Origin of the sequence: Cohnella sp. AR92 (genome assembly GCF_003990975.1) — a bacterium.
GTDB lineage: Bacteria > Bacillota > Bacilli > Paenibacillales > Paenibacillaceae > Cohnella.
In genome coordinates this window covers 345086-460428 of sequence record NZ_RZJR01000001.1, presented here as the reverse complement: position 1 = coordinate 460428, position 115343 = coordinate 345086, and the positions used below count along the sequence as shown (strand labels likewise).

Below are 115343 nucleotides of genomic sequence, written 5' to 3'. Positions count from 1 at the left end.
CGCCGAAGTCGCCACGCCTCCGAGCAACCCGCTGACATAGTACCCCATCACCATCCCCGCCAGAGGCATCAGCACGTGGAACAGCGCAATGACCGTGCTGAGCTGCAGGACATCGAGCTTGCGGACCCCCTTGAGGCCGATGCCGATTCCCAGCGAGAATGCGTCCATCCCAAGCGCCATGGCCATTACGGCAATGGTGAGAAGCTGTCCAAACGACGCGGACAAACTCTCCATCTAACTACCTCCCCGTCCGCCGCCATGCGGTCCTCCCTGCGCCCTCAAGACGCCGATACCCCAGCATATGCGGACGAGCAAGCATTCATGTCCAAGGGCGCCGGGACGGGAGACGGGGGAAAAGACAGCGTTAGCGAAGGAACGGAGTTGCGGCGGGTTAAGGAACGTCGTGCGGGATAGAGCGATGAAGCTCTCCCGGCGCCAAGCCGATTGCGACATGGCTTCGGAATCTCAAGCTCGAGAGAAGAGACGCGAGTACATGGCCACGCCGGGCCTGTGCAACAATTATCTCGAGCGAGGGCGCGAAGCCTGTGCTAGGCCTGGATGACGCGGCCTCCCGCGGCCTTCAGCATTCGGTTCCGGAGGGCGGCGCCGATGCCCGCCTCCGGGAACGCCTCCGCGACGATATAGGAGATGTCGCGGTCGTCGCACTCGCGCAGCGCGGCGTAGAGCGCGTGCGCCGCTTGCTCCGGCTCGGAGCGCAGCCCGAGCGAGAGCACCGCGTCCGCGCGGTAAGCGTCGGCGTTCTCGGCGCAGGCGAGAATGCCGACGCGGCTGCCGCGCGCGCGCTGTTCGTCCGCCGCCGCCTGGACGGCGGCGGGCAGGCGCTGCGGGTCGCCCGAGACAAGCACCATGACGCCCTTCGGGGCGTAATGGGCGTACTTGACGCCGGGCGACCTTGGCGCTTCCTCCTCGGGCGCGGACGGCTTGCCCGCGGCTGCTCCCCCGGCCGCGATAGCCTCGCTCGGACTCTGCGCTCCGGTTGCGCTCGCGGCCGCTTCTCCGTCCGATTCCGAGAGTACGCGCCCTTGATCGCCGACAGCCTTCTTGAGCTGTTCGGCTGTAATGCCGCCTGGCCGCAGAATATGAACCGCGCCGTCCAAGACTCGCACGACGGTCGACTCCAGGCCGACGCCGGTCGCTCCGCCGTCGAGCACGCCGTCGATCCGTCCGTCCAGATCCTCCAGCACGTGCCGCGCCGTCGTCGGGCTTGGCCGCCCCGACCGGTTGGCGCTCGGCGCGGCGATCGGGCAGCCGGATGCGGCGATGAGCTTGCGCGCAAGCTCATGATCGGGAACGCGAACGCCCACCGTATCCAGTCCGGCCGTCACTCTCGGCGACACGGCGCCTGCGCGGACGGGAACGACTACGGTAAGCGGTCCCGGCCAAAAGGCGTCCATGAGCTTCCTCTCCAGCGGGCTAAGCCGCTCGGCCAGTGCCGCGGCGGCTTCCGCATCCGCCAGATGAACGATGAGCGGATTGTCGGAAGGACGCCCCTTCGCCGCGAAAATCCCCTCCACGGCAGAGGAGCTTCTGGCGTCCGCGCCAAGCCCGTACACCGTCTCGGTCGGGAATGCGACAATGCCGCCGTTCGCAAGGACGGCGGCGGCTTCCCGCACGCCCGCCTCCGCTTGCTCCGGCGGCCAATAGATCGTTGATTGCTGCTGTTTCATGACTTATCCATCCTGCCTGAGCTTTAATGCAACTATTATATCACACGCCGTTTAGAACAGAGAGGCGATGAAGGCGAACAGCTTCTTCAGAATCACCCACAGGAAAAATTCCGCATGGGGCTTCTCCGCTTCTTCCTGCGCCTGGTCCTGATCGTTTGCTTGGCCTTGGGATTGGGCTTTCGCTTTCGATACGGACGCGGTCTTCTCGGCGGTCTTGCCGCTCTCTTTGGCCGTTTGCTTTGTCGGCGCCGACGTTTGCGCGGGCTCCGTTGCCGCGGAAGCCTCGTCTTGAGACGTTGCCGCCGTCAAGCAGAGCGGCGGGAACAGCACGCACCACCAGTTCGCCCCTTCTCCCTCGCCTAGCGTGATGCGGAGCGCTTCGTAGTCGGCAGCCGGGTAATCCTTTCCTTTGAACGTTTTCTCCGGGAAGGGGACCTTGGCAAGCTCGATCTTGGCTCCGTATGAGGCCTTGACCTCCCGAAGGGTGCGATCCGTCGTGCTCTGGACTTCGTCCAGGCGAGCTTCTATGAAATCTCTCGCTTCGGACAGCGTGGAGGGCATCTCGCCCCACGATACGATCAGGTCGGCCACTTGGTCGCGCACGGCGCGCTTGATCGCCTGATCCTCTTCGCTGTCCGACTGAGCGATAATTCGAATTCGGATGGAATCCTGCGGGATGATCACCGCATCATTGCTATTGCCGGACGCTGTTGTCGTACCTGCTTGCGCAAGATAAATCGTACCGCCGATAAGAAGGGCAACCATGGAAATAAGGATCATTCTAGCAAAAGAAATAAAAGAATAATGGCTGGGACCACGCATCGTTTCTCGCTCCTTGGAGCGCCCGTCGGCGCCGCTCGATGCGTTCCGGAACGTCTTAGCCCTAGTATGTCCCCTCTCTTAAACTCTAAACCTGCGAATCTATGTTTTTCGGCCGCTGAGAAAATCTCTATCCTCTGCCCCAACTTTCGCCCGTTCGCCCCGCCTACTAGCTAATTTGTTGCACTCAGTACCACCCTTCTGCTCGTCCCCGGCCATAGGCCTACTAACAGGCACCATTGGTGGGCCAGTAGAGTCCCAGCCTGCCACGCAAAGCAAAAAAATACCCGCCAGGAGAATCCCTGGCGGGTATTAAGCAGGTTAATCTTTAACCGCGATAACATGGCGGTCGATGCCGGCGTAATCCTTCACGTAACGGATCTCACGCCAGTCCGCGACGGCGCGGAGCAGCTCGGCCGCGTCGTCGGCTTGGCCGGCCCCCATCTCCCAGGCGACGAGCCGCGGCAGCCGCGGCAGCCGGGCGAGCTGCTCCGCCATGCGTCGATAGGGAGTCAGCCCATCCTCGCCCCCGTCCAGCGCCAGATGCGGTTCGAAGTCGCGCACCTCCCGCTGCAAACCCGGCATATCCGCCGAGCGGATATAGGGAGGGTTGGAGACGAGGATGTCGATGGCCATTCCCTCCGGCCTTTCATCCGTGCAGAGGAAGGGCATCAGCAGGTCCCCTTCCACGAATTCGATCCGTTCCTCCACGCCGTTCGCCGCGGCATTGCCGCGCGCGACGTCCAGCGCCGCCGGCGACAGGTCGGAGGCGAGGACGCGCCAATCCTCCCGTTCCGCCGCCAGCGTCACGGCAAGGGCGCCGCTGCCCGTGCCGACGTCGAGCAGAACGAGCGGCCGTCCGACGCGAATCCCCTGCCCGCGGCTCCTTGCTTCGCCCGCTGCCGTCCCGCTCCCGTAGGTTGCAGTATTCGCGTCCGTCATCCCTCGGTTCGCTGCCGTATCTAGCTCCAACCCGCCAGGACCCGTTGCGGCATTCGCATCCGCCACGTCCCAGCTCGCTGCCTCCGCCAGCACCGCTTCGGCGAGAAGCTCGGTCTCCGGGCGAGGAATAAGCACGTCCGGGGTGACCCGGAACGGACGCCCGTAGAAAGCCTGCTCGCCGATGATGTACTGCGCGGGCTCGCCCGCGGCCTTGCGGTCCAACACCCGTTCCCAGAGCTCCCGTTTGCCCTCGGGGAAAGGCTCGCGCAGGTCGCGGAGCAGCTCGGCCTTGCCGATTCCCAAGACGTGCAGGAGCAGAAGCTCGGAATTGGCCTCCGCTTCGTCCACTTCCGCCGCCCGCAGCCGTTCCGTTCCCATCCGCCACGCTTCGTTTATTCTCAGCCGATTTTCCTTTTCCAAGCGATGACTCCTCCTATTCCGCCGAACAACCGAGAAGCGGCCCGCCTCCGGTGAGAAGGCCGCGCCGCTTCCTGATACGTTATTATGCCATGTTCTCCCGGGCCAGCAGGTCCGTCTGCTCGGCCAGGGTAAGAGCGTTGACCAGATCGTTCATGTCGCCGTTCAGCACCGCGTCCAGCTTGTGCATCGTCAGGCCGATGCGGTGGTCGGTCACCCGGCTCTGCGGGAAGTTGTAGGTCCGAATCCGTTCGGAGCGATCGCCCGTTCCGACCTTCTCGCGGCGCTCGCCGGCATACTTCGCTTCCTCCTCTTGGATCTTGATGTCCATGATCCGCGTGCGAAGCACCTGCAGGGCCTTGGCTTTGTTATCGTTCTGCGATTTGCCGTCCTGGCAGGTCGCCACGATCCCGGTCGGAACGTGCGTTACCCGAACGGCCGACTTGGTCGTGTTGACGGATTGGCCGCCCGCTCCGCTGGAACAGAACGTATCCACGCGGATGTCCTTATCGAGAATCTCGATGTCGAGCTCTTCCGCTTCCGGCATGACGACGACGGTAGAAGTCGAGGTATGGATGCGTCCGCCGGATTCCGTCTCCGGAACGCGCTGAACGCGATGGGCGCCGCTCTCGAACTTCATCTTGCTGTAGGCGCCTTGGCCGCTGATCGTGAAGATGACTTCCTTAAATCCGCCAAGATCGCTTACGCTCGATTCGAGCATCTCCGTGCGCCAGCCTTGGCTGTCCGCGTACTTCGCGTACATCCGGTACAGCTCCGCCGCGAACAGGTTCGCTTCTTCGCCGCCCGCCGCGCCGCGGATTTCCACGATTACGTTCTTGCCGTCGTTCGGATCCTTCGGCAGCATCAGGATGCGAATCCGCTCTTCGAGCTCCGCCTGGCGAGGCTCAAGCTCTTCGATCTCCAGCTTCACCATCTCGCGCATCTCTTCGTCGAGCTTGTCGTCGAGAAGCGCGCGGGCGTCGTCCAACTGGGCCAACACCGTTCTATATTCGAGATAAGCCTGGTACGCTTCCTCCAGGTCCGATTGCTCCTTCGCATATGAGCGCAACTTCGACGTGTCGTTCACGACGTCAGGGTCGCACAGAAGCTCGCTCAGCTTCTCATAGCGGTCCGCCAGCGCTTGAAGACGGTCCAGCACGTTCGTTCAACCTCCTAAAGTCATCGCAGTTAACCGGGCGCTGCCGCTCTATCGGCAGGCGGTCGCTGCGCGTTTAATCTTTTTCTTATTATATCACAGAAGCGCAAGCTTTGCGGCGGATTTGCAGTCGGTTATCGGGAGGCGAGCGAAACGGGCACAATTGCGCAAAAAGCAGGAAGCCGCCATTAAGCGTACTCCCTGCCTTACCTTCATACCGCAAACGATTAACGGACTTAATGAGCTCCGGCCGGCGTTTCGTACAGCTTGCCCGACTTGGCTTGCGACCGAATCCTCAGGTAGACGACCAGCGCGAAGCCGGCCAAGTAGAGCAGAACGATGCCGAACTCCTTCCAGAAAATGCTCCACTCCCCGGTCGAGATGACCGCGTGGAACCCCCTCAGCACGTAGGTCATCGGCAGGCAGCGTCCGAGCGCCTGAAGCCAGCCGTCGGCCAGCTCCATCGGGAACGTGCCTCCGCTCGCCGACAACTGCGCGACCAGCAGGGCGACGCCGACCAGCTTGCCCAGATTGCCGATGACGGTGACCAGCATCATCAGCAGCGTCATGAACATCATCGACACGAACAAGCTATAGAGCAGCATAAGGGACAGGTTCGCCGGATGAATGCCGAACGCGAACCTCAGAAGCAGGTTGACGATGATCGTCTGGACGACGGATACCGTGTAGAACAGCCCGAGCTTGCTCAGTGCGAACTTCCATCCGCTGACCCGCGGGCTGCCCGGCAGCTTGAACGGAATGATGTTGAACGCCATCAAGGCGCCGACCATCAGCCCGAGCGCAAGGAAGTACGGGGCGGAGCCCGTTCCGTAGTTCGGCACATCGGTCGTTTGCTGCTCGACCAGCTGCACCGGCTGCGCGAACATGTCCAGCATCTCGTCGCTGGCCCCGGCTCCCGCGGATTGCGCCGCGGCGTCGGTCAGCTTGCCGGCCAGCTCCTTCGAGCCGTTCACCAGGCCGACGAAGCCATGCGCCAGCTGTTCGGCTCCGCTGTCGAGCAGCGAGGAGTTGTCCGCCAGCGATTGAAGGCCGGCGCTGAACCGGGTGAACCCTTGGTTCCAACTGCTCATGCCGCTTGCGAAGCCGTTCGCCCCCGCCGCCAGCTTGGCTGCTCCGTCTGCGCTGGCATCCAAGCCGGCGCCAACGCTCTTCAGCCCCGCGGTAATCTTGGCGTGGCCGACGCCGAGGGTAACCGCTTGCTCGGCCAGCCGTTCGGCCGACGCCGGTGCGCCCGCGCTATCCGTCGCCAGTTGGCTGCTCTCGCTTATAAGAGCGGCCAACTGCTCGTCGCCCGCAAGGTCGGGGTGCGAATCCGCGAATTGCTTCAGAGCGTCGGCAAGCTTCCGCGCTTCGGAGCTTGCCGACGCCAGCTGCTTCTTCTGCTCGCTTAGGCCGGAAGACAACTGCGCGATGCCTTGATCAAGCTCGGCGCTGCTAGAAGCCAGATGCGATTGAGCGGGTTCGAGCTTGGCGAGCCCGTCCGCTAGGGAAGCCGAGCCCTGCTTAAGCTCGGAGACGCCCGAGCTCAGCGACTTCATGCCGCTTGTGAGCGGAGACAGGCCGTCCGCCAACCGATAGGCGCCATTCTTCAGCGATCCGATGCCTTCTTGCAGCCGGTCCGCGCCGTTCTTGGCGCTCTCGGCGCCTTCGGACAACTTGGTCGCGCCCTGGCCCGCCTCGGCAAAGCCGTCGGACAGCTTCCGGATGCTTGCCATCACCGTCTCCGTATAGGTTTTGACAATATTCTCGCTGACCTTCTCCTTCAATTCCTTCACCGCGGAACTGCCGATCTGGCCGGACACGAAGTTATTGCCGGGATTCGTCCGGTAGATCAGCTCCGCTTGCTTGGGCTCGTCGCCGTTCAAGGAAGCGACATTCTTCGAGAAGTCTTCCGGAATGACGATGCTCAGGTAATAATCTCCGGAAGCCAGACCGTCCTCCGCCTTCTCGCTGCTTACGTAGCGGTAATCAAAGCTCCTGCTCTTTTCCAACTCCGCAACCATATCGCTACCCACGTCCAACTGCTGCCCGGAGATCTCGGCTCCTTGATCCAGGTTGACGACCGCGACCGGCAGCTTGTCCAGCTTGGCGTAAGGATTCCAATAGCCCGCCAGGAACATGCCCGCGTACAGCACCGGAATGATGAGCAGAATCGCCGCGGCGATGCGAAGATGCTTATGGTTCAGAATGATCCTCAAATCGTGCAGAAACAAGCTTTTCTTATGCACGTCCGTGTTGCCTCCTATTCTTCTATGCTCGACTCAAGCGTCAAGCTCGCTTCATTTAGTTGTATGCTACAACTTAAACATTGTATGTTACAACCTTATGGCCGTCAACAGGGACATTTTGACCGAATGCGCGCCAGACGGGTAAGCCTTCTCCCCGAACAATCACGGCAGCCGACCGACGGAATCAGATCGGGAAAATGGACAGCGCTTGCAACCTCCGCGGATGGAACGGTAAGCTAGAGGATAGGATTCGGAACGGGAGGGATTCACCCGATGGAAGACGAACGGTTTGCCCGGATCGAGCTGGAGATCGCCATCTTCATGCGCAGAGCGGAAGCGATCCGCTTGGCCGGCATGAGCGGCGATCAACTGGATCGGTCGGCTTATCTCATGCTGCGCTACTTGGAGAAAAAAGGACCGGTCGGCATCAAAGCGCTTGCGGACGAGATGCAGATCGACATCTCCACAGCGAGCCGGCAGATCGCTTCGCTCGAAGCGAAGGGCTTCGTCACCCGCGCGTCAGACCCCCACGATGCGAGAATCAGCCTTCTGCGCGTGACGGAAGAGGTGCCCGGCATGCTGAGAGAGGCGAGACAAAACCGCATCGATTATTATGCCAAGCTATTGGGGGACTGGAACCCGGAGGACAGCCTCAAGTTCGGAGAGCTTCTCGGCAAGTTCAACCGCACCGCGGAAGAGCTTCTGAAGAAGCGCCGCGAAGAAGGCAGGCCATAAGGCAAAATCGCTAACGGCGCTCGGCTCGGAGCGGGTTAGCGATTTTTGCATTTCATGATGGTTATACCGAATAGTCATTATCACCCGCTTAGCCGATAGCAACGGTTCACGGAATACCGCACACGGCACACGGCATACGGTTCACGGAATATGGCTCGCAGCTCACGCCCCACGTCTCACGCCTCACGACTCACTGTTCACGGTTCACGGTTCACGGTTCACGGTTCACGGTTCACGAATCGCAACTCCGGCTTACGGCTTACGGAAATAACAGCCCCTTAAACCTCGACAAAGAGCTATTTTGAAATCTTACGGAAATTTGCGACGCTTAAAAGCATTTTAACCTCGCCGAGGGAGATTAAAGTCCACCTAAGCGGCTGCCACTTCCGTTAGAATCCAAACCCAACTATTCCGGGCCTGTAAAGGTTTCAAATATCCGTTACGATCAGAACTGGGAGAGGGGATTCTGAGCCGGGGGGATTCCATAAAAAAACACCCTCCGCTTCGTAAAGCGGAAGGTGTCCGTCATCCCTTGTAACGATGAGTAGGGTAAGCTTAAACGTTGAATCGGAAGTGCATGACGTCGCCGTCTGCCACGACGTACTCCTTGCCTTCCAGACGAAGCTGGCCTCTCTCCTTAGCCGCGTTCATCGACCCGGCCGCAACCAGATCCTCGTAGGACACGACTTCCGCGCGGATAAAGCCGCGTTCGAAGTCGGTGTGGATGACGCCGGCCGCTTGCGGGGCTTTCATGCCCTTGCGGATCGTCCAGGCGCGCACTTCCTGCACGCCGGCCGTGAAGTACGTATACAGGCCGAGCAGCTTATAGGCCGCGCGGATAAGACGGTCCAGGCCGGACTCGCTAAGGCCGAGCTCTTCCAGGAACATCTCCTTGTCTTCGCCTTCGAGCTCGGCGATCTCGGATTCCACCTTGGCGCTGATCGGAACGACTTCGGAGCCTTCCGCAGCCGCGAATTGGCGGACGCGTTCGACGTACTCGTTCGAGTCGGAGTTCGCCGCTTCGCTCTCATGAACGTTAGCCGCATAAAGAACCGGCTTGATCGTCAGCAGATGCAGATCGCGCACGATCAGCTTCTCTTCGTCCGACAGCTCCACGCTCCGGGCCGGCTTCTCTTCAAGCAGAGCCGCGTGAATGCGCTCCAGCACTTCGACCTCTTGAGCGTATTTCTTGTCCCCGCCCTTCATGTTCTTGCGGGAGCGGTCCATTCTCTTCTCGACCGAATCGATGTCGGCGAGAATGAGCTCCAGGTTGATGACCTCGATATCGTTGATCGGGTCGATCTTGCCGGAGACGTGGGTGATGTTCTCGTCCACGAAGCAGCGGACGACGTGAACGATGGCGTCTACCTCGCGGATGTTCGCGAGGAACTTGTTGCCGAGACCTTCGCCGCGGCTGGCGCCCTTCACGAGACCGGCGATGTCGACGAATTCGAACGCGGTCGGCACGATCCGGTTCGGGGTGACGATGTCGGCCAGCTTCTGCAGGCGCTCGTCCGGAACCTCGACCACGCCGACGTTCGGGTCGATCGTGCAGAACGGATAGTTGGCGGACTCCGCGCCGGCTTGCGTGATGGCGTTAAATAAAGTCGACTTGCCGACGTTAGGCAGACCGACGATTCCACAAGAAAGTGGCATTCAAGAACACTCCTGACTGGGCGCGATCGATTCTTGGCGGAGGCCGCCCGCGATCGTTCGCCTCTTCAATTCTCAGGTCATTATACCGGAATCCGAGTTGCCTCGTCTACTCGGCGGTTAGAGTTCCGCGCCGCCCCACTTCCTTCCTCGGATAGGAGAAGAGCTTCCGGAGAACAATGACCATGAGCGATCATCCCGTCGACACCCGAAGGAGAGGGATTCCCATGGAGAATCAAAATCATCAAGGCAACTACAAAGGCACGACAAAAATGCATGCGAAAAATCAGGACATGGCGTTCGTTAACGATACGATCGACCGTTCCAAATCCGCTACGCCGCTCAACCGTCCCGGGAAACATTCCAAGTAAAAAGCTGATGGGGCGAACAGAGGCTTTGGCCTGCCGCTGTTCGCCCCATTCTTTTATACCCATGCGTCGTTATCGTACCCTCGTTGCTCCCAGAAGCCGGTATGCGGCTTCTCGATCAGCTCGATCCGCGCCAGCCACTTGACCGACTTGTAGGCGTACATCTTGGGGACGATCAACCGGACCGGCCCTCCATAGTCGCGGTGAATCGGCTTGCCATCGTGAAGCACGGCCACCATGACGTCTTCCATCTGGGCCTGCTCCAGGGATAGCGTGTCCGTGTATTCGCCGTCGCCGGAATAGAACTTCACGTAGCGGGCCTCCGGCTTCACTCCGGCCGCCGCGAGAAGCTGCCTAAGCGGAATTCCTTCCCAAGTATTATGATAGACCGACCAGCCCGTTACGCAGTGGAAGTCGCTGACCTGAACGGTGCGTTCGAGTTGAAGGAAAGCTTCCCAATTCCAATGCCCCGGTTGATCCACCAGCCCGTCGATCGCGAACGTCCAGCTGCCGGAATCGAATCGAGGGAGCGCGGTTACCGTATACACCCGGAACCTGCCTTCGGCTCCTCCTCCGATAACGTTCGCGGAGTCCGGCAGAGGCTCCGGCGCGGGCAGCATCCGGTTCGGATCCGCCTTATCCGACATGCCGCCGCCTGTTGTCGACGGAGCGAGGCTGTCCCATGTTCCCTTCGTCCACCTAAGGAAGGACGGCAGGACGGCCGCCGCGATCGCTGCGCCAGCCGTCCAGCGGATGAACTGCTTGCGGCTCATCCACGCTTGAGGATCGGCTGCTGGATAAGGCACCCTCAAGGCGGCGGATCCCTTCTCCATCGGCTCAGCCGATTCCTCAAGGACGCGAACCGCGCGCTTCTCAGGCTGACGCATCCAACGAAGGCGGGCAACCGAGTGATAAACGAGATAGGGAAGACCGATCCAGGTCAAAAGATCATGAACGAGCAAAGCCCCATTGGCCCAACGCGGAGGAAGATGGCGGAATTGCCAGAGGACGATGCCCGACAACAGCCAGCCGACCAGCAAAACCAGCACGAAAGTCAGATTGCCGCGCTGTCTGGGCCGTGCACGGAGCTGCTTCAAATGCCGCTTCATTAGGGGTCCGTAGAGAACAAGCAGGATAGCAATAAGGAGTCCCAGATAGATGTGAAGCTGCTTGAGCCAGACTCTCCCTTCCCCCAGCCAGCCGCGCGCCGCCCCCCATGACAGCAGCAGCCCGCTGACGGCGAGAAAGGCGACCAGCCATGCGTTCCATCGGTGCAGCTCCGCGAGCTGCCTGCCGAAGCCTGGTTTCTTGCGCTCGGCCATTCGAACTCCTCCTCCTCCGATCCATCGCCATACTCTAATAACCCAGATTATACCATGGCCCTATGCACATTCCATGAATAAGAGCTCCCATTTCTCCGCCAAACGATGTCGGGAAGCGCCAAATATTTTTTTCCGCTCGGCAGGACCGGAACATCTTGAGCAAACCTGCGTCTAAAACAATATCCAAGCAACTAGATATTGATTCGGTCAGAAGGAGGAATGAATCCAGATGCGCAGAATGCTTTCGCTTGCAACAGCGGGTTTTCTTGCGCTTCTATTGGCAGGCTGCGGGTCCGGCAACGCGAATAACGGTTCCGTCATGGAAGTCCCGGCCGCCAGTACAGAAGCTTCACAGTCAGCGTCTCCTGCTCCCTCATCAGGCAGCACTAGTTCACCGTCGGCCTCCCCGGCCGCTTCCGAATCGGCGTTATCGCCGCAAGAGCAATCGCTCGCGAATGCGGCCGACGAGGTTATGGGCGCCCTTCGCGACCGCGACCTTGTCCGGCTCGCTTCTTGGACGGACGCCGAGAAAGGACTTCGCTTCTCGCCTTATCCCCACCTGAACAGCGAGACGGATCTCGTGTTCCAAGCGGACCGGTTCCCCTCCTTCAAGGATGATACAACGCTCGAATGGGGCTCTTACGACGGCTCCGGCGAGCCGATCAAGCTGAGCTTCCGGGACTACTTCGAGAAGTTCGTCTACGACCAGGACTTCGCCGACGCTCCGGTCGTATCCGTCGGCAAGCTGGCGAGCAGCGGCAATACGACCTATAACGGCGCCGAGCTCTATGCGAATTCCTCTTTCGTGGAGTACCACTTCCCCGGCTTCGACAAGAAGCTGGAGGGACAGGATTGGGAGAGCCTGATCCTCGTCTTCGTTCCATCCGGAGCGGACTGGAAGCTCGTCTCGGTCGTCCACGGGCAATGGACGATCTGAGCGGATCGAGTCGCAAGCGCACGCATACAAAAGCACATAAAGAAGAAAGCGGAGTCCGCTCGGGACCCCGCTTTCTTGCTTTTACGCCTTGCTGCGCTTCTTACAGTTGGTTCTGGATCTTCGCCTTCAAGGAATCCTTGCTTTGAAGTCCGACCAGCTTGTCGACCGGTTGGCCGTTCTTGAACAGGATCAGCGTCGGGATGCTCATGACGCCGAATTGGGAAGCCAGTTCAGGCTCTTCGTCGACGTTGATCTTGCCGACCGTAGCCGATCCCTTCAATTCATTGGACAGGTCCTCCACGATAGGAAGCTGCATTTTGCAAGGTCCGCACCAAGGTGCCCAGAAGTCCAGAAGGGTTACGCCTTCGGAAACGGTCGAGTTGAAGTTGTCTTTCGTTACTACTACTGCCATGATTACTCCACTCCTTCTACTATGAGATTAAGGATTTAAAGCTCAGCTCAATATGATGATCGGGCTTGGAACTTCATCCCGTTGCATCCTCTTGCCTTCGATCGCTAGACCTGCTGTCTCTGCGCGATGTTGCGGAGCATTCCGCCGATCGTAATGTCGGAGAAATACCCTTCAAGCTGCTTCTCCGCCCCGCAGAACACCGAATTCATCACATCCTGCATGTTCGAGCCGACCATGCAATCCATCTGGGGATCCCCCGAGCACCAATTCGGCGTAAGCGAACCAGCCGACATGGCGCGGTAAACATCCGCCAGCGTGACTTCCATCGGGTCGCAAGTCAATCGGTATCCGCCGCCGGAGCCTTCTCTTGTCGAGACGTAGCCCAGCTTGCGGAGACAACCCAGAACCTTGCGCACTCGCGCGGGATGGGTGCAGACATTCGCTGCGATCTCCTCGCTCGATGCCATCCCGTCCGCCCGATGCGCCAGCAGGACGAGACTGTGGACTGCAATAATGAATTCACTGTTCATCGTCCGCCGCCTCCCCGGTTCCTACTGTAATAATATCAATTACAGTTGAGTTTGTCAACACTAGGAAAGACCAAGTTCCATCGATTCCGCAGATAGTCTCATGATGGTTCAACAGCCCCCCGATTATTCGCTCGCCCGGCCCGAATCGAACATTGTAACCGCCCTTCCCGTCTGTCATACTGAAGGCGAAGCTTCCCGATACATGAGCCTATCCAAGAGGTGAACGTATGCATATACAAATATACTCCGACATGGTGTGCCCTTGGTGCCGGATCGGCATGAAGAACCTGTCGGATGCCATAGTTCTGTGGGAGGAACAAACGGCGGAGGAGATCACCGTCAGCCATCATGCGTTCCTGCTCGACCCGTCGCTGCCTCCGGAAGGACTTCCTTATAAAGCCTCCATGGAGAAAAAAATGGGGAGCGCGAATCCGGACCCGGCTTTGAGCCGAATTACGGAGGCGGGAGCGGAGATCGGTCTCGTCTTCCGCTTCGACCGGATCAACCGGATGCCGAACACCGTGCTCGCCCATCGGGCCGACGCCGTGCTGCCGGAAGAGCAGCGTTCGAAGTGGATCGACGCCGTCATGACCGCCTACTTCGAATTCGGGCGCGATATCGCCAAGCTAGAGGTCTTGCTGGAGATCGCGGAGGACATCGGCCTGAACGCCCACACGCTCGAGAGCAAGCTCGAGTCGGAAGAAGGCACGGCGGAAGTCGATCAGGACTTGGAGAGAGCCCGTTCGATGGGCATCTCCGGAGTTCCTTTCTACGTGATCGACGGCAAATACGGCCTGTCCGGGGCTTATCCGGCAGCCGAGTTCTTACGCGCCTTCGAGAAGATAACGGAACGGAAAGCAGAATAAGAACCGCTTGCTTTGAATGGCGGCGCATGGGAAATCCCTGCGCCGCCATCGCGCGTTCAGGGGCGCCCCTCCGTTTTGTTCTTGTTCATCCGTCTGAATGATCCGTGCCTAGAATCTTCAACGCAACGGAGCTCAACGTCTGGAGAAAAGCCTCAATCGCCCGAGTTCTCGGTTCGCCATTCCGCAGAAGGACGTAGAACACTCTTCTCAAAGGCGTTCCCGGCGTTTCCGGCACCTGCATCGTTCCGAGGGCCAGCTCCTTGCGCAGCGCCATGCGCGACTGCAGCGTCACGCCCAGCCCGGCCTCCACCATCTCTTTGATAAGCTGAGTGCTTCCGAGCTCCATCAGCCTGGCCGGCTTGATGTTTAGACCGGCTAGCAGCCGATCCGTCGCCGCCCTGGTGCCGGATCCTTCCTCCCTCACCATCCAAGTCTCTTCCGCCAATCGGGCTGCCGATACCGGCGAGACGGCCGCAAGAGGATGGCCGGCTCCGACCGCGACGACCATCTCGTCCTCGGCCAGCTTCTCCGAGACAAGACCGGCGCCGAATTCTTCTCCTTCCACGATTCCGATGTCGAGTTGTCTCGCCCGCAGCCGATCCGCCACCTCGGCCGTGTTGCCGATGGAGATGGCCGGCAGGATAGCCGGATACTCCCGCTGAAGGCGGGCCAGCACCGGGGGAAGGGCATATTCTCCGAACGTGTAGCTGGCGCCGATCGCAAGCGGCCCTCCAACGTAATACATCAATTCCCCGATCTTCTCTCTCATGGCCCGGTATTGCCCGTTGATCTCCTTCGCATGCCGGAGCACGACCTCTCCCGCCTTCGTCAAGGAGACCGCTTTGTTCGTCCGCTCCAGCAGCCGGGCTCCCAGGGATTCCTCCAGCGAGCGGATCTGTTGGCTCACAGCCGGCTGGGTCATATGAAGGCGTTCCGCCGCCCGCGAGAAGCTCCGAAGCTCCGCAACCGTCTCGAATACTTGCAGTTGGGCATCCATTCGGGACGCACCCCCCTCTTCTATAAGTAAATTATTATACACTTCATAACAATAATCAATTTTCCTTATGATCGATTTCGAGATATTCTAGTTCCAACGAAGCGTTGAACAAGGTCAATCCACATCCAGAGAGGGGTAACCCTATGCCCGCCCATACTTTGCGAAGCCCGCGCGCCATCCTTCGCAGCCTCAAACCCGAAGGCCGACCGGGAGTCGTACCCGGCGTCATTCTTGCGCTCATTCTGGCACTGGCCGGCTGGCAGCTTGCCCGCCTTCCCGGTCTAACGCTCGCCGGCCCGATGGCCTGCACCCTGCTGATCGCCATCGTCTACCGGCATCTTCTCGGGTATCCGGAAGCCTTGCGCGCCGGCATCTCGTTCGCCGGAACGAAGCTGCTCCGCGCCGCCATCGTTCTGTTCGGCCTGAAGCTGCCGATCGACGTTGTCCTGCAGCAGGGAGTTCCCCTGCTGGCCCGGGCGGCGGCGACGCTCCTGTTCGCGCTCGCGGCGAGCGCGGCGCTGCGCCGCCTGCTCAAAGCCGACGCCGAGCTGACGACGCTGCTCGCGATCGGCACCGGCATCTGCGGAGCCGCGGCAATCGCCGCAGCCGCCCCGATGCTCGGCTCGAAGGAGCAGAAGACCGCGCTCGGCGCGGGAATGATCGCCGCCGTCGGCACGCTGTTCGCGCTTGGCTATACGCTTGCGCGGCCGCTGCTGCCGATGTCGGACGCGGTCTACGGCGCATGGGCCGGCCTAACGCTGCACGAGATCGCCCACGTCGCCATGGCGGCCGCAGCCGGAGGCCCCGATGCGCTTGAAGCCGGCATGCTCGCCAAGCTTAGCCGCGTGCTTCTGCTGGTGCCGGCCGTCTTCGCCCTGCAAGCCTTCCGCAGCCGCCGCCTCGCGAGAAGCGGCTCGGCTCCCCATGTGCCGGCGGCCGGGTGGCGCGGCCTGCCGTGGTACCTGCTCGGCTTCGTCGCGATGAGCTTCCTCGCCGCAAGCCATCCCGGCGAATGGCTGCCGCTGCCCGCCGGGTGGGAGGCCGGAGCCGCGCAGATGACGACGCTGCTGCTGACGACCGCCATGGCCGGGCTCGGCCTTAGCGTCAATCTGAGAGAGCTTCGCTATGCCCTGCGGCCGCTCGCCATCCTGCTGATCGTATCCGCCCTTCTGTCCGCGTTCACCTATCTTTCCCTTTAAAAACTGCTGCGGCTCGAGTTTAAAAACGCGAAAAGCAAGGAATAGGAGCATGCGGCATGGAATAAGAGAGAACATGCCGGTGAGACACCTATTCCAAATGGAAAGGCAGACATGAAAATGAAGATAAGGTATGCGCACACCAACCTCATTGCCCGCGATTGGAGAAGGGTATCGCTGTTTTACCAACGGGTATTCGGCTGTAAACCCGTACCGCCGGAGCGCGATCTAACGGGCGACTGGGTGGATCGATTAACGGGAATACGCAATGCCCATCTAACGGGCGAGCATTTGGCGTTACCCGGATACGGAGATCCCTCGCCGACGTTGGAGATTCTCTCATACGACAGCTTGAATTCCGAGAATCCCAAAGCGATTAACGGAATCGGCTTGGCTCATTTGGCTTTTGAGGTGGAGGATGTCGCCGCCGTGCTGCAGAAAGTCATCCAAGAAGGCGGCGGGCAGATAGGCGAGCTCGTTCAAACGGAATTTCCGAATCAGGCCGTGGCTACTTTCGTTTATGCCACGGATATCGAAGGGAACATTGTTGAATTGCAACATTGGGAGAAACGATCGAGTGAACAGTAGGCGTCAGAAAAAGGACCGTCCCGCACAGCCAAGAAATCGGCTTGGTGCAAGACGGTCCTTCCTTTTCTCTTTATCTCCTAAACGATTGCTGCCGTTTAGTTTCCTTTAGCCCCAGCCTTCTCGGCAATCGCTCTCGCGATCCAGACGCCGGCCGCTCCCGCTTGCGCGAGGCCGCGGGTAACGCCCGCGCCGTCTCCTCCGCAGTAGAGGCCGCTGATCTCGGTCTCCAACTGCTCAGTCAGCTGCGGACGGGCGGAGTAGAACTTCGCTTCCACCCCATAGAACAGCGTATGCTCGGACGCGATACCCGGCGTAACCTTATCCAGCGCTTCCACCATCTCGATCAGGCTTTTCAGCGTGACGTACGGAAGCACCAATCCCAGGTCGCCCGGCACCGCTTCCTTCAGCGTCGGCTCCAGGAAGCCTTCCTTGATCCGAGCTTCCGTGGAACGGCGGCCCCTCAGAATGTCTCCGTACTTCTGCACGATGACACCGCCGTTCGACAGATCGTTCGCCCGTTTGCAGATCTCGCGGGCGTATTCGTTCGGCTTATCGAACGGCTCCGTGAACTTGTGCGAGACGAGCAGCGCGAAGTTCGTGTTGTTCGAGCCGAGAGCCGGGTCCTTGAAGGCGTGCCCGTTGGCCGCCATGACCCCGCTGTGGTTCTCGACGACGACGTGCCCGGAAGGATTGCTGCAGAACGTGCGCACTCGGGTTCCTACCGAAGTGTTGAAGATGAACTTTCCTTCGTACAGGTTCTCGTTGATCTCCCGCATGACCACGTCCGACGTCTCTACCCGGACGCCGACGTCGACTTGGTTGTTGTACATCTTCAGGCGGCGCTTCTTCAGCACTTCCGTCAGCCAAGCCGAACCGTCGCGGCCAGGGGCGATGACCACCGTATCCGCACCGATCTCTTCCCCGTTCTTGAGCCGAATGCCGACCGCCTTGTGCTTGCCGTCTGTTTTCTCCGTGATCAGATCGTCGACCTCGGTCTTGAACCGCATCTCCACTCGCGTGCTGAGGTAGTCCGCGATTGACTTCATGATCTCCAGGTTCTGTTCCGTGCCCAGATGGCGAACCTGAGCGCGCAGCAGCTTCAAGCCCGCCGCATACGCCTTCTGCTCGATATTCTTCACCTTATCCGTCGTCGGATCGGTAATGTTCGGAGTCGCGCCGTGCTCCAGGTTCACTTCGTCCACGTACTTGATGAGCGAGAGCACCTGGGAAGGCGGCAGATAATCGGTCAGCCAGCCTCCGAATTCGGTCGTGATATTGAACTTGCCGTCGCTATAGGCTCCGGCGCCGCCGAATCCTGCCGTAATCGAGCAAGCGGGCAGGCAGCCGGCGAATTCTTTCTTGCCCGCCGCCGGCGGACAAAGCTTGATTTTCTCTTCCAGAATGGGACAGCTGCGGCGGCGAATCTCATGGCCCTTGTCCACGAGAAGCACCTTAAGCTCAGGGGCCTTGCGAGTCAGCTCATAGCAGGCGAATATGCCCGCGGGACCCGCTCCGACAACGACGACATCGTAATGATTCAAAGTGTCATCCTCCTATCAAGGAAAGCTTGGCTTATGCCGCCCATGGCCGCAGGAACGCAAAAAAAATCCCCGACCTCGAGCGGGTGTGGATAATACAATCCCACATCCGTCGTAGTCGGGAATTTGCGGTTCCCGGTAGAGACTCTCAGCCCATATTGCCGAGGATATACGATAGATGATTCCAATGTTCGGCTTTCGGCGCTTCTCGCGCCGGATTTACAAGCCGCATGTCAAATGCTAACCCATAAATCCGTACGCGTCAAGCAGTCATTCGTCCAAACATTCGATATTATGCTTTTATTTTTTTATCAAGCTTGTATATTGTCATTTAGAAGTCTCTAAAACCGAACATTAACCGCATCAACAGGGGATCAATCTTCGCTTTTCTCTTCCTTGCCCTTCGGAATGATGAGGTTCAGAACGAGAGCGGCGATAGCGCCGACGGCCGTACCCGAGGACAGGATGTAGTTCACGATGTCCGGAAGCGTGTTAAGCACGTCCTTCGGGAATACCGTCAGGCCGAGCGTCAACGCGATCGGAATGCCGACGATCATCATGTTGCGGTCATCGATCTTCAGCGGTTGAATGACCTTCATGCCGTTCATGAGAATAGCGACGCAGACGATGGCGAAAATACCGTTGATAACCGCATCCGGAATGCAGGTGATGAGCACGGACAGCTTCGGCATGAATCCTAGCGCGAGCAGAATGACTCCGCCCGCCATGATAGCCATGCGGCTTCCTACGCCCGTGACCGCGATCAGGCCGGCGTTGGAGGAATAGCCCGTCATCGGGGATCCGCCGAACGCGGAGCCGACGAAGCAGCCGAGGCCTTCGCCGAGCGCGCCGCGGTTCAGGCGCTTCTCGGTCAGCTCGCTGCCAGTTACCGAAGAGACGACGAACCAGGTGCCGGTCGTCTCGATCAGAACGATCAGATAGACGATCGCCATCGTGATGACCGCGCTAAGATCGAAGGTTGGCTTGCCGAACGGGAACAGCTCCGGGAGCTTGAACCAATCGGCGCCTTTGACCGGGGAGAGGTCGACCTTGCCGTAGATGGAAGCGACGATCGTTCCCACGATGATAGCTAGAATGACGGAGAGCAGACGGAACAGAGTGCCGCCGCGCTTCAGCTTGCTGCCGAACAGCATGCAGATGACCAACACGGCCGCGGATGCGCCCGCAACGACGACGTTGTCTCCCAGGTTGCCGGGAGCGGTGAAAATGCTGTTCATCGCCGACGGGATCAACGTGACGCCGACGACCATAATAACCGTACCGCCTACGATCGGCGGGATAACCTTGCGGACGACCTTGGCGAACCACTTGAGCGGCCAGCCGAGGATCGAGATCAGCAGGGCTCCCGGCAGAAGGCTGCCGGTCATGGCCGCAAGCCCCAGCTTGCTGCCGATGGCGGCCATGGCGCCGATCGGAATATAAGAAGGACCTTGAACGACCGGCAGGCGCATGAAGATCCCCGTCTGAATCAAGGTTCCGATCCCTGTCGCAAGGAAGCACATCTGGATGAAGAACGAGGTATCCCCGCCGCTTAACCCGAGCAAACTCGCGATGATGATAGGGGCAATGTACAGATCCATCGCCAGGACGTGCTGGAGACCGAGCAAGAATGCTTTGCCGACACTGATTTTGTCGTCGACTCCGACCAATAAACCGTTGCTTTGAGCCGCTGTTCTCTGTTGTTCCTGCATGATGCTCGCTAGAGACCTCCTCAATGGGGTTGAAAAAAGTAAATGACCGTTTGATTATAGTGTACTTTTCGTGAAAAGTATAGATTTTTACGTACGATAAATTGTAGAATGTTAATGAATGTTCGCGTTTTGATCACGGCTCCTCTTCGCCGGGCAGCACCCGGACGAAGGGTCGAAATCATGGCCAATACGATGAAAAGAGGACACCTTATGCCGACTACGCAACTTGATCCCGTACTTGCCGACGATTGGATTGTCGCCTGCCGCTCTTCCGACCTGCAGGACCGTCCCGTTTCTATTATCATTCTGCGCGAGAGACTCGTTCTATTCCGTACCGAAGAAGGCGTTCACGCTTTCTCCGATCTGTGCGTTCACCGCGGAGCCGCCCTCTCCCTCGGCTGCATCCGGGAAGGCCGTCTCGTCTGCCCTTACCATGAGTGGGAATACAATACCGACGGAGCTTGCGCGAAGATTCCTCAGCTTCCGGAAGGACAAGCCATTCCTTTGAAAGCCAAGGCGAAGAAGTTCTCCTGCGTGGAGCGCTACGGCCTCGTCTGGGTTAACCTGAACGGCAACGAGCCGCCGCTTGTCGCCTATCCGGAAGACAGCGATCCCGACTTCCGCAACGTCATCTGGGGGCCGCAGGAAGTGAACGCCAATCCGCCCCGCATCGTCGAGAACTTCCTGGACGTGGGCCATCTCGCCTTCATCCATCAAGGTTACCTCGGCGTGCCCGATCATGCCGAGATCGGCGACTACCGCATGGTGGAGGAAGAAGACGGCATTCGCTCCGAGGAGATCGCGGTCTACCAGCCTGATCCGGACGGCTCCGGCCAAGCGAAGCACGTCTACTACACGTACAAAATCCTGCGCCCGCTCACCGTCCGCTTCACGAAGCGAGACCTCGAGCTCGGCAATCTCATGACGATCATGCTCACCGTGCGCCCCGTCGAAGAAGGCAAATCGGTTGCCTACGGCATCCTCTCCTTCAACTACGACACCGGCACGACCGACCAGGAGATCATCGAGTTCCAGGACATGATCTTCGCCCAGGACAAGCCGATCGTCGAGAACCAGAAGCCGGAGAACCTGCCGCTCGACCTGCAAGCCGAGCTGTCGCTCCGCTGCGACCGCGTCAGCATCGCCTACCGACAGTACCTGAAGAAGGCAGGCGTGACGTTGGGCACCGCTTGATGCTTCTGGAATAACAGGGGGCTCCAAGTCTGTTGAAGACTGGAGCCCCTCTTTATGCTTGTATTAAACGTTATCTAACAACTCGCAGCACCCATGTCGCGCTGAAGAAATCGCCTTGTCCGGGAGGAATCGGCAGGCCGGAACGATGCAGTTGATCGCCGCCAAGGACGATCCCCTCCCCTTCGACGACATAATCGCTAGCATCGTCAAGCCCTCTTAGATGGAGCATTCCCGTCGGCATGTGCGGCTCCGCGAGCACCCGGAAGTACGCGACGTAAGCTTCCGTCCGGTCGGGGGAGACGACCATCCAAGCCGTCTCGTTGCCTTCGAACGGACTCTTCAGCCGGTAGAGATCGCCGAACTGAACGAGGCCGCGGAGAGACTTGTAGCGCGCGATCTGCTCTTTAATCTCCGCCTTCTCCGCATCCCCCAGCTCGGTCAGGTCAAGCTCATATCCGAAGTTGCCGGACATCGCGACATCGCCTCTCATCGCAAGCGACGTGACTCGATGAACCTGATGGTTCGGGACCGCGGAGACGTGAGCCCCCATCGTGCTGATCGGATAGACGACGCTGGTGCCGTACTGGATCTTGAGCCGGCTGACCGCATCGGAATTGTCGCTCGTCCACGTCTGCGGCATGTAATAGAGCATGCCCGGATCGAACCGGCCGCCCCCGCCGGAGCAGCTCTCGAACAGAACGCCGGAATGCCGGGAAGTGAGGGTCTCCAGCACGCGATACAAGCCCAGCATATACCGGTGAGCGGTCTCCCTCTGCCGCTCGGGAGGGAGAGCGGCGGAGCCGATCTCCGTCATGTGGCGGTTCATATCCCACTTCACATAGGAGATCGGCGCGGACGACAGAACGCCGCTGACGATGGCAATGAGATAGTCGCACACCTCTTCTCTCGACAGATCAAGGATGAGCTGGTTGCGTCCTTCGGTTCGCCTCCGCCCGGGGACATGCAGGCACCAATCCGGATGCTCGCGATACAGCTCGCTGTCGACCGAGACCATCTCCGGCTCGAACCACAAGCCGAATTGAAGTTCGAGCCCGTTCACTCCGTTCGCGAGAGCATCCAGTCCATCCGGCAGCTTCCGGCGGTTGACGAACCAATCGCCGAGCGAGCTCGAATCGTCGTCCCGCTGCCCGAACCAGCCGTCGTCCAGAACGAACAGCTCGATCCCCAGCCGTCCCGCTTCCTCCGCGATCGCCATGATCTTGCCGGAATCGAAGTCGAAGTAGGTGCCTTCCCAGTTGTTGACGAGCACGGGGCGCGTACGGTCCCTGTACTCCCCCCTGCACAGGCGGCTGCGGTACAGCCGGTGATAGACGCGCGACATGCCGCCCAGCCCGGCGGACGAATAGACCATGACGGCTTCCGGGGTCTGGAACGATTCCCCGGGCTCCAGCCGCCACTTGAAGTCGAACGGATTGAGTCCGATCGATACCCGCGCGCTGCGGAACTGGTCCACCTCCGCGCAAGCGGCGAAGCTGCCGCTGTACACGAGACTGAAGCCGTACGCGTCTCCGGTCTCCTCATCCGCGCCCGGAGACAGCAGGGCAACGAACGGGTTCTGCTGATGCGAACTCGCTCCCCTTCGGCTCTCTACGATGTGCGAGCCGGTCGCGAGCTTCCTTCTCTCCACGTTCCGCTCCCTCGCCCAGGAGCCGGGCAGCTGCAGCAGATCGAACTCCGCCTGCCCGAGATCGACGCTCATGCTTGCCGCGCGCAGTACGTTCATGTTATCCGATCCGACGTTGCGGAGCTTCGCCGATCGCGCGATCGCGTCGTGATCCCGAAAGACCGTATAGAATAGAACGACGGCTAACCCCGCAACGGAATCTTGAAGCTCGATCTCCAGCGTCTGGGCTTCGTCATCGCTCTCGACGTACGTAGAAGGCAGGCCTTCCAGGCTCGGTTTGCCCGCATAAATGCGATGGGAGACATACTCTAGCTCCGTTGCCGTCGCTCCGTTCCCAAGCTCCACCTGATACGCCGGATGGCGGTAGTCGCTCGTGCCGTAGCCCGGGTATTCCTGCGGAAGCCGATCGAACGTAATGGACTTGTCGTCCTCGAACGGGGACGGCGAGAAGCCCGTCGTCAGAATCGACGGCTCTCTCTCGACAACGCGATACTCCCGCAGCCGGGGTCCCCAATATTCATGAAGCAGATAAGCCCCTCTCAGCAGTCGAAGAACATAGCTCGTATTCGGCGTGCAAAGATGAAAGAGCTGATTGCTCTGATCAAAATGGATAGCCATGCCTCTCCTCCTCTCCGTCCGTATCCGGTTCGCTTCTCGATTTTCATATCCGATTCTCGTATTGGATTAACCCTTAACCGCGCCGTCCGCCATTCCTTTAATGAAGTACTTCTGCAAGAAGAGATAGGCGAGCGTCATCGGGAGCATTCCCACGAGGCAGCCGGCGGCCACCCAGTTGATGTTGCTGTGGTATTGCGAGATGAACCTGGACAAGGCGACCGGAATCGTCTGAACGTCCGGCTTCTGCAGGAAGAACACCGAGAACTGGTAATCGTTCCATATCTGCACGCCTAGAACGATAACGATCGTGGCAATAATCGGCTTAAGCAGCGGCATAATGATCCGCAGGAATATCGAGAACCGACTGCAACCGTCGATGAGCGCGGCTTCGTCCAGTTCCTTCGGCACGGTGCCCATGAATCCGGTCATTAGAAAAATGGACAGCGGGAGCGCGAAGGCGACTTGAACGAGAATAACCGCCCAATATTGATCCATTCCGTGGATATCGACCATGAACTTGTACAGCGGAACAAGGATCGTCAAGCTCGGTACGACCAGACAGGAGATGCTGAGCATGTAGATGAATCCGTTCCACTTTGTCCGATGGCGCGCCAGAGGGTACGCGGCGAAGGAACCGATGATGACGACCAGCACGATCGAACCGGCCGTAATGATCAGGTTGCTGATCAGCGCGGTGGACAGATGAGCCTCGCTCCACGCATTGGAGAAATTATCCCAGCTCATGGCGGAGGAAGGCTGCCACTTGCTGCTCGTATCCGTCGTGGGCTTGAATGAGAGGTTAAGCAGCAGATAGAACGGAACGAGATGAACGATGCAGATGACGGCAAGGAAGAGACGGCTCAAGATTCTGCTCACATCCGCAACTCCCTTCTGCGCAGCGTGTAAAGGATAAACAAGCTGATGATGCTGATGACGAGGAACATGACGTTGCCAAGAGCCGCCGCATAGCCGGCATCCTGCCTCGCGAAGTACAGGTTGTACATCATCGTGGACAACGACTGGGATGCATAGCCCGGTCCGCCGTTCGTCAAGGCGACGATCACGTCGAACAGCTTCAGTCCCCCGATAATGTTCAAGACGATATTGACCGTTATCGCCGGCGCGAGAAGCGGCCAGGTGATGTTGCGGAATTGGGATAACCAGCCGGCTCCTTCGATCTGCGCGGCTTCATAGAATTCCTTGGAGATCGACTGCAAGCCGCCCAAGTAAATAATCATGGCGATGCCCATGTATTGGTAGGTGTTGATTAGAGTAATGATCCAGACGGCGCGAGGTCCGCTCGACAGCCAATCCACTTGCTCCTTGCCGAGCACGGCCACCAGATCGTTCAGCGCGCCGCCGTCGTATTGGAAGATGAAGTAGAAGATATAACCCATAATGAGCGGGCTTATGATAACCGGCAGGTAGACTATCGTGCGAGCGATGCCCAAGCCGCGAATTTTCCGATCCAAGAACAAGGCGTAAGCAAGTCCTAGCAAGTTCTGCAGCAGCGTGCTGCCCAAGCCGTAGATCAGCGTGTTCTTAAAGGTCGTCAGAATCTTCTTATCGTGGAACATCCGTTCATATTTCTCGAAGCCCACCCACGAATACTTAGGGGAATAGCCGTCCCAGTTCGTGAACGAGATCTGGAAGCCCTTGATCAGCGGGTAGAAAATAAAGACCCCGAAAAAAATGAGCGCCGGCACGTACATCAAATTGAGCGCCGAAGCGGACTGGAAGTACCGGCGAACGAAGCCTGGCTTGCCGGGGGCGTTCGAACGGCGAACCGAATGCGGTTGCGAAGACGGCATGGCTGCTCTCCTCCTCACTTTCTTTCATTTGCCTGAATATTAAGATAGTTAAGTGCGTTTCGCTATGGGAAAAGCGTGCCCGCGGCAGCGGTGCCGCGGGCTTCTTCTCGGTTGCCTTTGCTTTATTGAGCGGCGCGAAGGCGCTCGTATTCCTGCTTCATGTTCTCGGAGAACTCGCTGACCGAAATTCCTCCGGCCAGGAGATCTTGTCCGTTCTTGCACATAACGTCCCACATGCCGTTCGGCAGGTAGACGCGGTCGAAGAAAGGAAGAACGCGAAGATCGGAATATTGCTGGAAGTCGTCCGTCAGATCGCCGGCGTCGATCGTTACGCCCTTGAGGCCCGGCGGCAGGATCTCGGATGCCGCTACCTTGGCAATGTTCTCCGGTTTCGCATAGAACGCGACGAACTTCTTGGCGGCATCGATGTTCGGGGAATCCTTCCACACGCCCCAAGTCGTTCTCTCTCCGCCTGCCAGCGTCGGTTGATCGCCTGTCGCGATCGAAGGAATCGGCATCAGACCCGCTTTCAGGTCCGGATTGATTTTCTTCGCTTCGTCGATCAGGAACGGTCCGTAGATGCCGAACGCGACTTTGCCTTCCGCGAAAGCTTTCGCGGAATCGGCATACTTCGCCGTCAGGACGTCCTTGTTCAGGTAGCCCTTCTTCTTCAGGTCGAGGAACATCTGCGGCAGCTTATCGAACTGCTTCCAATCGAACGAGCCGTCCAGGAATTGGGACGCATTGTTGTCCGTCGAGCTGATGAACGCCGGCGTCGCGAAGAAATCGAAGAATTGCCCGATCGGCCACGAATCCGCACCGCCGATATGGAACGGAACGACTGCGCCGTTGCTCTTCGTCTTGATCGTTTCGGCCGCCTGCATCAATTCATCCCAAGTCGTAGGCACGGGCACGCCGTATTTCTCGAGAATATCGGCGTTGTAGACCGGACCGGATTTGTCTTGATCCATCGGAAGCACGTACACTTTGCCCGAGTCGTCGGTTACCGCCGGCTTGATCGCGTCGTCGATCTGGCTTGTCCACGCTTCATCCTTCAGATCGGCGAGGAAGTCGGCGTAGCGGATCTTCGCCCATCCGTGCGTCGAGAACACGTCCGGCATCGAGTTGGATGCCATCTTGACCTTCATGATATTCTCGTATTCCGCGCCGGGAGCGCTGAACTCGACTTTGATGCTCGGGTTCTCCTTCTCGAATTCCCTCGCGATGTCTTCCAGCACTTTGGCCTGCTGGTCGTTGATGTTCGTCATGACGTTCAGCGTAACCGGCTTGTCCGAGCCCTTGTTCTCCGAAGCCGAAGCGCTGGCGGATGCGCTTGGCGAAGCATTGGAAGGCGAAGCGTTGTTCTCTTTGTCGTTGGATCCGCCGCATGCGGTCAGAGCCACGCTAAACGTGAGCATCGAAGCGAGCAGAAGCTTTCTGTTTCGTTTCATTTCCATCCCCCTAATGATTGATGTGAACTTGAAGCTAATGATAGACTGTTTGCAAGCGCTTTATAATGCTGCGATTCTACGATGTAAGCGCTCTTTTCTACACTTGCGCCATTAGGCATTGATTAAGTGAACCTAGGAGGCTATCTTTATCAATAGAAAGGAAGATGCGGGTGAGGCTCTTTCAGACGCTCCGATTCAAGCTTACGCTTACCTATCTGCTATTCATCGTGACGCCGTTCATTATATCAGCTTTCGCCTTGCCTTATTATATCCAGGGCCTCCTATCCAACGAAACTCAGAAACTGACAAGCGGCACGATCAACGCCTTATCGAGAAACATAGAGACTTATCTGGACGACTTGGACCGATTGACCACGTCGCCTTATCTAAGCGACGACGTCATGACCGCGTTAAAGATAAAGGCCAATAACCGTTACGAGACGGCTAACGATTATACCCGATTAAAGACGGACCGCGCCTTGTCGGGGACGCTTCCGAATTACCTGATCAACACCCGGCCGGACATCCTGAGCACGCTCATCATTCCGAAGAACGGCCCAGCTTATATTACCGGCAAATTCGATATGTCCCTAAACAATGACTTTCGATTCCAAGACGAGGATTGGTACCGGGAGGCTCTTGAAGCGGACGGCAAAGCCGTCTTCATCGGTTCGCATCCGCAGAATTACGTAACCAAGAATCAAGTGTCGCAAGTGTTCTCCGTCGCCAGGCTGATCAAGGATCCCGACACCCGGCGTCCGCTGGCCGTCATTCTCGCGGATGCCGACAAGAAGTTGCTGGAGAAAATCATGAAGGACGTCTCCTTCAACGTCTCTTCGACCGTCGTCATTCTGGATCAGGACCAGAAGGTGCTCTACGCCAATCATCCGCTGTCGCACGAATTGCAGGAAGGGCTGGCCTCGTCCAAGACGAAGGAAGCTTTTGAAAGCGCCTCCTATACGGGGGTTTCGCGACAGATCAGCCCCGCGGATTGGCGAATCGTCGTGTTTCTCTCCAAAGAAGAACTGAAGTCCAAGGTCCGTTGGATCTACGTGATCGCTTTCCTGCTGTCGGCCGGCGCGCTTCTCGTTACGTTCGCGGTATTCCTGTACTTCTCGCGATGGATCGTTAAGCCATTCAAGAAAATGAATCAGATCATGAACAAGGTGAAGAAGGGAGACATGTCCGAAAGGTTCGTCGCCCGGGGGCGGGACGAGATCGCGCAGCTCGGCTTCTCGCTGAACAACATGATTTCCCGCCTGGATGAGCTGATCAACGAGGAATACCGCTCCAAGCTTGCCCATCAGAAGGCGGAGTACCGGGCGCTTCAATCTCAGATCCAGCCTCATTTTCTATACAACACGCTGAACGGCTTCATCGGCTTGAACCGTCAAGGGCGCTCCAAGGAATTAGAGAAGGCGATCTTGTCGCTAAGCTCCATGATGAGATACAGCTTGGAGAACAATCAGGAATCGACGATCGAGAGCGAGTTCCAATTCCTAGAAAAATACGGCCTGTTGCAGCAGATGCGGTTCCAGGAGAAGCTTACGGTCCATATCCGATACGACGAGGCTTTGGCTCTCGTCTCGATCCCGAAGCTTCTCATTCAGCCGCTTGTCGAGAATGCTATCATTCATGGCATCGAGCCGGATGGGAAGGACAATCTGTTGACGGTGACCGCGGAAGCGGAATGGATAGAAGGGCGGCGTTACGCCGTCATTCGGATCCAGGACGACGGAATCGGCTTCGATACGCAAGCCTCGTCTACTTCTTCCCAAGTCGGCCTTGCGAACGTCAAAGCCCGATTGCGAATGCACGCTCCCGAAGCTCGGCTTCGAATCGAGAGCCGGCTCGGCGCCGGCACGACCATCCTCATCGAGATTCCTATAGGAGAGTGAAAGCAGCATGAACGTCATCTTAGCCGACGATGAGAGCCTCGTCCGATCCAGCTTGAGAAGCATGCTGGAGGAGATGGACATTCCGATCCGGATCGTGGGGGAAGCCCGCAACGGAGAGGAATTGCTCGGCTTGATTCGAACGACCTCCCCCGATCTGATCTTCGTGGATATCCGCATGCCCAGAATGGACGGATTGGAGGCGATCCGTCAAGGCAAGCCGTTCGCTCCGGAAGCGAATTGGGTCATCGTGACCGGGTTCTCCGAATTTAAATACGCCCACGACGCGATCCGTCTTGGCGCAATCGACTACTTGCTGAAGCCCGCGGATCCGGACGAACTGGAGAAGTGCGTCCGCCACGCGATCGAGGAACGGAACAGCGCCGCCTACTACCTTAATTGCGAGTTCGAATCCTGGATCGGGGCCGCGCTGCGCCGAACGGATCGCCTCCCCTGCGCGACGGCGGACAGCGCCTACCATGGCTACATTCTGGCCTGCTTCGCGTTGTACTCGGACATCTCCGATACGAGAGCCGATTCCCCGGATCGCTTGCAGCCTATCGCGAACGATATCCGGCAAGCGGTCCTCCTTCATCCCCAAGGCAATGACGTGCGCGGCGGAATCGTCAGCCTTCGGGACGGTACCCTGACCTGCTGCTGGGCAATCCCCCGCGCCGATAAGAACCGGGATCCCTCGGTTCTGGAATTCATCGAGCGGCAGACGATGACGGTCGTGCGCCGAGCGGCCGACTCGGGCGTATACGTCCTCCGGACGAACGGATGCGACGACTTGCCGGCGCTTCAGAAAGAGGCCGAAGAACTGCAGGCTCTCGCCCATCTGCGCATCTATCATTCGCCGGCCGGCACTCAAGCGGTGACCTTGGAGTCTCTGCGCGCCGAAGCCGAGAAGCCGAACGTACTCTCCATAGCCGAGCATCTCGTGCAGCTTAACGAGCTGTACGCGCGCAAAGATTATATGGGCTATTCCCGGAAGCTCGTGTCTCTGAGGAAGCTTAACCCGTCCGAGCTGTTCGAGAACCGCGGTTGGCTAACAAGAGTATGCGGCTATCTGTCCTCCGCGATGGAAGCCGCTGTGAACGCGGACATGCCTCCCGAGCAGTGGTTCCATTCCCTGCAGCTTCACGGCGATGCCATGCTCCAGGCGACGAATGCCGCGGCCTGCACCGACAGAACCGATCTCGTTCAGCGGATCATCGACTATATCGAAGAGCATTACATGGATGAGATTGCGATCGGAACGCTGGCCGGGGCTATGAACGTCACCCCGAACTATCTCAGCACTCTGTTCCATAAGCGGATGGGCATCACCTTCGTCAAATACTTGACGGGCACCCGCATGCTGAAGGCCAAAGAGCTGCTGATGACGAAGCCGGAGATGAAAGTTCAAGATATCGCCCAGGCGGTCGGCTATTTCAGTTCGAGGCACTTTACGAAGCTGTTCCTCGAGCAGTTCAAATGCTATCCTTCCGAGATCCGGGAACAGAACGCATGAGAATGCAAAGAAGAGCAATGGCATAACCCGCTTCGGGAACGGCTCGCTTGAGGAGAACGACTCCATTCCGAAAAATAGCGGCACAGGGACCTCCCCCTGTGCCGCTAAGCGTCTCTGATTCCCGTCGCCTCTCGAAGTCTGGCCTCTTAAGCCTATTAAGCCTCTTAAGGTCTCGCTTTTCCGCTATCGATTATCCTGCCCGGAACCGCCCCTTCTCGTCGCTTATCCGCATCTTACCCCGTCACCCGCTGCACATCCACCTGAACGCTCAGCTTCTGGAGGCCGGTGCCGCGGTAGACGCCTTTGACCGGCACGATATCCAGGTAGTCGCGGCCGTGCGCCAGCTTCACGTAGCGCCAATCGACCAAGCCGTTGTTCGTCGGGTCGATGCCCTGCCACCCCATGCCGGGGACGTAGGCTTCCACCCAAGCGTGCGAAGCTTGCTCGAAGTCGGCGTCCCTCCCTTGCAGATCGCCGACGAAGTGGTAGCCGCTGACGTAACGCGCCGCCACTCCCTTAATCCGGCAGACCGAGAGGAGGAGATGGGCGAAGTCCTGGCATACGCCGGTCCCGAGCCCGATAAGCTCGTCCGAGGTCGTATGCACCCCGGTCGATTGGGGCTTGTACTCGAAGTCGTTGAAGATCCGCTTGCAGGCGCTCTTCACGAAAGCGAACACCCCCTCCTCTTCCCCCTCTATGCTTAGCGCATAATTGACTACGCTGGGATGGAAGGAAGCATAGACGGTCGGCAGCAGATACTCCGCGTTGGCATTGACGAACTCCTCGCTCTTCACCTTGCTCCACGATGCGGAAGGATCTCCCTCCAGCCCCTTCTTCATCTCGGAGTCCCGGGTCACGACCGTCGATCGGGACGTAATAACCAGCTCCCTATGCGGATCGTTCGCCGTGAAGGAATACACCCGATTGCCGAAGTAATCCTCGTAGGACATCAGGGAGACGTTCGGCTCGATGGTCAGCTGATGCTGGTAGCACGCTTGGCGTTCGTCCGTTCTCGGCGCCAGTCGGAGCTCATTGACACTGTCCGTCACCGGGTCGCCGTACTGATATCTCGTAACGTGGCTGATCTCCAATCTCAAGCGATAACCTCCCTGCCATGGGGAAAGAAAAAGGTCTTCGCCATCGATTCACCGAGCAGATTATTGGCTTGGAGCAGCTGCCGCAGAACGGCTCCGAGCGAAGCTCCCGCAATATCCTGCCGCTCCAGCCAGCTGAGCTCGGATCGGGCCTTGCTCGCTTGCCGAATGATCTTCTCCAGCGAGGAGGCGGAACGGTCCGACTTCGATCTCATCGACTTCATGTTCGATTCGAAGGCCGCGAGCGCGAAGTGGACGGAGCGCGGGAACGTCTCCTGGAGAAGCAGGAACGAAGCCACCTCTTCCATGCTCAGCTCCTCGATTCCCAAGCGGCGGTAGGCTTCGTAGCCGCCAACCGACTTGAGCACCGCGAGCAAGTAGGAATAAGAGGACTCCCCCTTCTCTTCGACGGTCTGGCAGACCGATTGAAGCAGCCTGACGATGTTCTCCGAGCGTTCCAGATAGCGGCCGCTCTCCAGCATGCTCCACGATTCGTCGCGCATGGCGATGGAGACGAGCGTTCCCTGGAAGGAGGCAAGCCCTTCCTTAACCCGGTCGAAGAAGCGATGCGGCTCGGCCAGCACCTCCTCGATCGTCATCTGACGAAGCCATAAGTAGAAGCTATTCAGCAGGTTCCACAGCTCGGAAGGCAGCTGCTCCCTGATCTTCTTAAGATTCTCTCTCGCCTGGACGACGCAGGTGATGAGCGAGTTCGGCTGGGCCGTATCCAACGCGAGGAACTGCAAGGCCTTACGCTCTTCGAATTCCCCGTAGCGCTCGATGTAGTCGTTGCAGTCCCCGATCGCTCCCGCGATTCTTCGCCATACTCCTTCGTCGGGTCCGTTCGACTCTTCGCGAATATGATAATAGACGTCAATCAGCCGAGCATGATTCTCGGCCCGCTCCGTGTACCGGCCGATCCAGAACAGAGATTCCGCAGTCCGATCCAGCATGGCTACCCCTCCTTTATCTCGTCAATACCCATGTGTCCTTGCAGCCGCCGCCCTGCGAAGAGTTGACGACCAGCGAGCCCTCCTTCATTGCTACGCGAGTGAGGCCTCCGGGCAGAACATGAACATTGCGTCCGTTCATCAGCGCGAACACGCGAAGATCGATGTGCCGGGAAGACATTCGGCCGTCCAGGCAGATCGGCGCCGTCGAGAGCTGGATCGTCGGCTGAGCGATGTAATTATCCGGGTTCTCGCGGATCTTCTCTGCGAACCGCTCTCTCTCCCATTCCGTCGCCTTCGGCCCGATCAGCATCCCGTAGCCGCCGGACAGGGACGTCTCCTTCACGACCATCTGGTCCAGCCGCTCCAGCACATACTCCCGTTCCTCCGGCCGGCTCATCAGATAAGTAGGCACGTTCGACAGAATCGGAGTCTCGTTCAGATAGTAGCGGATCATGTCCGGGACGAACGAATAAATCGCCTTGTCATCGGCGACTCCCGTACCCGGAGCATTGGCGATAGCCACGTTGCCGAAGCGATAAGCGTTCATAAGTCCGGCTACTCCGAGCATAGAATCAGGACGGAAGGCAAGCGGATCCAGATAATCGTCGTCGATTCTCCGGTAGATGACGTCGATCTTCTTCAAGCCGTTTAGGCTGCGGATGTAAATCTTGTTGTCGCGGCAGACGAGATCCCTTCCTTCAACGAGCTCGAGCCCCATCTGCTGGGCGAGGAAGGTATGTTCGAAGTAGGCGGAATTGAAGCTGCCCGGCGTCAGCAGGGCGATTACGGGATCGGCTTTATCGCTGGGCGCCAGATTGCGCAGGGCAGCGCGGAAGGCGCTGAGCGAATGGTCGATGCCTCTTACGGAATGGGAGAAGTACAATTCGGGGAAGTCATGCGTCATGATCGAACGGCTTTTATAGATGTAGGAGAAGCCCGACGGCGAACGCAGGTTATCCTCGAGAACGAAATATTTGCCTTGGTCGTCGCGAATCAGATCAATGCCGGAAGCATTGATATAAGCACCGCCCGGCGCCGCAAGGTTCATCATCTCGGTCCGGAAATACCGGTTGCCCATGATCATTCTCCGCGGAATCAAGCCATCCTTGAAGATGTTCTGTTCATGGTAAACGTCGTGAAGGAAGTGATTGAGCGCGCGAACGCGTTGGCTCACCCCTTGCTCGATCATGCCCCATTCCTCGCTGGGAATGATCCGAGGGACAAAATCGAAGGGAATCGTTCGTTCAAGCGCGTCCGGTTGCTCGGATTGGGCAAGGGTAAACGTAATGCCTTCTTCCAGCAGCCTGCGATTCATCGTGTGCTGCCGGGCGGCGCGCTCCTCGAAGCTTAAACGCGACAGGATGGATTGGACCTTCGCGTAGTGAGGGCGTACGGAGCTGCCATCGAACATCTCGTCGTAGAAATGGGATGGCGAGGGGGATTTGGACGTAATGGCGTTCCACAATTCCATCGGAGCGGCTCCTCTTTGCTCGGATTGGGAGGAGAGAAGCCTTTCCTCCTTTCAGGCGGGTTTCCGAAGCCCCTATCCGTGCGCACGGTGAGGATTGGTATTAGTAGATATCATATGCTCCGCATATTCCAATGTCAATATTTATTACGTATAATTAACAATTTTCCGGTAATTCATTCCGTTAATATTCCCCATAGCGTTAGGTTTAAGTCATGTTTCGACAAAAAAAGAAGCAAATACGAGCTTTTCCCGCATCTGCTTCCGAACGTTCGTGTTTTATGCCTGCCCCGCGTTCGAACCCTGCCGCTCCGGCTTCGAGACCATTTTCCTCTCCGTCTCCACATAGCCCTTCCACATCGCCAATCGCCACGGCAGCAGCATTCCGAACGCCAGCAGGAAGAACAGGCCCGCCGACTGGGGGATGGACACGTACTCGTCGACGACGTCATGAAGGAGGATGCGTACCGCAAGCAGCGCTATGATGATGACGATGAACATTTTGGACCGTTTCAGATAGATCCGGCCCTCTCGCACCTCGAACCGGGAGGTCGCGATCAGCGGATAGGCGAAGAAGATCGCCCCGGCGGCCAAGGCGGCAAGCCCCCATAGCCAAGGAACCCTCGTATCGGGAACGACGAACATGAGGAAGCCCGTCGACATCCCCAGCGGGGGAGCGACGATCTTGCGAAGCGAAGTGGGCTGGTTCGCCGCCTTAAGCCTTACTATTATAACCATCACGCCCGCCAGCAAAGAGCCGAGCAGGGAGAGCAGCTGCGTGTGCGCCATATCGATCATTCCTCCAGAGACCGGAAAATATCCATTCACATGACTATATTTTACTCCCCCCAGACCTCGGGAGCAATCTCGAAGCATTCCCAATGTCGCCTTCCCGACGCGAATGTGGTAAAATAAATAAATTGCTGCGTCAAAAGAAGGAGGGTGGCTGTCACCCATGATTGCATTCATCCCGTCAACTCGCAAGAATCAGGTCTTCAACCACCGGTTGAAGACCTGATTTTTTTTTGCGCAAAGCAAACTTTATTAGAAGGAGTCATCATTTTGAGCTTATCCCAACCTTCCAAGAGCCTGCTCGCCATCTGGATCAGCCTTATCAGCAACATCCTGCTTACTCTTCTCAAGACGGGTGTCGGATTGGCATTCGGCAGCTCGGTTCTGATCGCCGACGGAATCCACAACGCCGGGGATATTATCGCGACCGTCGCCGCCCTCACCTCATCCATGGTGTCCAAGAAGCCGGCCGATGACGACCATCCATACGGGCATGGGAAAGCGGAGGTCGTCGCTTCGGCGTTCGTCGCGATCGTTCTTGGGTTAGCCGCGATCTGGATCGGCTACCACTCCATCGTGTCGCTGACGGAACCGGCCGCAAGCGAAAGCACCCTCCCGCTCGTCGCAGCGGTGATCTCCCTCTTATGGAAGTTAGCCCTGTACGTATACACCATCCGAATCGGCCGCCAAGAGAAGAGCAAGAGCGTGCTGGCGACCGCCTACGACCACCTGGCCGACGTCTATGCGTCGCTCGCCGCCGTCCTCGGCATTGGACTTGCCCTTATCGGAAACCATATGGATTGGTCCTGGACGGCCTATGGAGATCCGATAGCGGGCATCATCGTCTCGCTCTTGGTGCTGAAGCTAGCCGTCGAGATGGGCAAGGAGGCGGTCGATATTCTCATGGAGAGAACCGTCTCCGCGGAGAGGCTGGCCCGGTACGAGAAAGTCATCTTCGAGCTCGAGCCGATCAAACGCATGGATCGAGTGCGCGCCCGGGAGCACGGCCACTACATCATCGTCGACGTGCGGGTCGGCATCCCCAGCTACTACACCATCCAGCAAGGCCATGACATCAGCCGCGAGATCAAACGCTGCGTGATGGAATGCGACGAAGATGTCATCGAAGTGATGGTCCATCTCAACCCTTGGAACGAAGGGGAATAAATTAGGCAAAAAAAAGCGGAGGAACGGGTTGAACCAACCCGCGCCTCCGCTTCTCTATTAAGCCGTTTACTTAACGACTTCGTTGTTGCCCATGATCCAGATCGAGCCCAGTACGATAATGATCACGACCGCGATGCCCAGAATCAGAGCCATGAAGTTCCAGCGAGGCTTCTTCTCTTCCTTCAGGTGCATGAAGAAGAACAGCTGAACGACAAACTGGAGAACCGCCGTCACGAGCAGAACGACGTTGGCCGCCGTTCCTTCCACGATATCGTTAAGAACGAAGATCAGCGGAATGGCCGTAAGAATGAGCGACAAGACAAACCCGACAATATACTCCTTGAGCGAACCGTGAGACTCATGCTCGTCATGGGAATCATGGGAATGAGCTTGATGTTGCGCCATCTTACATCACCCCCATCATGTATACGATAGTGAATACGAAGATCCAGACAGCGTCCAAGAAGTGCCAGTACAAGCTGATGATGTTGATCTTGCGCCGCGTGGTCTTCGTAATGCCGCGCTTCGACAACTGAATGATCAGAGCGGTCATCCAGACCAAACCGACCGAAACGTGAAGTCCGTGCGTGCCGACCAGCGTATAGAAGCCGGACAAGAATGCGCTCGTCGAGATCTTCGCGCCTTCGTCGATCATCTTCAGGAATTCCGTTACTTCAAGCGTAACGAAGGACGCGCCGAGAAGAACCGTGACGATAAGCCAACCGATGAGCCCCTTCTTGTTGCCGCGGTTCATGCAGAGCACGGCCAGACCGCTCGTGAAGCTGGAGGTAAGCAGGATGAACGTCTCGGCGATAACGCCCGGCATTTCGAACAGCTCGGAGGCCGTCGGGCCTCCCGCCGTATTGTTATGAAGCACGATATAAGTCGCGAACAAGGTTCCGAACAAGATACAGTCGGTGATCAGGAACAGCCAGAAGCCCATCTGCCGAAGCGCATCGAGGTCGTGGTGCCCCCCGTGGTCGTGGCCATGTCCTTGCACCGCATGATTTGCATTGTGAGACATTAGACAGCCCTCCCTGCGGCAGCTTCCGTTTTTCTGATCTCATCGACCGGAATGTAATATTCCGTATCGTAGTTGAAGGAGTAAACCAGCATCGTGATGCCCACGCCGGCCATAGCCGGAAGCGCAAGCCACATCCAATCGAAGACGAAGCCGAAGCCTGCCAGGAACCAGAAGGTCGCTTTGAAGATCGGCATGGCCGAATTCTTCGGCATGTGGATCGGCTCGAGCGCCGGCTTCGGAGTCGGCTTGCCAGCCGCGATGCGCTGCTTCTCTTCCCACCACTCGTCGACATCGCTCACGCGAGGATCGGTAGCGAAGTTGTACATCGGAGCCGGAGAAGGAATCGACCATTCGAGCGTGCGGGCATCCCAAGGGTCGCCCGTCGTATCCTTGTCCATCTTCTTGATGCTGTACACGATCTGCCATACTTGAACGAGGAAGCCTGCGCCCATGATGAACGCGCCGATCGTCGAGACAAGGTTAAGTCCGAACCAACCGGTATCCCAAGAATAAGTGCTGTAACGGCGAGTCATGCCCATGAGTCCGAGCACGTACTGAGGCATGAAGCAGACATAGAAGCCGATGTTCCAGAGCCAGAACGCCCATTTGCCAAGCTTCTCGTCCAGCTTGAAGCCGAACATCTTCGGCCACCAGTAGTAGAGACCCGCGAAGTAGCCGAAGGCGACGCCGCCGATGAGAACCTGGTGGAAGTGAGCGATCAGGAAGTAGCTGTTATGGAACTGGAAGTCCGCAGGAGCAACCGAAAGCATAACGCCAGTCAGACCGCCTACGACAAAGCATGGAATGAAGCCCATCGTCCAAAGCATAGGCGACTTAAAGGAGATTTTCCCTTTATACATCGTGAACAGCCAGTTAAATACTTTGACCCCGGTCGGGATCGCGATAACCATCGTCGATATCGCGAAGAACGCGTTGACGCTGGCCCCGGAGCCCATCGTGAAGAAGTGGTGAGCCCACGTAACGAAGGACACGACGCTGATGATCATCAGAGCGAATACCATCGACTTGTAGCCAAAAACCTTCTTCTTCGAGAACGTCGAGACGATATCGGAGAAGATCCCGAATGCCGGCAGGATAACGATGTAAACCTCAGGGTGTCCCCACATCCAGATGAGGTTGATGTACATCATCGGGTTGCCGCCCGCATCGAGGGTGAAGAAGTGCGCCCCGAGGAAGCGGTCGATGAACAGCAGAGCCAGGGTTACCGTAAGGATCGGGAACGCCAGCATGATCGTCAGGCTGCTCGCGAAGACCGACCAAGTGAACATCGGCATCTTCATAAGCTTCATGCCCGGCGCACGCATTTTAAGAATCGTAACGATAAAGTTGATACCGGTCATCAAACTGCCGATACCGGAAATCTGAATCCCCCAGATGTAGAAGTCCTGCCCGACTCCGGGGTTGAACATCGTCTCCGATAGAGGAGGATAAGCCAACCAGCCCGCATTCGGCGAACCGCCGATGACGAACGACAGGTTGAACAGCATCGCACCCATGAAGAACAGCCAGAAGCTAAGGGAGTTCAGAACCGGGAACGCAACGTCGCGCGCCCCTATCTGCAGAGGTACCGCAATATTGAACAGACCGAACATCAGCGGCATCGCCATGAACAGAATCATGATGACCCCGTGAGTCGTGAAGATCTCGTTGTAATGCTCCGGCTTAAGGAATTCCATATCCGGCATGACAAGCTGCGTCCGCATAAGGAGCGCATCCATACCGCCGCGGAACAACATCAACAACGCGGCAATGATATACATAATACCGATTTTCTTATGATCCACCGTGGTAATCCATTCCGACCAGAGCCATTTCCATTTTTTGAAATAGGTTAGTACGAATAATATGGATAAACTCGCAAGAACGATTCCCACGTCAGCGCCGTAAATCAACGGATCTCCGGTCACAAAGAAGTCGGAAGCCCAATCTTTAATATCTTCCCACACGAGACATCCTCCTTATCTAACTCTCTTTTACTTATCCGCTCAGTCCTCGGAAGAAGTCTCCTCCGAAGAGGATTCCCCTTCGGATGCTCCGCTATGATTGTGAGAGGAACCGTACTTGTTCACGATCCGATCGAACAAGCCTTCAGGGAAGGAAGAGTAGGTGTCGTTCGTGTCCACGACTCCTGGCTCGGCCAGCTCATCATAGCCTTGCTCGGTCAGCGCCGGAGAAGATTGCTTGATGTCGGCTACCCAATGATCGAAATCCTCCTGGGAAGTCGCCTTCGCAATAAACTCCATCTTGCCGAAGTGCTCGCCGCTGAAGTTCGCCCCGCGGCCTTGGTATTCGCCTGGCTCGTTGGCGATCAGGTTAAGCTCCATCGCCATGCCCGACATCGTGTAGATCTGTCCGCCCAGCTGCGGGATCCAGAACGAGTTCATCGGAGCATCGGAAGTCAGTTTGAATTCAACTGGAACGTCCTCCGGGAATTGTACGTAGTTAACCGTAGCGATTCCTTGTTCCGGATACGTGAAGAGCCACTTCCAGTCAAGCGACGTGACTTCAATCGTAATCGGCTTGACTCCGTCCTTCGTCTCGGCAGCCAGCGCCTTGGAAGGCTCAAGCTTGAAGGAGTAGACGGTCGTAATGGTACCCAAGATAATAATGATCACGATCGGGATGCCCCACATGAACGTCTCAACCTTGGTGCTGTGAGACCAGTTCGGCTTGTACTCCGCATCGCTCTTCCGATTCTCGCGATACTTCCACGCGAACCAGAAGGTCATCGCCATAACCGGCACGAAAATCACGATGCTAATGATGACCGTGATCATAATGAGATCGAATTGCTGATCCGCTACCGTGCCTTTCGGATCCAGCACGCCCATGTCCGTGCTGCAGCCCGACATCAGGAACACGATTGCCAATAGTGGAACCGCGGCGATGAGTCGACGCCAACCCCTTAACTTCATAACCCTCTCATCTCCTCAGATGATATTGAACAGAAACGCGCAATCGTCCCAGGCTCGATCGCGCTTGACGTCTCTAAGATACCAGAAAGCCAAATGATCTTCTGCACAGTTAACAAAGGAGACATTTAACGTTCTTTTTTTCGCAATAATTTGTTCACCATTTCGACTTAACTTGATAAGTTCTTCTGAAACGGCTTCCAAAACGGCCTGTCCCACTCCGAAAACTCCCCTGTATCAGTTCCGGATTCCGCCTAATATCCGGATCTCGTCCCTGATCTCCCGCCCATGCGGCAAATCGGTTCCGACACGATAAACGTCGGGGAAGCCCGCAGATCGGCATTCGAATCTCCCCTTCGCCCGCCGCACAAGCGCGATTCCCTTATCGCCCATCTGTAGCCCAACCCGCCTCCCCCTGTCCCATTGGAATCTCATTCCTCTTGAAAGCCTTTTTCGACGCAAAAAAGGCCGATGATCGCTCATCAGCCAGAAATGTCTTCTATTATGGATCGCCGGCTAGGGATTCACACCGGCTTCTCGGCCGTCGGTTCCGCGATTGCGATGGAAGGAGAAGGAGCCTTATCCGTCGTCTGCTGCATCAAAGACGCGAACGCCCCCAGAATCAGAACCTCGATGCCGCCCACTAGGAAGCCGATCCCGATCATAAGGCCAAGGTTGCCGTCGTTGAAATCTCGGATATGCCACACGCAGCAGATCATTCCGATGGCAATGATGATCGCCGATATCCATTTAGTAGCTCTGAACATGTCAAACGTCCTCATGTTCGCCACACTCCTCATCGTGAAAGCGCTATTTGTGTCTATTGTATCACATACTTGTGACGATTTCATGTACTTTGTGAAAATTAGGTGTCCAAATTTATTGCGCCTCCCCATCGCCTCCCCGACCTAAGTCTGGTTGCAAACCGTCCCCCGGATGGTTGGAGGCATCCCTGCGCTCATTTACACTAACATTAGCTTCCATTTACAATTGAACGGAGTGTCACAATGAAGAAAAACGAATACCTGGACGCTCTTAACGAGCATTTGTCCGTCATTCCCGAGTTAGAACGCTACGATCTGATCCGGGAGCTGGATTACCGTATCGCCTATCAATTGCAGAAGGGCAGAAGCGAAGCCGATATCCTGAGGGAGCTAGGGGAACCTCATCTGCGCGCTCAAAGGATCCTGGAGGAACGAATGTACCGGGTGCCGTCGCCGCCCGCAGCTCCCGCTTCTTCGGCGCCGCGGAATAGCCCCGACTTCCTTCGGATGGCGGGGGTGGGCATCCTGCTGTTCTTCCTAAACCTTGTCGTACTGCCCATTCTCATCTCCCTGGGGGCGGCGATTCTCTCGATTGGCGCTTCCGCGTTCGCCGCCATCGCTTCCCCGCTGCTGAACGTATTGGGAGGACTCTGGCACGACTCCTTCTATCCGGCCTCCTTGTTCGGGCACGTCGCTATCGCCGGAATCGGGATCCTGCTTGCCTTGCTGTTCATCAAGCTTATTAAGCCGTGCATCAGGGGCATCGCCGCCTACGCCCGGTGGAATCTGAGATTGCTGAGAGGACGGGAATAACGAAGTGAAAAAATGGATATCGATTGCCTTGGGACTTATTCTGGTAGGAGTAGGCGGAGCCGCTCTCTTCAACTTTCAATTCGGAGCCGAGAAACAATCCTATGAACAAACCTGGACGTTCGAGACCAACGATCTCAAACAGCTAAGCATCATGACCGACGACCTGCCTCTTCGCGTCAACTTCGTCGCAAGCGAAGACGGCGCCAACTCCATCCACATGGCCGGCAAGGCCAAAGAAGACGTCGTCGATCAGATCAAGAATGCCAAGTTGAACGACGGCGTTCTGAAGATTCAAGCGAAGGAAGGCTGGACCATCGGTCTCATGGATTTCGACTTCGGCTCGGCCCAGCAGGTTACCGTCTCTTTGACCGAAGAAGCCGCTTCCGCGCTTAAGATGGTCCAGCTGCACACCGACTCCGGCTCGATCCAGGTGAATGGCGCCTCCGCCGATCAAGGAGAGATCAAGTCCGACTCGGGCAGCATCAAAATTTACGGCTTCAAGGGCGAGACTCTGGCACTGAAGTCGGATTCCGGCAGCATCCACGGAGAGAATCTTACCGCCGCTCTATCCGCATCCTCCGATTCCGGCAGCATCTCGATCGAACACCTGAACGGAACGTCCAACCTGAACAGCGATTCCGGCAGCATTCGCCTGGTGAAGGACGATACTTCGAACGCTACGATCAAGAGCGATTCCGGCAGCGTGAAGGTCGAAGTGCCGGCAAGTTACGGCGGCTTCTACGACCTTAAATCGGATTCCGGCTCGATCCATGCCCCGGATTCGGAGCAGCAATCGACGGAAGTCATCAAGATCCGCACCGACAGCGGCAGCATCCGCGTCACTCAACCTTGATCTAAAGGGCAACGCACAAGCGCCTCCGCCTCGAAAAGTTTCCATCTATAGGACTAAAACGCTGGTCTTCTGCCGCAAAGTATGGGAAAATTGAAGGACCATCATTCTGGCGGAGGTTAGCTGTGACCAAACACGAAGATATCGTCGAACTGTTCGGATTAATAAGACTCCATAACCGATTATGGCGGAATGAGTGGGCTAAAGATATCGAAGGAGAGCTATCCATAAGCCAGGTCCAAGCTCTCGATATCCTTCAGGGAGAAGGCGCGCGTTCAAGCTCGTACCTCTCCAATATATTAGGCGTTACTTCCGGCGGCATGACCGTCATCTCCGATAAACTCGTTAAGATGAAGCTTGTCGTGCGCGTCAGCGATCCGAACGATCGTCGGGTCGTGAAGCTGGAGATTACCGACAAGGGCAAGTCGCTGTTGGCCGACATCCACGACAAGAGAGTCGCTTTAATGGAGAAGATGTTCTCTTCCTTGAGCGATGACGATATGCAGCATCTGCTTCGCATTTACAATAAGCTGACCCTGTCGCGCGAATAGCGCGCAAGAGCCGAGCCTCCTCTAGCGGAAGCTCGGCTCTCTTTTGTCTCTTCGATGACAAGTTGGGTTCAACCCATACACGTTCGATAGGTTCGATTAACGGAGTAGGACCAACGCGCATTCCTATTCGCCGAATAGCCTTGTCCCGGCACATTGCTCTTCTCGGTTCTCAGCGCAAATCCGCGGCGGTTAGCCGATCGTCCCGAGACGATTCGGAACGAGCCCTCCGATATTCCTCTCCCCATTGCTGTATCATGCCCAGCAAAGGCAAAAGCGAATGCCCCAGCTCGCTGAGCCGATAGCCTACGCGCAGAGGAACCTCCTGGTACGCCAGCCGCTCCACGATGCCGTCCTTCTCCAACTCGCGCAATTGGAGCGTCAGCATTCTCTGAGTGATTCCGGGGATGAGACGCCTCAGTTGGTTGAATCTCGTCTCGCTCTCGGCCAAGTGATAGAGGATAACTCCTTTCCACTTGCCCCCGATGATTCCCATTGTCCTCTCGATCTCGGCTCCGGCCTCTCCGTGAGAAAGCTTGTTCATTTGCGCCATGCTGATCCCCTTTATCCGCCGCGGTATTTTTACCTAATAACTCAGTTGTACCATCCCCGGCTGAACAAATTCTGAAAGACTAAAGTCCCAGATCCTCGCGCTCATCCTGCTTTGGTCGGAACCGCCGCATCGGCGATTCCATACAATAGTCGAAGGCTATGCAAGGAGCGATATTCACGATGGAGATCGTTATTTATCCAGACGGACCTTGGTCCAGCTATCCCTTCGCTCGGCTGGCGATGCTGCTTGCTTCGGTCGGCACCGTTCATTATGTCACCGAGAGAAGCGACGAGCGGCTCCCCGCACCGATTCTCCCCGTCTCTAGGCAAGAAATCAGAGAAGCAGGAACGCCGCTCCTAACGATCGTAAGCCACCCTTATTGGACCTATGAGGCGAGCAGCCTGGCGCGCGGCCCGCTCGTCGCCCTCCTTCCGGACTTTCCGAATGACCGGGGAGCTCTCATAAGAAGGTGCGTGAAGGAGCTTAGCGCGGCAGCCGACCTCCTCTGCACCGCTTCGGAATCTTTTTTCCTCGAGCAGGCTTTCCGAAGGGACGCCGTCCTGCTCCTGTCGGGCGCAGACCCAGACGCCGCCGGCACCGTGCAAGTGCAAGGAATCGATCTCGAGGTTCGGGACTACGAAGCGCTCTTCCTCCGAGCCGTGCGGAGCCTGATCGATACCTCTCCGCCCTCGGCCGGCTGGGCGACCCACCTGCAATTGCATCTGAGGATCCCATTCTATGAAGAGCTGAGAAGAACGCTCGGGCCTCATGAGACCGTCTCCTTCCTGCTCGGCTCCTACGAGTACTTGACCGGCCGGCTGGATGACGCCGAGGCCCATGTCGCCGAAGCCTTCCATCAGGCCTGCCTGAATCGCAGCCCCGGAAGCCTCGCTTCGCACTTTCGGTTCCTGTCCGCGATAGCAGCCCGCAAGGGCGATCTGGAAGGAGCATTGACCATTTACGGCATCTCGGCCGTTACCGACAGCGAGCGAGCCGACTATTCCGTCCTGCTTCAATGGGCCAATCAAGGCCGCTTCGCCCTGGCTCTGTCCGGCCTATATCGGTTAAACGACGATTCCCGCAATGCCCTGGCTCAGCTTCGAACGCCGGAATCGGATATCGAGGAGGTCCGCAGGATCGAATTCCAACTGCTGACCGAATCGGCTCGGTGGGACGAGGCATGCTCCCTGTTGTCGCCTTCCATGCGGCAAACTAGCGAGCAGCGAAGGATCGCCGATCTGGCCAACGGGTTCCGCTGCCGTCTTCGCGGACAACGCCATGAAGCTATTTCTTGGTTTCTTCGCGCTGCGGAGACAGACTCGAACGCCCTTGCACATATATTGGAGATAAAGGCAATCGACGACGAGCTGAGCGGATTGACGGGTTCGCCGGCTCTCGGCCTGACCGAGGAGAGTGAGGACGATGCCCCCCTCGAGCCCCGGCTTCCTGCCGGTTCGCAAGCAGACGGGCAACAAGCTGACCGCGATGCTCCAGGTTCGGAATGAGCAGGGAAGGCATCTCGAGCAAGTGCTAAGCGAGCTATGCGAGTTCGTGGATGAGATCGTTGTCGTAGACGACGCAAGCACGGATCGCACCCCGGAGCTTGTCCTTCGCTGCCCCAAGGTCGTCAAGCTCGTCCAGTCGCCGGAGCCTCTGTTCGCTCAAGAATGGAAGCTGCGATCGCTCTTGTGGGAGACGGCTGTCTCCACGGATCCGGATTGGCTGCTCTCCGTCGATGCCGATGAGCTGTACGAAGCGAAAGCGCGGCGAAGCATGAGGACGCTGATCGATCAAGACCGATACGATTGGGTCGCTTTCCGCTTCTTCGACCTCTGGGGCGGAACGACCCACTATCGCGAGGACGAACTTTGGAACATCCACCGGCGCCACCAGATGACGCTTGTTCGCTATATGCCGCTTCTTCCCTGCCCCTATCCGAAGCTGCATCATCATCTCCCCCGTATCCCGCCGGCCTATCATGCGTTGCCGGGATTGCTCAGCGAGCTTCGGGTCAAACATCTCGGCTGGGCCGGAGATTGGGCCGATCGCGTCCGCAAGTATCGCCGATACAAAGCCAACGACCCCGAGGGCCGCTTCGGAAGCCTGGATCATTACGAGTCGATTCTCGATCCCGAGCCGAACCTGATCCCTTGGAGAGAGGACGCGGAATGACCAAAGTCAGCCTGTTGACGCACAGCTATCTGGACGGCTACAACCGGAACTACGCAAGAGTGTTCGGCGGAGGGCTGGAGCGCTATATCCATGATCTATGCCTCCTTCTGCAGGATATGGGCTGCACTCCGGTCGTTCATCAGCTCTCTTTCTTCGAAGACTTCGATTCCGTCGTGGACGGGATCGAGGTTCATGGTTATACCTACCGGAGCGACCGCATCGCGGAGGCTTTCGAACGGATAACGGCACCGATCCAAGGACCCCTGATCTATGCGAGCTGCCTGTGGCATCCGATCCGTTACCGGCCCGGCAGCATCGGAATTTGCCACGGGATCAACTGGGATAATCCCCTGCTCGACGCCCAAGCCAAGCGCACGGTTGCGGAGTCGATCCAGGGAGCGATCGACCAGCTTACGCGCATCGTCACCGTCGATTCGCACTTCCAGACCTACTGCCGATCCGTATGCCAATACGAGGACTCAAGCAAGCTTGCGCTGATTCCCAACTCGGTGGACACCCGCTATTTTACCCCCGGGGAACCCGAAAAGAGTCCGGCTATCGGCTTAATCAAGGTGCTTTACCCGCGAAGATTAAGCCCCGAACGAGGCATTCTTCAAATGATGCAGATCGCGGATCGGCTGCTCGCGAGCAATCCTTCGATTCTCATGGAGTTCGCGGGGGAACGCGTCGAAGGAAGCCCGATAGGAGACGCCTTTCCCATCTGGCGGCAATCCCATCCCCATCGGGAACGCATCCGGCATCGCACCTATGGCTTCTCGGAGGTTCGCGCGGCCTACCGAGGCGCCGATATCGCGGTCATTCCGACGATTTACTCCGAAGGAACGTCTTACTCCTGCTTGGAAGCGATGAGCTGCGGGCTGCCGGTCGTCTCGACCGACGTCGGGGGGCTGAACGATCTTGTCATCGACGGGTTCAACGGACGAATCGTCCCGCCTCGCAAGGAGGAGCTGTACGAAGCCATCATGGAGTTGGCGGAAAATCGCGAGTTGAGAACGACAATGGGACGCCGGGCCCGGGAGACGGCGCTGTCGTTCGACCTGTCGATCTGGCGGCGAAGATGGAGGAAGGTGCTTGAAGCTTATCTCCCTCCGCTCCCGGGGACCGATGAGAGGAGGAATTAAGATGACGCTTAGAGAGGAACCGCAGCCCGCGAACGAGAGGGATCGGATCTCCCGTTACATGCTGCAGACCGATCCTTCCGCGGAGACGGGCCCGCTCGCCCTGCCCCCCGCATGGTGGAGCAAGCCCTACGAATACGAGTGGGCGCGGCGGTTCGCCCGGCCCGGAGATATCGTGCTGGAGGCGGGCGGCGGAAGCGTTCAGCCCTTCATCCTGAAGCTGGCGAGCCTCTGCCGGGAGGTTCACGTGTGCGACGACAGCCCGCATGCCGAGTCCACCGAGTCGATTATCCGGGAGTGGATCGTCCGCTACGGGCCTGTCGTCGCGGTGGAGCTGCAGGGGCCGGCCTTCGAGCGGATCAGCTTCGCCTGCGCGGATCTGAGCGCGCTGCCCTTCGATGAAGGGACGTTCGACGCCGTCTTCTACCTGCCGTCGGCGGATAGAGGGGCGGACGGGAAGGCGGGTCTTGCGGAAGGGAAGTCGGGAGCCTCCGACCGGGAGGAGAGAACCCGGATATGGAGAGAGTTCGCAAGGGTGCTGAAGCCGCAAGGCCGATTGATCGCCGCTTTGGGGGTTACCGGATCCTTAGACGGCTTCGCCTCGGAGATCGCCGCCGCCGGACTCCGTTTCGACGGGCCGGCGGAGTTGGAGCGCCCCGCCGACGCTCTCTATGCGGTTCGATACGGCGAGCGGCACTATTGCTTCCGCGCTTGCCTCGTCAGAGCAGAAGGGTGCGGCTAGCGAAGGAAGGGTCCGACCAAACGGGGCAGGCACCGCCATTCCGGAAAGCGGAGTTAGGCTTGCCGATAAGTTCGGAAAGGAAGAAATGTCCGGTCTCGCCGGGTTCTGTGGGATTACCAGGATCTTCAGACTCTCTAGACTCTAGATTCTTCTCAGATCTGCTAGGCTCGCCAGTTCCGCCCGCAATGGCCTCATTGCGGGCATTGCCATCGTTGCCGGCATTGCCATCATTTCCGACATTGCGATCATTGCCGGCTTTACCGGCATTACCGGCTTTACCGGCTTTACAGGCTTTACCGGCCGTCCGTTCGGCCAGCCGAAGCCATGCGTGCGTGCTGCCCGCCAGCGAGGCGGCCGCATGGGACGGATTCCTCTCCGCCCGAACGGCGGACAGCCACTCCAGAGCCCGCTTCGGCTGGCCGGCCAGCAGGGCGGCCGCTCCTTTGAGCAGAAGGAGAGCGTTACCGTCCCCCTCATCCTTTTGCTCCGATTCCCGCCCTTCCGCGCATAGGCGCTCCAATTGTTCCGACGGCAAACGAAGCAGACCCAGCCGGCGAGCGAGCGGAACGGTCTCCCAGATGCTCCGGCTGCCGCCGCCCTTCCGAATGCCCTCCCAGCCCTCCCAGCCTTCCCAAGCTTCCCAGGCTTCCCAAGCGCCGATTCGAAGCAGGAGCGAGGAAGCCGCTCTCCCGTAAACCGGCGGATGAGGGAGAGTCGCATGGCCTTGAAGCTGGACGAGCCCCCATCGATAGAGAGCCGCCTCCTCGGCTTGAATCTCGTTCAGCTCCATAAGCCGGGCCTCCCAAGACTCGACCGCCCGTTCAAAGTCTCCCAATTGGGCGGCCATCACCCCCTCCGCCAGCGGAAGGTTCTCCAACCCTTCGGCAAGCAGGCTGCCGTGGTCCTTAAGCCATAACGGCTCGCGCAGATCCAGCAGAGTCTCCGCCAGCGCCGACTTTATGGCGGGAGACAGCGCGTCGCTCCAGCTCCGAAGACACCGCTCCAGCATGTCCATTCGTTCCAGGGCCGAGCAGAGAACGGCTAGGCGAAGCCAAGCCGGCTCGAAGTTCGCCTGGTAACGAAGAGCCTCCTCGTATTCGAGGCAGGCCTCCGGGAATCTCCGCAGCCGCTCCAGCACAAGCCCGGCCAGGTAGCGGCTGCGGAAGTTGCCCGCTCCCGAGGAAGCGGAATAGAGGACCTGCGGGGAACCGCCGAGCGACTCCGCCTGCCTGGCCAGCCGAAGGGCTTCCTCGTACCGCCGTTCCTCCAGCATCAGCCCGGCTCTCAGCTCCAGCAGCTCCGCATAGTCCGGGTAAAGCTCCAGCATCTCCCCGGTCAGTTGGATGGCCGCCTGACTTCTGCCGGTCTCCTTCAAGGCGAATGCGGTCTTCAGCGACAGGTCCGACAGATAGCCCTCCCCGAAGGGGACCTCGCCGAGGAGGGGAAGGAATGCCTTAAGGGCTTGCTCGTACTGCCCTTGGACGAAATACTCCGTGCCCAGCGCATAACGAAGCACCGGATTGCCTTCGTCGCCGCGAAGCGCTTCGCGAATCATGCGGAGATTGCGCTCCGGTTTGTTCTTGCGGGCGATCGTCTTCTTCAAGTAGCCGTAATGGCGGATGGAGAGAGCGGACGGCCGCAGCTTCTCCGGTCCCAGCTCCAGGATGGAGCTCGCCGTCTCTTCATGGATCGCTCCTCGGAATCGAATCCGCCCGTCGTTGCGGAACAACCGGCAGACCCAGTCGATCGCCGCTTCCTCCCCTTCTCCGACCAGGCTCTCCATCCGCACGTATAAGCCCATAACGCCGTCCTCTTCGGCGGACCTCACGCCTTCCAGAAGCTCCTCCGCCGACGATGCCCACTCCTCGTCGGCGTCGAGCACCAGAATCCACGGCTGCGATGCCCTTCGCAGGACCTCATTGCGGACCGCCGCGAAGTTCCCGGACCAAGGAAGAGCGATCACCCTCGCCCCGAAGGCTTCCGCAATCTCCGCGCTGCGATCCGCCGACCCCGTGTCGGCGATCCAAATCTCGGCGACTATCCCCATAACAGATTGCAGGCAGCGCGCCAGACAATCCTCTTCGTCCCGCACGATCATGCACAGCGAGAGAGGCAGATGCTGCTCCAAAGCCACTCGCTCCTTCCTATCGGAATCCGTCCTCTGCCGGCAGCTTCAGGCGAATGGACAGCAGCTTTCTCTCCATGGGCAACAAGGCTGCGCCTTCCTTGCTTGCCGCTCCCTTGCGTAGCACGGCCAGATGCCGATCCGCAATCGAAGACAGGCTGCGCACAAGAGCTTCCGTCCCTTCGGACGCTTTCCCCCGCGAAGCCCCCTTCACAGGGAGTCCATGCTGAAGAAGCGCGTCCCATCTCTCCAGAAGGGCCGCGAACGCTGCTCGGCGCCCCGACGCCCAAGCCGCCTCCAGCAGTCGCTGCAGCTGACGCCACGGAGCCTCTCCGATGTCCTCCATCCCGCTTCCCGCCAAGTAACGGACAAGCGGGCTCCGCCAGCCTCCCGAACGTCCCGCCTCCATTTTCCGGCCGCTTCCCGTCGCTTCAACCCGCTCAAGCCACTCCAACTGCTCCAGCAGCTCCGGACGCCCTTCCGTTCCATGCGGCTTCAGCAGCCTCATCGCGCCTGTCAGCTCTCCAAGCTGAAGCCGGGCTTCCGTCTCCGTCTCGAGACGAAGAGATCTCGGCAGACGCCTGCCCTCCGGGCGCTTCAACAGCTCGAGAACGGCAAGACCGCAGCGGCAGCGCAGCAGAATGCCGAGCAGCTTGAGGAAGGCGTCGGGCGACTGCTCCCGCAGACGGCTGCGGATCCAATCGCCGATTCGGCGTTCTCTGCCGGAGAGCCGCATCAGAAGAAAGCTCCGGTATAGAGGAGGCGTGAGGCTCGGCTTGCCGCGGATCGCCTCCACGTACCAGTTCAGCGCTTCCTCGATCTCGCCTTCTTCTTCGTTGAGCAATCCCAGAGCGTAGGCCGTCCGGTACGTGCCGATCCCTTCCTCGGTATGATAGAGAGCCGGCGGAGGACCCAGATTCATCGCTTTGGCCAGCGAGCGTCTCGCGTCCTCCCTTCGGCCAAGCGCAAGCTCGCAAGCGGCCCGGTATTGCAGCAGGTCCGTGTATTCCGGGAACTGCCGCTCCGCCTCCCCGAGCCGCTCCAGCGCCTGCTCCCATCGGCCCATCGCCTGTAGGCAGCGGACCTCGTACTTGCAGAGAAGATGGGCATAGCTGAGCGCATCGGAATCCATCAGCCCCTTTGCTCTGCGGAACGAATCCAACGCGTCCCCGGCCCGATTCATCCGGAGATACTCGACTCCGATGTTGTACCAGTAGAACGCATTGTTCGGCTCGTCGCGCAGTGCCTCCTCCAGCAGCTCCGCATTGCGCCTAATCTTGTCCTTGGCGACAACCCATTCCTGCCGATAGCCGTAATGATGGATCGGAACGTCCGTCAGGTGGAACGCCGCTCCAGGCTGACGGCGAAGGATCGCCGCGGCGATCTGCTCGTGGATTCGGCCCTCGAACAGATGCTCCGGACGGCGGCGGAACAGCCGCAGCACCGGGTTGATCGTCGCTCCCTGCGAGCCGTCTCCCACATAGTTGTGGATCTGCAGGAAAAACCCCTCGTACTCGTCGTGCTGAACCAGCTCGAGCAGTCGGGGTCCCTTCTCGGCATCCAGAGCCTCATCCGCGTCGAGGAACAGAATCCAGTCCCCCCGCGCTTCGCGAACCCCTTCATTCCGCGCGGCCGCGAAGTCTCCTTTCCATGGCGCTTCGATTACCTTAGCCCCATATCGGCGGGCGATCGCCGCCGTCTCGTCCGTCGAGCCCGTATCGACGACGACGATCTCGCGCACGATTCCCTGCACGCTGTCCAAGCAGCGGGGCAGCTGCAGCTCCTCGTTCTTCACGATCATGCATAGGGTGATCGTCCTTGCCCGTTCAAGCATGGGAATTCCTCCGCGCAGCCGGCAGTCTCGAGGTACGCCATTCGATGCGGTTAAGCTCGCCGATTGCCTGATCGATCTTGACCAGGTCGCTTCGGAGCCCTTCCGCTTCCGGGAAGCGTTCCGCCCCTTCCGCCGCCGTCTGCCTCGCCAGTTGGAGATAGCAGAAGGCCGCTCCCCAGCGCGCCTCCCGCCAAGCGCCTTTCTTCTCCGCGGCCCGTTCGAACAAAGCCGCCGCCGAGGCATAATGCCCTCTCTCGCACAGAATCTCCGCTAGCTGGAAACAGCCCTCTTCGTCCAGTTGCCCTGCGCTCATCAGCCGTATGAAGCGGTCCGCTGCCCTGAGTGCATATCCATGGCGATATAAAGAGGCCGCCAGCGTTTGCTCTCCGTTCGGAATCCGTTCGGCTAACTTCTCTGCCAGCCGGGGAAGGCGAAGCTCCAGCATCCGTTCCATTATACGCGCAGGCAGCGCGCGATCCCGGAGATCCCGAAGATCCAGAAGGCCCCCAGGGCCCCGGAGATCCGAGTTCTCCGGATTCGCGCCGAGCAAAGCGGCGGTAAGTGCCGCCGCATCGTCCCGCATGTCCCGGGGAAGTCCGCGCAGCAGCTCCTCCGATGGAGCGACTCCCTCCGCCCAGCAAGCGATTGCCGCATCCGCTTGAACGAGAGCGGGGAGATGCCCCCCGGCGTTCTCTTGCTCCCGGAGACGTTCCATCGCCTCCCGATACCGCCCCGCCCGGATGAGACTGGCCGGCAATTCCTCCGCCCCAAGCTCCCGCAGCAGTCCGATCGCTTCTTCGTCCGCTCCGCAGCGAACGAGCGCCCGCGCAACAAGAAGCCTATCGGCCGCCGATCCTTCCGAGCCGATTCGGGCGAGAAGAAGCTCGCGGAGGTCTCGATCGGGAACCCCGATCGCAGACAACGCCTCCGCCCAGCCCGATACGGCAGGCCGATATGACGGACACTCCGCAAGCGCGGCCCGATAGAGCTCCTCCGCCAGCTGAGGAGCGCCAAGCCGCAGCGCCATTCGAGCTTGCGAAGCGCGGGAAACGAAGCGGCCCGCCCCGAGCTCCGCGACGTAATCCCCCGTCTCTCCCCCGCCGCATTCACAGGCCTTCGCGAACGAATCGAAGGCTTCGCCCAGCAAACCCTCCTCCTCCAGGCATTCTCCCAACAAATGATGAAGCTCCGCATAATCGGAATATCGCGGAAGCTCCGCTTGAAGCAGCCCCATCGCCCGTTCTCGCGCAAGCTCGCGCGCTCGCTCCCGCTCCAAGTCGCTCACCTTGTCCGGCGCTTTATCCGGATACATTCGACGCTGCCCTCCCGACCCGCTATTCCGCCTTTGCCATTCCGCCTCTCCTTTTCCGTTCCTCCCTCGCCGTTCCGTTCCCCGTTCCCCGTTCCGTTCCGAGCCCGCGAGCCACAGCTTAACCGTGTCGCGAACAAGAGTCGCCCGGTACGGCGCCTTCTCCGGCGCCTTGCTTAGGGCTTCGACGAAAGCCCGCTCCGCTTCCGCCAGCTCGCCGGACTGACAGTAGGAGACGCCGAGATTGTAGAGCAGGAACGGATCGCCCGGCTTCTCCCCCAGCTCCAGCATGAGCAGCCGGCGATTGCGCTGCGCCGTCTCTTTGCGGGACAGTTCCCCGGGAAGATACCCCGTATGAATAAGCCGGAGCGGACTGTTCTCGCCCGCCGGGCATTCCCAGCTTCCGTCCGGTCCGGGAACCAGCAGTTGCTCATGAATTCGCCCTTCATAGCGGAAGCCCCGTCCCGCTCGGAATAGGCGGACCGCTTCGCTGACGACGGCGTCCTCGGCCCGATCCCCGATCCGGTGAGTCATCTTTACCCGGAAAGCGTTCGTTTGAGGGTCCGCCCGGTCCAGCGCCTCCGCCAGCAGATCCGCTCCGCCTTCCACCGACTCGTCGGCATCCAGAACAAGAATCCATTCGGTCGACGCCAGCGGAAGCCCCGCGTTGCGAGCGTCCGCGAAGCTGTCCGTCCATGGCGCCGCCTTCACGACGGCCCCTCTCGACCGGGCCAACTCCACCGTCCGGTCCGTCGAGCCCGTATCGACGACAATGATCTCGTCCGCCAGCCCTTGCACGCTGTCCAAACAGCGCGGAAGGCGGTTCTCCTCGTTGCGGACGATCAGATGGACACCGAGCCTGCCTCCCATCGCTCCCCCCCGTTCCCGTACAACGACAACAAGCGCCATAAAGGCACACGCCGTCTCCGCGAAGACTTCATGTACCTTATGACATCCATACGCTAGTGGTGCCTATGGCCCGGCTATGATCGCCATCCTGGAATGGACACAGAAAAGGACGACCGCCTCCGCGCTTGAAGCGCGTCCGATCGTCCCTCGTACGTTGGTTAAGCCTATGAACGTCAGTTGAAGCCCCCGTTTACGCGAATCGTCTGTCCCGTTATCCAACGCGCTTTGTCGCTGACGAGCAGCTCGATCGCGTTCGCGATATCCTCGGGTTCGCCAAGACGGCCGAAAGCGTTCATGCGGCGGTACGAGTCGACAATCTCCTCCGACTTGCCGTTCAAGAACAGCTCCGTCGATACCTGTCCCGGCGCGACGCAATTGATCGTGATCCCCTTCGGGCCGAACTCCTTCGCCAGTTGACGGGTCAATTGCTCGACGGCGCCCTTCGTCGCGGCGTAAACGCTGTAAGTCGGAAGCATGGCTCCGGCCACGGACGTCGAGAAGTTCACGATCGTTCCGCCGGCCCCCATATGCTTCATCGCTTGCTGACACGAGAAGAAGGTTCCTTTGACGTTGACGTTGAAGTTTCGGTCGAAGAATTCTTCCGTCGCTTCCCCGATCGCCGCGTTCTCCATGATGCCGGCATTGTTGACCAGAATGTCCACGCGTCCGAATCGTTCCAGCGTCTCCGCGAACAAGGCTTCGATCTCGCTTACGCGGCCCACGTCGGCGCGAATGGCGGCCGCCTCGCTTCCCGCTTGCCCGATCGTCTTCACGACTTCCTCCGCCTTCTCCCGGTTCGAGGAATAATTAACGACGATCTTCGCCCCCGCTTGCGCCAGCTGAATGGCAATCTGACGACCGATTCCTCTCGATGCCCCCGTTACGATGGCGACTTTTCCTCTGATGCTCATTTGCGCTCTCTCCTTTGTTATCCGATGTCGGCCGATCGGCGATCCGCCGCGCTCAACCTTGCATCCTTATTGTAAGGAGAGAAGCATCGGACCCGTTAGATCAAAGCTGTACGATCCTTGCCTAATTCTCTTCGATACCGATATAGTAGGGGAAAAGGAGTGCGGAAGGGAGCTAGATCGAATGGAAGAAAAGAACGAATCCGCGGGGATGGAGAACCGTTTGAGTCAACTGGCATCGCTTATTCGACGCCATGCCCCGACAAGCGGAACTCATCCAACGGCGGTTCCGTCCCTGGCGCTGATGCATGCCGCGAAGCCCTCGGAACCGTTGGAGTCTGTCTACAAGCCGTCTATATGCGTCGTGGCCCAAGGAGCGAAGACCGCCGCCCTCGCCGACGAGATCTACCGGTATGATCCTTCGACTTACCTGGTTACCTCCGTCGAGCTCCCGATTCTCGGCCGAATCGTCGAGGCTTCGCCGGAGACGCCTTATCTCTCCTTGAAGCTGAGCTTCGATGCCGACGTCATCCTGGACCTCGCCAAGAAGATGAACCGCCTGGGCAGCCAACCGTCGGAAGCCGGCCGCGGCATCTCCGTCAATCGGCCTTCTCCCGAGCTGCTCGACGCCCTCGTGCGGCTGCTGCAGCTGCTCGATTCGCCATCCGATATTCCGGTTCTTGCGCCGCTGTTGGTTCGCGAAATTCTGTATCGGGTCATGCAGGGCAACCAAAGCACGCTCCTGCACCACTTTGGGGTAACCGGCAGCCAGGCCCACAACATCTCTCAGGCGATCCGGCTGATTAACCGCCATTATGACCGACCTCTCGCGGTGGACCGGCTGGCCGAATCCGTGAATATGAGCACGTCGGCGTTCCACAAGCATTTTAAACGCGTGACGGCGATGAGTCCGCTGCAATATCAGAAGACGGTGCGCCTGCAGGAAGCGAGAAGACTGATTCTGACGGAGACCGCCCAAGTGTCCGATGCCGCCTTCCGGGTCGGCTACGAGAGTCCCTCCCAGTTCAGCCGGGAATACGCGCGCATGTACGGGCAGCCCCCGACGCGGGACGTTCGGGAGCTGCGGGAATCTGCGGAACATTCGGTTTAGGAGTCTACCAAAGTTAGCCGAGGCCACGTCGTAAGCCAACGCTTGTTGCGAACTCTACCGAGGAACATTTCCTTGTCGGGGCAGAACGAGCTTGGCCGCAGCTTCAGCTCGAACAGATCCTCCAGCCCGTGCGGCGCGATGATTCGGAGGCCTCCCTCGGGATCGAGCCGGACTCCGACCGCCGTCGCGGTCTCCGGCCACCTCTTCATCGCGTCTTCGATCGATACGTACTCGGACTCGTTGTTGCGGATATGCATCCGGGCTTGGTTTTTGACGGACCACTTGTCCTGCGGCGAGATCCTCCTCAACCGCTCTTCCAGCTTCTTCTCCGCATCTTCCGTTACGTCGGAACGGTCGTAGATCAGAACGTCGACGTCTTCCAGCGGCGTACGCCCCGCGAATCCATGCAAGCGGTCCCAGACCAAGTTGCGCACATAGCCGGCGGCGATGCACCAATCGGGAAGGTTCAAGGCTTGGACGAGTTCGAGATCCCGCCGAAGCCGCTTCTCGGCTGACAGAATCTCGAGGAGATCGGATAAATAGTTCATCGGGTTAAAAGCTCACATCCTTAAGTCGCCCGACTTGAGCGCATGGCTTTCGTATGCTTTAGACTAGGGTCGTTCGCCAGCTTCCGGTATTCCTCCGATTCGACGGGATAGAGCGCCACCTTGCCTCTCTCGTCGTGATGAATTCCCCAACCATATCGCTTGCCTAGAGAAGAGGTGCGAAGGCAGGGCTGCCCTCTGGAGAAAAACTTCTCCCGCTCCGCCGGCTTCCGCTCTTCCGGAATGCCGTTGCGCACCGCGAACACCTCGAACAGCACGTCCTCTTGGCTAAATTCGTAGGGATGGCGCCCGATCATCTCGAATTGAAGAACCGGAACGGACTTGGCGTCGCCTTTGGCCTTCGGAATCTCCGCCGCGAACGCCGGGCAATCCTCCGCCACCTCGACGAACAGGTTGTAGTGGTTCATGTCTTTCATCTCGCTCACCCTCCTTCTCTTATTTTTACCTCCTGAAGATTACACCAAACGCAACGATCGAGAGCATCCGGCACGTCATCTTACCTTCGCCCCCGCCTGCTCTTCCTTCGCTTTAATCCGGCAACCAATTGGATAAGCAGAGCGGTTACGAAGATCGCGAGCGCAGGAATCGAATCTTCCTTGAACTCCTCGAGATCGAAATCCTTGATGTACGCGAACAAGCCATAGGGATAAGCTATGACTAGGCACGTGGCGACCGCTGCTCTGAATCTCTTATTCGCCATGAATTTGGCATTAAATCTATTAAGCCTCTTATTAAGCCTCTTAAAATTTAACAACGTGAGATATAACGTCGCGACCCCGATAAAGACAAGCACAATCATCCCGAGATTTCCCGCCCCTCGATCCTCACGACATGCCAATCTCGATCAAAAGTAACGGTTTCGCCTGTCTTGATCTCCTCCCAAACCTCTTGCTCCCGGATCTCGACCTGCACGATGGAATCGGAAGGACCGGTTACGGACAAATAATAGGCTCCGCCCTGCTCGTATTTCTCTTTGACCGTTCGAGTCGTCTCGGTTGTGCCGGAGCCAGGTTCGGAAGCGCAGCCCGATAACGCAAGCAGGACAAGCAGCAATGCCAGTAGCGCCCTCATAAACTCTCGTTCCGATCATACGAATCGCTGGTGTCTCGGTAAGCAAGATCGTGAATGAGCGGATACGCAAACATGCAATAGAGGATCAGAACCGTCAAAGCGCCGGCGATGTTATAGAACCTGCGGAATACCATTCTATAACCTCATCCGATCCTTCCAGCCAGCTCTTTGACCGCGCCCAGCCACTCCTCGAAGTGCTCGCTTTCCTCCCATAATTCCTTGAGTTCGGATTCCTCCGCTATCCTCTCCAGCGCCTTACGGGCGGAGGCCAACAGATGCCGGCCTTCTCCCTTGTGCTTCGCGATCCATTCCTCAAGCTCTTCGTCTTCATAGTCCGCTCCCGGCTTATTCTGCAAGGCGGCCAGCACCTCGGCGGCTCCGATGGCGATAGATGCCGTATCCGCGTCCAGCTCCGAATCTCCGTCCAGCGCCAATTCGATCGCCTCTTCGATCAAGCTCAGATCTTCCGTCTCCTCGAGATCCGCCAGCCAGTCCAGAACCGTATCGTTGTCGAAGTTGCCGTGTCCCCATGCTCCCATTGATGACCATCCTCGTCTATTGGATATGCAACGCCAATGTATTCCATCTCATTAACTGTTTTAATTATTCGCCGTCCCATCTCTTATCTCCTTCGAAGCATCTCGGCCCTTGCCTGCCCGCGCCCAAGGAGCGGCCCGCCCTTAATCCGGTTGTCTTACGGAAACGACAAAAAAAAAAGCGCGGTTCTCCCGCGCTCTTCATGCCGCCCTTATGTTCCTTGCGCGTTGAAGTACACGTCGATCGTCGCCGAGCTGCCCGCCGCGCTCGATCGGTAGGCCAGGCGCGTGTACTTGAGGAAGGTCTTCGGCACGAGAACGTCCACCGAACCGGCCGCGATGCCGGTAATCGTGTCCACGTCGTCGAACCAATTGGTGCCGTTCGCGCTTACTTCCACCCGCGCGTCCGCTTTGTTCGTTCCGGGGCCTTTGTTGTAGACAAAGAAGGAATAGGTGCCCAGCACGCTGGTCGTCACCGCGGGAAGAGCCGTGAACGCGTCGGCCGTGTTCAGGTTGGTCGACGCGCTCTCTTGAAAGCTCTTCTGCGAGATCGAGGTCACGCTGCTGAGCGTACCGGCCGTGATCGTCGCTCCCAATACACTCGTGATCGTACCGTTGAGCAGGTTCGTCAGCGTGCCTGCCGTAATCGTGGCCCCAAGTACGCTCGTGATCGTACCGTTAAGCAGGTTCGTCAGCGTGCCTGCCGTAATCGTGGCTCCAAGTACGCTCGTGATCGTACCGTTAAGCAGGTTCGTCAGCGTGCCTGCCGTGATCGTGGCCCCTAGAACGCTCGTAATGGTGCCGTTCAGGATGTTCGTCAGCGTTCCCGACGTGACGGTAACGCCGGAGATATTAATGTTGCTAAGCGTTCCGTCCATGATGACGGTGAGGAGCTGGCCGCTGGAATTGACCGCGGCCGCATGGCTGACCCCGCTGCTGTCATGTCCGAAGATTAACGTGCGCAAATAGTCCGGGTTGGTGTTGAATACGGAAAAGTTAGGCAATGTGCCGCCCTCCCTCCTTCAATGATCGCCATGCATTCGAATGGGGCTCCGCTAACCCGAGCTTTGCGCTTGGTAGTAGATATCGACTACGCTGTCTCGTCCCGGCGCCTGCGAACGGATCCCGAGACGGGTGAAGCGCAAGTAGCGGATCGGAACGATCGCTGCCGTTCGCCCTCCCCCTACGAGTTCCTCCGTATCCAACGCGTAATCGACGGCGTTGGGGCTGATCTCGAGCCTGACGACGATCGGATTGTCCCCTTTGTTTACGATGCCGAACGAATACTGCGTCTGACGGGAGGTATCGATAGGCGCCAAGTAAGCGAAGTCATCGCTCGTTGCCCTCCCCAGCGTCTTGCATTGGGTATAAACGACATTGGATCTGCGTCGGCGTTCGAAACTCCTTCTTCTCCGACGGCATCGTACGCTGCAGCCGGTCGGCCGGATCTTCCTGCAAGCCGTATTCGCACGGGAATGGACCGCCTTTTTCCCCCGGCGGCATGCGCATCGAAGCGAAGGAATGGCGCCCTGCAACGCTCTTTTGCCCGATCGACGCATGCCGCCATCCTCCTCTTGTATCGCCGTTGCGACAACTTATGAGCCCTTCGGATTCCCTGGCACGGCATCTGCCTTTTAAAGCGGCGGATCGTTACCGGCACAAGCAGGTTCGGCCTCCTCGGACATACAATGGCAGGACGCATTCTTCAGAGGGGAGGAGTCTCCATGACGAATTACAGCGTGTTCAACAAGTCCAACAGTCCCTTGTATACCCAATCCGTCAACACGTTCTCTTCGCCGGCCGTCGAAGGGTCTCCGGACTACGACGCTGCCAAATCCAGCTCGCTTTACCTTCTGACAACCAACAATACGACCTGGTCGGGCGGCGGCAACAGCCTGTTGCTTCAAGTCGCGAACGGGTCGGGGAATACGAAGAGCATGTATGTATCTCGCATCTTCGGCGGAGCCACAGCGGCCTCCACCTTCACGCTTTATTCTGGAGGGACCATCACGGGCGGAACGACCCCGACTCCGTTCAACACCTTCTTCGGAAGCTCGAGCACCAGCACCATGACAACCAAGCAGCTATCGGGAACGCTGGGGGGAACGCCCACCACCCTCGCAAGCATTCCTTTCGCCGCCGGCTTGTACTCCTTCGACTTCGAAGGCGGAATCGTCGTTCCCGCCAATCATACGTTGACCGTCGCCCTTGGTCCGGGCGCCAATACCGGCTCCATCCAGATCATCTGGTGGGAATACTGAGATACGGACGGTGACTCCCGCATGACCAACTTTACCGTTCTCGACTCCAAGTCCCAGCCCATCTCCATTCGAATGGCGAATACGTTCCGTTCTCCAGGGATCGCCGTTCCCGTTTCGGCCGGGGCCGCGACGAGCGGAGCCGCCTTCGCTTGCTCCTTCACGAACAGCGTGCTGCTCGGAGCGGTCGGAGGGAGCGGCTTCGCGGTGCTGCAGATCTCCAATCCGGCCGGCAGCGGCAAGAATGTCTATGCTTCCGCCATGCTGGGCGGAATCGATGTCGGACTCACCCTGATCTCCAGCTTCACCGGCGTCGCGCAGATCACCAGGGGAGCCGCGCTTAGCTCGCCGACGACGGCGAGCGCAACGAACCTGAGATTGGGCAGCAACGGCACCAGCGTTGCGACGATCCAGACGGCGACCGCGGCGGTCAGCGGAGGAAGCGTCGCCATGCAATTGCCCCTGCTGCAGAGCAATAGCTGCTCCTTGCCCCTTAACGGACAGTTTATCGTCCCTCCTGGGCAAACCATCGAGCTGCAGGCTCAAGGGACGGTCAGCCTGATCGCGGTCACCATGATCGCCAAGGTCAATCTCATGTGGTGGGAAGCCTAAGCTAACAGCATAAAAAAAGCGTCCCCGGCTTCTTGCGCCAACAACTCGCGCATGGATAGAAGCTTAAGGACGCTTATGTTTTACCTTGTATATGGTTATGCCTTGCCCGCAACCTCTAGGCTGACCTGCTCCATCGTCACCCGGTCGAGCTCCGCCTCCAACGCCCGCTGAGCGCTGACGAAGACATGGTCGAGCGAGGACTGGATATTCCTCCCGACCGGACAAGCCGGGTTCGGGTGCTCGTGCATCGAGAACAACTCCTCCTGATCGGGGAGCACGGCCCGGTACACGTCAAGCATCGTGATCTCGCTTAACGGCCGCACCAGAGTCGCGCCCGCCACCCCGGCGTTCGTCCGGACGAGCCCCGCCTTGCTCAGCATGCCGAGAATCCGGCGGATGACCACGGGATTCGTATTGACGCTCGACGCGATATACTCCGAAGTAATCCGGTTGCCCTCGTTCTGGTGAATCAAAGTCAGAATATGCGCCGCCACGGAGAACCGGCTGCTTATCGCCATAGGGGACCCTCCTTCCCATTAGGTGTACTCAGTATAGTTACAGCAAGTCGAAGCTGTCAATGGAATAAAGCCCCGCGGATCGGATGCGCCAATGGCCTCGGCCGCGAACGCCGCGCTCCAAGTCCTCGCCTTATCGTCCTTCCAGCTTCAGCTTGCCAAGCGCTTCCGTCGCGCGTTCCCTTGCCGCTTCGACCGTATCCGCGGCGGCGAGCGCCACGGCCATCCGGCGCCCGGCTTTCGTTACCGGCTTGCCGAAGATCCTCAGCTGCGTGTCCGGGAGAGCGAGAGCCTCCTCCGCCCCGAGAAGACGGTAGCTGGACCACTCGGCTTCCGCTTTGAGCGGCCGGCTCGCTCCCGGGGACGTCAGCTTGATCTCCGGTATCGGCAGGCCGAGAATCGCCCGGGCATGCAGCGCGAACTCCGACAGGTTCTGGCTCGCCAAGGTGACCAGGCCCGTGTCGTGAGGGCGCGGCGACACTTCGCTGAAGTACACCTTGTCGGCCGAGAGGAACAGCTCGACCCCGAAGATGCCCGCTCCGCCCAGCTCGTCCGTAATGACCTTTGCAATCCGCTTCGCTTCTTCCAGCTGGGCGTCGGTCATCCGATGGGGCTGCCAGGATTCGATATAGTCCCCATCCTGCTGAATGTGGCCGATCGGAGCGCAGAACTGCGTTCCGTTCGCCGAACGAACCGTCAGCAGCGTAATCTCGGAATCGAAGCGAATGAACTCTTCCACGATCACGCGCCCTTGCTGCACGCGGCCGCCTTCCATCGCGATCCGCCAACTCCGTTCGAGCTCCTCTTCGGAACGGCAGACGCTCTGCCCTTTGCCCGAAGAGCTCATCAGCGGCTTCACGACGCAAGGGAATCCCATCTCGCGAGCGGCGGCTTCGAACTGTTCATAGTCATCGGCGAATCGATACTGCGCCGTCGGCAGGCCAAGCGTCTCCGCGGCCAGTCGGCGAATGCCCTCGCGGTCCATCGTGAGACGGGCCGCTCTCGCCGTCGGAATGACGCGGTAGCCTTCCTCCTCCAGCTTCTCCAGCTCCGCCGTCGCGATCGCCTCGATCTCCGGTACGATCAGATCCGGCTTCTCGCGCTCCACCAATTCCCGCAGAGCCTGCTTGTCCAGCATATCGATCACATAGCTCCGGTCCGCGACATGCATCGCCGGAGCTCCTTCATAACGATCCACCGCGATCGTCTCGACGCCAAGGCGCTGAGCCTCGATAAGAACTTCCTTGCCAAGCTCCCCGGATCCGAGAAGCATCAATCTGGTTGTTTGGAACATGCGTGCGTTTAACCCCCTGCGATTAATCGAATAGGTCCATTATACACCAAAGAAGCCAAATCGCAGGCGAGATGGCTTGCAGGTATGAAGCGCATGGGAATCACCCATCCTAGGAAGGATGGGAGGTGAATGACGATGGCTAAGGACGTGCTTTGCGAAGTGAATTCTTGCAAGTACTGGGCAGCCGGCAATCACTGCGCGGCAACCTCTATTTATGTAGTCAGCAATCGCGGCAACCAAGCTCGCAACTCGGAAGAAACCGACTGCAAGACGTTCGAACCGAAGGTGTAATTCGGCTTTGCCCTATAACGCGAATGGGCAAGAGCGGTCCGGCGAGGGCCGCTCTTGTGCGTTGACCGTCTCCATCCATCATTATTGCCGCCGGTGAGAACAATTATCACTATTTGGCGAGATTTTTTATTTGCCGATTCTCTCCGCGTCAAACGCTTCCTTCCGCCAACCCTCGCGCCCCCATCTTCTCCCGATCGCCGGACGTTCATCTCTCCGAACGGAGGCTCGCTTTTCACCTGTTCTCGAAACTCTGCGAAATACGGTTCGTTCCCAAAAACTATCGAAATTCACCAAAGCTTTGACGTTAGATTCTCTGTATTTTAATGTTATATATGTTGACATCAAATAATATCATTGATAGAATTACGGACATAATCATTCTTAAAGAACCCATATTCAATGCGAAGGATAGACCACGGATTGCGGAGGGAATCACCATGAGAATCGCTATTCTGAAGCATTTCAGCTTCGATGACGAGAGCGCCATTACGGAATGGTCGCGCTCCAGGGGGCATTCCTTTACGATCGTCAATCCCACCAATGAAGACAGATTACCTGACATGGAATCGTTCGATCTGCTCATTATTATGGGAGGTCCGATGAGCGTCTACGAGGAGGAGCTCCATCCTTGGCTGGTCCGGGAAAAGCGATTCCTACGGGAAGCGATCGACGCGGACAAGAAAATCCTTGGCATCTGTCTCGGCGGACAGCTTCTCGCGGAGGCGCTGGGAGGAACCGTGTTCCGGAACAAGCACAAGGAACTCGGTTTCCATCCGCTGCGGAGAACCGGCAACGAGCATCCCTTGTTCGACGGGATGCCGGAACGGTTTTACTCTTACCAATGGCATGGGGATGCCTTCGAGCTTCCCGGCAACGCCCTGCCCCTCGCCTCCTCGGAGGCATGCCGGAACCAGGCCTTCGCCTGCGGCCCCCGGATTCTGGGCCTACAATTCCACCTCGAGACAACCCGCTCCTGCGCCGAGACCATGCTCGACCGCTGGCGAAGCGAACTGGTTGAAGCCCCCTTCATTCAATCGGGAGAGCAGATCCAAGCGCAGTGGAATCGGGTGGCCGACTCGCACGGGTACCTCCGGGGAATCCTCGACCGCTTCGAGACCGCCTGATCGCCCAATAGCATGGCGTTTCTCAAGCTCAAGAGGGCCTCTCCCTATCGCAAGATTAGGACAGGCGGACTTTCGGCCCGCTACTCGCGGTTAGGCAGCACACACACTCACACACTCACCATGGGAGGCAACACTTATGGAAATAGGAATCAATTCCGTCTGGACCACGCTGGGCGCCATTCTCGTTCTCTTCATGCAATGCGGCTTCATCCTGCTGGAAGCCGGCTCCACCCGAATGAAGAACGCCGGCCACATCGCCGGCAAGACCATCTTCACGATCGGCATCACCTCCGTCGTCTTCTGGGCGGTCGGCTACGCGTTCATCTTCGGCGGAGACGGCAACGGCTTCCTCGGCTGGGGCGACTACTTCGGCTTCGACGTCCTTGCCGTTCCGGAAGGAGCGAGCGTCGCTCCGACCGTCATGTTCCTCTTCCAGCTCGCATTCGCGACGATCTCGATGTCGGTCGCCTTCGGCGGCTTCGCGGAGAGAGCCAAGCTGTCCGCTTACCTGATCTTCGCGGTTCTGTTCTCGGCGATCATCTATCCGGTCATCGCCCACTGGATCTGGGGCGGCGGCTGGCTCTCCGAGCACGGCGACCAAGACTTCGCAGGCTCCACGGTCGTTCACCTGACGGGCGCCATGGCCGCTCTCGCCGCCACCCTCCTACTGAAGCCGCGTATCGGCAAGTTCGGCAAGAAAGGCGTGTCGAACGAGATTCCCGGCCACAACCAAGTATATACGACCCTCGGCGTCATGATCCTATGGATCGGCTGGTTCGGCTTTAACGCTGGCAGTTCCATCACCGCCGGCGACGGCAGCTTCTTCGGCTTCATCGCGATCAATACGCAGCTCGGCGCCGCCGGCGGCGCCATCGCGGCTCTGCTCGTCGCCTGGGCGGTGACCGGCAAGGCGGATATCCCCGTCATGCTGAACGGCGCTCTCGCCGGCCTGGTCGCCATCACCGCCTCCTGCGCCTTCGTCGAATCCTGGGCGGCCCTCGTCATCGGCCTGATCGCCGGCGTGCTCGTCTTCGCCGGAATGCGCTTGGTAGACAAGCTCCGAATCGACGATCCGATCTCCGCCATCTCCGCTCACGGTTTGGCCGGGATCTGGGGCACGCTCTCGACAGGTTTCTTCGCCACCAAAGAGCTGGCCGAGCAAGTCGGCGTCGGCCGCGAAGGGCTCTTCTACGGGGGCGGCTGGCATCAATTCGGCATCCAAGCGCTCGGCGTCGCGGTCTGCGGGCTGTTCGCCTTCGTCGTCTCCTACGTCATCCTGTTCGCCATCAAGAAGACGATCGGCCTTCGCGTCACCGAGGAGCAAGAAATCATGGGCCTGGACATCAGCGAGCACGGCTCGTACGGCTATCCGGAGCAGTTGAACCAAGCGAGCAGCCAAGCATAAGTCCGGCTGGGCAAGCATACAAAAGAGAAAGAGCAGCTCCGCCGGAAACGCGGGGCTGCTCTTTCTTGCCGATTGCGGGCTTATTGCATGTCTTCTTCCGAGACGGCGGCTTCCATCGTGCTGATGAAGAACCTCAGGCCGTTCATCATACCGAGCGTCACTTCTCCGTTCGCATAGAGGGTTTGCAGCGCTTCCCGTTCCATCTGGATGGCCCTGCGCTCCCACTCTCTTTTGTCCCGTTGGAACTCCTCGCTCTTCTCGACCGGGCTCAACCTCTCGGAAGCGCGACGAATTCCTTCCTGATAGTGCTGGATAACCGCCGAGCAGGCTCTCTTGTCGTCTTCGTTCGAGATGGCTGCCTGAAGCTTGATGACGGCCGCCTTGGAAGTCTTCGCGCGAAGCTCCCTCAGTTCGGAGATGTCGGCTTCGGTCCACCTTCTCTCCTTGCTGCGGGACATTATCCTCCAGATCCGCCGCGATGCCATCCGGAACGATTGAACCATCGCCTGCCCCCGGTTGGCCAGGATCGCTTCCGTTCTCTCGAGAATCAGATCGAACCGGCTTGCCGTCTCGTTCGAGATCTCGCCGCGCTCGAGCAGACGAGCCGCTTCTTCTCGCTCCGTCCGAATGGCCAGCATCCACTTGTCCCTAACGGCCGACTTCCAGGCGCGGTGTTCCTTGTAGCCGGGATTGGAGCGGATCTGGCGAAGCTTCTGCCCATAGTCGCCTAGCACGGCCATGATCACGCCGCGATTGTCGTCGTTGATCTCGTCCTTTAGCGAGCGAACGGCCATCTCCAGAATGCGGATCTGCGCTTCGTTCTCGGAGAGATGCGCGTCCTCTTCCTCTCCCGGATCCGACTTCCTGGAGATCAGCGGAAGCGCTATGCTGGCTGTCAGAAGAGTCACAAGGATGACTCCGGCGGAGAGGAAGATGATCAGATCCCGTTCGGGAAAAGCGCTGCCGTCGTCCAGCACGAGAGGAATGGAGAAGGCGCCTGCCAGCGTCACCGCCCCGCGCACGCCGGACAGCGTCGTCAACACCGCCGACTTGAACCGAATCTTCTTGGTTCCGATCCCCTCAAGAGTCGAGAAGAGATAGACCCAGAGGAATCGGAGCACGTACAGCGCGAAAGTAATGATCAGGACGTAACCGATCGCCTGAGCGTTGTCGAACTTCGGATCCTCCCAGATGATTTCGGTGACATGGGGAATCTGCAAGCCGAGAATGAGGAAGACGAGGCCGTTCAGGATAAACAGGATAACGGACCACGTGCTGGAGGAGACGATCTGCAGCTTCGTAGCGTACGGCTCCAGGCGATCCTTCGCGATCGCATGGAAAATGCCTCCGGCGACGACGCCGAGAACGCCGGATACGCCGATCTCTTCCGCGATGATATAGATCACGAAAGGAGTCAGGATCTGGATGAGCATGTGCATGGTAGCGTCTTCGATCCCGAGCCTTCTCAAGAACGACCGGAGGGCGATGAATGCCAACGAGAGAACGATGCCGACCAGGACGCCTCCGAGCGCGATGACGACGAAGCTCCAGGAAGCGTTCAGCAGCGAGAAGGCCCCCGTCACCGTCGCGGCAACCGCGAATTTGAAGGCGACCAGACCGGAAGCGTCGTTCATGAGCGCTTCGCCTTCCAGCAAGTGAAGAATACCCTTCGGAAGCTTGATTCGGCCCGACAGCGCCCCGACCGCCACCGCGTCGGTAGGCGAGAGAATCGCCGCGAGAGCGAACGCCGCGGACAGCGGGATGGAAGGAAGCATCCAGTGAATGCCGTAGCCGCCGATGAACACGGTCACGAAGACAAGCCCTACCGCAAGCAGGAGTATCCAGCCCCTCAGCTTCCAGAGCTCGTCCCTCGGCGTCCTCCTTCCGTCGTTGAAGAGCAGCGGAGCGACGAACAGCACAAAGAAGAGCTCCGGCTCTAGCTCCAGCTCGATTCCGATCGGCAGGAGCGCCAGCAGCGCGCCGAGCGCAATCTGGAAGAGCGGAACCGGAACCGCGGGAACGATGCGGCTGAGCACGTTCGATACGGCGATCAGAGTCAGAAGCCCGAGAATAAGAAGAAATAATTCCATTCGTTAACCAGCCTTTCTTGATGGCGGACTGCAGGGACGGCCTTCCATAGCCGCGATCCGATCGATGGTCATTATGGGCAAATGGAAGGCATTTCTATGCACCGGACGCCCATGCCTTACGAACCGCAAAAGAAACGGAAACCGGATGCGGCCAAGCGGCATCCGGTCTCCGTTTCTTTATCCTTGCTTATGCGTTGTTGATGATATACAGGCGGCTGGTCTCTTCCCAGACCTCGCCTTGCTCGAGTCCGATCAGCCCGATCTCTTCCGCGGGCAGATCGACGTTAGGAGCGTTGACCAGATTGATCTGAGGCTCCGGACAGAAGAAGCCTCCTTGCATGGCGTTGTTCCAGATCATCCACATTTTGTAGCCGGTGCCGACGTCGTAGACGAGCTTCGCTCCCTCGCGGGAATCGGTCAGCTCCATATAATTGCGGCCGTTCTGGGTTCTGGCGGTATAGTGGTTGTCCATCGACTCGAAGAACGGGGACTGCGTGCCCTCCCGCATCTTCTTCTCGCCTTCCGACAGCGGCTGGAACCGCCCGGTCGGCAGCATTCGGCCGTCCGCCCCCATCTCCCAACGGTCGCCTATCGTCAGCTTGAAGCTTACGTCCGACGTCCGGCTGGACGGCGCGAACGGCGCGTTGATCGCCGTATGGAACGCCAGCAGGCAAGGGAGCCGCTTCGGCCCGTCGTTGCGAACGCTTACGCGCTGCCGCAGTCCTTCTTCGCTCAGCGTGTATTCCAGGGTCAGCGTGAACTCGAACGGGTATTGCTCATAGATCGGATGGCCTTCCGCTACCGTAAGGGACAGCGTGACTCGGCTCTCCGCTTCGTCCGCTCCGTAACGCTCGACCTTCCAAGGAATCGTATGGACGAAGCCGTGGAGATGGTTGCCGCGTTCCTTCTCGTTCACGGGCAATTGATAAGTCGTGCCTTCCCAAGGGAACTTGCCCGCATCATAGCGGTTCGGCGGGAACAGCACCGGAATTCCGTGAATGCCGGGGTTCGCCCGGAAAGCGTCCATCTCCGCTTCGCCCGGCTCCCGCAGGATCGCGTACCGGCGGCTCGTATCGCGGAATGCGATCAGGTTCGCTCCGATTGCCGGAAGCACGGCCGCCTCGTAAGAACCGGCTTGAAGCCAGATGGCTTGTTCATCATGAAAAGTGCCTTCATAAGCGCGAATAACCGTTGACATGGGATCCTCCTCGATTTAAGAAAAAAGTCCAATTTGCTCAACTATTCACTAGCATACCATATTTGCTCGCAAGCAAAAACGCCCGCGGCGTCCTCTGGACCCTAAAGGCGTTCCTTTTGGTTTTGACAGGGGAATTCGCCTCTCGTATATTATAGTTAGCTATCTAACTATATTCAGGTCTCGCTAGGAGGATTTAGCCATTGCGTTCGGAACAGAACCTTACCCATCTCATGCGCCACGTGCTGAAGGACCATCGGGCCCATGTCGACCGGCTGATTCGGGCATATGAGGTCTATCCCGGCCAGCCGCCTCTTCTCTTGCGGCTCTCCGACGCGGACGGCCTCAGCCAGCGCGAGCTGGCGGAGAGCAAGGGCGTGAAGCCCGCAACCCTGACGGTCATGCTGCAGAGGATGGAGAAAACCGGGCTGATCCGCCGCGCGGCCGACGAGAAGGACCAACGAGTGACGAGAGTCCGCCTCACCGACAAAGGCCGCGAGGCCGCCGAAGCGGTCAGGCACGCGATAAACGAGGTAGAGGCCCGCTCCTTCGAGGGCTTCTTGCCGGAAGAAAAGCTGCTTCTTCGGCGGTTTCTGCTGCAGATGATGGATAATCTGACAAGCTGGGCGCCCGAGGATTGAAGAATAAGTTAGCCGACTAATGATTTAAGGAGAGGTTTGATGACTAAGCTGCTTCGTTATCTGAAGCCTTATCGCGCTGCCGCTATCGCGGCTCCTCTGCTGATGGCTCTGGAAGTCGTCATGGACCTGCTACAGCCGCGCTTTATGGCCAGCATCGTGAACGACGGGGTGATGAAGAACGACCTCGGCCACATCGGCCTGACCGGCATCTGGATGATTCTTGCCGCGATCGGCGGCTTGCTGGGCGGCATGGGCTGCACCTACTTTGCCATCCGGGCCTCCGTCGGCTTCGGAACCGATCTGCGCAACGCCCTGTTCCGCAAGGTTCAAACGTTCGCCTTCCGCGAGCTGGACCGCTTCTCCGGAGGCACTCTCGTGACCCGGCTGACCAACGACGTGATGCAGGTTCAGATGCTCGTCCAGATTATCCTGCGGATGCTGATCCGCAGCGGCCTGCTGTTCTTCGGAAGCATCGCGATGGCCTTCCTGATCAGCCCGAAGCTGTCGCTTATCTTCGCGGTGACGCTTCCGCTCTTTTTCGTTTTTCTCTATGCGCTGCTCAGCAAGTCCATCCCGCTCTATCGGACCCTGCAGGCGAAGCTTGATCGGGTGAACTCCGTGCTGCAAGAGAACCTCAGCGGAATACGGGTCGTCAAGGCGTTCGTCCGCGCCGCCTTCGAACGCGCCCGATTCAAGAAGGCGAATGAAGAGAATTACGAGACGGGCTTGCGAGCCGCCCGCCTGCTGGCCGTCAACAACCCTGTCATGACCTTGCTGCTCAACGCCAGCATCGTCTGCATCCTCTGGGCGGGAGGAGCTCAGACCTGGGAGGGCAGCCTCGCGATCGGCAGCCTTGCCGCCTTCTTGACTTATGTCACGCAGACGCTCAATGCGATGGTCAATCTCGGCAATTCGCTGGTGAACATCTCCCGGGCGAAGGCGTCCTCCGATCGGATCGTCGAGGTGCTCGCCGCGGAAGCTTCGATGGAGGAAAGCCCCGCAGGGATGCCTGTTGCTCCCGAGGCGGCGCCGTACGGGCAGGTGGAATTCCGCGGCGTCTCGTTCGGCTATGCGGAAGGAGGCGAAGAACCGGTCCTGAAGGAGATCAGCTTCATTGCGAAGCCCGGTCAAACCATCGGTATTCTCGGCTCCACCGGGGCCGGCAAGAGTACGCTGGTGAACCTGCTTCCCCGTCTCTACGATCCTACGGAAGGCACCGTTCTCGTGAACGGAATCGACGTGAAGAGCCTGTCTCAAGAGGAGCTGCGCGGACAAGTCGGGATCGTGCTGCAGCAAGCGGTGCTCTTCAGCGGAACGATTCGAGACAACATCCGTTACGGCAGGCCGGACGCTTCCCGGGAGGAGGTCGAGTCCGCCGCCAGAGCGGCGGAGGCGCACGACTTCATTCTGTCGTTCCCCGAGGGCTACGACACCGAGATCGGGCAGCGCGGCATCACCCTGTCCGGAGGGCAGAAGCAGCGAATCTCCATCGCCCGGGCGCTGCTCGCGAAGCCGAACATCCTGATTCTCGACGACAGCACCAGCGCGGTCGATCTTCGCACGGAAGCCCGAATCCGGGCTGCTCTCAAAGCAAGAATGGCGCAGTGCACCTGCTTCATCATCGCCCAGCGGATCTCCTCCGTCGCCGACGCCGACCGGATTCTCGTGCTGGAGGACGGACGCATCGTCGCCGAGGGCAGCCACGACGAGCTCATGGCCGCAAGCGACGTCTATCGCGACATCTACGATTCCCAGCTCGGATTGGAGGAAGCCTCCCATGCTTAACGCAAGGCCCATTGCCGCTCCGGACGCAGGCCCCGGAGGAACGGGCGGTCCCGTTCGCGGCCTGCCCGTTCCGAAGCTGCGCGCGCGCGACACCCGGGCGACGCTCGCGAGAATCTGGCGCTATCTCCGGAACCAACGAGCCGGGCTCGTCGGCACGCTGCTGTTCGCCGTCATCGGGACCGGGCTCGGCCTCCTGGCTCCCTATCTGCTCGGCCGGGCGATCGACCGCTTCATTCTGGAGCACGACAGAAGCGGCCTGCTCCATCTCTGCGCGCTGCTTGGAGCGATCTACTTAGGCAGCGGCATCGCTTCCTGGCTTCAAGCCCATCTGATGGCCGGCGTCTCGCAGAGAACGGTCCGGGACATGCGAGAGGACCTGTTCGGCCATCTTCAGAAGCTTCCCATTCCGTTCTTCGACCGAACGGCCAAAGGCGATCTGATGAGCCGGGCCACCAACGATATCGAGAATGTCTCGACCACGCTGAACCAGAGCCTTATTCAGATCGTTGCCAGCGCGATTACCCTCTTCGGCTCCCTGTCGCTGATGTTCGCGTTGAACGTATGGCTGACACTGGTCTGCATCGTCACGATCCCTCTCGTCTCCTGGGCGTCCAAGAGGATCGCCTCCCGAACGAAGAAGCACTTCTCGGAGCAGCAGGCGAGCCTTGGCCGGCTGAACGGCTTTATCGAGGAGACGCTCTCGGGGCAGAAGGTCGTCAAGACGCTTCGAAGAGAAGGGAAGGCGATCGAGCAATTCTCCGAGATGAACGACACCTTGCGGACGTCGGCCGTCAAAGCGCAGACCTTGTCCGGCTATATCGGTCCCGTCATGAACCTTATGGGCCATATGACGTTCATTCTTATCGCCGCGGTCGGCGGCTGGATGGCCTTCGAGCAGTGGACGTCGGTCGGCGTCATCGTCAGCTTCCTGAATTACTCGAAGCTGTTCAGCGCGCCGATCAACGATCTCGCCAACCAATACAACCTGATCCAAGCGGGCATCGCCGGAGCGGAGCGGGTGTTCGAGCTGATGGATGCCGAGATCGAATACTCGGAATCCGCCCCGGGCAAGCCGGTGGAGCAAGTATCGGGAGCCGTCGTCTTCGATAACGTCTCCTTCGCTTACCGGTCCGACAAGCCCGTTCTTCGTGAGATCAGCTTCCGGGCGAAGCCCGGCGACGTAATCGCCCTCGTGGGGCCGACCGGGGCAGGCAAGACGACGGTCATCAACCTGCTGACCCGCTTCTATGACCTCGAGCCCGGGCAGGGCAGCATCGCCATCGACGGAGAGGATATTCGCGTTCTGGCCAAGGACAGCCTAAGAAGCCGGCTCGGCATCGTGCTTCAGGACGCGTATACGTTCTCCGGCACGATCCGGGAGAACATCCGTTACGGCCGGCTGGACGCGACGGACGAGGAAGTCGCCGCCGCCGCGAAGCTGGCGAACGTCCACGGCTTCGTGCGCAAGCTGCCGCAGGGCTACGACACGATGCTGACCGCGGACGGGGCCAACCTGAGCCAAGGCCAACGCCAGCTGTTGACGATTGCCCGGGCGATTCTCGCCGATCCGGCCATCCTGATCCTCGACGAAGCGACCAGCAGCGTCGATACGAGAACGGAAGCGCACATCCAGCAAGCGATGGAGACGCTTATGAAGGGCCGCACGAGCTTCGTCATCGCCCACCGGCTCAATACGATCCGCCATGCCGACCAGATCCTCGTCATCGACGGCGGGCGCATCGTCGAGCGCGGAACCCACGAAGAACTGCTTGCGGGGCATGGCTTCTACGAGCGGTTGTACAAGACTCAGTTCGCGAACGAAGCGATCTAGCTCTAGCTCCGCATACCCGGCGGGCGCCTCGACGGCGCCCGTTTTCATTCGGCCGGCATTCCCCGTTCGCATTCCTCCTTGCCTGCCCTTACGACAGCTAGGCCGCTTCTCCCCTTCGCTCAGGAACTGTGCGGGAGGATAGCAGGGGCAGCCTGAAGGAGAAGAGATCGCGATTCCCGGATAGGGAACGGCGAATTCTGCCCAAGTTCTCCCCCCTCCTGCTCCCCCGAAACAATGCCATTCGCACAAAATTTTCTCAGCACTCGTCGATTCCCGGCAATAAAACCTCCCGGATGGGTAAGAATCGTTAGGGAACCCTATAACGTTATCTTATTCATCCCGGCAACGCCGTTTGGGTGTACAATCGGGGTGAATCATTCCAATCGCGAAAGGACGGGTCCGCCTATGGAATTCCGTACGGAGCACGACACGATGGGAGAAATTCAGGTTCCGGCCGAAGCCATGTGGGGAGCGCAGACGGAACGCAGCCGCCGGCACTTCCGCATCGGCACGGAACGGATGCCTCTCGAGCTGATACGGGCGTTCGCCCTTCTGAAGAAAGCGGCCGCAAGCGTGAACCGGAATCTCGGCGCGCTGGCCCCGCTGAAGGCGGATGCGATTATCGCGGCCGCGGAGGAAGTCTACGAAGGCCGCTGGGACGAACACTTCCCGCTCGTCGTCTGGCAGACCGGCAGCGGCACCCAGAGCAACATGAACGTGAACGAGGTGCTCGCCCGGCGCGCGAACCAATGGCTGCAGGCGACGGAGAGCGAGCTGAAGGTCCATCCGAACGACGATGTCAATCGTTCCCAAAGTTCGAACGACACCTTCCCGACAGCCATGCATATCGCAGGCACGGTCGCGGTGCTGGAGCGGCTGCTTCCCGCCATCGACGAGCTGAAGGAGACGTTCCGCGAGAAAATGGAGAAGTTCCGGAGCATCGTCAAGATCGGGCGCACCCACTTGCAAGATGCGACTCCCTTGTCTCTAGGGCAGGAGATCAGCGGTTGGTGGGCGATGCTCGATCGATCCAGCATCATGATCTTCGAAAGCGTCAAATCGCTGTCCGAGCTGGCGATCGGAGGCACCGCGGTCGGAACCGGGATCAATGCCCCCGCTTCCTTCGGCGATGAAGTGGCCGCGGAGCTGAGCGCCTACACGGGCCACACCTTCGTCTCTTCGTCGAACAAGTTCCATGCGCTGACCAGCCACGACCAGATGGTCTATGCCCATGGCGCGCTCAAGGCTCTCGCGGCCGATCTCATGAAGATCGCCAACGACGTCCGCTGGCTCGCCAGCGGCCCGCGCTCCGGCATCGGGGAGATTACCATCCCCGAGAACGAGCCGGGAAGCTCGATCATGCCCGGCAAGGTGAACCCGACCCAGTGCGAGGCGCTGACGATGGTGGCCTGCCAGGTCATGGGCAACGACGCGGTCATCGGCTTCGCCGCCAGCCAAGGCAACTTCGAGCTGAACGTGTTCAAGCCGGTCATCCTGCACAACTTCCTGCAATCCGTCCGCTTGCTGGCCGACGCGATCCGCTCCTTCAACGAGCATTGCGCCGTCGGGATCGAGCCGAACGAGAAAATACTCCGGCGCAATCTGGAGCAATCCCTCATGCTGGTCACGGCGCTGAACCCGCATATCGGCTACGAGAACGCCGCCAAGATCGCCAAGCTCGCCCATAAGGAAGGTCTTTCCTTGAAGGAAGCCGCCCTGCAGACCGGCCTCCTGACAGAGGAGCAATTCGATAATTACGTGCGCCCCGAGGACATGATCGGGCAAGCCTGAGCGGCAAGCCTCTCCTCATCCGAACGCTTCGAACGCCGGTTATGGATTCCGTCGTCCTTGCTCATACTGCTAATATCCACAATCCGTTAGAAGAGGAGCAATCGACCATGAATACCGAGCCCTATGCGTTCGCCCATCTACGGCAGGAGGAGATCCAGCAAATCCGGCAGTTGGAGCAGCAGCTAGCGCAGTCAACCGGCCATCCGATTACGCTGATCGCCTTCGAAGAAGAACCGCCGGCGCAGGAGCAGTAATCTGTCGCCAGCGAGATCGCCGCAATAAGCAGAAGAGGCTGTTACAACCTAACATAGCCTGACGGCCGCCACCATGAATGTACATGCAATCGGCCTGTGAATCTGCGTTGTTCCTACTGGAACTGCAGTCGCAGGCCGAATATTTTTCTGACAGGACACACTCCGAGTCCCAAAGACCGACTGTATTCCGCGAGCTCCCCAATTGTGTAACTCCCCCGGCTGCCACCATCATAAAACGGCATAAAAATAGGCCAACCCGAACTCTCGGGCTGACCTAATCATACGAAAAAGGGTATGTATCTCCTGGAGAAGCGTAACGCTACCCCCTTGTAGCTCTAAGGGAAATTAGAAGCCCTTATTTTCGCGAGAAACGCCTCTTGAAAATCTAACGGAACCAAAGGCCTTTATTTTATAGATAACAGCCGGATTGAACCATAATTCCCTGTTTAAACGTCTCTAATTTCCGTTAACTCTTGAAGGCTTGCTTTTGAAGCCGCTAAAGGTCTCTCACTTCCGTTAGCGCTTATCCTGCCCCTGGCCCCCTGAACCCCCGTTCCCAAACTTTGATTCTGGCACCACTCTTCTCGCCTTATTCTTCCTTGATGCCGAGGCCGGAAGCGATCCGGCTCGTCGAATCTTCCCCGAGCTCTCCGAGCCTCCAGATCGCGATGCCTTGGATATCGCCCTCTCTCGCCTCCGCCGCCCAATGCTCGAGCGTCTCGCCGTCGGCGTACCAGACCGCGTGCGGAACGCCCTCGTCGTCCGCGTATTCGAAGTGCAAAACTCCGCTGTCCGGATCCCGAACCGGCTTGCTCGGGTTCCTCTTCGCCAGATCGGCGGCGGTCCTCTCCGTGATTCCCTTCACCGGCTTCCCGGTGGACTCGCTTTCGGTCCGCGAATCGCCCACGCCTGTCCAATCGAACCCGCCGGCCGACAAAGCGATATGCCTCGGCCGCGGAACGCGCTCCATGCGATCCGCAAGCTTGGCGATGAAGGTGTCGTCCGCCTTCGGGCCCGGTCCGCTGTGACTGCCGTACAGATTGTACGCCATCATGACGTAAGTCGGGCCTTCCGGCAGTTGGATCTTCTCCAAGGGAGCCCTCGGCTCCAGCACGACCCGAAGCGTCTTGCCCAGCTCGCTAAGCCTCTTCTGAAGCTCCTCGATAAGCGAGATCAACTTATCCCAATCGCCGGCCTTCACCTTCTCGTAATCGAGCTCCACTCCGTCGAAGCCGTACTGCTCAACCGCAGCCGCGATCTCCTCGATATGCCGGGTTCGGCTCTCCTCCGTCGCCAGCAGCCGGGAGGTCAGCTCGGGATCCTTCTGGCTCTCCGAACCGTCTTCCCGAATGATGTCGTTAACGAGCGTCAGATCCAAGCGGACTCCAGCCGCCTGGTCCATTCGCTTCCGGATGTTCGGGAACCCCTCCGCGAAGTCTTCGGTAAACTTCAAGCGATCCGACTCATCGAAGTAGGCGGCGAATACCTGAAGACTGTCGAGTCCGTCTGCCGAACGGTCCAGATCCTCGAGCCCCGCCTCCCAATGCCAGTCGGCCAGCCAGGCGGAGAGCTCGGGCTGAATGTCCGGCGCCCCGAGAGGAACCTTCTCTTGGCTAGCCTCTTTGCCTTCGGGACGCAGCAGCAGCCAGGCGGCAATCGCCAGAATCGCCAAGACGGCTAATCTTCTTCCCGCGACGAACGTTCGCCGTTCCCGGCCGCCTCCGCCCATTCTGCTTCCCTCCTTGGCATCCTCGTCAGAATGTCTTTATGAACCAATCGACCGTGGAATTCCACGCGCTCTTCGCTCCGGCCAGAGCCTTCTCCGTCCCGTTGAGACGGTTCTCGTACAGGACATCGCCTTCCTCGCCGTTCTCCGGAAGCGCCTTTACCCGAACGTCGTCGAATACCCCGTCGTAAATGTCGTCATTGTCGCCCTGCTTGTGATACTCCGATTCCATCGCAACCGTACCGCGCGCGATCGAGCTGTCGATGCTCTCGTCCTCGATGATCGCCCGTCCGTTCACCCGAACGCTCAGCTTGCTTCCCTGAATGGAGACCGATACCCTCCTCGTTTTCTTCACGTTGATAGGGTACTGAGTCTCCTCCGTCAGATCGACGGAAGAAATCCGCTCCTTCGAGTAGGTCGTTGCCTTGTTCAAGGCCAGATCCAGGTCTTCCCACTCTACCGGATCAAGCTCCTCCGAGAACAGCCGCTCCGTCGTCCCGCCGGGCTTCTTCTGTTCGAGAATGAGTCGATTATTGTCCAAAGTCAAGCGAACGTAGGAGCCGCTCTCCGAATCGTAGCGAACATAGAGGGCTTGCTTGCCGACGACATTGCCTTCCAAGCTCGCGTCCAGCCGGATGTCCTTGTAGCTCTCGCCGCCCTTCAGCGTCAGAAGCCCCGTGCCGCCGGCCTCCGAGGTGAGGGCGATACGATTGCCCCTAAACTCCGCCGCTCCGTTCACCAGCGTCCAATCGTTCGCCCGATCCTTCTCCCCCGTTACGAACTTCATCGGTTCCCCGGTGTCGTCCCGGATTCTCATCAGCAGATGATTCGTATACCAATAGGCTTGCGGCTGCACCCTTGTCAGATCGTAGAGACTGCCGGCCTTCGTATTGAGAGCGTCCCCCTCCCGATCGAAGTCCATCTGGAAAATCTTCTCGATATTCCGCTCGTTGGCGGCCGAGACAAGCGGATTCATCCCCTCGTTCAGCGCATTCGCATGCATGATCATGTACACGCCCGGAACGAAGCCCAGCTTGTCCGTATAGATTTTGTTCATCTGATCGTAGTCGTAGGCGATCCGAGCTTCCATCTCCTGCCGGTTCTCCGTCGGAATCATGTCGCTGTCGCGGATAAAGTCCACCAGGTAATGGTTGTAGTAATCGATCTTTTTCTTATTGCGCAGCTCGTTCTCGGCCTTGTTGCCGATAAAGTTGCCTTCGCTGTCGACGACGTTGATATAGGACAAGCGATAGCCGTTGGACCCGAGCTCCCAGTAGCCGGTTCTCGTCATCTTCTTCATGTCCTTGGGCTGAAGAAATTTGCGTTCGCCGTTGCCCATCTTGTCCGCATAGGACAAGAACGTCGCCTTGTAGTTATAGCGCTGCAGATAGGGCTCGGCGAAGATGGCCGAATCGTTGCGCCCGTCCTCGAACGACAGGAACAGCGCTTTGTCCGGCAGCTTCTTGCCGCTCTTATAATAATCGATGACATCCTGCTGGGAGATCGTCACGTACCCCTGAGCCTTAAGAGCCTTCAACTGCTCTTCCAATTGGCTCTTCGCGATCAGCTTGGGAGTCCCCGAACGGCTGACGCCGAAGTAGGAGACCGCGATAAAGCCTTTGTCGCTCGTCCACTTCGCCCGATCCGGTTCGTTGAACTTGTCCCCGTACCCCAACGAGTCGTACACCAGATACCCCACCGCGACGAGAATCGCCGCTTGGGCGACCGTGCGCACGCGCTTGCGGCGGTTTTTCTTCTTGTAGTCAAGGGCAGGGCTTCGCTTGCGTCCCCACATTTAAGCCCCTCCTGTCTAAGACGGCATGCCGAATTTATCTTTTCTCTTCTGCTTGCGCTCCGCTTTCTTCCGCTTCGCTTCGATGTCCTGCGGAGTCTCCCGCGTTCCCCACGTGGACTTCCAGAAGGTTACCCACGCCACCGGCATCTGCCAGAGAAGCACGAATTCATAGAACACGCAGAACACGATCCCGAAGTACCACAGCCGGCTCCTGCGGAAGAAGAGATGGGCCAGGCTCATCAGCATCGCCATAAGCAGAAGTCCCATCAAGAACGTCCCTGGGAAAATGCGATAAACGACCGGCACGTACACGAGATTGTACAGAACGATGACGGGAGCGGCGATCGGCACGATCAGCCCGATGAGGAAGAACAGCGCCATGAACGGCTCCTTCTTCCAGATGAACGAGCATGCGCGGAGCGACTCCCGCAGCCATGAGCGCTTCCAGCGCATCTGCTGCTTCAGGAACACATCCATGCGGGAAGGAACGATGGTCGAGCAGATCGCCGAATCCTGATAGCTCGTCCGGTGTGTCTTCAGGATGAAGTTGGTCATGCTTCGGTCGTCCCCGAACGTCGCCGGCTGTCCGAGGAACTTCTGGTTCAGCCAAGCATCCGAATGCTGCAGGATAAGCTCCTTGCGATAGCAGGACAACGGACCGGACAAGCAGGTCACGCTGTCGAACCAAGCCTCGGCGGCCTTCATGATGCGGAAGGCGACATAATAGCGCACCGTCTGAAGCTTCGTGATCGAATTCGTGAACTTGTTCTCCACGTCCGTCCGGCCGGCGACGCCGCCCATCTTCGGATCCTGGAACGGCTGGACGAGATGGCGAATGGCGTTCGGCTCCAGGAAGCTGTCGGAATCGACGAACACGACAAGATCGTGCTTCGCCATCTTGACGCCTTGAACCAAAGCTTCGCGCTTGCCCCCGTTCACCGGGAGGACGTGCATCTTGACGCGCTCCTTTGTTCCGAACCGCTCGGCTTCGCGATGAACCCACTCCAGCACCTCTTCGATTCGCTTCGCGGAGCCGTCCGTCGATCGGTCGTCCACGACGATGACCTCAAGCCGGTTGATCGGATATTCCTGATTGACGCAGCTGAGAATCGTCCGGTGAATCCACTCTTCCTCGTTGAAGCAAGGGATGACGATCGACACGCCCGGAGTGTAATGGGGGTTGACCGGGACGTCCCGATACAGCGCCCCGAACAAATACCGGGTCAGCAGGAAGGCGGCTGCGATCAAGCTGTACAGATACAGCAGCGAATGGTATTTGAAGTAAATGATGCTCTCGGTTCGCATCAACACGATGAAGAGCGACGCGAACAGAAGCATCGTGCTCGCGAGATAAACCGAGTAGCCCCAGCGCTTGCGCCGCAGGTATTCGGTGAGAGGCTTGGCGAATTCGAACGCCAGCATCCGCCGCTCCCGGCTGCCCTCTTCGCGGGCGAACGTCCGGACGACGGTCGCTTCCAGCTTCACCGACGATTCGAAGCCTTCCGGCATCGTTCCCGGGGGAATGCGGCAGCGAATGAACGCCTTCAAGCCGACCGGGAAGGTCTCGTGCCCGATGGAGGGATCGATCTCGACCAGCAGCCCTGTCGCCGAGATGTCCACGGCGCGTCCCTTGACCGCCTTTCGTTTGCTCTCCCTCAGTCTCGATATGCGTACGTCGAAGTCCGCCATGTACCGCAGGCTCAGAAGCCTCAGCCGGTTGAGCTCTTCGGCATCGCCTTCCGCCGCGCCCTCCGTCTCTCTTCGCCTTCCCCGCCGATCGGAATTCGAACGGATTTTCTCCGGATCGGGAACGCTGGACAAAGCGCGTCTGTCTTCCCGGGTGACGGTAAGCACTTCTTCGATCGGTTTTTTCGTTTTCTTAAACACCGCACGGTCTCCAATCCGATTTATAGGCTCCAGTAATGGCATCCTCTGGTTTCGAATTCCTCGCGGGAGTAAGCCCCTTTGACGTCGAACATCAGCCGGGTCCCCCCGGAAGCGAACAAACCGTCATAATCTCGCGGGGTCATCGCCCGGTATTGCTCATGAGGGACAGCTAGCACGACGGCGTGAAGCTCCTTCATCTCCGACAGCTCCGACAGCTCGATTCCGTATTCCTCGTAAGTCTCTCGGCGGCCGGCGCAAGGATCCGCGACAATCGGAGCGATCCCGTATTCCTCCAGCTCGCGGATAATGTCGATGACTTTGGTATTGCGGATATCCGGGCAATCCTCCTTGTACGTCAGCCCCAGGATGCCGATTCGAACCTGGTGGGTATCCAGCTTCAGCCGCAGAAGCGTCTTGATCAAGCTCTGGGCGACGTAGCGGCCCATTCCGTCATTGATATGGCGTCCCGCCAGAATGATCCGCGAGCGGTATCCGGTGTCTTCCGCCTTGTAGGTCAAATAATATGGATCGATTCCGATGCAGTGGCCTCCTACCAAACCGGGTGAGAAGGGTTGAAAATTCCACTTGGTCGAGGCGGCTTCCAGCACGGCCTTGGTCTCGATCCCCATCTGATGGAAAAGCATCGACAGCTCATTCATAAAGGCAATGTTCACGTCTCGCTGGGCGTTCTCGATGACCTTCGCCGCTTCGGCTACCCGTATGCTCTCCGCCCGGTAGACGCCCGCTTCAATGATAAGCTCGTACATTTGGGCGACGTTATCCACAGTCTCTTCATCCATCCCGGATACGATCTTGATCGTATTCTCGAGCCGATGCACCTTGTCGCCGGGGTTGATGCGCTCCGGCGAATAGCCGACCTTAAAGTCCCGCCCGCAGCGAAGGCCCGACTCCGATTCCAGGATCGGAACGCAGACCTCCTCTGTCACGCCGGGGTAAACCGTCGATTCGAAGACGACGATCGCCCCCGCGCGCAGATGGCGGCCGACAATCCGGCTGGCGCTCTCCACATACTTCAGGTCGGGAACGTTGCCGCTCCGGATCGGAGTCGGAACGGCTACGATGAAGAAGCTCGACCGACTGAGCTGCTGCTCGTCGGCCGTAAAGAAGACGGTGCTGGAACGGACCGCTTCGTCCCCCACGTCTCCCGTCACGTCGATTCCTTCCCGATAGAGTTGAATCTTGTCCTTGTTCACATCGAATCCGACGACATCCGCCTTCTTCGAGAAAGCCAGGGCCAGAGGCAAACCGACATAACCGAGTCCCAAGATGGCAAGCGGCTCTTCTCGGGTAGCAATACGCTCATAAGCATTCATTCCGCTTTCCCCTTTCATACGGTTACTGCTGATCCTGGATTCTGTCCGCCATCTTCACAAAGCTGTACCCTTGTTGCTGAAGCTTGTCCAGAATGACGGGCAACGCCTCGAGCGTATGAATGTCGTCAAGCATATGGAGCAGAATGACGCTGCCGTTCTTCGTCTGCTTCATGACGGAGTTCACGATGTCATCCGCGCTGTTGTTGGAGTCCCAATCCAAGGCGGTGACGTCGTACAAGGCGATGTCCGGCATCCCGATCGCGGCGATGACCTTCGCCGTCTTGTCGTCGACTTCTCCGGTCGGAGGCCGGAACAACATGGTCGGCTTCTGCTGGATCGCTTCCGTGATGACCTGATGAGCCTTGACAAGATCCTCTTGGAGATCCTGCACGGAGAGCGTCGTCGCCACCGAATGCGCATAGGAATGGTTGGCGACGTCGTGCCCGTGATCCAGAATCGCCTTCGCCAGATTCGGATTCGCCTCGACGCCGTTCGCCCGGGCGAAGAAGGTCGCCTTCACGTCGTATTCGTCCAGGATTCGCAGAATTCTCGTAATCGTGTAGTCCGTCCCCCAATCGTCGAATGTAAGAGAGACTTCTTTCTTATCTGTACCCAAATCATAGATCAAGCGATAGTTGGCGTTCTCATAGTTCGGCTGAACCCGAACGGCGTCATAGCCCGGAATCTGCTCCAGTGGCTTGCGCTCGCCGCCATGGCTCATCAGCTCATCCAGCCGAATCAAGCGGTACCCGACTTCTTCGGCTGCTTTCGCGATTAGAGGAATGGCTTCGAGAACGGTCTCGAACTCCTGCGTATCGATCGTAAGGATACCCCCGCGAGTTATGTATTTTCGAATATATAAGTATTTCTCTTGCTCGGTCTCTCCCTGCCAGTTGTGGAGGAACAGGCTATAGACGACGACCGCTTTCATTCCTTCCTGGGCGGCCGCGAGCCGAACGTCATCCGTGTAGTCCCCCGACTTCGTGCGCAAATAATTCGGTACGACGCCGGTCTCCCGCTCGATCACCTGATTCGCAAGGTGAATCTCCTTGTAGACCTGCTGGTAATCCAGCTTGGTCATATCCAGTCGGCTAAGCGTGTTGTTCTCGATCTCATGGCCTCTCGCCAGAATCTCTTGCGCCAGCTCAGGTTCCTCTGCCGCACGCATGCCCGGCACGAAGAAGGTAGCCTTGATGCCGTATTGATCGAGTTCGTCCAGCAGCTTCTGCATCGTATCCGCATCTCCCAGCCCGTTGAAGGTTAGAGAGAGCTCTTCGCCGCTCGTATACACGAACGGAACCGCACGGATCGGTTCTCCGTTGTATCGGACAATCTCTGGGCTTGGGACGGACGTCCCCGCGTTCTCCATGGAGTCCTTGTTGCCGCCGAACAAGCCGCAGCCCGCTGTTCCAAGGAACATCGCTGCCAGAGCCGGCAGCATCAGCCATCTCAGACGGAGCTTCATCATCGTTACTTCGCCTCGCTCTATCTCAATTCATGTCTATGAACCTACTCTTCCACCCTAGAAAAGACAAGTGGTAACTTATAACAGACTCCTCTGAACAAAATAATGAAAAATATAATGCGAATAAGTAAAAGCCTTGGGGAATCCCCAAGGCGAATTCTGACGTATTATCATGGCCTTATCTAACTTTCTCTAGCTTATATAGGATTAGGCCTTCTGGGCTTGCTTGCCGAAGCTTGCCTGGATAAAGCGCAGCACCGAATCCGCATAGGATCTAGAATCGACCAGGAAGGACGTTCCGTGCTGCGCCTCGGGAACGATCAGCTTCTCCTTCCGGCTTGGAATCGCCGCGAAGATCTCCTCGGCCATCTCCGTCGGAACGAACGTATCCTTGCCTCCGTGGATAAGCAGAACCGGCTTGCAGCAATTTTTCAGCTGCTTCAAGACCGAAGCTTCGCCGAAGAAGTACCCGGCCCGCAGCTTGCAGATCAGACTGGTGATCGGCAGCAGCGGGAAGGAAGGCAGCTTGAACATCTGCTTCATCTGGTATTTAAGAATGCCTTTAACCGAGCTGTAGGCACAGTCCGCCACGATGCCCTTTACCTGCGGCGGCAAGGGCTCGCCGCTCGTCATCAAGACGGTGCCTCCGCCCATGGACACTCCATGCAGCAAGATCCGGCATTCGTCTCCGATCCGGTTAACCAGATAGCCGATCCAGCGAACGTAGTCCTTCCGATCGTGCCACCCGAAGCCGATGTAGTGTCCGTCGCTCTCCCCGTGCCCTCGATTGTCCGGCATGAGGACATTGAACCCGTTCTCCAGATAGAACCTGGCGAACGCGGCCATATCTTCCCCTTTGCCGGAGTATCCGTGCGCCAGAATGACGGCGTCCCGGTTATCCGGCTTCGACTCGAGATAATGCGCGCGAAGCTTCAACCCGTCGTCCGAGACGATCTCCGCCTTCTCGAAGGGCTGCTCGCGGAACCATTCCTTGATCTCCCGAACCCTGGTTTCCTCTACCTTGGGCATGTTCCGATCCGTGGCCAGGAAGGACTTACGATTGCGCCCGATCGCCATCCGGTAAAGACTCCAGCAGAAGAGAAGGACAAGGGTTCCCATGGCGACAATGCCGACTATCAGGATGATCCACCCTCGTGACATCGAACTCCCCTCCAGAACGTCGCTCTCCCCTTTAGTTTGACATTCCGCAGACGGAAAATGCGCGGCTGGGCGTTTCCACGGGCAGGTGAACGCAGGAAGAGGAGCGCGGAACCCTTCGCCTCACGGGGACGTCAATGCGTTGCGGGTAGCGAGAATGTACTTGGATTGATCGAGCGGGTTCACTCCCCTGCGGGGACGCTCGGCCTGAATATCCGGAGGACACTCCGCATAACCGGCGAAGAAGGTCGACAGGATGCCCCTCCCCTTCGTCATGGAGCCCAGCCTTGCCGGCCAATCCAGCGTGGTGGCGACGGGCACGGTTCCTTCCAGCTCCATCCTTCCGTTCTTAAGCTCAGGCGAATCGAAGACGCCCCGCATGGCGATCAGCTCGTTCATCAGCTTGCCGCCGAATTCCTCCGGAACGGAGAGCTTGAACCGCAGCATCGGCTCCAGAAGCTTCGTTCCGATTCGAGCCAAGCCATCCATGATTCCCATCGGGGTCGCCACGACGAAGTCCAGCGGATGGGTGTGCCAGACATGGTGCTCCCCTTCGATCAGGGTGACCTCGAGGTCGGTTACCTCCCAGCCCTTTAACCCTTGCTGCAGCGCCTCCGGCACCCGCCGCTCGACTTCGTTCTGGTAGCTCTCGAGCAGCTCTTCCGGGCGAACCTCCGAACGGTAGCGGATTCCGCTGCCCCGCGCTCCAGGCTCCATCCGGAAGCGAAGGATAGCCCAGCAAGGTTTGGGCATCGTATAAGCGATAAACCCTTCTCCGGATCCGGCAAGCGTCTCCTTGTAGATGACGGACGGCGCGCCGAGATCGACCTCGAGACCGAAGCGGCTTCTCATGACGTGCACGAGCACCTCCATCTGAATCGGGCCCATGACCTTCAGATGAAGCTCCCGTTCTTCGGGCATCCACTGCAGATCCAGCAGCGGATCTTCGTCCGCCAACTCCTGAAACGCCGCGACGACGGCCGGGTTGTCCGCTTCCGTTCTCCACTTCGCTTGTACGGTTAGAAGAGGTACCGCCAGCCGGCTCGCTCCCGGCACTCCTTCGGCAGACCCGAGAATATCGCCGATGCGGGCGCGGCTCAACCCATAAACGGCCGCGATATCTCCGGCTTGGACAATGCCCAGATCCTCCGACCTGCGTCCGTCGATCCGGCGGATCTGGGTCACCTTATCGACGAAACCTCCGGAAGCGTTATAGAGAGTATCGCGGTTTCGAATCGTTCCATGATACAGCCGAACATAAGCGATCCGGCCCATGGAAGGATCGCGATCCAGTTTAAAGACGACTCCCGCGACGGGAGCGCCGGGGTCTCCTTGCGGCTCCGGCAGCAGCTCGAGCATCGCGTCGAGCAGGCCTCTAACCCCAATTCCCCTCGCGGAAGCGCCGAAGAGAACCGGGAACAGCCGTCCTCGCCGGGAGGAGGCGGTCAGGGCAGTCAGCAGCTCCTCGTTCGTCAGCTCTCCTCTGTCCAGATAAGCGGAGAGCAAAGTCTCCTCGCTCTCCGCGACCGTCTCATGAAGCTTTTCCCGGAAGCTAGCCTCCCAATCGGAAGAACCTTCGGCTTTCGGCTCTTCCGTTCCGGGCAGAAGGTTCTTCGCCCCTACGAAGGTCCCTTCCGCGCCCACGGGCGACTGAATCGGCACCGCCGTCCGCGACAACAGCCGCCGAATCTGCTCCAGCGCCGCAGCAGGGTCCGCCCCGATCCGGTCCATTTTGTTCACGTAGATCAAGGTTGGAATGCCCTGCTCCCTTAACGCGTGCCAGACGACCTCCGTTTGCGCCTGGACGCCCTCTACCGCGGAGACGATAAGCACGGCTCCGTCCATGACCCGCAGCGACCGCTCCACTTCCGACAGGAAGTCGACGTGCCCGGGAGTATCGACCAGGTTCACGGCGGTATCCTTCCATTCGAAACGGGTCACCGCCGCGCGCACCGAAATTCCCCGCTCCTGTTCCACCTCCAGGCTATCCGTCTGCGCCGTTCCGTTATCGACGCTTCCCGGCGCCTTGATTTTGCCGCTTATATAGAGAATCTGCTCGGTCGTGGTCGTCTTGCCCGCATCGACGTGAGCGAAGATTCCGATATTCCTGATCTTTGTTCTCTCGTTCCGCAATCCCGCTCATCCCCTGAGGTCTTCTAGTCGTTCACTGACCCCATTGTACCCCAACGTACCGACCTGTCAATTTGCTCCGAATCAGTCTTTCGCCAGCAATTGGCGGGCAATGACCGCCTTCTGAATCTCGGACGTGCCTTCCTCGAACTTCTGGGCCCGGGCATCCCGATAGATTCTCTCGATCTCCATTCCTTTGAAGTAGCTGATTCCGCCATAAATCTGCTGCGCCTTATCCGTCACCCGCTGCAGCATCTCCAGGGAGAACAGCTTCGCCATCGAGGCTTGCGCGGGCGTAAGCCCGCCATCCGTCTGGGCGCGCCCGGCATGCAGGCAGAGCTGTCTGGCCGCTTCGATATCGGTCGCCATCTCGGCGAGCCAAGTCTGCACGATCTGACGCTGGCTTAGCGGCTTGCCGTAGGTTACCCGCTTGCGGCTCCTCTCGATCGAGAGATCGAGCGCCCTCTGCGCCAGTCCGACGCAGGTCATTCCCACGCAGATCCGGCTTGGATCGAGGAACCCGTTCATGGCGATGGCGAGCCCCTGCCCGATCTCTCCCAGCAGGCAATCCTCCGGCACGCGGCAATCCTTGAAGTAAAGATGCGCATGGCCGGTTCCCGTCAAGCCGAGCGTCGGCGGCATTTTCTTGATCGTGAGTCCCGGCGAATCCCGGCGCACCAACAGCGAGACCGTCCCGTCCTGGCCGGCCGTATTCTCCATCCGGGCGAAAACAAGCACGTAATCCGACGTATCCCCGAAGGTGACCATCCACTTCGCCCCGTTAAGAACGAACTCGCCGCCCTCCTTCCTCGCCGATGTCCGAATGTCCGTGCCCGCTCCCGCCGTCGGCTCCGTCAGCGCGAACGACGCGCTCAGCTCTCCGCGTACGAGCGGCTTCACGAACCGGCGCTTCTGTTCCGTCGATGCCTTATAATGAACCGGTCTCCAAATCCCGTTGTTCACGTGCACGATCATCCGGATCGAGCCGTGAAGCTGGGAGAACAGCTCCAGCAGTTCGAGATATTGAATAAAGTTAAGCCCCATCCCGCCGTATTCCTCGGGAGCGGCCAGACGCAGAAAGCCCCTCTCCCTCAACTCTTCCCGTATCTCCGTTCCGCACGAACCGGTCTCCTCGATCCGATCGGACAACGCGCGGGCAGGGCCGTTGACATAAGCCTTTACCTCCTCCTGCAGCTTGCGATACAACGCTTCGTTCATGTTCGGTTCTCTTGCTCCCTTCGGTTCTTCTCCTGAAGTCGGACTCTTCCCAGTTCCAACCGCTCTAAATTCCTTGAAGAGCCTCGGTTCTCCTTCGATGAAAAAGAAGAGCTTTTGTCGAGGGGAAAAAGAAGATTGCGATGGGAAGGAGCTTGGACCAAACCAAAAACACCTCCGGCACCCGGAACGGCGCGCCAAAGGCGTTTGAATGGCAGACGATACGCGAAAGGATGAGTCGGACGATCCGTTGCTTCCGTCAGCCCCGATCCCTCTTCCTCTTGATCTCGTTAAAGACTTCAACCGTCATCTTGGACGGCTCGATTCCGAGCTCTCCAAGCCTGTTCAGCAGCAATTGATAGATTCGGAACACTTCTTCATGCTTGCCTGCCGCGAACTGCGCCCTCATCATCAGCCGGTAAGCTTCTTCGTCGTAAGGAGAGACCGCCAGCTGCTTGTGGATCACATCGGACATTCTCACGTATTCCTTGTTCTTCTCGTATTGAATGGCGAGCTCCATCCGCAGCTCTCCCGCGATCTGCTCGACGCTTAGAATCTCTTCCTCCGCCCAGGCGTAGTCCTCGTCCTTGAACAGCGGGCCTTGATACAGGTTCAGCACGTCCTCAAGCGCTTCCTGCGCGACGGCCGGGGAAGACTTCAGCTTCTGGACGCTCTCCTTGAATCGCTCGTAATCCGTCGAGAAGACCTCTTCTTTGATGTGGTACTTCTCTCCTTCGTAGATCAGCGCGCCGTCGAAGCCCATCTGCCTGAGGTCCTTCCGCAGGAGGCTGACGCATGTATGCAGGTACACCTTGGCCTTCTGATAATGCTCCTCCGGCCATAGAGCGTCGACGATCGTATCCCGATGGACCCGCTCGCCCTTCCGGCAGGCCAGATAGGCGAACAGCTCCCGCTCTTTGCCCGTTCTCCACTTCATCCGTTCCTTGCCGGCGTTGACGACGGAGATGCCTCCCAGAAGGCTGACTTGAAGAATCGGCCTTTCGGCGGCTTGGCTGCCGCTTCCTTCTTCCATGGCCAGAGAAGCGGCCATCTCGCTCCGAGCGGAGTTCTTCAGAGCCTCCTTCTTCACCCGCTGGACCGTCTTGATCAGCCGCTCCTTCTCGAGCGGCTTGAGCAGATAGTCCACGGCATCGTTCTCGAAGGCCGAGATGGCATACCGATCGTAGGCGGTTACGAACACGACCTGAATGTCGAGGTTCTCGCTGCCGATTCTCTCGGCGAGCTCGACTCCGTTCAATCCCGGCATCTCGATGTCGGAGAACACGACGTCCGGCTTCAGCAGCTTAAGCTTGTCCAACGCGTCGAATCCGTTCGTCGCCTCGCCGACAATCTCGACCTCTCCCGTTCGTTCCAGCAGAATCCGCAGGATGCGAAGAGCGTGTTCCTCATCGTCGACCAACAGCGCCCGAATCATCCCTATCCCCCCTTGTGTCTCTTTCTACTATCGGAAGCCGGAAGCCATAGCGTTATCTTCGTTCCCCGATTCGGGTCGCTCTCGACCTTCGGCGGCTTGCCGGACAGATACATGACTCGCTTCAGGATGTTCCGGAACCCGACCCCGGCCTCTTTATGGCCTCCTTCAAGCAGCCGTTGAACCTGCTCCGGCGTCATGCCGACTCCATTGTCCTCCACCTCGACCCGGACCTGATCCCCCGCTCTCTGAATCGAGAGTCGGACGGTTCCGCCTCCGACCTTCTGCGCGACCCCGTGCCGAATCGCGTTCTCGACGAGCGGCTGAATCGTCAGGGGCATAACCGGCACGCCGAACAGCGTCTCGTCGATATCGATATTCAGTTCCAGCCGATCCCCGAATCGCGCTTGCTCGATGTCCGAGTACGCCTTGACCAGATCGATCTCCTCCGCCAGCGTGACTTCTTCGCCTCGCCGCTCCTGTCGGAAGATCAATCTCAGATAACGGCTGAGAACCGCCAGCAGCTCGCCCGCCCGCTGGCCGTCCGTATAGCACAGAGACATGATCGTGCCCAGAGCGTTATATAGAAAATGAGGCTTGATCTGGGATTGCAGGAACGCCATCTCGCTGGCCGCCGCTTCCTTCGCGAGGTTCTTCAGGGCGAGCAACGTGCGGATGCGAACCCGAATCTGGCCGGCGTCGAGCGGCTTGACGATGAAGTCGTTGCCGCCGGCCGACAAGACCGCCTCGATATCGGCCGGCGTATTCCTCGCGACCAGATACAGAATCGGCAGGTCGATCGGCGAATACGAACGGCGCAGGATCCGGCCGATCTCATAGCTCTCCCCGCTCGTCATCATCACGTCCAGCAGCAGGAGATCTGGCGGCGAGCTCGGTTCCCGGATCGCCGCGATCGCTTCGGCCGCGTTGTGAGCCGTCTCCACCCGATACCCCTCGATGGCGAGCAGATTGACCAGGAGCTCCAGATTGCTTGGATCGGCGACGACAAGCACCCTTTCCTCGACCCTCTCGCCTTCCTCGTCGGAGGACGCTGCGAGAAGCGGCTCGACAGGCTCGCGTTCCGCTTCCGTCGAAGCCTCGGCCGCCTCCTCCGGGATTTGCAGGATGAGGCAGAAACGAATCCCTTCCCCATTCCGGGCGTCGCTCCACTCCAGCTTCCCGCCCATGAGGCGAACGAGCTCGCTGGCGATGGACAGGCCGATCCCGATGCCTTCCGCCTCCAGAAGCGGATCGGACGTGTTGCGGTAGTCCATCGCTTCTATGGACAGGAATACCTTCTCCTCTTCGCATTTAGCGGACACCCGCAGCTCGGAGTTCTCCATATAACGCAAGCACAGATCCAGAATGTTGGACAGCACCTGCAGCAGGCGGCGTTCGTCGACCCATGCGTACTTCCCTTCCGGCTCGATGGCATTGACCAGCTCGACGCCTTTCTCCTTGGCAAGAAATCCGTATACGTTAAACAAATTGCTGGCGCAGGCCTGCAGGTCGACCCGTTCCTTGGACACTGTAAGGCGCTCGTCCTTCAATTGGGCCAGATCGATGATATCGTGTATGCGGTTCGACATTCGGAACGCCATATTCCTAATCAATTGCAGCTTCTCCCGCGTTCTCTTCGAATTCGGGGATCGCACCGGGTCGTCCAAAGCGGATTGCGACAGGTTGATGATCCCGTTCAGCGGCGTCTTCAGCTCGTGAGAGGTCTGCAGCAGGAATTCGTCCTTCATGTCGTCCGATCGCCGCAGCTTGTCCGTCAGGATCGCCATTGAGGAGTAAGTAGCGAGGTATCTCCTTGCTACCATCATCAAAGCAAACACGATAAAGGCGATTACAAGCAAGTTGGTCAGCGCTTTGGAAGCGATGTTGCCGGAGTCGACGTAATTGACCAGAACGTTCATGGGGAACAGCGCGATGCACAGGATAGCGGCAATGAAGAGCTGCATCTCCCTGCGGTCGAACACCCCGTAAATCCCGCTTCTGTACTTCCGGAGAAGAATGGCGACAAGGAGGAGGAAAAAGAACGGGAGCATATAGACGCTGATCTCGAGAAAGTCCGAATAAACGGAGTACGGCAGGATCAGAATGCTGACGGAATAAGCCGCGTATAGTCCCGCAACCGTCTGAAGCCCCCTTTTCCAACGTCCCAGATCCAATAGGCTGTTCGTATAAAACACTGAGATCGGGAAAGTGACGATCATCGCGAAATCCTTGATCTTCCAGGTCAATTGGAACGGAGCATGAGGGAACAGCTCCATGAAGGACCTCTGTCCGTTCAGGAACAGCATCAAGCCGAAGATGACAAAGAAGAGACCGAAGAACAGGAAGCTCGAATTGCGGTGGTACCTGCCGAACAGAAACAGGAAGAAGACGCCGAAAATAAAGAGGACGATCACGCCGGCCCATTCCAAGGAAATCTGGAACTGCCTGTCCTTGACGATCTCCCCGGCAAGCCCGAGAACGGGAGCCATATACAGGCCGCCGCCCGAACGAATCTCATAGTTCGCCGCTTGAATGACGATATCCAGCTTGCCGTCGGCCGGAGACCCGAAGTAGACGGTATACGGGGAATTGCCCGGCCGGTAGAGCCTTCGGTCGGAGGAAGGCACTCCCGATTGCCCGAGGAGCTCGCCGTTGACGAAGAGCTTGTCGGAGAACCGGATAATTTGCTTCTGAATCGCCAGCTCCCGGCTTAAGTCGGGTTGAAGCAGGACGGTTAAGCGATAGGTTCCGACCCCGTGCGCTTTCATATCCGGTCCGTTCCAGACGCCGGGAACGTTCTCCCATCGCGCTTGCCGCTTCGGAGAGTTCGCCGAGAAATCCTGGGGAGCCAGGAGAAGGTTCGGGTAGAACTCCCATTGACCGTCAAGGGCAATGCTTCCATGCTCGGCGATCCCCCAGCCGCGAAGATCCAGAACCCCGTCCTTCGCTTCGGGGGTTTGCCCCGGTTTAAACAGATGCGCCAGGAGGATAGCGGCCAATACCGCCGTCCCCGCCGCCAGCAGAATCCATTGATATCGATCCATCTTCCTTCCGGTATGTATCAGCTTCGATCACCGCGCCTCTGAACTAGGATGTCGACGAATGGCCGCTTAGACCTGAATGGCCTCTATTCTCTCAATCAGCCGCTCTTAATGGATCGGCGTGTCCAATCCATTGTAACCAAGCCGGTTGCCGCTGTCTGTATAAAAGCATCGCTCAGGGAGCATACGTCCCCGCCTTGCCGGCGATTTCCTATGCCATCATCGTAGCAAGAGCAACTGAACATCTACTGAAAACGATTGAAAACGGCGTAAAAACGCAAAAACGGCCGAAAGCTTCGGCCGTTGAAGATGTGCTAACGATATGGAAGTTAGTTTACTTCAGTTCGTTCCAGGACACGATGTCCTCGATCGGAAGACGAGCGGTCAACCGTCCGGGAACGGCTGCCTTGCCGATCGAGATCAGCATGATCGGTACCAGGTTCTCCGGAATCCGGAAGGCTTCGATCAGCTTCTGCTCGTTATAGCCTCCCATCGGGACGGTGTCGTATCCTCTTGCCTTCGCGGAAAGCATCACAAGCATGCTCACCAAGCCGCCGTCCTTGTGAACGATGCTCTTCATCTTCTCGGGGGTCAGTCCGCTGTACAGCTTCAGGCTGTTCTCGGTGAACTGCTTCGCGAAGTCTTCCGGCATATAGCCTTTGCGAACGGCGTCCTCGTTAATGCGGCCGATTTCTTTGTATCCTTCGAGATCGCCAAGGACGATGATCGTAGCCGATGCGTCCAGCACCTGCTGCTGGTTGTTGGCAATCGGGTGCAGCTTCCGCTTGGTCGCGTCGTCATTGACCACGAGGAATCTCCACGTCTGCGTGTTGCTGCTGGAAGGGGCCAGGGAGGCTTCCTTCAGAATCTCCACGATTTCGCTCTCGGAGATCTTGGCGGAAGGATCGTAATGACGGACGGAATGCCTTTCCCGTACGACCGTCGCGTAGTCGGAAGCGGCGTTGGCTTGAATCGTACTCATGGTTAACACTCTCCACTCTATCTGTGATTTTATTTAACACAGTTAAGGGTATAAAAAAAGGATTATCGCCGAGTGCCTTTAACTGTGTATTCTCACGCACAGTATACGCCGGGCCCTTCTTTTTGTCAACGAGCGATATCAGGCCATGGCAAGAGGACGGAGCGGAGAGGAGCGAGCTCCCTGCTCCCCGCTCCGATTCCCGTTATTCCGAGAAGCCGATATCGTCCAGCATCGCCTTGCCGGAAGCCCCTTCGAAGCGAAAAACAATGCTGCTCAGCTGTTCCCAATCGATAAGCGATCCCTTCGTGTCCGGCATGAATCGGGAGAGCGGAACCCGATAGGTCTGAAACACGGATTCGCTCTCATGCGTATATTCCGCTTCGTCCAATCCGGCCTCCGGCCAGCCCAGCCAAGTGAAGGAGGTTCTTGGAGTGCGTTGAACCGGCATGATATCGCCGAGCGAAACGCTCGAAGTTCTGCCCGAGGAGTCCTTCGCTTCGATCCGGACATCCAACGGATCGGCGTCCTCCTTCAACTGCCAACTCATGTCCGCCATAGAGAAGACCAAGGAAGGAGATCCGCCTTCGCCCGATGCCTTCTGCGGCATCCGGAATGCGCCATTCGCCTCAATCGAGTAAGAAGCCCCGGCATCCCGCCACTCCAGCACGACGCCTTTGTTGCCTTTGCCGTGCAGCTCGCGATCGAGAGCTTCCTCGCGAGTCCAGAGGATGACTCCGGCAGCGGAAGCCGTCGCCCCCGAGTCCAGCTCTTCGAGGGAATCGCCATCCTCATAGCGAGCAACGGGTAAGAAGCTGCCGTCCTCATAGCGGTTGAAGTAAGATGCCTCCGGCAAGTATTTCGCGCCGGCCCGATAATCGCGGAAGAGCGGCCGGTACTCCAGCCTGTCATGAAGCGCGGTCTCCAGAAGCGCCGATACGTACACCTTCGCAATCCGGCGCTGCTGCTCCCCGTCGAGCTCCGGCTTCTTGAGGAACAGGCCCATCGGCATCGCCTCGTCCCTCGCGCCCCAACTTGTGTTGAACTGTCCGTGATTCGCCCCGCCGATGTAGAGCGAGGCCTTGAAGCTGCTCGTGTCCCCGGAGAATGCCGTCCGTTGATATTGCCTTTCCCCGTAGAAGTTGATGACGTCGGCATCCTCCGACCCCTGCAACGTCAAATACGTGACATCCTTCAGATTGGCCGTGTGCCCGTCAACCGTCGTATCCGTCGGAGCGATGGCAATCACCGCCCTTATCCGATAGGATTCTCGATCCGGCAGCGAGCTATCCTCGCCAAACCATGCCTCCCGGTCGGTCGCCATGGCAACGGCCTGCCCCCCGCGGGAATGGCCAAGAAGGGCGACGCGGTCGAAGTCGATCGCGCCGTAGAAATCGCTGGACGGGTCCCGGGAGAACTTCTGAAGCTGGCCGATATGCTGCAGAAGGACCCAAGCCCTCAGCTCCATGTCCTCTTCCGGTATGCCTCCCCATACGGAATAATTCAAGAAATTCTCGTCGACCGAGACGGCGATGAAGCCCCGGCTTGCCAACAGTTCGCCGAGATATTCGTAGCCTTCGTCGGAGTAGTCCTCCATCAAGTGATTGCCGTGCGCCATGAGCACGAGCGGCCAGGGCCCTTCGCCTTCCGGCATCCATACTCTGCCGTTCAGGGGGAGCTCGCTCAAGTCGAAGCCCCAGAATTGCTTGCGGATCCATGTCCAATCGCCCTTGTACTCCGAGGCGTCCGCCGTCTCTGAGATCAGGTCTGCGCCGGAGCCGAATTCGGGCCGGTGCTTGTCCTTGCCGCTTCCGTAAGTGAACGTTCGATAATCGTAAGAGCCGGGTTGGGACGGGTCGGACGCCTTCAGCTCCTCAAGCGCCGAACCGGTATCCGCCAATAGCGGCGAAGGTTCCGGTTCCTTGTCCAGAAGACGCAAATCCACCGAGGTCAGAACGACAACTCCGGCCAGCAGGATCGCCGACAAGGCTGTCGCCAGCTTCGTTCGCCACGGGTATCTCCCCTGCGTCAGAACGGAGGCCAGCACGCCTGCCCCCGCTCCGATGCCGGCCAACAACAGCGCCAGGCCGATGGCGTAATCGACCTTCATCTCCCCGAAGGAGAAGATAACGGCCAGCACGATGACGGTATAGATCGCCGAACCGATCGTCAGCGTCGGCACCCTGCGAGGAATGCGGCCCAGAAGCCATGAAGCCGCCGCGCCCGACAACGCCAGCGCCAGCACGTTCAGGACGATCGCCCCGAACAAGTCGAAGCCGACTCCGAGCCCGGTCGGCGCTCCCAGCGCGCTGACGGCCGTCACTGCCGTGCTTGTGACCCAGATTCCGCCGGCCGCCGCTCTCCACAACCCTTCCTCGTATCGCAACCCCAAGAAGCCGCGCCTCCGGCGCAGCGCCGTTCGCTGGATGCGATTCGTCTCGATATTCATGCAGCATTTTCGCCTCGATTCTATGGCACGGGACCGTAGGTCCCGATCTCGTTATGCTAGATTGCTAGAGTTGAGCCTATACGAATTATACCCCCTGCGCTCTCCGGCTCCCAGACATAAAACCTGGTTGCCTTGCCTGCCGATGCTCTGCGAACGGAAAGTTGCCGGGATTCGCCATGGCGCGACGGAACACGCAGCGACGAAGCCTGCGGAGAGAACGGCGGCTGTGCCGGTTCCTCTTGCAGGCTTCGTCGCTGCGCCTATTCGTACTTGTCCGACTCCATGCGGCGGGCGGTATGGCGGTAGTGCATTCTCTCCAGCACGTTCTCGATCTCGTCGGGATACAGCAGCTCGATCGGAGAGATACCCTTGTCGAATTGGAAGGAATCGCCCTCGATCAAGACGACATAGCGGCCGTTCATGCGGGCAATATGAATATTCTCTCCGTATTCCGCCATCTTCGCCTTGATGGACACGTCGTCCAGCTTGAACTTGAGATCCAGCTCCGGCTGATATTCGAGAAGATGCGAAGTCGCCTGGACGACGTCGTCGTGGGTCCACTTCTCCTGAAGCTGACGCTTCTCCGCTGCCGCCCATACCTCAAGCTGGGACTCCTCGCGCTGGCGGCTTTGCTGCCAGCCCGGCGCCGAAGCGTCATGCCGGTTGACCGGAGTCCACTCCTCCGCGGGCAACGGCTCCGGGAACGCATCCGCCGCTTGCTCTTCTTCCGCGGAGGAGATGGCGACCGAAGCCGACTCCTGGATCGGCTCCCGATCCGGAGCCGTTCCCCCCTGCCATTTCGAATCCATGTAGTTCTGGACGAGCTCCATGACTTGGTCGGTCACGATCTCCGGCTTCGACTTCTCATAAGAGACATACTTCAGGAAATCCTCGAAGTAGCGGGCGTGGGACGCTTGATGGATTTTCAACTCGTACGGCTCCAGCATTCCTTCCTCCGGCATGTTCGGATACTGGATCGACTTGATGTTGCGGGCGCTGATCGCCATCTCCACCTTGGAGATCAGGCTCTTCTCGTCGGAGATTCGGGCGATCTTCGATTCGAAGTCGCACTTCAGAAGGAAGACGAACGGCTCGTCGAACAGCTCGTTCAGCTTGCCCAGAGCTACGATAAAGGCGCCCCCCCGAACGGAGCTCGTATCCATATAAGTTCGAAGAATATCGTCGCAGGCATAGTGGAACTGGCTCTTGTCGCCAGCGGTGCGCAGCTTCTGGAACAGGTTGTAGTTCGGATTGGTGTCCAGCTCATAGCCGGGCTCGACCAAGAAGCGCCCGACCTTGGTCGGCGCATTCTCCGTATTCGCGTTCACCTCCGCCTTGCGCTTGCCGATCCGGGTGAATTCGCTGTCGAGGAACGACTTGATCTCGCTGTCTTCGTAATCGAAGTGGTCGAGCGTCTGGTAATGCTTGTATCTCTTGGCCGGATCCTGCTCGGAGCTGTCGGCCTGAATGACGAAAAACGACAAAAATTGGATCGAGAATCTCATGCGCGGCTCCTTCTACGTTCTCTTGTAAAGTCCTTCTATTTTACCATTGGACTGTCGCGCCGCCAATGAGATTAGAATTTGTTCAGGCCGTTGTCCTCGAGCATCCCGCAGAGCTGGCCATGCTCTTTGATGATATGCGACTCCCCCCAGGCGCACAGCGAGTCCAGGATCGGCTTCAAGCTCCAGCCGTATTCGGTCAGCTCGTATTCGACTCGCGGCGGAACCTCGTTGTAGACGATGCGGTTCACGATCCCGTCCGACTCCAGCTCCCTTAACTGCTGGGTCAGCATCTTCTGCGTGATCTGGGGCATGACCCGCTTCAGGTCGCTCGTTCTCTTCTTGCCGTGCGTCAAGTGGCACAGGATGACGCACTTCCACTTGCCTCCGATGACCTCAAGCGTCGCTTCTACCGAGATGTTGTATTTTTTGTTGGTTGCGAGCAAAGCCCTTTCCCTCCTCATTTATTACTTTTCGGTGACTATGGTACTTCAAAGTACGTACTTCTCTTCCCATTCGATATCCTCCATACTAGCACTTGCCGGCCGGCCATGTCACACTGCAGGAGGGAATAAAGGCACATGCTGGATCAACGAAAAAGCACATTAGCGCTGCTGGCCCTTGCGGTCAGCGCGTTCGCCATAGGCACGACGGAATTTATCAGCGTAGGGCTGCTTCCGCTTATCGCGGACGATCTCGACATCCCGGTCAAGACCGCCGGCCTGACCGTAACGCTATACGCATTAGGCGTAACGGTAGGAGCGCCGGTGCTCACTTCCTTGACCTCCCGCGTTCCGCGCAAGACGCTGCTTCTCGCAATCATGCTCGTTTTTGTCGCAGGGAACAGCTTGGCTGCCGCCGCGGCCGGCCCCGCCCTGCTATTCGCCGCCCGGGTGCTGTCCGCATTCGCTCACGGCATCTTCATGTCCATCGGATCCACGATCGCGGCCGATCTGGTGCCGGAGAACCGCAGAGCCAGCGCCATCTCGATCATGTTCTCGGGGCTTACCATCGCGACCGTGACCGGCGTTCCGCTCGGAACGTATCTCGGCCAGCAATGGGGCTGGCGCGCCGCCTTCCTCGCGATCGTCGCCATCGGACTCGCCGCTCTGGTCGCCAACGGCCTTCTGGTGCCGCGCGGTCTTCGCCAGAGCGCGCGCACTCCGTTCCGCGAACAAGCCAAGCTGCTCGGGAACGGCAGGCTGCTGCTTATCTTCGCCATTACGGCGCTCGGATACGGGGGGACGTTCGTCGTCTTCACTTATTTGTCCCCGCTTCTGCACGAGGTAACCGGCTTCGCCGAGAGCGCCGTCGCGGCCATTCTGCTGGTGTACGGAATCGCCATCGCGATCGGCAACTTCGTCGGCGGCCGGTTGGCCAACCGTAATCCGCTCCGCGCTTTATTCTATATGTTCACCGTTCAGGCGACCGTGCTCCTGGTCCTGACTTTCACGGCGCCCTATGCGGCCCTCGGTCTCGCGACCGTCTTCTTGATGGGGCTTCTGGCCTTCATGAACGTACCGGGCTTGCAGTCTTATGTCGTCGTCCTCGCCGAGAAGCACGCTCCCCGGGCGGTGGACGTCGCGTCCGCCTTCAATATCGCCGCCTTCAATGCAGGCATTGCGATCGGCGCCTATATCGGCGGGATCGTGGCGGATTCGCTCGGTCTCGTCCACACTGCGTGGGTGGGCTCCATCATGGTCGCGCTGGCCGTCGGCCTGACCGCTTGGAGCCGCAAGCTGGAGAGAACGCCTAGCGGGCATACTTCTACAGCCGGCTCGGCCCATCGCAAGTCTACTACTCAATCTTACGGAGGAATCCAATCATGACTCAGCTTCACCTTCAAGACACTGTCGCTCTCAACAACGGAATCCGCATGCCGCGCCTCGGGATCGGAGTATTCCAGGTAGAAGAAGGGCAAGATCTGGTCAACGCCCTCAAGGCGGCCGTCCGTCACGGCTACAGAAGCATCGATACCGCAGCCATTTACCAGAACGAGGCCAGCGTCGGGCAAGCCATTCGCGAAGCGCTGGCGGAATCGGGCCTGAAGCGCGAGGATCTGTTCATCACCTCCAAGGTATGGAACAGCGATCTCGGCTACGAAGCTACGCTGGCCGCTTATGAAGCCAGCCTCGAACGGCTCGGTCTCGATTATCTGGACCTGTATCTGATCCATTGGCCGGTTAAAGGCAAGTACAAGGAAGCTTGGAGAGCTCTGGAGACGCTATACAAGAACGGCCGGGTTCGAGCCATCGGCGTCAGCAACTTCCAAACGCATCATCTGGAGGATCTGCTTCGAGATGCGGAAGTGAAGCCTGCTGTCAATCAGGTGGAGCTGCATCCCCGGTTGACTCAACTCGAGCTTCGGGCGTTCGGCGAGGAGCACGGCATTCAGATCGAGGCTTGGTCCCCGCTTATGCAAGGCCAACTGCTGGATCAGCCGCTGCTTAAGGAAATTGCGGAAAAGTACGGCAAGTCGGTGGCTCAGGTCATTATCCGCTGGGATCTGCAGCACGGCATCGTGACGATTCCGAAGTCGATCCGCGAGCAGCGCATTCTCGAGAACGCCTCGGTCTTCGACTTCGAGCTGACGCCCGAAGAGATGAAGGCGATCGACGGGTTGAACGAGAACCGCCGCGTCGGCCCGGACCCCGACAACTTCGACTTCTAAGGAATTCCGAATAACGAGAACAAATGACAAAAATCCCTTTGAGAAACGCCGATGGCCGGTCGGGCGCCGGGCGCTTCCTAAAGGGATTTGTTTCTTTATTGCGGTCAGGGCGGAATCAGCTCTCTCCCTGCTTCTTGCTGAGCTGCTCCTGGGCTATGCGGATCATCTCGCGCACCATGCTGCCGCCGATCCGTCCGCCGACATGGCCGACCGCCTCCGTTGTCAGCTGGCCGTTGTCTCCTTCGCGCAGAGGGACTCCAAGCGACTCCGCCACTTCATACTTCACGTCGTTCGGCCGAGCCGGGTCGACCGCGAAGCCTTCCTTGCGCATGACCTCCGCTTTCAAAGTCTCCAGCGCTCCTTCGGCGCCGTCGACGGCCGGACGTCGGTTTCTTCTTCTGGACATACGATCACGCTCCTTGTGGGCATCGGAATCCGCATCTTCCTCTGATTTTGCCCCGGAGACGTTCAAATATGCAGAGCGGCGACGGACCATGGAATTATGAGCCCGGAAGGAATCGCATGATCTTATCCAACAGGCGCTGCCATTCCACCGGCTTCGTATCGAAGTCGTCGCAGCCGGCGGCAAGCGCCTTCTCCCTGTCGCTCGCCATGGCATGCGCGGTCAAAGCGATAATCGGAATCGCCTTCGTCCTCTCGTCCGCCTTCAACTCCCTCGTCGCTTCCCAGCCATCCAATACGGGCAGGCTCATGTCCATCAGAATGAGATCAGGCGCTTTCGCCCGCGCGGCTTCTACTCCTTGCTCTCCATCGATCGCCATGTCCACCTCGAAGCCTTTGCGCTGCAGGCGACGGGACAGCATATCCCGATTCAGCTCATTGTCTTCCACCAACAAGATTTTGGCCATCTTCTATGCTCCTCCGGTTGGCTCGATCTGCGCTTCGGCACTCATCAGCCGGCGAATCTCTTCCAGCAGCAGTTCCCTGCGGGAGCTGCCTTTCTGGATGATTCTCTCCACGTAACCGTTCAATCGCTGCCTGTCCTCTTCTTCGATATCCTTGGCGGTCAGCACGATGATCGGCAGATTCCGGCCTTCTCTGCGGTCTCGAAGCTCCTTCGCGAATCCGAAGCCGTCCATATTCGGCATCATGAGGTCCAGCAGAATGAGCTTGGGCTTCAGTTTATCCAACTGCTCAAGAGCCTGGCGGCCGTCCTCGGCCCGATGGGCGCGATAACCCTCGCGCTCCAGCATCGCCGTCATCATCTGGCCGGTCACCGCATCATCCTCGACGACAAGGATCGGATCCGCGTGTCTTCTCGGAACATGCTTGTCCAGCACGGCGATCATTCTCTCCTTGTACACCGGCTTCGTCAGAAATTCCGATGCTCCCAGCGCGAAGCCCAAGCTCTTATCGTCCGTCATGGAGACCATGATAACCGGAATCGACGCGGTCAGCGGATCGTTCTTCAGCTCCGACAGCACGCTCCAGCCATCCATGCCCGGCATCAGCACGTCCAGGGAGATCAGCTTCGGCTGCAACTCTCTCGCCAAACGAACGCCCTCTTGGCCATTGCGTGCCAGCGCCACCGAGCAGCCTTCCTTGCTCAGCAATCTCTGCATCAGATGAAGCATCGACGGATCGTCGTCGATGACGAGCACCGTTTCTCCCGCTTCCGGATGAATCGCCTGGTTCTCCGGGAACGCGGGCTTTCTCTCTTCCGGCTCCTGCAGCAGAGGCAAACGAACCGTGAATTCGCTGCCTTGCCCGAACTCGCTGGCGGCTTCGATGCGCCCGCCGAGCATATGGCACAGCTTCTGGCTTATCGCCAGTCCCAGCCCCGTACCTCCGTACTTCTTCGTCGTGGACGAGTCCGCCTGCCTGAACGCCTGGAACAGATTGCCGAGCTGCTCGTCCGTCATGCCGATTCCCGTATCCTTCACGCGGAATCGGATCCCGGGCTTGCCTCGTTCCTCCTCGAAGGAAGCGGTTAGAAGGATATTGCCTTCGTTAGTAAACTTGCAAGCGTTGCTCAGCAGGTTGAATAGAATCTGCCTGAGCTTCGTCACGTCCGTGCGCATCTCTCCGGGATCCGCCTCGACCTCGATCCGGTTGCCTCGCTGCTCCAGCAGAGGGCGAACCGTCGCGACCACCTCGCCGATCATCTGCGGAATGTCGCAGGCCTCCAGGTACAGGTCCATTTTGCCCGCTTCGATCTTGGACAGGTCCAGGATGTCGTTAATGAGCGTAAGCAGGTGGCGGCCGGCTTGATGGATCTTCCCCAGATCGTCCGCTAGGCCGGGGACGTCCGCTTCCTCCGCTTCTTCCCGCAGCATCTCGCTATATCCGATGATGGCGTTAAGCGGCGTGCGCAGCTCGTGGCTCATGCTGGCCAGGAATTGGCTCTTCGTCCGATTGGCGTCCACGGCTTCGTCCCGAGCCCTCTCCAGCTCCGCGGTACGCTCGCCGACAAGCGCCTCCAACCGTCCGTTCAAGAGCCCGAGCTCGCGGCTCAGCCTCTCGTTCTCCGATGCCAGCTTCTCCGCCTGGCTCTCGGCCCGCAAGCGCGCGCTTCTCTCTTGCTCCAGCTCCCGCCGCAGTACCGAAAGTTCGCTCTCCATCCGGCTTCTCGCCTCCATGTTCAAGTCTGTTTAATCCCGGCGCCCGTCCCGTTCCTTCCGCCGCACGACTCGGACGAAAGCCTCGACGACCTCCGGATCGAAATGTTCGCCTCTCTGAACCTCGATCTCCGCCAGCGCTTCCTCATGGGTCCATGCCCTCTTGTAAGGCCTCTCGTTCGTCAGCGCATCATAGAAGTCCGCCAGAGCGACGATCCTTCCCGACAGCGGAATCTGTTCTTGCTTCAGCCCATGCGGGTAGCCCAAGCCGTTCCACTTCTCATGGTGAGTCGCCGCTATCGTACCCGCTAGCTGCAAGGCCGGGAAGACGCTTCCCTCCAGAATGCTGGCCCCGATCACGGTATGCCTCTTCATCTGTTCCATCTCCTCCGGCGTAAATCGCCCCGGCTTCAGCAGGATGCTGTCCGGAATGCCGATCTTGCCGATATCGTGCAGAGGAGTCGCCTGCCGGATGAGCTTAGCGTCTTCCTCGGGAAGCCCCAGCTCCACCGCGATCTCGAACGCGAGCCGTCCCACGCGCTGCGTATGCTGGCCCGTCTCGTCGTCCCGGTACTCGGACGTTCGGGCGAGCAGCTGCAGGATCTCGTGCTTCGCCTGCTCGAGCTCCACCGTGCGCTCGTAGATCCGTTCCTCCAGAAGCTGATTCTGGCTCTGCAGCTGAAGATGATAGAACCTCGTCTTGATCAAATTATTGATGCGAAGGACAACCTCCAGCTTGTCGAGAGGCTTCGTTAGAAAATCGTTGGCTCCAAGGTTAAGAGCTTCCGTCCGCGCTTCGGGGGTCACATCCGCGGTCAATACCACGATAGGCAGAAACTCCCGCTGGCCGATCCGTTCGCCAAGCTGCTTGAGCAGCGTGAAGCCGTCGATCTCCGGCATGTGAAGGTCCAAGAGTACGATATCCGGCCGCAGCTCTTGGAACAGTTCCAGCGCTCGGGCCGGTTCCGTCGTGCCGTGAAGGTTCTCATATCCGGCACGCCGCAAAATCCGGTCGAGCAATCCGATATTGTATTCTTGATCGTCCACGATCAGAAACTTGGCGCTTGATCTCCACTGTCGATCCATGCTGAAGCCCCATTCCATAATAATCCTGTATAGGAATGATTATAAGCGATCGGAAAGGGCAAATGAATCCATTTTTTGTTAAGTCGTGTAGAGAGTTAGCGGTTATTGTCGAATACTAGTCGAATAAGAGAGGGCGCAGCACGACGAAAAAGGCAGTTCCGGCGGTCTGCTCCAGACCGTCGGAACTGCCTTTATTCTCGATTCCAAGCTTAGCGCTCGGACACGACCGTGAAGCGTTCGTTCACGTGCTCCGGCTTCTCGATCTCGTCGACGATGGCGATGGCGTAGTCTTCGTAGCTGACATAGCTGTCGCCCTTCGAGTTCGTCAGCAGGCGGTTGCCGCCTTTCTGATAGGAGCCCGTTCTCCGTCCCAACGCGAACTCCGCGGACGGGCTGACGAAGGTCCACTTCACGCCGTTCGACGCTTGGAGATCGGCAAGGTTCTGCCCTTGGCTCAACGCGAGCGGGCGGAACATCTCGGGGAATCCTTCGGTGGTGAACAATTGTACCTTCTCTTCCGGATCGACATACAAGCTGCCCGCCCCGCCGACCACGATCAACCGGGTGCCGCTTCCTTTAAGGATGTCGATCAGGTGCTTGCCGCCGGATACGTTCAGCTCCGTCTTCTCGAAGAAGCCTACCGCGTTGACCAGCACGTCGAATGCGTTCACGTCCTCCGCCGTCAACTGGAACAATTCCTTCGCCAGAACTCCCTTGGCTTCCGCCGGAGCCTTGGAGGCCTCCCGGACGATAGCCGTCACGTCATGTCCGCGGCTGGCGGCTTCCTTCACGATATTGCTTCCCGCTCTTCCGTTTGCACCGATTACGCCGATTTTAGCCATCTATGCTTCCTCCGATTCTATGATTGATTTCATTCGTTAACCTGTAACCATCATAGTTACATTTAATCGCTTTGTCAATCCGTTTCGCTAGCTTGCCCTGCCGGCAGCTCCGCTATAAGCACAGAAAAGCCGTTCTCCGAAGCCTATTCAGGCCTCGAAAACGGCTATTCTTACGATTGATGCGATTTTTACCACTGATGCGACTTTTAACGCCCGCCTGGCGCCGAGGATTTTTTACCCGCCAGAAGGAAAAAGAACGCAAGCGCAAGCACATCCGCCGACGCAATCACGATCCCCATGGGAATGGCGTTGTCGCTGCCGCCAAGGCCGACCAGAGGCGAGACGATTCCTCCGAAGATAAAGGACAGCACCCCGAGCAGCGCCGAAGCGCTTCCCGCCGACTCCCCTTGATCGCGCATCGCCAGCGAGAATGACGAGGTGCTGATCAGACCGACGCTCGACACGACGATGAAGAGCGCAGGCAGGATCGCCCATAATCCCGCCTTGCACAGAACCGCGGCAAGCAGGGCGACACCCGCCGCTGCCGCCAGCGACAGGCCGAGCAGCAGCGTGCTTCTGTCGTTGACTTTGCCGGCAAGCCGGCCGGCCAATTGGCTGCCGAGAATGATGCCGAAGCCGTTCACGGCGAAGATGACGCTGAACGTCTGCGGCGACACTCCATAGATATCCTGCAGGACGAAGGGAGAGCCCGCGATGTAGGCGAACATCCCCGCCATGGCGAGTCCTTGCGACATCGCGTATCCGACGAAATCCCGGTTCCGGCCGATTCGGCCGAAAGAGCGGAGCGTTGTCCGAAGGCCGCCAACCGAACGCATCCGCTTCGGAAGTGATTCCGGCAGCGCCAGCAGGACAGCGAGCAGCGTCGCTCCCCCGATGAGCGCGAGCACGAAGAACACGCCGCGCCAATCGGTAACGTGGAGCAGCTGGCCGCCCGCGATCGGAGCCGCGATCGGAGCTAGCCCGTTCACGAGCATGAGCAGCGAATAGAACTTCGTCAATTCCGTTCCGGAATAAAGATCGCGCGCCATCGCCCTGGAGATGACGATTCCGGCGGATCCCGCCAGTCCCTGAAGGAAACGAAGCGCCAAGAACAGCCCGATAGACGGGGTAAACAGGCATAGAAACGATACGACGGTATACAAGGCAAGACCGACCAATAACGGAATCCTTCGCCCTCTTACGTCGCTTAAAGGGCCCGCTAGCAGCTGCCCGAACGCCAAGCCGATCAGGCAGGCCGTCAGGCTTAGCTGCGCCATGGATGCGTTCGTCCGAAGATCCTCCGCGACGGAGGGCAAGCCCGGCAAGTATAAATCGAGAGAAAACGGCCCGAAAGCCGACAAAATGCCCAGAATAACGGCGATGCCCGCTCTGCTGCGGGAAGGCGCTGCGCTTGCCGATTGTAGCCGATTCATGATGTCCAGTCCTTCCTGTAATGACTCTTGCCCAGCCTGAGCCATTATAGTAACGAGAGGGAGGATCGTCAATCGGGCATGGCTTCCTCATCGAATTCGGAGGCGAGATTGATTGGTTTTTCTGCGGCGATAAGTTTATTCGGCAATCTTCCAATTCCAGTCACATTCGTAAAACCTTCTAATTGACAGGTGTACATCTCCGTTGTCTAATTAGGATGACACCTGACATGACCGGAGGCCTACACCGTTGACCATCAAAGCCAAGATCTCCGCCTTCATAACGGCGCTAGTTGCAATCATTCTGATCATGAATATATCGATTTATTATTATTCGTCTAAGAACGACTTGGAGCACCGAACAGAGAATCAGATGAGCATTATCGCCAAGCAGATCGGCTTCACCGTGGAGGCCACTCAGACCTCCCGCAAAGCGATGGAGGATACTGCCGGCGTCATGCTTCGGATTGCCGCGCTTGCGGCCAAGGAGAGACTGGATCCCGATATCGCCAACGTGACTAACGAGGAGCTCGTTCCCTTGGCCAAGGACCTGGGCGTCCAGCACCTGACCCTCTGGGTTCGCAAGCCGGACGGCGATATCGTTGTCGCCCGTTCCTCCGATCCGAAGGAGATCGGCCAGAGCTCCAGGACTTGGGACTATTGGTTCACCGCTTTTAACCAACTGTTCGACGACCATGCCGTTACGATCCCCGAAGGCGAGAAGATGGAAAATTACTGGACCGGGCCGATCAACTTCTCGACCACCAATCCGAATCGCATAAACAAGTGGGGCTACTATTACGACGGCACGACCAATTACATCATCAACCCGCTCATCAACGCCAAGCCGTTTCTTGATTTTCAACAATCCGCCGGCACGGATGCCGTTATCCAGAAGATCGTCCGGGACAATTCGGATGTCCTCGACATCTCCGGCTTCGACCCCCGGTTCTTCGGCAAAGAGAAGATTATCAAGTACAAGAAGGGCAATCCGGTCTACAATCTCGACGTTCGGGATGTCGTGTTCGGATCCTATTCTTATCCATCGGAGAAGGATGCCGGGCACATTCTTCAGGCATCCGAATCGCAGGAGATCGTGACCGTCAAGGAGAACGCTAACGGAGCGCGGTTGATCAAAACCTTTATACCGCTCGACGTCGCCAATCATTATGTCGTCGGCATCGTCTCGGACGGGGAAGCCATCCATCAGGCCCTAAGCCACCAGCTTATCGTTCAGATCGTGATCTCGCTCATCCTCGCGGCTGCCGCCCTGTTGATCAGCTACTTCCTGGCCGGAGTCCTGCTGATGCCGATCAACCGAATCCTGGAGACGGTCAACGAGATGGCCAGAGGGCGCCTTGACAGTCGGCTAGAAGTCCGGAAGATGGACGAGCTGGGTAGGCTTTCCACCCGAATCAACGCCATGGGCGACAATCTGGAGCATTATACCTCCAGGCTGGAAGAGACGGCCGAAGAGCTTCGCAGCACGAAGCAGTACCTGGAATCGTTCGTGAACCATACCTCCGATGCCATTCATCTGTCCGATCTGGAGGGCAATATCACCCAGATGAACAAAGCGTTCGAGACCCTCTACGGTTGGGCCGAGAGCGAGATCATCGGCAAGCGGCTGGCGAACGTCCCCGAGGAGCATGCCCAGGAGTACCGGAAGGTCTGGGAGATCGTGGTTCGCGGCGGCGCCGTCACCGGAATCGAGACCGTGCGCTGCGATAAGAACGGGACGCTTCTGGACGTCAGCTTGACCGTATCGCCCATTCGCGACGAAGAGGATCGGATCGTCGCTGTGGCGACGATTACCCGCAATATCACCGAGCGAAAAAAAACCGAGGAGATGCTGCGGCAATCCGAGAAGCTGGCGGTGGTGGGGCAGATGGCGGCCGGCTTCGCGCACGAGATTCGCAACCCGCTGACGACGCTGAGGGGATTCGTCCAGCTGCAGAAGAAGCAAGGATCGCTTCAACCGACCTACTTGGAGATCATGCTGTCGGAGTTAGACCGCATCAACCATATCGTCGGGGAGCTTCTGATTTTCTCCAAGCCGCAGCCGGTCCGCTTCCAGGAGGCGTCCGTGAAGGACATCCTGCAGGATATCGCGACGATGCTCGACTCGCAGGCCAAGCAGAACAATATCGAGCTCCAGCTGCTTTGCCCGAACGAGCTGCCGGTCGTGCGCGGCGAACCGAACCAATTGAAGCAGGTATTCCTTAACCTGATCAAGAACGCGATGGAGTCGATGCCGGACGGAGGCGCCCTGCTTATCGAAGCAATGGAGGCTCCGGATCATCAAGGGGTCAGCATTCGCGTCATCGACCAAGGAGAGGGAATTCCGGAGGAGGCTCTGAGCCGGCTCGGCGAGCCGTTCTATTCGACCAAGCCGACCGGCAACGGACTCGGCCTCATGGTCAGCCAGCAGATCATCGCCACGCACAAAGGCAGCCTGAAGTTCACGAGCAAGCTCGGCCAAGGAACCGTCGCCGAGGTGAACCTTCCCGCATCCCATACATCCATCGTGCTTGGGCCGGGGAACGGTTCGCCCTCTCCTACCATTGCGTAAGCGAGTTGGCGCGGCAAATGGGCAAAATGCAGGCGTTGTCCTGTAGCGATCAGGCCGGGTAGGATTGGCAAAGCTTAGGAACGAGGGCGCGGTCGGGTTCGGGGACAGCGTCGCGATCGGGGTAGCTGGCGGAGGGTGGCGCTAACGGAAATGAGCGACCTTTAGCGGCATCAAAATCCTGTCTTCCAGATGTAACGGAAATAAGAGACGCTTAAACAGGGGATTATCGCCAAAATGGGCTGTTTTCTATAATATAAGGGCCTCTGGTTCCGTTAGGTTTTCGAAGGGCCGATTTTGGGGAAAATAAGGGCTCCTGTTTCCCTTAGAATTAGAAGGCGGCACAGGGATAGTCTCCCTGATGCCGCTATTTTCTTGATTTTCCTAGTCGCTATGCCGAAATCGTCGAGCCCTTCAGCACCTCCCGCACGTTCGTATGCTCGTATCCATGCGCTTCCGCCACCGCTTGGAAGGTAACCTTGCCTTCCGCGGCGTTGATCCCCCGGGCAAGCGCCTGGTTGTCCAATGCGGCTTGGCGATAGCCTTTGGAGGCAATCTGCAGCCCATAGGGAGTCGTGACGTTCGTCAGCGCGATCGTCGACGTGCGAGCGACCGCTCCCGGCATGTTCGCGACGGCGTAATGGACGACGCCGTGCTTCACGTAGGTCGGCTGATCGTGGGTCGTAATCCGGTCGATCGTCTCGATCGAGCCTCCCTGATCGATGGCGACATCGACGATCACCGAGCCCGGCGACATGCCGCGCACCATCTCCTCCGTCACGAGGCGCGGGGCCCGCGCGCCGGGAATCAGCACCGCGCCGACGACCAAGTCCGCCGCCTTCACCGCCTCGGCGATGTTGTGCGGATTCGACATCAGCGTCTTGACGCGTCCTTGGAACAGGTCGTCAAGCTGGCGCAGCCGGTCGGCGTTGATGTCGAGGATGCTGACGTCCGCGCCGAGGCCCAGAGCGATCCGGGCCGCATTCGTGCCGACGATGCCGCCGCCGACGACGGCGACCTTCGCCGGCGCGACGCCGGGCACCCCGCTCATCAGCACCCCTTTGCCCCCATGGGACTTCTCGAGAAAATGAGCGCCGATCTGAATGGACATGCGTCCCGCCACTTCGCTCATCGGCGTGAGCAGCGGCAGGCTGCCGTTGTCGAGCTGAATCGTCTCGTAGGCGATCGCGGTCACTTTGCGCTCGACGAGCGCCCTCGTCAGCTCCGCTTCGGGCGCGAGGTGAAGATACGTGTAGAGAATCAGGCCCTCGCGGAAGAAATCGTATTCCTCCGGCAGAGGTTCCTTCACTTTGACGACCATCTCGGCCGCCCATGCTTCCTTCGCCGTCTCGACGACCTCGGCTCCGGCATCCCGGTAGTCCTGGTCGGTGAAGCCGATGCCGGCTCCGGCATTCGTCTCCACCAGCACCCGGTGTCCGGCCTTGTGATAGGATACGACCGCTCCCGGCGTCATCCCTACACGGTTCTCGTTGTTCTTAATCTCCTTGGGAACTCCGATGAGCATGGCTCCCCCTCCTATTCCTTGCTTTTCCCTTCTACGACCCTAGGAACACTTCTCTAAGCGTGTTGACGATAAAGGCCAGATCGTCATCCGTCGAGGACAGCGGAGGCGCGATCGTCAAGACATTGTTGAAGCCGTCCACGGTGTCTCCGTTCTTGCTGATGATCAGCCCCTTGGCCTTGCAGGCGGAGATGAATTTCACGACTTCGGGAAGCGGCAGAGGCTCCTTCGTGATCTGATCCTTCACGAGCTCGATACCGAGAATAAAGCCGAAGCTGCGAAGCTCCCCGACGTTCGGATGCTTAAGCAGCTCCTTCGCGCCTTCGGCCAGTCTCTCCCCAAGCTCTCGGGAGCGCTCCACGAGCCCTTCGCGCTCGAGGATCTCCAGGTTCTTCAGCGCGACCGCGCAGGAAGCGGGATTGCCGCCGAAGGTGTTCACATGCCGGAAGTGGCTGTAATCCTCTTTGCCCTTGAAGGCCTCATAGATATCTTTGCGGACGGCCGTCGCCGACAGCGGCAGATAGGCGCTGGTCAGCCCTTTGGCCATCGTGACGATGTCCGGCTTGAGACCGAAGTTCATATGGCCGAACTTGCGTCCCGAACGGCCGAAGCCGCAGATGACCTCGTCGATGATCAGAAGCACGCCGTGCTTGTTGCAGATGCGCTGCACCTCGTCCATGTATACCTGGTGGGGGACGATGACTCCCCCGCCGGTAATGGCCGGCTCCATGATGACGGCCGCGATCGTATCCTTGCCTTCCCAGACGATCGTCTCTTCCAGCTGCTTGGCGCAGAGGAGATTGAACTGCTCGACGCTCATGCCCTCCGGACGGCGGTAGCTGTAGGGAGGCTGCACATGCAGGAAGCCTGCGCTCAGCGGCTCGTATTTATACTTGCGCTGCGATTGGCCGGTGGCGGACAGGGCGCCCATCGAGTTGCCGTGATAAGCCCGGTAGCGGGAGACGATCTTGTAGCGGTTGCCTTGCCCGCTCTGTTCATGATATTGACGGGCGATCTTGAAGGCCACTTCGTTCGCGTCCGAGCCGCTGTTGGAGAAGAAGATGACGTAATCGTCTCCCAGCCATTCGTTCAGCTTCTCCGCCAAGCGGATCGCCGGCTTGTGGCTCTGCAGCATGGAGGCGAAGCTGAGCTCCACGAGCTGGTCATACGCAGCCTTCGCCATCTCCTCCCGCCCATAGCCGATGTTCACGCACCACAGAGAGGACATTCCGTCCAAGTAGCGATTGCCCGACGTGTCCGTGATCCACGAGCCTTTGCCCTCCGCGATAATCATAGGAGGATTCTGCTTGTTGTAAGGAGTCATCGCGTGCCACAAATATTGCCGATCCTTCGCCACGAGGTTCTCGTTCTCCGTTATCATGATATCCCTCTCCTTCTCAACCTATCGATTTAAGCCCCGCATTTAATAACGGGCGGTAAGCATCTTCTTCCGGGTGTAGAATTCGACTCCGTCCTTGCCGTTCGCGTGCAGATCCCCGTAGAACGACTTCTTGTAGCCCGAGAAGGGGAAAAAGGCCATCGGAGCGGGCACGCCCAGGTTGATGCCCAGCATCCCGGCGTCGATCTCGTCGCGGAATTGGCGGACCGCTTTGGCGCTGTCCGTGTACAGGCAGGCGCCGTTGGCGAATTCGGACTCGTTCGCGACGGCGATCGCTTCCTTCAGGTCGCGGGCTCTCACGATGGAGAGCACCGGGGCGAATATCTCGTCCTTCCAGATTCTCATCCCGGGCCGTACGTTGTCGAAAATGGTAGGCCCGACGAAGTAACCGTTGGCAGAGGAGGTCTCGGCGTCCTTGCGTCCGTCCCGAACGAGCTCGGCGCCCTCCGTCTCCCCGATCTCGATATAGCCGATGGTTCGGGTTCGGTTCTCCTCCCGAATGACCGGACCGAGGAACACTCCCTCCTCCATTCCGTTGCCGATCTTGATCTCGTCTGCCGCCTTCACGAGCCGATCCACCAGCTCGTCGGCGATGTCCCCGACCGCTACGACGACGGAAGCCGCCATGCATCGTTCGCCCGCGGAACCGAAAGCCGCCGCCGTGATGTTGGTCACCGCGTTGTCGAGATCGGCGTCCGGCATGACGATCGAGTGGTTCTTCGCTCCCGCCAGCGCCTGGACCCTCTTGCCGTTCGCCGCGGCCGTCTTATAGATATATTCCGCCACCGGCTGCGAGCCCACGAACGAGATCGCCTTCACGTCCGGGTTCTCCAGAAGGCCGTTCACCACATCCTTCGACCCGTTGACGACGTTCAGCACGCCCGCGGGCAAGCCCGCTTCCGCGAACAGCTCCGCCAGCCTGCCCGCCAGGATCGGGGTGCGCTCCGACGGCTTCAGCACGAACGTATTGCCGCATGCGATGGCCAGCGGGAACATCCAGCAGGGAACCATCATCGGAAAATTAAACGGAGCGATGCCGCCGACGACCCCGAGAGGATAGCGGTACATGCCCGATTCGATGCCCGTCGCGATGTCGGGAAGCTGGCTTCCCATCATAAGGGTAGGAGCTCCTGCCGCGAATTCGACGCATTCGATTCCCCGCTGCACCTCGCCGTACGCTTCGGAGTAGCTTTTGCCGTTCTCCGTCGTCACGATGCGCGCAAGCTCCTCCCAATGTTCGACCAGCAGCTGCTGGTAGCGGAACAGAATCCGCGCCCGTCTCGGCACCGCCGTCTTGCTCCATTCGGGGAACGCCGCCTTCGCAGCCGCCACCGCCGCATCCACGTCCGCTCTTGTCGAGAGCGGCACCCGCGCCAGCAGCTCGCCCGTCGCCGGGTTCGGTACGTCCTCATAGGTCTCGGCGGAGGACTCCGCCCACACTCCGTTCACATAGTTGCGCACGTGCGCGATCGTCTCATCAGGCGAGGATATCGTCATCGGGAGTGCTCATCTCCTTAAGAGTCATCGACCCGTTAATGTTAAATTTGATGACAATTATATCACTGGCTTCCCCCTCTTCATTTAGACAATACGTTAAAAAAGTAGCCGTCTCAGACGTACAGACAATCCAGAGGGTAGATTACATAACATCTGGAGGGGTGCGGCATGCGAGAGGAGAGGGCGTATGGGAGGAGAGTGCGTACGGGAGGAAAGGGAGACGGTGGTGAAAGAGAGGGCGTGCGACGGTAGACGGTGGGGAAGAGAACGAGTGCGGCGGGGAGATGGTGTGGAGGAGAAGAAGTGTGGGAGGAGATCGTGTCGTACGGCACGATCTCGAGCGGCGACGGGGACTTCGTGGCGGGAGATCGTGTCGTACGGCATTATCTCGAGCTGCGATGGGCACTTCGTGGCGGGAGATCGTGTCGTACGGCATTATCTCGATAGGTCGTGGCACTCCGGAGGCGGAGTTAGTCTCATCTGAGACTATCTTGGCGCGTCGCGGCACTCCGGAGGCGGAGTTAGTCTCATCGGAGACTATTTCGGCGCATCACGGCACTCCGGAGGCGGAGTTAGTCTCATCGGAGACTATTTCGGCGCATCACGGTACTCCGGAGGCGGAGTTAGTCTCATCGGTGACTATCTCGGCGCATCACGGTACTCCGGAGGCGGAGTTAGTCTCATCGGTGACTATCTCGGCGCATCGCGGCAATCCGGAGGCGGAGTTAGTCTCATCTGAGACTATCTCTGCGTATCGCGGCGCTCCAGCGGCAGAGTTAGTCTCGAACAAGACCAAAAAAAACAGAACCGAGTCCCCCTCGGTTCTGTTTCTATCCCATGGCCGCTTAGATCACGCGTCCAAGGAAGTGCTTCAAGAAGCCATCCGCGTCGACTTTCACGCAGACGTCGATGTTCGGCTTCTCGCCGGGCACTTCGCGCGTTCTTGCCAGCTCCTCGCCGGCGAGCTCGACGACCAGATGCATCGGCTCGGTCTCCAGCAGCTCCGGCTTTACGACAGCGCCGATCGCGAGCGGGTCATGCAGGCCGCAGCCGCCGATGCCCGGATAGGCCGATTCGTAGAAGCGAATATAGAACTCCGTCATGTCGGCGAAGAAGCCGCCCAGCGAAGCATCCTTTTCTCGCCATACCGGCATCTGCGACATCGGCAGCAGCGTCTTCATCGTGACGTCCAAGCCGACCATCGTGATCGGCAGTCCGGAGCGGAACACGACGTCCGCCGCTTCGGGATCGCTATGGATGTTGGCTTCCGCGTAGGCCGACACGTTGCCCCGGTGCCTTGCGGCTCCGCCCATGATGACGACCCGGCCGACCAAGTCGGCGATCTCGGGGTCCTTCTGAACGGCATGCGCCAGATTGGTGAGCGGTCCGACGAACACCAACGTCAGCTCTTTCTTGAGGCGGCGAACCTGCTCGATGATGAAGTCCACGGCGTTCTTCTCCTCTTTGCTCGCGGAAGGCTTGGACAAAGGCGCGCCCCCGAGCCCGTGTTCTCCATGGATATGGCGGGGATACTCGTCCTTCGTCCGGCTGAGAGGTTGAGCCGAGCCTTGGTAGACCGGCACATCCGCGCGGCCTAGCTTCTCGAGGACGATCAGCGAATTGCGGGCAGCTTCTTCGACGGTGATGTTGCCGAAGTTCGTCGTGAGTCCAAGCACTTCTATCTCCGGGGATCGAACGGCGTAAGCGATCGCGAGCGCGTCGTCCACGCCCGTGTCTACGTCTAGAATAATCGGTCTGGCAGTCAAAGCGAGATTCCTCCCTGTTTCGTATAGGGTCTATGCTTTTCCTAACATACCATATTTCGAGCGAATTCCGCCAAGAAATTGCCCGGCTTTCGCGTCATACCTTCTGAAGCCCCGTCAAATAAAGGAAAATGCTTCGCCAAAGCCGATCGCGATCTCGGCAAGCAGTAGAGGATGAAGCCGCTTTTCGTAACCCGCTCCGCATTGCCGTTCTTGCTCGACTCCTTCGGATCCAACCGTCTCCCCCTTTGCTTTTCCTAGGTACCCTGCCCTTTCCTCTCACCTTCCATGCGGATGCCACATAGGATAAGCCATCTGTACACCAATCCAAGGAGAGAGTGATTCCGGCATGCCAGAGACAAGCACCCAGCCAGAGAGCGGGGCCGGCCAGGCGCGTTCGTCCGTCCCGATCGATGTGCTGATTCCCGCGATCGAGAAGGACCTTGCCACCTTGCCCCATGTGATTAGAAGCATCCGCGAGCATGTCTCTCATCCGATCGGCAGAATCTACATCGTCTCTCCCGACAGCCAGAAAATCCGGAAGCTTGCCAAAAGCATGAACTGCACGTTCCTGAACGAGAATTCGGTGCTGGAGCTGAGGAAAAGCAAGATTAACTACAGCACGAGAACGTTCGAACGTTCCGGCTGGCTGTACCAGCAGCTGCTGAAGTTCAGCGGGGACACGATCGGCAAGAAGGCTTACTTCCTGACCGTTGACGCCGATACGGTGCTCATTCGTCCTCACCGGTTCCTGAAGGGCGGCCGCACGATTTTCTACACGCGCAATTGGAGCCAGCCGGAATACTTCCGAACCTACAAGAAGCTGCTTGGCCGCAAAGCCTCCGCCCCCTCCTCCTTCGTCACCCACTACATGCTCTTCAATAAGAGAAAACTGTCCCAGCTAAAAAGAACAATCGAGAAAAAACACGGTACCAAGTGGCATGCCGCCATTCTTAAGAGCATCGATAAGACGAAGCCCTTCGCCTTCTCCGAGTTCGAGACGTATGGGAATTACTTGCGTTCGACCGAGCCGGGCAGCTGTTTGCTCCGTGCCGCCAAGAACAAGCACGTTCATCGCAGCTATCGTTCGTTGACGGCATCCGAGCTGAAGAAATATGCAGCCAAGTACCGCTCGTTGTCGTTCCATCAGCGG

The 115343-nt window shown here is 58.7% G+C and carries 98 protein-coding genes and 1 riboswitch (2 of these 99 running past the window's edge); of the genes, 32 read left to right on the top strand and 66 right to left on the bottom strand.

Annotated elements, in window-relative coordinates; all coding sequences use genetic code 11:
• The 6 genes from ELR57_RS02090 to ELR57_RS02065 all read right to left on the bottom strand — a co-directional run.
• Positions 1–234 carry the 5' end (the start) of a manganese efflux pump MntP gene (locus ELR57_RS02090; protein WP_126956737.1) on the bottom strand. The gene continues 327 nt to the left of window position 1, outside the view, so the window shows 234 of its 561 coding nt (coding positions 1–234); the start codon lies at positions 232–234; its stop codon lies off the left edge, out of view.
• 314 nt (positions 235–548) lie between these two features.
• Positions 549–1688 (bottom strand): L-threonylcarbamoyladenylate synthase, encoded by a 1140-nt coding sequence (locus ELR57_RS02085; protein ID WP_126956736.1) that lies wholly within the window; start codon positions 1686–1688, stop codon positions 549–551.
• A gap of 51 nt (positions 1689–1739) precedes the next feature.
• A complete protein-coding gene (locus ELR57_RS02080) occupies positions 1740–2510 on the bottom strand; it encodes a stage II sporulation protein R (RefSeq protein WP_126956734.1) in 771 nt (256 codons plus the stop codon).
• A gap of 318 nt (positions 2511–2828) precedes the next feature.
• Positions 2829–3869 carry a N5-glutamine methyltransferase family protein gene (locus tag ELR57_RS02075; RefSeq protein ID WP_370452173.1) on the bottom strand — a complete coding sequence of 347 codons (1041 nt, stop codon included), beginning with the start codon at positions 3867–3869 and terminating at the stop codon, positions 2829–2831.
• An 82-nt stretch (positions 3870–3951) separates the two neighbouring features.
• Positions 3952–5025: a peptide chain release factor 1 gene (prfA, locus tag ELR57_RS02070; RefSeq protein WP_126956732.1), complete on the bottom strand. Its 1074-nt coding sequence runs from the start codon at positions 5023–5025 to the stop codon at positions 3952–3954.
• Between the two features lie 233 nt (positions 5026–5258).
• The gene (locus ELR57_RS02065) at positions 5259–7271 is read right to left on the bottom strand and encodes a YhgE/Pip domain-containing protein (protein WP_126956730.1); all 2013 of its coding nucleotides are present in this window, start codon (positions 7269–7271) and stop codon (positions 5259–5261) included.
• A gap of 273 nt (positions 7272–7544) precedes the next feature.
• Between ELR57_RS02065 and ELR57_RS02060 the strand changes: the two genes are divergently transcribed.
• The gene (locus tag ELR57_RS02060; RefSeq protein WP_126956728.1) at positions 7545–8006 is read left to right on the top strand and encodes a MarR family winged helix-turn-helix transcriptional regulator; all 462 of its coding nucleotides are present in this window, start codon (positions 7545–7547) and stop codon (positions 8004–8006) included.
• Positions 8007–8561: 555 nt separating this feature from the next.
• Here ELR57_RS02060 and ychF read toward each other — a convergent pair.
• Complete coding sequence (ychF, locus tag ELR57_RS02055) at positions 8562–9662, bottom strand: redox-regulated ATPase YchF (protein WP_126956726.1); 1101 nt, start codon at positions 9660–9662, stop codon at positions 8562–8564.
• A 224-nt stretch (positions 9663–9886) separates the two neighbouring features.
• On the opposite strand from ychF, the gene ELR57_RS28010 reads away from it, so the two are divergent.
• A complete protein-coding gene (locus tag ELR57_RS28010) occupies positions 9887–10030 on the top strand; it encodes a hypothetical protein (protein WP_192896498.1) in 144 nt (47 codons plus the stop codon).
• 53 nt (positions 10031–10083) lie between these two features.
• Here ELR57_RS28010 and ELR57_RS02050 read toward each other — a convergent pair whose 3' ends face one another.
• Positions 10084–11349: a molybdopterin-dependent oxidoreductase gene (locus tag ELR57_RS02050; RefSeq protein ID WP_126956724.1), complete on the bottom strand. Its 1266-nt coding sequence runs from the start codon at positions 11347–11349 to the stop codon at positions 10084–10086.
• A gap of 229 nt (positions 11350–11578) precedes the next feature.
• On the opposite strand from ELR57_RS02050, the gene ELR57_RS02045 reads away from it, so the two are divergent.
• The gene (locus ELR57_RS02045) at positions 11579–12286 is read left to right on the top strand and encodes an LptM family lipoprotein (RefSeq protein ID WP_126956722.1); all 708 of its coding nucleotides are present in this window, start codon (positions 11579–11581) and stop codon (positions 12284–12286) included.
• A gap of 100 nt (positions 12287–12386) precedes the next feature.
• On the opposite strand, the gene trxA is transcribed toward ELR57_RS02045, so the two are convergent.
• Entirely contained in the window at positions 12387–12698 is a 312-nt protein-coding gene (trxA, locus tag ELR57_RS02040; RefSeq protein ID WP_126956720.1) for a thioredoxin, read from the bottom strand.
• Positions 12699–12802: 104 nt separating this feature from the next.
• Entirely contained in the window at positions 12803–13228 is a 426-nt protein-coding gene (locus ELR57_RS02035; protein WP_126956718.1) for an RrF2 family transcriptional regulator, read from the bottom strand.
• A 227-nt stretch (positions 13229–13455) separates the two neighbouring features.
• Here ELR57_RS02035 and ELR57_RS02030 point away from each other — a divergent pair, with 227 nt between their 5' ends.
• On the top strand, positions 13456–14094 hold the full coding sequence (locus ELR57_RS02030; RefSeq protein WP_126956716.1) for a DsbA family oxidoreductase: 639 nt from the start codon (positions 13456–13458) through the stop codon (positions 14092–14094).
• Positions 14095–14179: 85 nt separating this feature from the next.
• Here ELR57_RS02030 and ELR57_RS02025 read toward each other — a convergent pair whose 3' ends face one another.
• On the bottom strand, positions 14180–15091 hold the full coding sequence (locus ELR57_RS02025; protein WP_126956714.1) for a LysR family transcriptional regulator: 912 nt from the start codon (positions 15089–15091) through the stop codon (positions 14180–14182).
• A gap of 143 nt (positions 15092–15234) precedes the next feature.
• Between ELR57_RS02025 and ELR57_RS02020 the strand changes: the two genes are divergently transcribed.
• Both ELR57_RS02020 and ELR57_RS02015 read left to right on the top strand, forming a co-directional pair.
• A complete protein-coding gene (locus ELR57_RS02020) occupies positions 15235–16290 on the top strand; it encodes a YeiH family protein (protein ID WP_126956712.1) in 1056 nt (351 codons plus the stop codon).
• Positions 16291–16401: 111 nt separating this feature from the next.
• Positions 16402–16875 (top strand): VOC family protein, encoded by a 474-nt coding sequence (locus ELR57_RS02015; protein ID WP_202866391.1) that lies wholly within the window; start codon positions 16402–16404, stop codon positions 16873–16875.
• A 95-nt stretch (positions 16876–16970) separates the two neighbouring features.
• Here ELR57_RS02015 and ELR57_RS02010 read toward each other — a convergent pair whose 3' ends face one another.
• Positions 16971–18416 (bottom strand): NAD(P)/FAD-dependent oxidoreductase, encoded by a 1446-nt coding sequence (locus ELR57_RS02010; RefSeq protein WP_126956710.1) that lies wholly within the window; start codon positions 18414–18416, stop codon positions 16971–16973.
• Positions 18417–18508: 92 nt separating this feature from the next.
• A riboswitch (purine riboswitch) is annotated at positions 18509–18608 on the bottom strand.
• A gap of 179 nt (positions 18609–18787) precedes the next feature.
• Entirely contained in the window at positions 18788–20125 is a 1338-nt protein-coding gene (locus ELR57_RS02005; protein WP_126956708.1) for a uracil-xanthine permease family protein, read from the bottom strand.
• A gap of 210 nt (positions 20126–20335) precedes the next feature.
• Between ELR57_RS02005 and ELR57_RS02000 the strand changes: the two genes are divergently transcribed.
• Entirely contained in the window at positions 20336–21319 is a 984-nt protein-coding gene (locus ELR57_RS02000) for an aromatic ring-hydroxylating dioxygenase subunit alpha (RefSeq protein WP_126956706.1), read from the top strand.
• 70 nt (positions 21320–21389) lie between these two features.
• Here ELR57_RS02000 and ELR57_RS01995 read toward each other — a convergent pair whose 3' ends face one another.
• The 4 genes from ELR57_RS01995 to ELR57_RS01980 form a co-directional block, all read right to left on the bottom strand.
• A complete protein-coding gene (locus ELR57_RS01995) occupies positions 21390–23582 on the bottom strand; it encodes an alpha-galactosidase (protein WP_126956704.1) in 2193 nt (730 codons plus the stop codon).
• A gap of 66 nt (positions 23583–23648) precedes the next feature.
• The gene (locus ELR57_RS01990) at positions 23649–24458 is read right to left on the bottom strand and encodes a carbohydrate ABC transporter permease (RefSeq protein WP_126956702.1); all 810 of its coding nucleotides are present in this window, start codon (positions 24456–24458) and stop codon (positions 23649–23651) included.
• Entirely contained in the window at positions 24455–25393 is a 939-nt protein-coding gene (locus ELR57_RS01985) for a carbohydrate ABC transporter permease (RefSeq protein WP_126956700.1), read from the bottom strand. The genes ELR57_RS01990 and ELR57_RS01985 overlap by 4 nt, the downstream gene beginning before the upstream one ends.
• Before the next feature lie 122 nt (positions 25394–25515).
• Positions 25516–26844: an ABC transporter substrate-binding protein gene (locus ELR57_RS01980; RefSeq protein ID WP_158629900.1), complete on the bottom strand. Its 1329-nt coding sequence runs from the start codon at positions 26842–26844 to the stop codon at positions 25516–25518.
• A gap of 170 nt (positions 26845–27014) precedes the next feature.
• Between ELR57_RS01980 and ELR57_RS01975 the strand changes: the two genes are divergently transcribed.
• Entirely contained in the window at positions 27015–28742 is a 1728-nt protein-coding gene (locus tag ELR57_RS01975; protein ID WP_158629899.1) for a cache domain-containing sensor histidine kinase, read from the top strand.
• Between the two features lie 7 nt (positions 28743–28749).
• Entirely contained in the window at positions 28750–30252 is a 1503-nt protein-coding gene (locus ELR57_RS01970) for a response regulator transcription factor (RefSeq protein ID WP_126956694.1), read from the top strand.
• A 233-nt stretch (positions 30253–30485) separates the two neighbouring features.
• Here the strand turns inward: ELR57_RS01970 and ELR57_RS01965 are convergent, their stop codons facing one another.
• The 4 genes from ELR57_RS01965 to ELR57_RS01950 form a co-directional block, all read right to left on the bottom strand.
• A complete protein-coding gene (locus ELR57_RS01965; RefSeq protein ID WP_126956692.1) occupies positions 30486–31349 on the bottom strand; it encodes a transglutaminase family protein in 864 nt (287 codons plus the stop codon).
• A complete protein-coding gene (locus ELR57_RS01960) occupies positions 31346–32299 on the bottom strand; it encodes an alpha-E domain-containing protein (protein WP_126956690.1) in 954 nt (317 codons plus the stop codon). Before ELR57_RS01960 ends, ELR57_RS01965 begins: the two co-directional genes overlap by 4 nt.
• Before the next feature lie 13 nt (positions 32300–32312).
• Entirely contained in the window at positions 32313–33770 is a 1458-nt protein-coding gene (locus ELR57_RS01955; protein ID WP_126956688.1) for a circularly permuted type 2 ATP-grasp protein, read from the bottom strand.
• Between the two features lie 276 nt (positions 33771–34046).
• Positions 34047–34556, bottom strand: coding sequence for a CcdC family protein (locus ELR57_RS01950; RefSeq protein WP_126956686.1), 510 nt, complete (start codon positions 34554–34556; stop codon positions 34047–34049).
• Positions 34557–34829: 273 nt separating this feature from the next.
• Between ELR57_RS01950 and ELR57_RS01945 the strand changes: the two genes are divergently transcribed.
• A complete protein-coding gene (locus ELR57_RS01945) occupies positions 34830–35726 on the top strand; it encodes a cation diffusion facilitator family transporter (RefSeq protein WP_238162374.1) in 897 nt (298 codons plus the stop codon).
• A gap of 66 nt (positions 35727–35792) precedes the next feature.
• On the opposite strand, the gene cyoD is transcribed toward ELR57_RS01945, so the two are convergent.
• The 6 genes from cyoD to ELR57_RS28005 all read right to left on the bottom strand — a co-directional run bounded on the left by cyoD (position 35793) and on the right by ELR57_RS28005 (position 40450).
• Positions 35793–36131, bottom strand: a complete 339-nt coding sequence (gene cyoD / locus ELR57_RS01940; RefSeq protein ID WP_126956684.1) for a cytochrome o ubiquinol oxidase subunit IV — start codon at positions 36129–36131, stop codon at positions 35793–35795.
• A gap of 1 nt (position 36132) precedes the next feature.
• Entirely contained in the window at positions 36133–36750 is a 618-nt protein-coding gene (cyoC, locus tag ELR57_RS01935; RefSeq protein ID WP_126956683.1) for a cytochrome o ubiquinol oxidase subunit III, read from the bottom strand.
• Complete coding sequence (locus ELR57_RS01930) at positions 36750–38717, bottom strand: cbb3-type cytochrome c oxidase subunit I (protein ID WP_126956681.1); 1968 nt, start codon at positions 38715–38717, stop codon at positions 36750–36752. The genes cyoC and ELR57_RS01930 overlap by 1 nt, the downstream gene beginning before the upstream one ends.
• 39 nt (positions 38718–38756) lie before the next feature.
• On the bottom strand, positions 38757–39686 hold the full coding sequence (cyoA, locus tag ELR57_RS01925) for a ubiquinol oxidase subunit II (RefSeq protein ID WP_126956679.1): 930 nt from the start codon (positions 39684–39686) through the stop codon (positions 38757–38759).
• Positions 39687–39701: 15 nt separating this feature from the next.
• Positions 39702–39902 (bottom strand): hypothetical protein, encoded by a 201-nt coding sequence (locus ELR57_RS01920; RefSeq protein WP_126956677.1) that lies wholly within the window; start codon positions 39900–39902, stop codon positions 39702–39704.
• 305 nt (positions 39903–40207) lie between these two features.
• Positions 40208–40450 (bottom strand): hypothetical protein, encoded by a 243-nt coding sequence (locus ELR57_RS28005; protein ID WP_192896497.1) that lies wholly within the window; start codon positions 40448–40450, stop codon positions 40208–40210.
• Positions 40451–40690: 240 nt separating this feature from the next.
• Between ELR57_RS28005 and ELR57_RS01910 the strand changes: the two genes are divergently transcribed.
• The 3 genes from ELR57_RS01910 to ELR57_RS01900 all read left to right on the top strand — a co-directional run bounded on the left by ELR57_RS01910 (position 40691) and on the right by ELR57_RS01900 (position 42661).
• Positions 40691–41260: a DUF1700 domain-containing protein gene (locus ELR57_RS01910; protein ID WP_126956675.1), complete on the top strand. Its 570-nt coding sequence runs from the start codon at positions 40691–40693 to the stop codon at positions 41258–41260.
• 4 nt (positions 41261–41264) lie between these two features.
• Complete coding sequence (locus ELR57_RS01905; protein ID WP_238162373.1) at positions 41265–42113, top strand: DUF4097 family beta strand repeat-containing protein; 849 nt, start codon at positions 41265–41267, stop codon at positions 42111–42113.
• A gap of 122 nt (positions 42114–42235) precedes the next feature.
• On the top strand, positions 42236–42661 hold the full coding sequence (locus ELR57_RS01900) for a MarR family winged helix-turn-helix transcriptional regulator (RefSeq protein WP_158629898.1): 426 nt from the start codon (positions 42236–42238) through the stop codon (positions 42659–42661).
• A gap of 169 nt (positions 42662–42830) precedes the next feature.
• Here ELR57_RS01900 and ELR57_RS01895 read toward each other — a convergent pair whose 3' ends face one another.
• Positions 42831–43211: a winged helix-turn-helix transcriptional regulator gene (locus tag ELR57_RS01895; protein WP_126956671.1), complete on the bottom strand. Its 381-nt coding sequence runs from the start codon at positions 43209–43211 to the stop codon at positions 42831–42833.
• A 179-nt stretch (positions 43212–43390) separates the two neighbouring features.
• Here ELR57_RS01895 and ELR57_RS01890 point away from each other — a divergent pair, with 179 nt between their 5' ends.
• Genes ELR57_RS01890 through ELR57_RS01875 form a run of 4 tightly spaced genes read left to right on the top strand, consistent with a single transcriptional unit; the run spans position 43391 to position 47264 of the window.
• Entirely contained in the window at positions 43391–44716 is a 1326-nt protein-coding gene (locus ELR57_RS01890) for a hypothetical protein (protein ID WP_126956669.1), read from the top strand.
• The gene (locus tag ELR57_RS01885) at positions 44634–45383 is read left to right on the top strand and encodes a glycosyltransferase (protein WP_126956667.1); all 750 of its coding nucleotides are present in this window, start codon (positions 44634–44636) and stop codon (positions 45381–45383) included. The genes ELR57_RS01890 and ELR57_RS01885 overlap by 83 nt, the downstream gene beginning before the upstream one ends.
• Complete coding sequence (locus tag ELR57_RS01880; protein ID WP_126956665.1) at positions 45380–46525, top strand: glycosyltransferase family 4 protein; 1146 nt, start codon at positions 45380–45382, stop codon at positions 46523–46525. Before ELR57_RS01885 ends, ELR57_RS01880 begins: the two co-directional genes overlap by 4 nt.
• A gap of 1 nt (position 46526) precedes the next feature.
• Entirely contained in the window at positions 46527–47264 is a 738-nt protein-coding gene (locus ELR57_RS01875) for a class I SAM-dependent methyltransferase (protein ID WP_158629897.1), read from the top strand.
• Here ELR57_RS01875 and ELR57_RS01870 read toward each other — a convergent pair.
• From ELR57_RS01870 to ELR57_RS01855, 4 genes are all read right to left on the bottom strand, one after another.
• A complete protein-coding gene (locus tag ELR57_RS01870; RefSeq protein WP_126956661.1) occupies positions 47242–49392 on the bottom strand; it encodes a tetratricopeptide repeat-containing glycosyltransferase family 2 protein in 2151 nt (716 codons plus the stop codon). The genes ELR57_RS01875 and ELR57_RS01870 overlap by 23 nt on opposite strands.
• Before the next feature lie 16 nt (positions 49393–49408).
• Positions 49409–51223, bottom strand: coding sequence for a glycosyltransferase (locus ELR57_RS01865; protein ID WP_158629896.1), 1815 nt, complete (start codon positions 51221–51223; stop codon positions 49409–49411).
• Positions 51216–53441, bottom strand: coding sequence for a glycosyltransferase (locus tag ELR57_RS01860; RefSeq protein ID WP_126956658.1), 2226 nt, complete (start codon positions 53439–53441; stop codon positions 51216–51218). The genes ELR57_RS01865 and ELR57_RS01860 overlap by 8 nt, the downstream gene beginning before the upstream one ends.
• A gap of 173 nt (positions 53442–53614) precedes the next feature.
• Entirely contained in the window at positions 53615–54352 is a 738-nt protein-coding gene (locus ELR57_RS01855; protein ID WP_126956656.1) for an SDR family oxidoreductase, read from the bottom strand.
• A gap of 181 nt (positions 54353–54533) precedes the next feature.
• Here ELR57_RS01855 and ELR57_RS01850 point away from each other — a divergent pair, with 181 nt between their 5' ends.
• Positions 54534–55460, top strand: coding sequence for an AraC family transcriptional regulator (locus ELR57_RS01850; RefSeq protein ID WP_126956654.1), 927 nt, complete (start codon positions 54534–54536; stop codon positions 55458–55460).
• On the opposite strand, the gene ELR57_RS01845 is transcribed toward ELR57_RS01850, so the two are convergent.
• The 6 genes from ELR57_RS01845 to ELR57_RS01820 form a co-directional block, all read right to left on the bottom strand.
• Entirely contained in the window at positions 55457–56008 is a 552-nt protein-coding gene (locus ELR57_RS01845) for a nucleotidyltransferase family protein (protein WP_126956652.1), read from the bottom strand. The genes ELR57_RS01850 and ELR57_RS01845 overlap by 4 nt on opposite strands.
• Before the next feature lie 20 nt (positions 56009–56028).
• The gene (locus ELR57_RS01840) at positions 56029–56442 is read right to left on the bottom strand and encodes a DUF6157 family protein (protein WP_126956650.1); all 414 of its coding nucleotides are present in this window, start codon (positions 56440–56442) and stop codon (positions 56029–56031) included.
• Between the two features lie 379 nt (positions 56443–56821).
• On the bottom strand, positions 56822–57097 hold the full coding sequence (locus ELR57_RS01835) for a hypothetical protein (protein WP_126956648.1): 276 nt from the start codon (positions 57095–57097) through the stop codon (positions 56822–56824).
• Between the two features lie 143 nt (positions 57098–57240).
• Positions 57241–57636, bottom strand: a complete 396-nt coding sequence (locus ELR57_RS01830; protein WP_126956646.1) for a DUF4259 domain-containing protein — start codon at positions 57634–57636, stop codon at positions 57241–57243.
• Between the two features lie 209 nt (positions 57637–57845).
• Positions 57846–58637 (bottom strand): DUF6385 domain-containing protein, encoded by a 792-nt coding sequence (locus tag ELR57_RS01825; RefSeq protein ID WP_126956644.1) that lies wholly within the window; start codon positions 58635–58637, stop codon positions 57846–57848.
• Between the two features lie 51 nt (positions 58638–58688).
• Positions 58689–59192, bottom strand: a complete 504-nt coding sequence (locus tag ELR57_RS01820; RefSeq protein WP_126956642.1) for a DUF6385 domain-containing protein — start codon at positions 59190–59192, stop codon at positions 58689–58691.
• A gap of 165 nt (positions 59193–59357) precedes the next feature.
• Here ELR57_RS01820 and ELR57_RS01815 point away from each other — a divergent pair, with 165 nt between their 5' ends.
• Together ELR57_RS01815 and ELR57_RS01810 are read left to right on the top strand one after the other, a co-directional pair.
• Positions 59358–59894 (top strand): hypothetical protein, encoded by a 537-nt coding sequence (locus tag ELR57_RS01815; RefSeq protein ID WP_126956640.1) that lies wholly within the window; start codon positions 59358–59360, stop codon positions 59892–59894.
• 21 nt (positions 59895–59915) lie between these two features.
• The gene (locus ELR57_RS01810; protein WP_126956638.1) at positions 59916–60503 is read left to right on the top strand and encodes a hypothetical protein; all 588 of its coding nucleotides are present in this window, start codon (positions 59916–59918) and stop codon (positions 60501–60503) included.
• A gap of 95 nt (positions 60504–60598) precedes the next feature.
• On the opposite strand, the gene ELR57_RS01805 is transcribed toward ELR57_RS01810, so the two are convergent.
• Positions 60599–61021 (bottom strand): Rrf2 family transcriptional regulator, encoded by a 423-nt coding sequence (locus ELR57_RS01805; RefSeq protein WP_126956636.1) that lies wholly within the window; start codon positions 61019–61021, stop codon positions 60599–60601.
• Between the two features lie 130 nt (positions 61022–61151).
• Entirely contained in the window at positions 61152–62312 is a 1161-nt protein-coding gene (gene purT / locus ELR57_RS01800; protein ID WP_126956634.1) for a formate-dependent phosphoribosylglycinamide formyltransferase, read from the bottom strand.
• 135 nt (positions 62313–62447) lie between these two features.
• Between purT and ELR57_RS01795 the strand changes: the two genes are divergently transcribed.
• The 3 genes from ELR57_RS01795 (at position 62448) to ELR57_RS01785 (ending at position 65132) form a co-directional block, all read left to right on the top strand.
• The gene (locus ELR57_RS01795) at positions 62448–62603 is read left to right on the top strand and encodes a DUF1540 domain-containing protein (RefSeq protein ID WP_126956897.1); all 156 of its coding nucleotides are present in this window, start codon (positions 62448–62450) and stop codon (positions 62601–62603) included.
• 437 nt (positions 62604–63040) lie between these two features.
• Positions 63041–63727 (top strand): type 1 glutamine amidotransferase, encoded by a 687-nt coding sequence (locus ELR57_RS01790; protein ID WP_126956632.1) that lies wholly within the window; start codon positions 63041–63043, stop codon positions 63725–63727.
• Between the two features lie 136 nt (positions 63728–63863).
• Complete coding sequence (locus tag ELR57_RS01785; protein ID WP_126956630.1) at positions 63864–65132, top strand: ammonium transporter; 1269 nt, start codon at positions 63864–63866, stop codon at positions 65130–65132.
• 80 nt (positions 65133–65212) lie between these two features.
• On the opposite strand, the gene ELR57_RS01780 is transcribed toward ELR57_RS01785, so the two are convergent.
• Positions 65213–67222 (bottom strand): Na+/H+ antiporter, encoded by a 2010-nt coding sequence (locus tag ELR57_RS01780; protein ID WP_126956629.1) that lies wholly within the window; start codon positions 67220–67222, stop codon positions 65213–65215.
• 187 nt (positions 67223–67409) lie between these two features.
• A complete protein-coding gene (locus ELR57_RS01775) occupies positions 67410–68420 on the bottom strand; it encodes an aldose 1-epimerase (protein WP_126956627.1) in 1011 nt (336 codons plus the stop codon).
• 230 nt (positions 68421–68650) lie between these two features.
• Here ELR57_RS01775 and ELR57_RS01770 point away from each other — a divergent pair, with 230 nt between their 5' ends.
• The 5 genes from ELR57_RS01770 (at position 68651) to ELR57_RS28000 (ending at position 74719) form a co-directional block, all read left to right on the top strand.
• The gene (locus ELR57_RS01770) at positions 68651–69058 is read left to right on the top strand and encodes a MarR family winged helix-turn-helix transcriptional regulator (RefSeq protein WP_126956895.1); all 408 of its coding nucleotides are present in this window, start codon (positions 68651–68653) and stop codon (positions 69056–69058) included.
• Positions 69059–69097: 39 nt separating this feature from the next.
• Positions 69098–70843 (top strand): ABC transporter ATP-binding protein, encoded by a 1746-nt coding sequence (locus tag ELR57_RS01765; protein WP_126956625.1) that lies wholly within the window; start codon positions 69098–69100, stop codon positions 70841–70843.
• On the top strand, positions 70836–72674 hold the full coding sequence (locus ELR57_RS01760; protein ID WP_126956623.1) for an ABC transporter ATP-binding protein: 1839 nt from the start codon (positions 70836–70838) through the stop codon (positions 72672–72674). The genes ELR57_RS01765 and ELR57_RS01760 overlap by 8 nt, the downstream gene beginning before the upstream one ends.
• Before the next feature lie 405 nt (positions 72675–73079).
• Positions 73080–74465: a class II fumarate hydratase gene (gene fumC / locus ELR57_RS01755; RefSeq protein ID WP_126956621.1), complete on the top strand. Its 1386-nt coding sequence runs from the start codon at positions 73080–73082 to the stop codon at positions 74463–74465.
• Between the two features lie 107 nt (positions 74466–74572).
• Complete coding sequence (locus ELR57_RS28000) at positions 74573–74719, top strand: hypothetical protein (RefSeq protein ID WP_192896496.1); 147 nt, start codon at positions 74573–74575, stop codon at positions 74717–74719.
• A 589-nt stretch (positions 74720–75308) separates the two neighbouring features.
• Here the strand turns inward: ELR57_RS28000 and ELR57_RS01750 are convergent.
• From ELR57_RS01750 to ELR57_RS01685, 14 genes are all read right to left on the bottom strand, one after another.
• Positions 75309–76448 carry a glycosyl hydrolase family 18 protein gene (locus ELR57_RS01750; protein ID WP_126956619.1) on the bottom strand — a complete coding sequence of 380 codons (1140 nt, stop codon included), beginning with the start codon at positions 76446–76448 and terminating at the stop codon, positions 75309–75311.
• A gap of 25 nt (positions 76449–76473) precedes the next feature.
• Positions 76474–78240, bottom strand: coding sequence for a polysaccharide deacetylase family protein (locus tag ELR57_RS01745; protein ID WP_126956617.1), 1767 nt, complete (start codon positions 78238–78240; stop codon positions 76474–76476).
• A 15-nt stretch (positions 78241–78255) separates the two neighbouring features.
• Complete coding sequence (locus ELR57_RS01740; RefSeq protein WP_126956616.1) at positions 78256–80169, bottom strand: glycosyltransferase family 2 protein; 1914 nt, start codon at positions 80167–80169, stop codon at positions 78256–78258.
• Complete coding sequence (locus ELR57_RS01735) at positions 80148–81461, bottom strand: nucleotide sugar dehydrogenase (RefSeq protein WP_126956614.1); 1314 nt, start codon at positions 81459–81461, stop codon at positions 80148–80150. Before ELR57_RS01735 ends, ELR57_RS01740 begins: the two co-directional genes overlap by 22 nt.
• A gap of 22 nt (positions 81462–81483) precedes the next feature.
• Positions 81484–82926 carry a polysaccharide deacetylase family protein gene (locus tag ELR57_RS01730; RefSeq protein WP_370452177.1) on the bottom strand — a complete coding sequence of 481 codons (1443 nt, stop codon included), beginning with the start codon at positions 82924–82926 and terminating at the stop codon, positions 81484–81486.
• A gap of 207 nt (positions 82927–83133) precedes the next feature.
• The gene (locus tag ELR57_RS01725) at positions 83134–84087 is read right to left on the bottom strand and encodes an alpha/beta hydrolase (protein WP_126956612.1); all 954 of its coding nucleotides are present in this window, start codon (positions 84085–84087) and stop codon (positions 83134–83136) included.
• A 120-nt stretch (positions 84088–84207) separates the two neighbouring features.
• A complete protein-coding gene (locus tag ELR57_RS01720) occupies positions 84208–86217 on the bottom strand; it encodes a GTP-binding protein (protein WP_126956610.1) in 2010 nt (669 codons plus the stop codon).
• Positions 86218–86298: 81 nt separating this feature from the next.
• Positions 86299–87432 carry an acyl-CoA dehydrogenase family protein gene (locus ELR57_RS01715; RefSeq protein ID WP_126956608.1) on the bottom strand — a complete coding sequence of 378 codons (1134 nt, stop codon included), beginning with the start codon at positions 87430–87432 and terminating at the stop codon, positions 86299–86301.
• Between the two features lie 256 nt (positions 87433–87688).
• Positions 87689–88864 carry a response regulator gene (locus ELR57_RS01710; RefSeq protein WP_126956606.1) on the bottom strand — a complete coding sequence of 392 codons (1176 nt, stop codon included), beginning with the start codon at positions 88862–88864 and terminating at the stop codon, positions 87689–87691.
• Between the two features lie 2 nt (positions 88865–88866).
• Complete coding sequence (locus ELR57_RS01705) at positions 88867–91905, bottom strand: hybrid sensor histidine kinase/response regulator (protein ID WP_126956604.1); 3039 nt, start codon at positions 91903–91905, stop codon at positions 88867–88869.
• A gap of 331 nt (positions 91906–92236) precedes the next feature.
• Positions 92237–92884, bottom strand: coding sequence for a nitroreductase family protein (locus ELR57_RS01700; RefSeq protein ID WP_126956602.1), 648 nt, complete (start codon positions 92882–92884; stop codon positions 92237–92239).
• A gap of 202 nt (positions 92885–93086) precedes the next feature.
• Complete coding sequence (locus ELR57_RS01695) at positions 93087–95330, bottom strand: alpha/beta hydrolase family protein (protein ID WP_126956600.1); 2244 nt, start codon at positions 95328–95330, stop codon at positions 93087–93089.
• Between the two features lie 260 nt (positions 95331–95590).
• Positions 95591–96835 (bottom strand): DUF3900 domain-containing protein, encoded by a 1245-nt coding sequence (locus ELR57_RS01690; protein ID WP_126956598.1) that lies wholly within the window; start codon positions 96833–96835, stop codon positions 95591–95593.
• 71 nt (positions 96836–96906) lie between these two features.
• Positions 96907–97278, bottom strand: a complete 372-nt coding sequence (locus ELR57_RS01685) for a winged helix-turn-helix transcriptional regulator (RefSeq protein ID WP_238162371.1) — start codon at positions 97276–97278, stop codon at positions 96907–96909.
• Between the two features lie 135 nt (positions 97279–97413).
• Here ELR57_RS01685 and ELR57_RS01680 point away from each other — a divergent pair, with 135 nt between their 5' ends.
• On the top strand, positions 97414–98661 hold the full coding sequence (locus ELR57_RS01680; RefSeq protein ID WP_126956594.1) for an MFS transporter: 1248 nt from the start codon (positions 97414–97416) through the stop codon (positions 98659–98661).
• Positions 98658–99503 (top strand): aldo/keto reductase, encoded by an 846-nt coding sequence (locus tag ELR57_RS01675; RefSeq protein WP_158629895.1) that lies wholly within the window; start codon positions 98658–98660, stop codon positions 99501–99503. Before ELR57_RS01680 ends, ELR57_RS01675 begins: the two co-directional genes overlap by 4 nt.
• A gap of 115 nt (positions 99504–99618) precedes the next feature.
• On the opposite strand, the gene ELR57_RS01670 is transcribed toward ELR57_RS01675, so the two are convergent.
• From ELR57_RS01670 to ELR57_RS01645, 6 genes are all read right to left on the bottom strand, one after another.
• Complete coding sequence (locus ELR57_RS01670) at positions 99619–99909, bottom strand: alpha/beta-type small acid-soluble spore protein (RefSeq protein ID WP_126956590.1); 291 nt, start codon at positions 99907–99909, stop codon at positions 99619–99621.
• Between the two features lie 94 nt (positions 99910–100003).
• Complete coding sequence (locus ELR57_RS01665; protein ID WP_126956589.1) at positions 100004–100372, bottom strand: response regulator; 369 nt, start codon at positions 100370–100372, stop codon at positions 100004–100006.
• A 3-nt stretch (positions 100373–100375) separates the two neighbouring features.
• Positions 100376–102085 carry a hybrid sensor histidine kinase/response regulator gene (locus ELR57_RS01660; RefSeq protein WP_158629894.1) on the bottom strand — a complete coding sequence of 570 codons (1710 nt, stop codon included), beginning with the start codon at positions 102083–102085 and terminating at the stop codon, positions 100376–100378.
• Between the two features lie 30 nt (positions 102086–102115).
• The gene (locus tag ELR57_RS01655; RefSeq protein WP_126956585.1) at positions 102116–103168 is read right to left on the bottom strand and encodes an HD-GYP domain-containing protein; all 1053 of its coding nucleotides are present in this window, start codon (positions 103166–103168) and stop codon (positions 102116–102118) included.
• A 209-nt stretch (positions 103169–103377) separates the two neighbouring features.
• A complete protein-coding gene (locus tag ELR57_RS01650; RefSeq protein WP_126956583.1) occupies positions 103378–104010 on the bottom strand; it encodes an NAD(P)-dependent oxidoreductase in 633 nt (210 codons plus the stop codon).
• Between the two features lie 206 nt (positions 104011–104216).
• Positions 104217–105443, bottom strand: coding sequence for a multidrug effflux MFS transporter (locus tag ELR57_RS01645; RefSeq protein ID WP_126956581.1), 1227 nt, complete (start codon positions 105441–105443; stop codon positions 104217–104219).
• Between the two features lie 247 nt (positions 105444–105690).
• On the opposite strand from ELR57_RS01645, the gene ELR57_RS01640 reads away from it, so the two are divergent.
• Positions 105691–108012 (top strand): PAS domain S-box protein, encoded by a 2322-nt coding sequence (locus ELR57_RS01640; protein ID WP_238162370.1) that lies wholly within the window; start codon positions 105691–105693, stop codon positions 108010–108012.
• Between the two features lie 388 nt (positions 108013–108400).
• Here the strand turns inward: ELR57_RS01640 and ald are convergent, their stop codons facing one another.
• The 4 genes from ald to ELR57_RS01620 all read right to left on the bottom strand — a co-directional run bounded on the left by ald (position 108401) and on the right by ELR57_RS01620 (position 114193).
• Positions 108401–109534, bottom strand: a complete 1134-nt coding sequence (ald, locus tag ELR57_RS01635; RefSeq protein WP_126956579.1) for an alanine dehydrogenase — start codon at positions 109532–109534, stop codon at positions 108401–108403.
• 31 nt (positions 109535–109565) lie between these two features.
• Positions 109566–110912: an aspartate aminotransferase family protein gene (locus tag ELR57_RS01630; protein ID WP_126956577.1), complete on the bottom strand. Its 1347-nt coding sequence runs from the start codon at positions 110910–110912 to the stop codon at positions 109566–109568.
• Positions 110913–110954: 42 nt separating this feature from the next.
• Positions 110955–112421, bottom strand: coding sequence for a CoA-acylating methylmalonate-semialdehyde dehydrogenase (locus tag ELR57_RS01625; RefSeq protein ID WP_126956889.1), 1467 nt, complete (start codon positions 112419–112421; stop codon positions 110955–110957).
• Between the two features lie 851 nt (positions 112422–113272).
• Positions 113273–114193 (bottom strand): nucleoside hydrolase, encoded by a 921-nt coding sequence (locus ELR57_RS01620; protein ID WP_126956575.1) that lies wholly within the window; start codon positions 114191–114193, stop codon positions 113273–113275.
• Between the two features lie 346 nt (positions 114194–114539).
• On the opposite strand from ELR57_RS01620, the gene ELR57_RS01615 reads away from it, so the two are divergent.
• Positions 114540–115343, top strand: the 5' portion of a protein-coding gene (locus tag ELR57_RS01615; RefSeq protein ID WP_126956573.1) for a DUF6492 family protein. Its footprint extends 27 nt past the window's final position; only the first 804 of its 831 coding nucleotides appear in the window; it begins with the start codon at positions 114540–114542; its stop codon lies beyond the right edge, outside the window.

What these genes read in the sequence shown, in the direction of transcription:
- ELR57_RS01710 (WP_126956606.1), bottom strand. Translation starts at nt 88,864, where the DNA reads ATGATTCGGGCGCTGTTGGTCGACGATGAGGAACACGCTCTTCGCATC.
- ELR57_RS01865 (WP_158629896.1), bottom strand. Translation starts at nt 51,223, where the DNA reads ATGCTTGAACGGGCAAGGACGATCACCCTATGCATGATCGTGAAGAAC.
- ELR57_RS01705 (WP_126956604.1), bottom strand. Translation starts at nt 91,905, where the DNA reads ATGGATCGATATCAATGGATTCTGCTGGCGGCGGGGACGGCGGTATTG.
- ELR57_RS01780 (WP_126956629.1), bottom strand. Translation starts at nt 67,222, where the DNA reads ATGGAATTATTTCTTCTTATTCTCGGGCTTCTGACTCTGATCGCCGTA.
- ELR57_RS01830 (WP_126956646.1), bottom strand. Translation starts at nt 57,636, where the DNA reads ATGGGAGCATGGGGACACGGCAACTTCGACAACGATACGGTTCTGGAC.
- cyoA (WP_126956679.1), bottom strand. Translation starts at nt 39,686, where the DNA reads ATGAAGTTAAGGGGTTGGCGTCGACTCATCGCCGCGGTTCCACTATTG.
- ELR57_RS02000 (WP_126956706.1), top strand. Translation starts at nt 20,336, where the DNA reads ATGCCGACTACGCAACTTGATCCCGTACTTGCCGACGATTGGATTGTC.
- trxA (WP_126956720.1), bottom strand. Translation starts at nt 12,698, where the DNA reads ATGGCAGTAGTAGTAACGAAAGACAACTTCAACTCGACCGTTTCCGAA.
- ELR57_RS02045 (WP_126956722.1), top strand. Translation starts at nt 11,579, where the DNA reads ATGCGCAGAATGCTTTCGCTTGCAACAGCGGGTTTTCTTGCGCTTCTA.
- ELR57_RS01880 (WP_126956665.1), top strand. Translation starts at nt 45,380, where the DNA reads ATGACCAAAGTCAGCCTGTTGACGCACAGCTATCTGGACGGCTACAAC.
- ELR57_RS01885 (WP_126956667.1), top strand. Translation starts at nt 44,634, where the DNA reads ATGCCCCCCTCGAGCCCCGGCTTCCTGCCGGTTCGCAAGCAGACGGGC.
- purT (WP_126956634.1), bottom strand. Translation starts at nt 62,312, where the DNA reads ATGTTCCAAACAACCAGATTGATGCTTCTCGGATCCGGGGAGCTTGGC.
- ELR57_RS01715 (WP_126956608.1), bottom strand. Translation starts at nt 87,432, where the DNA reads ATGAACGAAGCGTTGTATCGCAAGCTGCAGGAGGAGGTAAAGGCTTAT.
- ELR57_RS01790 (WP_126956632.1), top strand. Translation starts at nt 63,041, where the DNA reads ATGAGAATCGCTATTCTGAAGCATTTCAGCTTCGATGACGAGAGCGCC.
- ELR57_RS01855 (WP_126956656.1), bottom strand. Translation starts at nt 54,352, where the DNA reads ATGAGCATCAGAGGAAAAGTCGCCATCGTAACGGGGGCATCGAGAGGA.
- ELR57_RS02085 (WP_126956736.1), bottom strand. Translation starts at nt 1,688, where the DNA reads ATGAAACAGCAGCAATCAACGATCTATTGGCCGCCGGAGCAAGCGGAG.
- ELR57_RS28010 (WP_192896498.1), top strand. Translation starts at nt 9,887, where the DNA reads ATGGAGAATCAAAATCATCAAGGCAACTACAAAGGCACGACAAAAATG.
- ELR57_RS01970 (WP_126956694.1), top strand. Translation starts at nt 28,750, where the DNA reads ATGAACGTCATCTTAGCCGACGATGAGAGCCTCGTCCGATCCAGCTTG.
- ELR57_RS02080 (WP_126956734.1), bottom strand. Translation starts at nt 2,510, where the DNA reads ATGCGTGGTCCCAGCCATTATTCTTTTATTTCTTTTGCTAGAATGATC.
- ELR57_RS01815 (WP_126956640.1), top strand. Translation starts at nt 59,358, where the DNA reads ATGACGAATTACAGCGTGTTCAACAAGTCCAACAGTCCCTTGTATACC.
- ELR57_RS01805 (WP_126956636.1), bottom strand. Translation starts at nt 61,021, where the DNA reads ATGGCGATAAGCAGCCGGTTCTCCGTGGCGGCGCATATTCTGACTTTG.
- ELR57_RS02015 (WP_202866391.1), top strand. Translation starts at nt 16,402, where the DNA reads ATGAAAATGAAGATAAGGTATGCGCACACCAACCTCATTGCCCGCGAT.
- ELR57_RS01645 (WP_126956581.1), bottom strand. Translation starts at nt 105,443, where the DNA reads ATGAATCGGCTACAATCGGCAAGCGCAGCGCCTTCCCGCAGCAGAGCG.
- ELR57_RS01995 (WP_126956704.1), bottom strand. Translation starts at nt 23,582, where the DNA reads ATGGCTATCCATTTTGATCAGAGCAATCAGCTCTTTCATCTTTGCACG.
- ELR57_RS01750 (WP_126956619.1), bottom strand. Translation starts at nt 76,448, where the DNA reads ATGGGCGGAGGCGGCCGGGAACGGCGAACGTTCGTCGCGGGAAGAAGA.
- ELR57_RS01745 (WP_126956617.1), bottom strand. Translation starts at nt 78,240, where the DNA reads ATGTGGGGACGCAAGCGAAGCCCTGCCCTTGACTACAAGAAGAAAAAC.
- ELR57_RS01910 (WP_126956675.1), top strand. Translation starts at nt 40,691, where the DNA reads ATGAAGAAAAACGAATACCTGGACGCTCTTAACGAGCATTTGTCCGTC.
- ELR57_RS02060 (WP_126956728.1), top strand. Translation starts at nt 7,545, where the DNA reads ATGGAAGACGAACGGTTTGCCCGGATCGAGCTGGAGATCGCCATCTTC.
- ELR57_RS01955 (WP_126956688.1), bottom strand. Translation starts at nt 33,770, where the DNA reads ATGGAATTGTGGAACGCCATTACGTCCAAATCCCCCTCGCCATCCCAT.
- ELR57_RS01795 (WP_126956897.1), top strand. Translation starts at nt 62,448, where the DNA reads ATGGCTAAGGACGTGCTTTGCGAAGTGAATTCTTGCAAGTACTGGGCA.
- ychF (WP_126956726.1), bottom strand. Translation starts at nt 9,662, where the DNA reads ATGCCACTTTCTTGTGGAATCGTCGGTCTGCCTAACGTCGGCAAGTCG.
- ELR57_RS01890 (WP_126956669.1), top strand. Translation starts at nt 43,391, where the DNA reads ATGGAGATCGTTATTTATCCAGACGGACCTTGGTCCAGCTATCCCTTC.
- ELR57_RS02030 (WP_126956716.1), top strand. Translation starts at nt 13,456, where the DNA reads ATGCATATACAAATATACTCCGACATGGTGTGCCCTTGGTGCCGGATC.
- ELR57_RS01675 (WP_158629895.1), top strand. Translation starts at nt 98,658, where the DNA reads ATGACTCAGCTTCACCTTCAAGACACTGTCGCTCTCAACAACGGAATC.
- ELR57_RS01670 (WP_126956590.1), bottom strand. Translation starts at nt 99,909, where the DNA reads ATGTCCAGAAGAAGAAACCGACGTCCGGCCGTCGACGGCGCCGAAGGA.
- ELR57_RS28000 (WP_192896496.1), top strand. Translation starts at nt 74,573, where the DNA reads ATGAATACCGAGCCCTATGCGTTCGCCCATCTACGGCAGGAGGAGATC.
- ELR57_RS01840 (WP_126956650.1), bottom strand. Translation starts at nt 56,442, where the DNA reads ATGAAAGACATGAACCACTACAACCTGTTCGTCGAGGTGGCGGAGGAT.
- ELR57_RS01660 (WP_158629894.1), bottom strand. Translation starts at nt 102,085, where the DNA reads ATGGAGAGCGAACTTTCGGTACTGCGGCGGGAGCTGGAGCAAGAGAGA.
- ELR57_RS01875 (WP_158629897.1), top strand. Translation starts at nt 46,527, where the DNA reads ATGACGCTTAGAGAGGAACCGCAGCCCGCGAACGAGAGGGATCGGATC.
- ELR57_RS01725 (WP_126956612.1), bottom strand. Translation starts at nt 84,087, where the DNA reads ATGTCACGAGGGTGGATCATCCTGATAGTCGGCATTGTCGCCATGGGA.
- ELR57_RS28005 (WP_192896497.1), bottom strand. Translation starts at nt 40,450, where the DNA reads ATGTTCAGAGCTACTAAATGGATATCGGCGATCATCATTGCCATCGGA.
- ELR57_RS01665 (WP_126956589.1), bottom strand. Translation starts at nt 100,372, where the DNA reads ATGGCCAAAATCTTGTTGGTGGAAGACAATGAGCTGAATCGGGATATG.
- ELR57_RS01980 (WP_158629900.1), bottom strand. Translation starts at nt 26,844, where the DNA reads ATGAAACGAAACAGAAAGCTTCTGCTCGCTTCGATGCTCACGTTTAGC.
- ELR57_RS02005 (WP_126956708.1), bottom strand. Translation starts at nt 20,125, where the DNA reads ATGCAGGAACAACAGAGAACAGCGGCTCAAAGCAACGGTTTATTGGTC.
- ELR57_RS01630 (WP_126956577.1), bottom strand. Translation starts at nt 110,912, where the DNA reads ATGATAACGGAGAACGAGAACCTCGTGGCGAAGGATCGGCAATATTTG.
- ELR57_RS01760 (WP_126956623.1), top strand. Translation starts at nt 70,836, where the DNA reads ATGCTTAACGCAAGGCCCATTGCCGCTCCGGACGCAGGCCCCGGAGGA.
- ald (WP_126956579.1), bottom strand. Translation starts at nt 109,534, where the DNA reads ATGCTCATCGGAGTTCCCAAGGAGATTAAGAACAACGAGAACCGTGTA.
- ELR57_RS01820 (WP_126956642.1), bottom strand. Translation starts at nt 59,192, where the DNA reads ATGCGTCGATCGGGCAAAAGAGCGTTGCAGGGCGCCATTCCTTCGCTT.
- ELR57_RS01680 (WP_126956594.1), top strand. Translation starts at nt 97,414, where the DNA reads ATGCTGGATCAACGAAAAAGCACATTAGCGCTGCTGGCCCTTGCGGTC.
- ELR57_RS01650 (WP_126956583.1), bottom strand. Translation starts at nt 104,010, where the DNA reads ATGGCTAAAATCGGCGTAATCGGTGCAAACGGAAGAGCGGGAAGCAAT.
- ELR57_RS01765 (WP_126956625.1), top strand. Translation starts at nt 69,098, where the DNA reads ATGACTAAGCTGCTTCGTTATCTGAAGCCTTATCGCGCTGCCGCTATC.
- ELR57_RS01785 (WP_126956630.1), top strand. Translation starts at nt 63,864, where the DNA reads ATGGAAATAGGAATCAATTCCGTCTGGACCACGCTGGGCGCCATTCTC.
- ELR57_RS01770 (WP_126956895.1), top strand. Translation starts at nt 68,651, where the DNA reads ATGCGCCACGTGCTGAAGGACCATCGGGCCCATGTCGACCGGCTGATT.
- ELR57_RS01985 (WP_126956700.1), bottom strand. Translation starts at nt 25,393, where the DNA reads ATGCCGTCTTCGCAACCGCATTCGGTTCGCCGTTCGAACGCCCCCGGC.
- ELR57_RS01810 (WP_126956638.1), top strand. Translation starts at nt 59,916, where the DNA reads ATGACCAACTTTACCGTTCTCGACTCCAAGTCCCAGCCCATCTCCATT.
- ELR57_RS02050 (WP_126956724.1), bottom strand. Translation starts at nt 11,349, where the DNA reads ATGGCCGAGCGCAAGAAACCAGGCTTCGGCAGGCAGCTCGCGGAGCTG.
- ELR57_RS01700 (WP_126956602.1), bottom strand. Translation starts at nt 92,884, where the DNA reads ATGAGTACGATTCAAGCCAACGCCGCTTCCGACTACGCGACGGTCGTA.
- ELR57_RS01730 (WP_370452177.1), bottom strand. Translation starts at nt 82,926, where the DNA reads ATGAAGCTCCGTCTGAGATGGCTGATGCTGCCGGCTCTGGCAGCGATG.
- ELR57_RS02020 (WP_126956712.1), top strand. Translation starts at nt 15,235, where the DNA reads ATGCCCGCCCATACTTTGCGAAGCCCGCGCGCCATCCTTCGCAGCCTC.
- ELR57_RS01860 (WP_126956658.1), bottom strand. Translation starts at nt 53,441, where the DNA reads ATGGCGCTTGTTGTCGTTGTACGGGAACGGGGGGGAGCGATGGGAGGC.
- ELR57_RS01850 (WP_126956654.1), top strand. Translation starts at nt 54,534, where the DNA reads ATGGAAGAAAAGAACGAATCCGCGGGGATGGAGAACCGTTTGAGTCAA.
- ELR57_RS02025 (WP_126956714.1), bottom strand. Translation starts at nt 15,091, where the DNA reads ATGGATGCCCAACTGCAAGTATTCGAGACGGTTGCGGAGCTTCGGAGC.
- ELR57_RS01735 (WP_126956614.1), bottom strand. Translation starts at nt 81,461, where the DNA reads ATGAATGCTTATGAGCGTATTGCTACCCGAGAAGAGCCGCTTGCCATC.
- cyoC (WP_126956683.1), bottom strand. Translation starts at nt 36,750, where the DNA reads ATGTCTCACAATGCAAATCATGCGGTGCAAGGACATGGCCACGACCAC.
- ELR57_RS01835 (WP_126956648.1), bottom strand. Translation starts at nt 57,097, where the DNA reads ATGAGGGCGCTACTGGCATTGCTGCTTGTCCTGCTTGCGTTATCGGGC.
- ELR57_RS01655 (WP_126956585.1), bottom strand. Translation starts at nt 103,168, where the DNA reads ATGGATCGACAGTGGAGATCAAGCGCCAAGTTTCTGATCGTGGACGAT.
- ELR57_RS02035 (WP_126956718.1), bottom strand. Translation starts at nt 13,228, where the DNA reads ATGAACAGTGAATTCATTATTGCAGTCCACAGTCTCGTCCTGCTGGCG.
- ELR57_RS01845 (WP_126956652.1), bottom strand. Translation starts at nt 56,008, where the DNA reads ATGAACTATTTATCCGATCTCCTCGAGATTCTGTCAGCCGAGAAGCGG.
- cyoD (WP_126956684.1), bottom strand. Translation starts at nt 36,131, where the DNA reads ATGGCGCAACATCAAGCTCATTCCCATGATTCCCATGACGAGCATGAG.
- ELR57_RS01690 (WP_126956598.1), bottom strand. Translation starts at nt 96,835, where the DNA reads ATGAGATTCTCGATCCAATTTTTGTCGTTTTTCGTCATTCAGGCCGAC.
- ELR57_RS01775 (WP_126956627.1), bottom strand. Translation starts at nt 68,420, where the DNA reads ATGTCAACGGTTATTCGCGCTTATGAAGGCACTTTTCATGATGAACAA.
- ELR57_RS01950 (WP_126956686.1), bottom strand. Translation starts at nt 34,556, where the DNA reads ATGGCGCACACGCAGCTGCTCTCCCTGCTCGGCTCTTTGCTGGCGGGC.
- ELR57_RS01695 (WP_126956600.1), bottom strand. Translation starts at nt 95,330, where the DNA reads ATGAATATCGAGACGAATCGCATCCAGCGAACGGCGCTGCGCCGGAGG.
- ELR57_RS01740 (WP_126956616.1), bottom strand. Translation starts at nt 80,169, where the DNA reads ATGCCATTACTGGAGCCTATAAATCGGATTGGAGACCGTGCGGTGTTT.
- ELR57_RS01960 (WP_126956690.1), bottom strand. Translation starts at nt 32,299, where the DNA reads ATGCTGGATCGGACTGCGGAATCTCTGTTCTGGATCGGCCGGTACACG.
- ELR57_RS01895 (WP_126956671.1), bottom strand. Translation starts at nt 43,211, where the DNA reads ATGGCGCAAATGAACAAGCTTTCTCACGGAGAGGCCGGAGCCGAGATC.
- fumC (WP_126956621.1), top strand. Translation starts at nt 73,080, where the DNA reads ATGGAATTCCGTACGGAGCACGACACGATGGGAGAAATTCAGGTTCCG.